Consider the following 112137-nt stretch of genomic DNA (forward strand, 5'->3'; position numbering starts at 1 on the left):
TGCCCCCTTGCGCGCCGGGGTTACTCTGCCGGGGTGCCGCGGGCGGTGCTGCCGTCCAGCAGCGCCTTCAGGTCGGCGCGGGCCGCGCGGGCGGCGCGGGTGATCTGGGGTTCGGTGAACTCCTCCCGCGTGGCCATCCAGTGGCGGATGCGGTTCACGGTCTTGACGCCGGACAAGGCGGACAGCGGCACCGCCAGCACCAGCGACAGCGCGATCGGTGCCAGCCACAGCGACACGGTGCCCGACAGGATGCCGGCCCAGAGCGCCACGCCGCTGACGGTTTCCAGGGCATGGCAGGTGATCAGCGTGCGCAAGGCGTAGCTGCCGCCGTCGCGGGCCTGCGGTTCCCAGCCGCGCTGCAGGCCCAGGGCCGTGCGGAACACTGCGATCATCTGCTGCACCATCAGGATCGGCGCATAGAGGATGGCCAGCATCAACTCGGACAGGAAGGACAGCACGAAGTGCACCGGGCCGCCGTATTCCGAGAACCGGCTGCCGGTCAGCGGCAGCGCCGCCGCGGCCAGGATCTTGGGCGCCAGAAGCATCGCGTAGATCAGGATGATCACCAACACATGCCTGGGCTCCGACATATCCGGCCAGTTGGGGCGGAAGGGGTTGGCTTCGCTGAAATAGCTGATGACAGACGCCTCTTCGCTGCGGCCGATGATGGCCCACAGCACCAGCAGCGCAAACCACACCGGTGCCATCAGATAACCGATGGCGCCCGCAAAGAGGTGGAAGCGGGAGATCGCGCGGAAGCCCTTGGCGTGCAGCAGATTTAGGTGCTGCAGGTTGCCCTGGCACCAGCGGCGGTCGCGCAGGATGTGGTCGATCAGGGTGGCGGGGGTTTCCTCGTAAGAGCCGCGGATGCGGGGCAGGAAGCGCACCGACCAGCCGGCCCGGCGCAAGAGGCCCGCCTCGACGAAATCGTGGCTCATGATCAGCTTCTCGCCGCCGCCGAAGCGCGAGCGCAAGAGCGGAAGGCCCGCGCAGGCGGCAAAGGCGCGGGTGCGGATGATGGCGTTGTGGCCCCAGTAGTTGCCCTCGTGCCCGGCCCAGCGGGCCAGGCCCTCGGCCAGCGCGAGGCCGTAGACGCCGTTGGCGAACTGCTGCATCCGGCCAAAGACCGACTGCGCGCCGATCAGCTGCGGATAGCTCTGGATCAGGCCGGCGCCGGGGTCACGGGCCAGCGCATCGGCCAGCCGGGCAATGGCGCGGCCGGTCATCAGGCTGTCGGCGTCCAGCACCAGCATCGCCTCGTAGCCTGCGCCCCAGCGGCGCACCCAGTCGGAGATATTGCCGACCTTGCGGCCCTCGTTATCGGCGCGGCGGCGGTAGTAGAGTTCCGTGCCTTCCGGCAGCATGGTGCGCAGGGCCTCGACGCTGTCGCGCTCTTGCTTGGCAATTGCATCGTCGCGTGTGTCCGACAGGATGAACATCGCATATTCATGCTGGCCGCCGCGGCCGTGCAGCTCTTGCAGCATGGTCTGGGCATTGCCCAGCACATACCAGGGCACCTCGTTGTAGACCGGCATCAGCAGCGCCACCTTCATCGGGCGCGCGGGGCCGCGGGCCACGGTTTTTTCGCGGCGTGACAGGCCGTAAAGGCCCAAGAGAACGGTGGAGACGGTGAAGGCGATCCAGAAGAAGTTGAAGGCGATCAGCGCCAGCAGGATCATTTCCAGAACCGAGAAGCCGCCGTCGGCGAACCAGCCCTGCATCACCCAAGTGAGCACACCCGTCGCTGCCATGGCTGGCGAAAAGGCCAGCAGGCGCCAGAGCGCCACCTGGCTGGGGGCCGCACCGCCGGGGGCGGCAGCGTCCCTGAAGTCCTTGCTGAAATCCTGTTCCGGCATCGCCAGAGGCTGCTCCGGGGGCATCAGATCACATGCGGTCATGCGGTCCACCTGTAAAGCCAGACCTCGGAGGCGGGGCTGCCGTCCTTCCTGAGCTGGGCGCGAAGTTCGACGTGATCCCGGTCGCCGGGATCGAAGGTGAAGGCGAGCCGCAGGCCGCCGGTTTCCGGGTTTCGCTGCAGCACGCCTTCGCTGGCCGCCACATGGGGAGAGTGGATGTGCACGTCAAGGGCCTCGGGCCCGTCCTCGAACAGGGGGTGGGCGTCGAAGTCGATGGTGACGATCCGGCCCGGCCCGCCAAAGATGCGGGCGCCCTCGGCGGTGTCGATCACCCGCGGCATCGGCAGCACCGGCTCCGCGCCCCAGGTGAGGCGGTAGCTGAGGCTGATCTCCGATCCGGCGGCATAAGGCTCGCGCGGGCGCCAGTAGGCGACAGTATTGTCGTAGATTTCCTTGTCGGCGGGGATTTCCACCAGGGTGACCGCGCCCTTGCCCCAGTCCTCCTTGGGTTCGACCCACAGGCAGGGGCGGTTGTGATAGAAGGCTTCCAGGTCGTTGAAATCCGACAGCTTGCGCGCGCGCTGCATCAGGCCGAAGCCGCGCGGGTTGTCGTCGACGAAGGACGACACCTGCAGCCGCGCGGGGTTGGCCAGCGGCCGCCACAGGGTTTCACCGTTGCCGTTGACCACCAGCAGGCCATCGCTGTCATGCACCGCAGGGCGGAAATCGTCAAAGCGGTTGCGGTTGGTGGCATCGAACAGGAACATCGAGGTGAGGGGCGCCAGGCCCGTGTGGTTCAGGTCCTCGCGGGCGAACAGTGTGGCCTCCACCTCCATCACCGTGCTGCTGCCGGGGGTGATGGTGAAACGGTAGGCGCCGGTGACGGAGGGGGAGTCCATCAGCGCATGGACCACCATTGCGCGCTGGCCGGGAGCAGGGGCCTCCAGCCAGAATTCGATGAACTCCGGGAACTCTTCACCGTCGGGATCCGCGGTTTTCAGCGCCAGGCCGCGGGCGGACAGCCCGTAGGTATTGCCGATGCCGATGGCGCGGAAGTAGCTGGCCCCCTGGAACACACAGAATTCTGTCTTCTGGGTGGGATCGTCCAGAACAGTGCGCAGGCGCAGGCCGGAATAGCCCAGATGCCCATCGGTTGTCAGCTCGGGCGCCTTGTCTGTCTTGTCGAACAGCGACAGGTCGAAAGGCACGGGCTGCGCTTGCCCGCCGGTCACGGTGTTGATTTGAACCGGGCGCGGGAAGTACAGGCCGGGCAGGAAGAAATCCACGTTGTAGCTGCGGTCGGTCTTGGACCACAGCGCGTCCGAGGAGCGGAACCAGCGCGCCTTGTAGTCGTCATAAGACTGGTCGAGCCAGTCCTGCGGCACCGACGGGCGTTCGGCATAGTCCTCCTGCGCAAGCGCGCGGGCCTTGGCGACGACCACCTCGCGGCTGAAGGGCTGGGTGTCATTTGCCAGACCCGGCAAGGCGTACAGGGCGGTGCTGCCAAGCGCGGCAGCCAGAAAGGAACGGCGGGAAAAAGAGCTCATTTCTTGGCTCTCCAAGGCTGTGACTTGAACCAGGCAGCGCCGTAAGCGCAGCCAATGATTAGGAAAAAGCCAACCAGATTGGCGTATGCCGTGGTCATAACCGCGCGGTCGGTCTGGTCAAGGGCAAAGCCGATGAACCGGGCCAGGGCCATCGAGAACACAAACACGGCTAGCGATTGCTGGCCGACCTTGGTGATGACCTTCAGCAGCACCGCCCAGAGGCGCGCGCCCAGCGAATGGCCGGTGGCGATCAGGCACTTGCCGCCTTCGCCCGCCGCAACCCAGCCCAGATAGGCCAGAGCCAGGAAGTGGGCATAACGCAGCAGGCCGAAGTCGGTCTTTTCGCGCCATTCGCCGATGGCGTCGCGGCCGGGTTTGATCAGCTCAGCCAGATCCGGGCTGGCGGCTTTGACCCAGGTGAAGACTTTCCAGGAACCGTACGGAGCCGAGAGGATCAGGAAGGCGGCGGCAAGCACGACCAGAACCTTGGAAACCGGCGGCTTTGGCAGCCAGCCTTTCATGAAGGCAAAGCCGGTGAAGAACAGCAGCTGCCAGCCGAAGGGGTTGAAGAACCATTCCCGGTCAGACCACGGTTCCGCCGGCAGCGAAACGCCGTTGGGGCCAAGGCCGGCCATATAGGGGTTGGCGGTCAGCCAGATCAGCACCGACATCGCCGCCACGGCCCAAAGCCCCGCCTTCTCCAGTCCGATCATCAGCGGCATCAGCATCAGCACCACCAGGTACATCGGCAGGATGTCGAAGTAATTCGGCACGTAGGTGAGGGTGAAGATGCCGACGATCTGGGTCATCGGATCCTTGAAGAAATGGCCCAGGTTCAGCGAGTTGATATAGCTCTTCTCGAACCCGCCATAAAGGTCGAGCGCCGCCATCGACATGGCCAGGAAGAAGAACAGCCCGATGTGGGCCCAGAACACCTGCCAGCAGCGGAAGGCGACGCGGGCGGTGCCCAGCCACCAGCCCTGGCGGTCGAAAGAGCTGCCAAAGGCGATGGCGGAGGCCATGCCGGAGCAGAAGACAAAGATTTCAGTCGCGTCCGAAAACCCGAAGCGGGCCGGGATCCAGCCAGTCCAGCGGTTGCCAGGGATATGGGCCACCAGGATGATGAACATCGCAATGCCGCGGTAGAAGTCGAGCCGCGGGTCGCGCACCCGCGGCTGCGCCGCTTGCGGCGGGGGGGCTGCGCGGTTGGCGGCAGCAGGGTCTTTCTGAGGCCCGGGGAAGGGCGCAATGCTGGACATCTGTGGTTTCTGGTCCTTGAAGGTCTTACTCGGCAGGTACGCTTTTGGCGCCAGACTGGGTCCGGGCCTCGGCGATCAGGGTGCGGCGGGCCAGCGCGTAATTGTCCTCTGCGCCGCCCCGCTTGGCGCGGCGGTCTTCCAGGATTGCCTCGACCGCGTCAAGCTGGCCTGAGCGGATTCCCGCGTCTATGGTAATGCGTTCAAAAACATCGCGTTGCGCGTGGCTGCCGCCGGCCAGCTGCAGGGTGCCGCGGGCCGCGGACAAACGGGCAAAGGCGGCCTTGTAATTACCGTCTCCGAAGGCTTCGAGCCCGTCGGCAGCGGCGCAGCCGGGGTCCGCCATCCGTGCCCGCGCCTCGCTGCCGCCAGCCTCTGCATCGGCGTGAATCCGCTGCACCAGGCGGTGGGCGTCTTCCTTGCGGTGGCCGGTCAGCGCCAGCAGGTAGTGCAGATCGGCAAAAATCAGGCTGCCGTCCTCAGTGCGGGCGGCGCAGAGATTCGCCAGCTCTTCCCAGCGGTTGCCGACATCAACGCCTTCCAGCTCCAGCCGCACCAGCAGCGAGGTGGCGTTGGATATGTCGCGGTAGTCGTCGGTCTTGTCCTTGCGGACCTCGGTGTCGTAAAGCGCAATCGCCTCGTCCATCTGGCCCAGGTCCAGATGCATCAGCGCCTTATGCCACCAGACGTGATAGCGGAAGTTGTTGCAATGCGCCCAGGCTTCCTCGCGGCCTTGCAGCCAGTCGAGGCCAGATTTGGCATTGCCGGTCATGTCATGCACATGGGCCACGGCGTGCAGGCCCCAGGCATCATCCGGCGCCATCCACAGGGCCTGGCGGCCGGCATTGGCGGCGCGCTCATACTCGCCGGTCTCCTCCAGCGCAAAGGCATGGCAGCCCAAGAGGTAGCCGCGGCCGGCATGGTCCGGCGCATAGGCCGGCAGCACCCGTTCGATCGAGGCGCGCATGCCTGCGGGGTCGCCCATGATGAAACGGATGCCGTGGCTGAGTTTCATCGCCAGGGTGTCCTGCGGGAAAGCAGCCAGCACCTGTTCCATCCGCTGGATTGCCAGACTGGGGCGGCCGGCCAGCCAGTCTTCCAGCGCGTCCACGTATTTGCGCTCGCGCGGGAGGGCGCCCTCGTAACAGGCCTTGGCATCACGCAGCGCGGCGCGCGCCGTGGGCACCAGCTCAGAGCGCCCCAGCATCAAGAGCGACAGCCCCTTGATCGCATGGGCCAGGGCATATTCCGGCGCCGCCTTCAGCACTGCGCCCAGGTGATCAGCGGCCGCTGCAGCATGGGAAAGAACTCCCAGCTGCACGGAATTCCAATCCTGCTGTGCGGCGGCATCGGTCAGGCTGCTGTCTTGGCCGAAGATATCTTGCGTCATGAGAGTCCAATCATTGTTCTGATACGAGCGCGGTTTCCGTGTCCTGCTGAAGAGTAGATCATCGGAATGTTCCGGGCGAACCCTGCTCGCGGTTTGGTGATGGCCTGTGTGCGCCTGGATTGAAACTATGGCGGATGTGTAGGATTTCCCGGGAAATTTTGGCAAGACGGCGGATCAGGGCAGGCTGAAAACACCGCTGGTTTAGCGGTGAATTGCCGGAAACTGTAACACATGGCGGAAAGCCGCCGCATCACTGGGGGATCAGGACGGCTCAAACGGGTGTTTTGCGTTCAGAATCTCTTCGGTGCCTTCGCCGCAGACCGGCGGCGCGTGCCGGTATGTGACCGGCGTGCGGGAGAAATTCAGCGGGTTGCCCAGCAGCTTGACCGGACCGGCCGCCGTTTCCATGCCAATGGCCATGTTGCGGGCATCCACCTGATCGGTGGCAAACAGGGTTTCCAGGTCCTGCACCGGGCCGGCCGGCACCTTGCGGGCCTCCATCGCGTCCAGCACATCCCCGGTGGTGTAGCGCTGCACCGACGGGATCAGGACAGCGTTCAGCGCATCGCGGTTCTGCAGGCGGGCGGGGTTGGTGGCAAAGCGCGGATCCTCTGCCAGGCCTTCCAGCTTGAGGAACTCCATAAAGCGGCGGAACTGGCTGTCGTTGCCCACGGCCAGGATCACATGGCCGTCCGAGGTTTCGTAAACCCCATAGGGCATGATGCTGGGATGTTCATTGCCGCGGCGCTTGGGGACTTGGCCGGTATTCAGATAGGCGACGCCTTCGTTGATCAGCCAGGCGATCTGGGCATCGACCAGCGCCAGGTCGATCTGCTGGCCCTCGCCGGTTTTATCGCGGTGGTGCAGCGCCGACAGAATCCCGATGCAGGCATACATGCCGCACATCACATCAGCGATGCCGACGCCGGCTTTCATCGGCTGGCCGCCGGGCTCGCCGGTAAGGGACATGATGCCGCCAAAGCCCTGCGCCATGATGTCATAGCCGGGCTTGTGGCTGTTGGGGCCGGTCTGGCCGTAGCCGGAGATTGAGCAGTAGATCAGGCCCGGAAGGTCATCTTTGAGGCTGTCATAATCCAGCCCGTATTTCGCCAGCCCGCCGGGTTTGAAGTTCTCGATCAGGATATCTGCCTCTGCCGCCAGACGGCGGATGGCCTCTTGGCCGGCGGGCGTTGCGATATCAATGGAAACCGAGCGTTTGTTGCGGTTGGCGGCCATGAAATAGGCGGAGAGGTCGGATTGGTGCCCGTCCGCATCGGTCACATAGGGCGGTCCCCACTGGCGGGTGTCATCGCCGCCTGTCTTGGGGTTTTCCACCTTGATCACCGTGGCGCCGAGATCGCCCAGCAGCTGGGTGCAGGTGGGGCCTGCCAGAATACGGGAAAGGTCAAGAACCTTGACGCCGTTCAGCGCGCCGTGGGGGAGCATCTCAGATCCGGCCATCATAGCCTCCGCGTTCGATCACAGCCGAGATGACCGTGAACCTGTCTGATTTCATCGCGTCCTCAAGGGCGGCGCGCAGTTCGGCGCGGCTGGCAACCGTCACGCCGTTGCCGCCAAAGGCGCGGCCCATCGCGGCAAAGTCGTGCGCCGCGAAATCCACCCCGCCGCTGGCAAGCTGGCGCTGGCGCTGCTTGAGTTCGATCAGGGCGAGGCTGGCATCGGCGAAAACCACAAAGACCGGCGCAACGCCCAGCTCGGCTGCGGTCGAGAGTTCGCCCGCCGCCATCAGGAACCCGGCATCCCCGGAGAAGCTGACAACCGGCCGCTCCGGCTGCGCCAGCTTCCGCCCGATTGCCATCGGCACCGCGCAGCCCATGGTGCACAGCGCCGAGGACTGGATCAGGCCGCGCGGCTCCTGGCAGTCCCACATCTGGCTCAGCAGAATGCGGTGGGCGCCGCTGTCGGCGGTGGCAAGAGTTTCTTGCGGCAGGACAGCACGGCATTCGGCGATGACGCCCGCAGGCCCCCAATTGTCATCCTGCGGGAAGGCGTCTGCCAGTTCGGCCTTGACCGCGGCGGGGCGGCCAGTGGGCCAGGTCCCGCGCGGTCCGGTGCCATCCGAAAGCGCCGTAAGCGTGGGGGCAATCGCGGTCAGAAAGTTCAGCCCGGCCTGATGCATGTAGTGGGTGTTGGCCTCCGGCGCGATGTCGATCACGTTCTGGGTTTTCACGTCCCAGACGTTGCGCCAGCCGGGGCGCATCTCGATCGGGTCGTAACCGATGGAGAGCACCAGATCGGCCTCCCGCACCAAGGGCAGCAGATGCTTGTCCGCCAGCGGCGAGAGGCCTGCCCCGCCAAGGCAGAGCGGGTGGTTCTCGGGAATAAGTCCCTTGGCCTTGTAGCTGGTGATGAAGGGGATATGGTGTTTCTCAACAAAGCTTCGGATGGCAGGGCCTGCGTTTTCCTGCAGCGCGTCCAGCCCGATCACCGCCACCGGGCGCGTGGACGCGGCCAGCCAGGAACGCGCCTGCGCCAGCGCCTCACCGCTTGGCGCGGTTGCACTCGCAGGCGCGCGGCGGATGCCCCGGTCCCTGGCCGGCGCGTCTGCAACCGAGATCGGCACGTCGATATGCACCGGCCCGTTGCGCGGTTCGGTTGCGATGGCGACGGCCTTGTCTGCGATCAGATCCGCAGCCTCGGCGTCCAGCCGGAAGGTGGCCTTGGTGACCGGGGCAAAGACCGCGCGGTGGTCGAGCACCTGATGGGTATAGCTCTGCTCCTCGGCCGTGTCGACGCAGCCCGTGAGCACCAGCATCGGCACCCGGTCCTGGTGGGCATTGGCCACAACATTGATGCCGTTCAGCGCGCCGGGACCAAGCGTGGCCACCAGAATGACCGGCGCGCCGTCCGCGTGATGCACGCCTTCGCCTATGAAGCCTGCGCAGTTCTCATGCTTGGCCAGGTGAAACGTGATCCCCGCCTTGGTCAGCGCATCCACCAGCGTCAGCACCTCGCCGCCGGGCATGCCAAAGGCGTGGCGGCAGCCAGCCTCGTAAAGGCGCCGGGCCAGAACATCGGCTGCGCGCAGGGTCTCTGTCATCTTGTCGGTCCAATCCGTTGAATTACCGCCAGATTGCCGAGCCTGCGCCCGCGCGCAAGCCCGTTCACGCCAGTGTGAGAAATGCTGCGGCGGAAATCGGCGCAACCAGCGGAGGGGCAGATGAAGCGGGAAAGACGCCGGCGGCTATTTCTGCGCCCGTTCCGCAATCAGCGCAAAGCGGCGGTCGAGCTGGCCGGCAAGGGCTGCCAGCCCCGCGCCGCCTTCCTCTGCGTAAGGCGCAAAGACGTGGGTGGGCAGCTTATAGGACAGGGTGGCGCTGCCGTCTGCCTCCTCGGTCACATACATGCGCACCGGCGCCTCGATCATTGCAGCGGTGGAGAGTGCGAGGATCTTGACCGCGAAGTCATTGTTGAACAGGCCAATGACCCGGTTGCCGGGGATGGTGATGCCGCGGGCCGCTGCCGCCTGGGTGGGGCCTGCCTGGGTGACAACGCCCAGGCCCTCGGCCTTGGCGGCGGCTTTGACGTCGTCGATCAGCTGCGCATAGGGTTTGGAGGTTTCATGCACCGCCCAGCCATCGCGCGGCGTGATGCTGCCGGCGCTGGCGGCAGAGGTTGCAAGGATGAGGGCGGCCGTCAGGCGTTTGGCATACATGGCAGGTCTCCACAGAGCTTTTTCCGGTTTTAGGGCACGGTGCGGGCTGGCGGTTTCACAATCGCGTGCATCCGGCGGCAGCCGGCCCGGCAGGGCCGAAACCTGCGCCCCCCCCGGGTGGGGCGCGCTCCGCCATACAACGGCGGATTTCAGGTCAGCTGGCGATCTTGCCGCCGCCTTTACGGGTCACCGCCACCACTGAGGGGCGCGGCGGCATCTGCGGATCGAAGTCCGGCCAGCGGGTGGCCGGGTCCTCAAAGGTCGAGGCGCGCCCGAAGCCTTTCAGATCCTTGGTGCCGTCCGTGCCCGGATGCTGAACGGCCAGAAACAGCGTCTCGCCGTCCGGGGTGAAACAGGGCCCGCACAGCTCGGCACCCACGGGGCAGCGGAAAAACAGTTTGGAATGGCCGCGCAAGCCGCCTTCGGTTTCCACCCCGTAGAGCCCGTCCGACTTGCCGGTCTTGCCCCACTTGCTTCCCTGGTCGGTGGCCACCCACAGCCGCCCGTCTGCGTCCATCGCGCTGTTGTCGGGGGAGCCGAACCAGCCGTGTTCCGAGGTCTCCGGGTGCCACTCTGCGCCCACGTCCGCAATGTCCGGATCGCCGCACTTCACCAGGATCGACCAGCGTCCGCTTGCCGCCGCATGGTCGCCGCCGTCCTCCTTGATTTCGACGATATGCCCGAACTGCGACTCCGGGCGCGGGTTGGCGGCATCGGTCTGGCCGGCCTTGCGCCTGGAGTTGTTGGTCAGCATCACATAGGCAGTGCCGTCGCCGCGGGGCGAGGCGTCTTCGGGCCGGTCCATCGGCGTGGCTCCCAGCGCATCCGCCGCCAGCCGCGTGTCAATCAGCACATCCGCCTGGCTGGCAAAGCCGTTTTCGGCCGTCAGCGGACCCTGACCATGCACCAGCGGCAGCCAGCGGCAGGTGCCGTCCGCATCGAACCGGGCGACGTAGAGCGTGCCGTCGCTCAGCAGCCGGGCGTTGGCCGCGCGATCCTCTGACACCACGCCGCCGGAGACGTATTTGTAGACATACTCAAAGCGCGCATCGTCACCCATATAGATCACCAGGCGGCCGTCCTTGGACAGGGTGGTCTCCGCGCCCTCATGGGCGAAACGGCCCAAAGCGGTGTGTTTCACCGGTTTCGACTGCGGGTCCATCGGGTCGACCTCAACAACCCAGCCGAAGCGGTTGGCTTCGTTGGGTTCTTTGTCGATATTGAAGCGGGTGTGGTACTTGCCCCAGGCGTACCACATGCCGGGCACGCCATAGCGGGCCATTTGCGCCGCCTCCGGCTGGCCGGAGAGGTCCGGTTCGCCTTCGAAGTCCAGTCTGTCCGTCCAGAAATAACCGTGAAAGTTCTCCTCGGCCATCAGCCAGGTGCCCCAGGGGGTCATGCCGCCGGCGCAGTTGTTGAGCGTGCCGGTGACCTCAAGGCCGCCGGGGTCGGCGCTGGTCTGCATCCTGGGGTGGCCTGCGGCGGGGCCGTCAAGGGCCATCGCGGTGGTCAGCGGCGAGATGCGGCGGTTCAGCTTGCCGTCGCGCACTACCGCCCACTTGCCATCAGCGTTGCGGGCGATCTCGACAACCGAGCCGCCGTGCGCGGCCATCTCGATATCGGCCAGCGCGCGGGTCATGCCGGCAAACTCCGCCTTGTCCTGGCGGCCAAGACCCGGGAACATGACCTCCTCGTTGGTGTATTCGTGGTTCACGCACAGCAGGCCGCGGCTGCCTTCCGCGTTCAGAGGCACAAAGCCGACGTAGTCGTTGTTGTATCCGAACTGCTGCAGCTGGGCGTCCGCCGTCTGGTTCATCACGTCGAAGTCCGGGGCATCCGCAAAGATCGGATCGCCCCAGCGCAGCAGGATGTCCGCGTCATAGCCCTGGGCCACATGGTGGCTTTCGTCATTGCCCCAGTGCAGCTCGTCAAAGGCATAGCGGCTTTGGGCACCGGGGGCTGCGGCACGGCCCTGGCGCGGAGCAGTGAGGGCTGAGGCGCCGAACAGGGCGGTGGCGGCGGCAGTGCCCAGCATTCCCTTCAGGGCCGTGCGGCGGCCATAGCGGGCGGCGATCACATCGCCGATGGTGCGGCTGGGGGCCGGGTTGGCGGGAATGTCGTCCGAGGCCTCAAAAGCCTCCGCCTTATTGCCGATGTGCGGGTCTCTGACGATCTGCTTGCGGGTCATGGCGGTCTCCGGGCTGTCCATAAACGTCAATGCGGGGATGCGGGGCTGGCTCACCCGGATATCTTAGGAATGGTTTGTGACGCACATGTAATTGTTAATGAAAATTAACCAAGACCTCCGGTCCGCGCGGCGGGCCGGGGCCCTGGGCTGTCTCTGCGGGGCAGCAGGTTATTCTGCCGGGCGGAAGCCCTCGATCAGCTGGCGCAGCCCGAAGGCGGCGCCGGCAAAGATCGCCAGCATGGTGACCGGAGCAGAGACCGCCAGCAGCGAAAAGGCGCTGAGGCCCTGGCCGACGGTGCAGCCCATCGCAATCACCGCGCCTGCGCCCATGATGGCGGCGCCGATGATCTGGCGGCGCAGCTCGCGCGGGTCCTCGCAGGCTTCCCAGCGGAAATGGCCCTTGATCAGCGAGCCGATGAAGGCACCGGACCAGACCCCGGCGATGGAACCGACGGCAAAGGACAGGGGGCGCAGTGAGCCGGTCATGGTCCACAGGATTGTTTCACCCAAGGGGGCCGAGAAGGAGTGGGACACCACTGGCAGCGCCTCGAACCCATGTGTGTTGACATACGTGGACCCGGCCCAGCCGGAGGTTACGGCCAGCCCCACAACCGCGGACCAGAACAGCGCTTGCCTGTCGCGGCGCAGTTCGGAATTGGCGAGGGAGAGCAGAAGGATCAGCAGGCCCGCTCCGGTGCCGATTGCGGCCAGCGGCAGCCCGCTCCAGACGGCGGCATAATGGGCGAGTCCCGGCGGGATCTCGTTGGTGACGTCCTGCTGGGCGAAGAAATAGTTGCGCACGGGGGCGAGGGGGCCCGCGAGGACGACATAAGTGGAGACCCCCATCACCAGCACGATCACAAAACTGCGCAGGTCGCCGCCGCCAAGCCGCGCGATGGCGCCATAGCCGCAGTTGCCGCTGAGCGCCATGCCGTAGCCGAACATAAGCCCGCCCAGGATCGAGGCCGCAGGCATCCAGCGGATCGACAGGTAAAAGGACTGGCCTGCATCCGCCAGGCCCAGCCCGATCAGCGCAAAGCTCGAGGTGACGGCCACGCCGATGGCCACGCCCCACATCCGCATCCGCAGGGAGGAGCCGCCATAAAGCAGGTCTTCGATCGCCCCCAATGTGCAGAACCGGCCCAGCCGGGCGGCAAGCCCCAGAGCCACACCTCCCAGCAGCCCGATACAGGCGGCCAGCTGGTGTTCTGTCAGGAGGTCAAACATAAGGGGGTCATTCAGGCGTCAGCCTTATTCCTTGCAGAAAAGGTCATAGACCACTTCCAGCATCCGGCGGGGTTTGTCGTCGGCCAGCCGGTAGTAGATCGCCTTGCCTTCCCGGCGGGGAATAACCAGCCCCTCCAGGCGCAGGCGGGAGAGCTGCTGGGAGACGGCGGCCTGGCGGGCGGAAAGAAGCTCCTCCAGCTCGGTCACGGATTTCTCGCCTGAGACCAGATGGCACAGGATCATCAGCCGGCCCTCGTGGCTGATCGCCTTGAGGAAGTTGGACGCCTTGGTCGCGTTTTCGACCATCTTGTCCATCTCCTCCGGGTCCATGTCGGCGGTAAACTGTGGTAGTGCCATGTGCCGTCTCCTGAGCGGCACCGCAGTGCCGCACTTGTCTGTTTTTCCCCATCAGGGCGGTCAGCTGCCGCCCTTGGAGTTCGTATTATCAACAAACCCTGTATGGGCGCTTAGCAAATCTGCAAGCAAAGGCCAAAAAAAATCTTCGCCCGGGTAGCCTTCGAGCCGGGCGCGCTCCTCGCCGTCCTCGACCACCAGGAACGTGGGGGTGAACATGACCCGGCGGGCGAGCTTCAGGTCATCGGGCAGGGCGCGCAGGTCCACCCGGCGCAGGGGAGCGTGTTCGCCCTCAGCCGTTTTGGGGTAGATCGGGGCGATCTCCGCGTTCCAGCGGGCGCACCACTCACAGCCCGGCTGTTCGACCATCACCAGTTCCGCCGCCCAGGCGGGCAGCGTCGCAAGGGCCATGGCTGCGGCTGCAGCCAATTGCCGGAAAGAGCGCATGGGTGTCATTCCATCTGTTGACCGAACGGTGAGAAACAACATAATTCGAATATGTGAATGACACAAGCCGGGCCCGGATAACGTTCGCGTGGGGCCTCTCTGGGGGTGCGATGCTTGAAATTACCCTGTTCGGCGCCTTGATCGCAGGTTTGCTGAGCTTTTTCACCCCCTGCATTTTGCCGATGGTGCCGTTTTACCTGTCCTATATGGGCGGGCTGTCGATGGCGGAGCTGCGCGGCGATGGCGCGATTGCTGCGGGCGCGCAGCGGCGGCTGCTGGTGTCGGCGGTCTGTTTTGCCGCCGGGGTCACCACGGTGTTCATGCTGATGGGCATGGGGGCGACTGCGCTGGGGCAGCTGTTCGGGCAGTATCTGGAAGTTTTGTCCTACGGCGCGGCCGCGCTGTTGCTGCTGTTCGGACTGCATTTTCTGGGTGTTGTGAAGATCCCGCTGCTGTACCGCGAGGCGCGGATGGAGAGTTCTGCGGAGCCCTCCACCGTGCTGGGCGCCTATCTGATGGGACTGGCGTTCGGGTTCGGCTGGACGCCTTGCGTCGGGCCGGCGCTGGCGTCGATCCTGATGATTGCCTCCGGCATGGGCGAGGTCTGGCGGGGCGGGGTGCTGCTGCTGGTCTACGGGCTGGGCATGACGGCGCCCTTTGTGGTTGCAGCGCTGTTTGCCAAGCCGTTCCTGGGCTGGGTCGCGCGCCACCGCAGCGCCTTTGCCTGGGTGGAGAAGGGCATGGGCGCAATGCTGGTGCTGTTTGCGGTGCTGATCGCCACCGGCGGCGTGCGGCTGATCGCGGAGGCAATGATCCGCTGGGTGCCGGGGTTCAGCGCGATCGGGTAAGTGAGGTTTGGAGGTCAACATGCTGAGAAGTATTGCGAAAGTGTTAATGGCCGCGGCTCTGGCGGGCCCGCTGGCCGCGGCGGAGCTGGGCGACGACGGGCTGCACAAGACGTCCTGGATGCGGGAGACCTTCAAGGACCTGCGCGAAGACCTGGAGGAGGCCAATGGCGAGGGCAAGCGGCTGGCGCTGATCTTTGAACAGCGCGGCTGCGTCTATTGCACCAAAATGCATGAGGAGATCTTTCCCCGCCCGGAAATCGGCCAGTACATCGAAGACAACTTTTTTGTCGTGCAGCTGAACCTTTACGGCGATGTGGAGGTGACTGATTTCGACGGCGAGACGCTGCCGGAAAAGGACATGGCGCGCAAATGGGGGGTGCTGTTCACACCGACGATTCTGTTCCTGCCGGAGGAAGTGGGCGAGGGTGCCACCGCGCCCGAGGCGGCAGTGGCGGCGATGCCGGGCGCGTTTGGCGCGGGAACCACGCTGGACATGTTTACATGGGTCAACGAAAAGCGGTATGCGCTTGATAACGGGGAAGATTTTCAGCGCTACCACGCGCGCCGCATCCAGGAGCGCAACAATGGGTCCACAGACTGACGTTTTGCGCACGATCTATAAAAATTCACAATAATGAATTTGTTGTTGCGTATCCGGGGCGCTGTGCCCTACGGTATGCAAAGCTAAGCAAGCCGCCCGGTAACAGCGGCAGCCAATGGGAGGAAACATGAAGCTTACATCTCTGACACTGGCGCTAAGCCTGGCCGGGACTGCGGCTTTGGCCGGGGAGGTTGCTCCGATGGCGGTGGAGTATGGCGAGTCGGGTGAGGTTGCCGCCTCGCTGACCGGCGTTGCCGGCGATGCGGCCAACGGGGCGATTGTTGCCGGCACCAAATCCAAGGGCAACTGCGTGGCCTGCCACCAGGTGACAGCCCTGGCGGATGTGCCGTTCCACGGCGAGATCGGCCCGTCGCTGGATGGCGCCGGCGACCGCTGGACCGAGGAAGAGCTGCGCGGCCTGATCGCCAATGCCAAGATGACATTCGAGGGCACGATGATGCCGGCCTTTTACAAGGTCGAGGGCTTCATCCGCCCGGGCGATGCCTATACCGGCGAGGCCGGGGCTGAGCCGCTGCCGCCGATCCTGACGGCGCAGGAGATCGAGGATGTGGTCGCGTTCCTCGCGACGCTGAAAGAAGAGTAAGGCGCGGGCGGGACCGTTCCGCGGCCTGCACCGATGTGAATTCAAAGGAGAGATATGATGGAGTTCTCACGCCGTGAGACCCTGGCGATGGGCCTGGGCGCTGCCGTGGTTACCGTGCTGCCGTTCCGCGTGACTGCGGCGGCGGATGACCGGATTGCCGCCTTTACCGGCGGTGCTGAAATGGCCGAAGGGGGCGTGACCCTGAACGCGCCGGAGATTGCCGAGAACGGCAACACTGTTCCGATTTCGGTCGAGGCGCCGGGCGCCACCGCGATCCTGGTGCTTGCCGCCGGCAACCCGGAACCGGGTGTGGCGACCTTCAACTTCGGCCCCGGTGCGGCGCAGCAGGCGGCCTCCACCCGGATCCGCCTGGCGGGCACCCAGGACGTGGTTGCGGTTGCCAAGCTGGCGGATGGCTCCTTTGCCAAGGCCAGCGCCACCGTCAAAGTCACCATCGGCGGCTGCGGCGGCTGAAGCCGCCCGCTCCCTGAACGGAATTCTTAAGGAGAGTTAAAGACATGGCATCCGGTGTTAAACCCCGCGTCAAGGTCCCGAAATCCGCTGCCGCCGGCGAGGCGGTCACCATCAAGACGCTGATCAGCCACAAGATGGAAAGCGGCCAGCGCAAGGATAAGGAAGGCAACCTGATCTCGCGCTCGATCATCAACCGCTTCACCTGCGAGTTCAACGGCACCATGGTGCTGGACGTCGCGATGGAGCCCGCGATCTCCACCAACCCGTACTTCGAATTCGACGCGACCGTGCCGGAAGCGGGCGAGTTCGTCTTCACCTGGTATGACGACGACGGCTCCGTCTACGACACAAAGAAGAAAATCGCCATCGGCTGATCCGTTCCGGATCTTCAGGCACGCGTCCTGTCCGGTGGGAACCGGGCAGGGCAGGCACCCAAGGGAGGAAAAGGAATGAACAAAAAGGCAATCACAGCCATTGCCGCTGTGCTGGCGCTGCCGATGGCGGCGGGCGCAGGCCCCGATGACGACAAGCTGGTGGTCAACGAGGAAATCGAGATGGTCACCAAAGCCGCGGCGCCCGCCCATGTGGCGGATGTGCTGGACGAGGTGATGTCGGGCTGGCACTTCCGCTCTGACGAGACACAAGCCCTGCAGATGGATGACTTTGAGAACCCGGCGATGGTGTTTGTCGATCAGGCGCAGGAAGCCTGGGACACTGCCGACGGCTCCGAAGGCAAATCCTGCGCATCGTGCCACGGCGATGTCGAGGAAAGCATGGCAGGCGTGCGCGCGGTCTATCCCAAGTGGAACCAAGAGGCAGGCGAGGTCCGCACCCTGAACATGCAGATCAACGATTGCCGCGAAAACCAGATGGGCGCCGAGAAGTGGAAATACTCCGGCGGCGACATGGCCGCGATGGAGGCGCTGATCTCTGTCCAGTCCCGCGGGATGCCGGTGAACGTGGCCATCGACGGCCCGGTCCAGTCCACCTGGGAAAAGGGCAAGGAGATGTATTACACGCGCACCGGCCAGCTGGAGCTGTCCTGCGCGAACTGCCATGAGGACAATTATGGCAACATGATCCGCGCCGATCACCTGAGCCAGGGCCAGATCAACGGCTTCCCGGTGTACCGTCTGAAAAACACCAAGCTGAACACCGCCCACGCGCGCTTCAAGGGCTGCGTGCGCGACACCCGGGCTGAGACCTATAAGCCAGGTTCCGCGGAGTTCGTTGCACTGGAACTCTATGTCGCCTCGCGCGGCAACGGCCTGTCGGTCGAAGCGCCCTCCGTCCGTAACTGATCTTTGCGCCCCGCGCCTGTTTCCAGGTGCGGGGCGTATCTCTTTCAAAACATTCATTCACGTGAATATATCGCGTGAACATACAGGATACCGGTACTCATGATCTCGCGCCGCGATTTTCTGCAGGTTTCCATGGCCGCCTCGGCCATGGTGGGGGCGTCAGGCTTTGGCAATTGGGCGCGGCTGGCTGCGCAGCAGCGCCTGAGCCAGGACCAGCTGCTGGAGTTTGACACCTATGGCAACATCAGCCTGATCCATGTGACCGATATTCACGGCCAGCTGAAACCGATCTATTTCCGGGAGCCTTCGGTCAATCTGGGGGTTGGAGAGAACAAGGGCCATGTGCCCCACATCACCGGCGCCGACTTCCGCAAGGTGTACGGCATCACTGACGGCAGCCCTTCGGCCTATGCGCTGACCTACAATGATTTCTCTGCGCTGGCCAAGGCCTATGGCCGCGTTGGCGGGATGGACCGGGTGGCGACCATCATCAACGCCATCCGCGCCGACCGCCCCGATGCGCTGCTGCTTGACGGCGGCGACACCTGGCACGGCTCCTATACCTGCCATCACACCCAGGGCCAGGACATGGTCAACGTGATGAACGCGCTGAAGCCGGATGCGATGACGTTCCACTGGGAGTTCACGCTGGGCAGCGACAGGGTGAATGAGATCGTCGAAAACCTGCCCTTTGCCGCGCTTGGCCAGAACATTTTTGACGCCGAATGGGACGAGCCGGCGGAGCTGTTCAAGCCTTATAAGTTCTTTGAGCGCGGCGGCGCCAAGGTGGCAGTGATCGGTCAGGCCTTCCCCTATATGCCGATTGCCAACCCGGGCTGGATGTTCCCGGAGTATTCGTTCGGCATCCGCGATGAGCATATGCAGGCCATGGTGGACGAGGTCCGCGCGGCAGGCGCCGATGTCGTGGTGGTGCTGAGCCACAACGGCTTTGACGTGGACAAGAAGATGGCCGGCAAGGTGCAGGGCATCGACGTGATCCTGTCCGGCCACACCCACGACGCCCTGCCGGAGCCGGTGCTGGCGGGCAAGACCCATATCATCGCGTCCGGTTCCAACGGCAAGTTTGTCTCCCGCGTGGATCTGGATGTGCGCGACGGCCAGCTGATGGGGCTGCGGCACAAGCTGATCCCGGTGTTCTCGGACGTGATCGCGCCGGACCCGGCGGTGGCGCAGCTGATCGAAGCGGAACGCGCCCCCTTCAAGGCGCAGCTGGAGGAGGTGATCGGCCAGACCGATACGCTGCTGTACCGGCGAGGCAACTTCAACGGCACTTGGGACGACCTGATCTGCGACGCGCTGCTGAGCGAGCGGGAGGCGGATATCGCCATGTCGCCCGGCGTGCGCTGGGGGCCGTCGCTGGTGCCGGGGGATGACATCACCCGCGAGGACATCTGGAACGTGACCTCGATGTCTTACGGGGAGGCCTACCGGAGCGAAATGACCGGCGAGTTCATCAAGGTGATCCTGGAGGACGTGGCCGACAACATCTTCAATCCCGATCCCTATTACCAGCAGGGCGGCGACATGGTGCGGATCGGCGGCATGGGCTACCGCATCGACATCACCAAGCCGCAGGGCGAGCGGATCAGTGAAATGACGCTGCTGAAAACCGGCGAGGCGATCGACCCGGCAAAGTCCTATGTGGTGGCGGGCTGGGCCAGCGTGAACGAGGGCACCGAGGGGCCGATGATCTGGGATGTGGTCGAGGATCACATCCGCAAGCTTGGCACCGTGACCCTGGACCCGAACAACTCTGTGCAGGTGGCGGGCGCGTAATCAGCGCCCGCCCCGGCAGGGGCAGATCACCCCCGCCGTGGCGGCGGGCACAGCGAAAAAATTTTGCGCAGTTGAATTCACGAACGTGAATTTATCTATGTAAGGAGGCAAAGAGATATGAGTGACGACGCCAAGAGTCTGGCGCCCTCGCGCCGCCAGTTCCTGACCGGGGCGGCGGCGGCCGGAGCAGGGGCGGTGGCGGCCGGGGCGGCCAAGGCGGCCGCACCCGATCCGCTGATTACCGAAGTGCAGGACTGGGCCAGCGGTCTGGGCGAGGGGGTGGATGCCACGCCCTACGGCTTGCCGATCAAATACGAAAGCGACGTGGTGCGCCGCAACGTGGAGTGGCTGACGGCGGACACCATCAGCTCAATCAACTTCACGCCGATCCACGCCCTGGACGGCACGATCACGCCGCAGGGCTGCGCGTTTGAGCGGCATCATTCCGGCGCGATTGAGCTGCGCAAGGAAGATTACCGGCTGATGATCAACGGTCTGGTCGATACGCCGCTGGTCTTCACTTACGAGGATCTGGAGCGCTTCCCGCGCGAGAACCGGGTCTATTTCTGCGAATGCGCGGCAAACTCCGGCATGGAGTGGGCCGGCGCGCAGCTGAACGGCGCGCAGTTCACCCACGGCATGATCCACAACATGGAATATTCCGGCGTGTCCCTGCGGACGCTGCTTGAGGAAGCCGGCGTGAGCCCCGAGGGCAAATGGGTCTATGTGGAAGGCGCGGATGCGTCCTCCAACGGGCGCTCGATCCCGCTGGAGAAGGCGATGGACGATGTGCTGGTCGCCTTCAAGGCCAATGGCGAGGCGCTGCGCAAGGAGCATGGTTACCCGGTCCGGCTGGTGGTGCCGGGCTGGGAAGGAAACATGTGGATCAAATGGCTGCGCCGGGTCGAGGTGATGGACCAGCCGGTCGAAAGCCGCGAGGAGACCTCGAAATACACCGACACGCTGGCCAACGGCATCAGCCGCAAGTGGACCTGGGAGATGGATGCCAAGTCCGTTGTCACCAGCCCCAGCCCGCAGGCGCCCATCACTCATGGTGCAGGGCCGCTGGTGATCACCGGTCTGGCCTGGTCGGGCCGCGGCGCGATTACCGGGGTGGATGTGACGCTGGATGGCGGCAAGACCTGGACCGAGGCGCGGCTGGCGGCGCCGGGCACGGACAAGGCGCTGACCCGGTTCTACCTGGATATCAACTGGGACGGCTCCGAAATGCTGCTGCAAAGCCGGGCCAAGGACTCCACCGGTTACGTCCAGCCCACCAAGGCGCAGCTGCGCGAGGTCCGGGGGCTGAATTCGATCTATCACAACAACGCCATCCAGACCTGGTGGGTCAAGGCAAACGGGGAGGCGGAAAATGTCGAGGTTTCTTGAAGTGTTGACGATACCCACTGAGGGCATCGCCCGAGCCTGGGTGGGTGCGAAAGCGCCCTCCCGTGGGGAGGGTCGGGCGCTGCCCGGCCTATCGGCTAGGCGGAACATTGTTGCAGCGGCTATTTTATCTATGGCGGTTGTCTCGCCCGTTGCCGCGGAAAAATTCGGCCTCGGCCGCCCGGCCTTGCCGGAGGAAATCGCGGCCTGGGACCTGGACGTGGCACCCGACGGCACCGGTCTGCCGACGGGCTCGGGCGATGTGTTCACCGGCGAGGAAGTCTTTGCCGAGAAATGCGCGGTCTGCCATGGCGACTTTGCCGAGGGCGTAGGCAATTGGCCCAAGCTGGCAGGCGGGCAGGGCACGCTGGACCATGAGGACCCGCTGAAGACAGTGGGCAGCTACTGGCCGTATCTGTCGACCACCTGGGATTACGTGAACCGGTCAATGCCTTTCGGCGATGCGCAGTCGCTGACGCCGGATGAGGTCTATGCCATCGTGGCTTATATCCTCTATTCCAACGATCTGGTGGATGATGAATTCGTTCTATCGGATGAGACCTTCAAACAGGTCGAGCTTCCGAATGCGGATGGTTTCATCCTGGATGACCGGCTAGACGCGGAGAAGCATTTCTGGAACCCGGAACCTTGCATGGAGAACTGCAAGGACAGCGTCGAGATCACCATGCGCGCCCTTGTGCTGGACGTGACGCCGGAAGAGGAGGGGGCCGAGGCTGCTGCCGAAGCTGCGCCAGTACAGGAGGCGGTGGCGGAAGAGGCGGTTGAAGAGCCCGTCGAAACTGCTGCGGTTCTGGATCCGGAGCTGGTGGCCAAGGGCGAGAAGACCTTCAAGAAGTGCAAGGCCTGCCACCAGGTGGGCGAGAACGCCAAGTCCAAGACCGGGCCGATCCTGAACGGCATCGTCGGCGCGCCTGCGGGCCATGCCGAAGGGTTCCGTTATTCCAAGGCGATGAAGGCCGCGGCGGAAGACGGGCTGGTCTGGGATGAAGCCGAGCTGGCGGCCTTTCTGGCCAAGCCCAAGAAGTACATGAAGGGCACCAAAATGTCCTTTGCCGGGCTGAAGAAGGACAGCGATATCGAGGCGGTGATTGCCTATCTGCAGTCCTATTCCCGGTAAGCAGCAGCTGGCAGAACCTTTTAAAGGGGCGCTGACGGCGCCCCTTTTTTGCTGGGCCGCCTGTGCGCAGTGGCATTACTGCTGCGGCGGAAACACCAGGACGCTGCTGTTCTGAAACCCTTCCAGCCGCGCTTGCGGTTGCGGCTCTGCTGCGGGGCTGCGCAGCTCTGGCGGCAGATGCGCGCAGGCTTCAGCAGCCGTTTCGCACAGGATAACCCGGCGCCCGGTCAACAGCTTCAGGCGGCTGGCCAGGCTGCTGGCGCGGTGGAGGCCTGCCTTGCGCGCGGACGGGTGATCCAGAATGCTGCCGGTGGCATAGACCGGCCCCGGCCCGGGCTGCGCCGCGATGGCGCTGGCCATCTGCCGGGTGTCGTGCTGCCAGTCGCGGAAGCGGGTGAACTGCACCGCGGTCTGCACCAGGTAGCTGAGTGCAACCAGCAGCACCGCATTGCGCGCCAGCCGCCCGGGCAGGCCGGGGTTGCGGCTAAGCTCCTGCGCGGCCCGCACGATCAGCACCGCATAGATAATCCAGGTGAAATGAAAGGCCCGCACAGGGATCGTCACGCCCAGTTTGAGCACCTGCAGCGTCATCAGCGCCATCCCGGCCCAAAGCGCGGTCCAGAGGTAGAGCGCCTCCAGCGGCTGGCGGCGCAGCAGCACGGCTGTGGCGGCAATCAGCAGGCACAAGTGAAACAGCAGAACCGGCGTCGACTGGAAGCTCAGCTTGCCGAGCAGGACCGAAAGCGTCTCCTGCAGCAGCGGCAGGTGCGACCACATCTCCGCAAGATCCTGCGCCGGGTCCGGGCTGCGGGCCGGATCCAATGGGATGCCAAAGACGCCATGCACCTGCCAGTTCAACGCATAGACGGCCAGAACCGCGCCAGCGAAACTCGCCCCGAACAGAGTTAGGAGCTTGGCCAGGTCCGGCAGCGAGCGTTTCTGCGTGCTGATCAGGCAGACCGCAAGCAGGATCAGCGGGAAGGTGGTATAGGCCGTGAAGGCGAGCAGCGTGAAAACCGGCAGCAGCAGGCGCAGGGCGCGCTGAGACAGCACCAGCGCCAGGCCGGCAAACAGTGCCAGCACCGCTAACCCCGGGATGAGGGTGCTGGACCAGGGCGCCATCAGAAACACCGGCGGCGCGGGCAGCAGGGTGAGAGCCAGAACCGCAGCGAACCACTTGCGGTTGCCGGGCGGGGTTGCTGCAGTTGCGATGGCGGCAGCGGTCAAGCCCCAAAGAACCTGGAACAGAATGAAGTTCAGCCAGGCCGGCGTAACCAGGCCGCGCAGGTGCCACAGGTAGTTGAGCCAGCGGCCTTCGGTCAGGGTTTTCTGCCAGAACCCTTCGGGTTGGGCCAGAAGGGCGGGGTAATCGTCGTAGCGGACAATCGGGTCCGCAATATTGCCGGCCGAAACGGCGAGCAGGACCGGGATTGCCACGGCGCTGGCCGCGAGGAAGGCAGGCAGGTTGCCGGCCGCGCGGGTGGCCTGCGGCAGATGGAGGTCCGGGGAAGGGCGCATGGAGTAAACCCGTTTGGTTATTAAATGCTTCCCTGGCCGCCAGCCGCAATGCAATTCAGCGCTGCAGACGTGCAGGGGGTTGAAAAATGATTGTCCAAATCAGCCCGTCACCGGTGCGGCCCGGGCGCGGGCGCAGTGAAACAGCTGCGCGGGCAATTTTCAAGGTCCGGGGCTGAACACCTGACGGCCGGACCCAAGCGCCCGGCCGGCGCGGCGGCCTGTGCGGGGCGTGCCGGGTGTCAGCTCCAGCCTTTGCGGAAGAAATGCGGGGAGGCGCCGAACTTGCGCTTGAACTGGCGCGAGAAATGGGTGGCGGAGTTGAAGCCGGAGGCGAGCGCGATTTCGGTGACGCTCATCGAGGTTTCGTTCATCAGCGCGAATGCATGGCTCAGGCGCATGTCGAAATAAACATGCATCGGGCTTTGGTTCAGATAGCGCGAGAACAGCCGCTCCAGCTGGCGGCGGGAGATGTCGAGCCGGTCGCACAGCTCGCCGATCGAGAGCGGCTCCTCGATCGATTCCTGCATCAGCTGCAGCGCGTTCAGCAGGCGCTGGTTGCGGCTGCCGATGGCCACCGCATAGTTCGACTTCTGCGGTGCCGCCTGGCCGCCGGAGCGCACGTGCAGGCACATGTCGGCGACGATGATCGCCAGCTGCTTGCCGTGGCGCTCCTCGATCAGGTGCAGCATCATGTCGGTTGCGGCATTACCGCCGCCGCAGGTCATCAGAGATCCGGAGATCTCAAAAATATTGGGGGAGGGCTCCAGGTTCGGGTAGCTCTCCAGAAAGCCCGGCTGGTTTTCCCAGTGCAGGGTGAACTTGTGATTCTTGATCAGCCCGGCTTGGGCCAGCGCAAAGGCACCGGTGCAGATGCCGCCGATGGAGCGGCCAAAGCGGCTTTCGCGGCGCAGCCAGTTCAGGGTGGCTTCGCTGGCGGTGCTGTGAGGCTCGACGCCCGCGCATACAAAGCCCAGCGAATCCGAGGGCAGCGGCTGCAGCGGGATATCCGGCGTCACCACCATGCCGTTGGAACAGCGCACCGGTTGGCCGTCCTCTGTCATGATGTACCAGCGGTAAAGCCGCGTGCCGGTCACCTGATTGGCAATGCGCAGGGGTTCGATGGCCGCGGCCACCGGCAGCATCGTCGCCTTGGGCAGCAGCAGGAAATAGAAATCCTGCGGCTCGCCCTCGAACGGGATGGCGAGATTGGCGGCGGCGCCTTTCTGAACGAAACTGTCATCGGCCATGGCGGGACCCCAGCGCGGCACCCGGTCAGCATGGCGGCCGGGCGGAATTCGGACTTGATTTTGCTACCTAAGGCGCTGCCGCAGGCCGCAGCCCGAGAATAGCGACAGCGTTCCTGCGGATTGCGACACCACAAGCAGGTTTGCGGCAGCGTAAAATGCCCGCCGCCCCTTGCAGGTCAAATGGGGCGATACTAAGACTCGGGTAACACACTGTCGGGTATGGTGCCGGACATAAACAACGCAGGCAGGTCGAAATGATTGATCCCAGAGAAACATACATGAACACCCTGGTCCCGATGGTGGTTGAGCAGACCAGCCGGGGCGAGCGGGCCTACGACATTTTTTCCCGCCTGCTGAAGGAACGGATCATTTTTGTGAACGGTCCGGTGCACGACGGCATGAGCTCGCTGATCGTGGCGCAGCTGCTGCACCTTGAGGCGGAAAACCCGTCCAAGGAAATCTCGATGTACATCAACTCGCCGGGCGGCGTTGTGACTTCCGGCCTGTCGATCTATGACACCATGCAGTACATCAAGCCCAAGGTTTCCACCCTGGTGATCGGCCAGGCGGCCTCGATGGGGTCGCTGCTGCTGACTGCTGGCGAAAAGGGTATGCGCTTCTCGCTGCCGAACAGCCGCGTGATGGTGCACCAGCCCTCCGGCGGCTTCCAGGGCCAGGCTACCGACATCATGATCCACGCCGAGGAAACCCTGAAGCTGAAGAAGCGCCTGAACGAGATCTACGTCAGGCACACCGGCCAGGATTACGACACGGTCGTCAACGCGCTGGAGCGCGACAACTTCATGTCGCCGGAAGAGGCCAAGGAGTTCGGCCTGATCGACGAGATCGTTGAAAACAGAGCCAAAGGCGATGACGAGCAGGCCTGACGCCTGCGCTTGTGATCAGCGGTGCGCCCCGCGAATGACTTGGGGCGCACTTTCACATTGTGGCGGCCTAAGCAGTGGCTTAAGCTGGCAGAAAGTTGAATTGCCCCGCAGCGCGGGCGCAGCGGACCGGGCGGACTGAAAGGTAGACCATGGCAACGAATTCAGGCGGCGACAGCAAAAACACCCTCTACTGCAGCTTCTGCGGCAAGAGCCAGCATGAAGTGCGCAAGCTGATCGCAGGCCCCACCGTATTCATTTGCGATGAATGCGTTGAACTGTGCATGGATATCATCCGTGAAGAGACCAAGGCATCCGGGCTGAAGGCCACCGACGGCGTGCCGTCGCCCAAGGACATCTGCCAGGTTCTGGATGATTACGTGATCGGCCAGGCCACCGCCAAGCGGGTGCTGTCGGTTGCGGTGCACAACCATTACAAGCGTCTGAACCACGCCCAGAAGGCGGGGTCGGACATCGAACTGGCGAAGTCGAACATCCTGCTGATCGGCCCCACCGGCTGCGGCAAAACCCTGCTGGCGCAGACGCTGGCGCGGATCCTGGATGTGCCCTTTACCATGGCAGATGCCACCACGCTGACCGAGGCAGGTTATGTGGGCGAGGATGTCGAAAACATCATCCTCAAGCTTTTGCAGGCGTCGGAGTACAACGTCGAGCGCGCACAGCGCGGCATCGTCTATATTGACGAGGTCGACAAGATCACCCGTAAGTCTGAGAACCCCTCGATCACCCGCGACGTGTCGGGCGAGGGCGTGCAGCAGGCGCTTTTGAAGCTGATGGAAGGCACTGTTGCTTCTGTTCCGCCGCAGGGCGGGCGCAAGCACCCGCAGCAGGAATTCCTGCAGGTGGACACCACCAACATCCTGTTCATCTGCGGCGGCGCCTTTGCCGGCCTCGACAGGATCATCGCGCAGCGCGGCAAGGGCTCGGCGATGGGTTTCGGCGCCGATGTGCGTGACAATGATGAGCGCGGCGTGGGCGAAATCTTCCAGGACCTGGAGCCGGAAGACCTGCTGAAATTCGGTCTGATCCCGGAATTTGTCGGCCGCCTGCCGGTTCTGGCGACGCTGGAGGACCTGGACGAGGACGCGCTGGTCACCATCCTGACGCAGCCGAAGAACGCCCTGGTCAAGCAGTACCAGCGCCTGTTCGAACTGGAAGACACTGAGCTGGACTTTACTGACGAGGCGCTGAAGGCGATCGCCCGCAAGGCAATCGAACGCAAGACCGGCGCCCGCGGCCTGCGCTCGATCATGGAGGACATCCTGCTGGATACCATGTTCGACCTGCCCGGCATGGAGAGCGTGACCAAGGTTGTTGTGAACGAGGAGGCGGTCACCTCGGACGCGCAGCCGCTGATGATCCATGCAGATGCCGAGAAAGAGCCAGCTTCGGCGGGCTGAGCTTGAACTATGTGGGCTGTGTTTGCAGTCTTGAAAGGATTGGCCAATGTCGGATTGACATTGGCCTTCCTCGTTTTTGTCGGGTGGTGGGTTTTCGTTGGGTATATGGACAAGCTCAGGCGAGAAGAAGACCCCGTTTATGCAACTGAACTGTTTGAAGACCTTTTGCCTGTGGAGCAGGTTCTTGAAACCCGGAAATGGCATGCTAAGGGAGCTGCGCCATGGGACTGCACGTACGCAATTGCACGTCTCAAAACTAAGCTACCGACTGAACCTCCAACGCGACCTTGGCGGAATGACCTTGGCTGGCAGTACGAGTTTGGCGGTAGCTGGCAAAAGACACCTGCACCGCCATTGGGCGAGAACACTCGTGATTCAGTGCAGTTCTGCTCCAAATATTGGCCTGCAGAGCTAACGAGAGAGCTGCAGGCTGCGCTTTATACTCACGGTGCCTGGTACTCGCGTGACAGGGTCGGAGAAACTCTGTTTATCTTCGCGCCGCATAGAAGGCTTGCTGCCCGAATACGTTTTGGAGATTAAAACGCGATGCGAAAGGAAATTAGATGACAATCAAGCGGATTTCCTCCGGCGGTGAGTTCGAGGCCAAAGTCGGCTATTGCCGCGCCGTCGTGGCGGGCGGTTTTGTGCATGTGGCCGGAACGGTCGGGCAGGGCGAGGATGTGGTGGCACAGTGCCGGTCGGCGCTGGACACCATCGGTTCGGCGCTGGAGAAGGCAGGCGCCAGTTTCGCCGACGCGGTGCGGGTGACCTACTACCTGCCGGATGCCGCCGAGTTTGAGCCTTGCTGGCCGGTTCTGGCCGAAACCTTTGGCGCTAACCCGCCGGCGGCGACCATGATCGAGTGCAATCTGATTGACCCGAAGTTCCGCATCGAGATCGAGGTGACGGCGCTGGCCCCGGCGGAAAGCTGAGCCGGTTAACGGTCCTGAAACGGGGCTGAGGCAAAACTGCCGCTTCCCGCCGGGAGGCCGCCAGCGTGGGCGCAAGCCACTGGACCTTGGCGGGAAATTGGGCCATATCAAGGTCGGAAAACTCCGGAGGCACCCATGGGAATCCTGAACACTCTTCTGCGCGCTGTGACTTGGTGGAACGGCTCCACCCTGAACACCCGGATCTTCACCGCCCGCAAGGGCATCAAGGTGGGTGAGGATGACCAGGGCAATGTATTCTACCGCAATGCCGATGACAGCAAGCGTTGGGTGATGTTCAACGGCGAAGTGGAAGCGTCCCGCGTCAGCCCGGACTGGCACGGCTGGCTGCACCGCACCTTTGACGAAGTGCCGAGCGAGAAGCCGCTGAAGCACAAAGCCTGGGAAAAGCCGCACCAGGAAAACCTGACCGGCACCATGATGGCCTACGCGCCTGCGGGCTCTATCCGCGCCGGCGGCGAGCCCAAGGAGCGCCGCGATTATGAGGCCTGGGTGCCCGAATAAACATCTGCCAGAAGGCTGGTTTCATGTCTCACAATCCTACTGAAGTATTTGCCGGCGGTGTTGTGCTGGCCGCCGCGGTTGCGTTTGCCGTCTATGCCGGGCAGGCGGCGGGTCTGTCGCGGGCTGGCGCAAGCTATGGCCTGAGCGCGTCTTTCCGGTCGCTGGAAGGGGTCAGCGTCGGCACTGATGTGCGGCTGGCGGGCGTTAAGATCGGCACTGTGACCGGCGTTGACCTGAATCCCGAAACCTTCCGAGCCGACACCCGGTTTTCCGTGAAGGAAGGGATCGAAATTCCCGACGACAGCGCCGTCATCATCTCCTCCGAAGGGCTGCTGGGCGGCAATTTTGTTGAGATCATGCCCGGCGGCTCCCCATTTGCCTTTGAGCCGGGGGATGAGATCGAAGACACGCAGGGCGCGGTCAGCCTGATTTCGCTGCTGGTCAAATTCGTGGCAGGCGGCGGGGAAGAATCGTGAAGCGCCTGGCCGCTGCCCTGGCCGCTGCCCTGCTGGCCGTGCCCGCCTGGGGGCAGGAGCAGGCGGCGCAGGGGAGTGCCGCTGTTTTGCGGGCGCTGGACAAGGTCAACGGCCACAGCATGGATGCCGAGGTCGCCGTTGGCACCAGTGCGGAGATGTTCGGGCTGATGGTTTCCGTGTCGGAGTGCCGCTATCCGGCGGAGAACCCGACGGGGGATGCCTTTGCCTATCTCACCGTCCGCAATTCCAGCGACGGCGCGGTGCAGTTCGAAGGCTGGATGATCGCCTCCAGCCCGGCGCTGAGCGCGCTGGATCACAGCCGTTACGACGTTTGGGTCATCCGCTGCAGCAGCAACTGAGGCCCCGGCACGGCGGGTCGCGTGAAATCGGCATTCTTTGACAGGGCGTCGCGCAGCAGTGCCCGGTAGCGGGCGCGGCTGACCTCGATGCCGCCGAGCGACGCTAGATGCGGAGTCAGGAACTGGGTATCGCACAGGCTGTAGCCCGCCTGCACCAGGCGGTCGGTCAGATAAGCCAGCGCCACCTTGGAGGCGTCGCGGCGGCGTGAAAACATGCTCTCGCCGAAGAACGCGCCGCCCAGAGACACGCCATAGGTGCCGCCAGCCAGCTCTCCCTGATGCCAGACCTCCAGCGAATGGGCGTTGCCCATCGTGTGCAGTTCAAGGTAGCGGTCGCGGATTTCGGCGCTGATCCAGGTTTCTGCCCGGTCGGCACAGCCATCCACCACACCGGCAAAGTCGCGGTTCACGGTGATCTCAAAGCCGCCGTTGCGGATGCGCTTGGCCAGTGAGCGGGAGATGCGGAAGCCGTCCAGCGGCAGGATCCCGCGCCGTTTGGGGTCGACCCAGAACACGTCGGGATCATCGCGGTGTTCGGCCATCGGGAAAACACCGGCGGAATAGGCGTGCAGCAGGAGGTCCGCAGTCAAGCTCATGGTGCTGGCAGTATAACGGGAAAATGCAGGTAAAAGTAAAACGGGGCGCAGCCAGTGGCGCGCCCCGCTGAGATTATCCGGGCTGGTTTTCTTCCAGCCAGCGTTCCAGCCAGTGAATGCCGTAATCGCCGGTGTGGATGTCCTGTTCCTGCAGCAGCGCGTGGAACAGCGGCACGGTGGTGTCGATGCCGTCGATGATCAGCTCGCCCAGGGCGCGGTGCAGCCGCGCCAGAGCTTCGGTCCGGTCGCGGCCGTGCACGATCAGCTTGCCGATCAGCGAGTCATAATAGGGCGGAATCGAATAGCCGTCATAAAGCGCCGAATCCATCCGCACACCCAGCCCGCCGGGAGCGTGGAATGCGGTGATCTTGCCCGGGCAGGGCGCAAAGTTCGGCAGCTTTTCGGCGTTGATACGCACCTCAATGGCGTGGCCGTTGATCTCCAGATCGTCCTGGGTAAAGGACATCGGCAGGCCTTCGGCCACCCGGATCTGCTCGCGCACCAGGTCGACGCCGAAAATGGCCTCGGTCACCGGATGCTCCACCTGCAGGCGGGTGTTCATCTCGATGAAGTAGAACTCGCCGTCCTCATACAGGAATTCGACGGTGCCGGCGCCGGAGTAGCCCATCTTGCCGATCGCGTCGGCGCAGATCTTGCCGATGCGGGCGCGCTCTTCCGGGGTGATGCAGGGGCCGGGGGCCTCCTCGAACACCTTCTGGTGACGGCGCTGCAGCGAGCAGTCGCGTTCCGCCAGGTGAATGCCGGTGCCCTTGCCGTCGCCGAAGACCTGCACTTCGATATGACGCGGCTTCTGGAGATATTTCTCCATGTAAACTTCGTCATTGCCGAAGGCTGCCTTGGCTTCAGACCGGGCGGTGGAGAAGGCTGAAACCAGCTCTTTCTCGTCCTTGGCCACCTTCATGCCGCGGCCGCCGCCGCCGGCGGTGGCCTTGATGATGACCGGATAGCCCATGTCCTTGGCCGCCTTTTTGGCAGCCGCAATGTCGGGCACGCCGCCTTCGGAGCCGGGCACCACCGGGATGCCGAGGCTCTTGGCGGTTTCCTTGGCGGTGATCTTGTCACCCATGATGCGGATGTGTTCGGCCGAGGGGCCGATGAACGTCAGCCCGTGGTCCTCAATGATCTGCACAAAGTTGGCGTTCTCGGACAGAAAGCCGTAGCCCGGGTGGATCGCCTGGGCGCCGGTGATTTCGCAGGCGGAGATGATGGCCGGAATCGACAGGTAGCTTTGGGTTCCGGACGGCGGGCCGATGCAGACCGATTCATCGGCCATGCGCACGTGCATCGCATCGGCATCCGCGGTGGAATGCACCGCAACCGATTTGATGCCCATTTCGCGGCAGGCGCGGATTACGCGCAGGGCGATTTCGCCGCGGTTGGCAATCAGGATTTTATCAAACATGGCCCGCCCTTACTCGACGATGACCAGGGGCGACCCGAATTCCACGGCGGCGCCGTCTTCGACCAGGATGCGCTTCACGGTGCCGGACTTCGGCGCCGGAATGTGGTTCATGGTCTTCATCGCTTCGACGATCAGCAGGGTGTCGCCTTCGCTGACCTGCTTGCCCACCGAGATGAAGGAGGGCGCGCCCGGCTCGGGCTGCAGGTATACGGTGCCGACCATCGGCGAGGTCACGGCGCCAGGGTGGCTGGCGGGATCGTCGTTGGCGGCGGCAGGCGCGGCAGCGGCGGCCGGGGCAGCGGCGGCAGCAACCGGGGCGGGGTTGGCTGCGGGCGGCACCGCAACCTGCACCGGTGCAGCGGCCATCTGGCGTGACACGCGGACATTCAGGCTGTCCTCATCGCCGTAGTCCCGCTTGACCTGCAGTTCGGTCAGATCGTTTTCGCGCAGCAGTTCCGCCAGCGCCTTGATGAATGCCACATCCGCTTCGTGAGATTTGTTCGTCATTTTGTCCTCAAGCCGGTTCCGACATGCCCGCCCAAGCCTGAAGGCCCGGCAGGCAGGAAATTAGCGCGCTTATAGGGCAAGGATTACCGCAAGGAAAGCGCTGTCGATGCTTGCCGTAACATGGAGATGGATTGACGGATTTGCAATTGCTTGCCGCATTCAAACTCAGGTTGCCGGATCACAGCGGCATTCCCGTCAGCTTGGCCACCAGTTCCGGCAGTTTGCGGGCGCCGAACTTTTGCAGCAAGTGCGCGCGGTGGCTTTCGACCGTGCGGTAGGAGAGATCCAGTTGTTTGCCGATCTCCTTGGCTGACAGCCCCTTGCAGGTGAGGATCGCGACTTCGCGCTCACGCGGGGTGAGGGAGACCACCGGGCGGTCGTCGGAAATGTCGGCAAATGACCAAATGCCGGTCTGGAAGGGGGCCTCGGGCGTGACAGAGCGGCCCCGCACCCGGCACCAGAACAATTCCCCCGCGCGGCGGCGCATGATGCGCTCGTCGCTGTAGCTGCCGCTTTGCGCCTCAGGCTGCTGCAGCAGCGCGCCGATGCGGTGGAAATCCTCCTGGCTGGGATAAAGTTCGGCTACCAGCATGCCGGAGTAGTCCCCTGGCGCGCCGCCGAAGGTGGCAGCGAACTGCAGATTGCACCGCGTGATGACGCGGCGTTCAAGCACGGCAAGGCCAACGGGGGCATGGTCAAAGGCAAGATCGCTCATATGGTATTCTTACCCCGGTATTTTTGCGGAATTGAAGGGGGCTGCCGTTGCGTGCCACGTTGCGCGCTGCGGGGCAAGCGGGAGAGGGCAAGCAAATGAACATAGCGGTGTGGCTGCAGCGGACGGCGGCGGCAGAGGGCGGGCGGCCTGCGTTGTATCTGGGGCAGGTGATGGTTGCGGATTACGCCGGGTTCCATGCGCAGGCGGCTTCAGTGGCAGGCTGGCTGCAAGCCCAGGGCATTTCAGCGGGTGACCGTGTTGGCATCTTTATGAAGAACTGTCCGGATTACATGATTGCGCTTTATGGCATCTGGTATGCCGGCGCGGCCGCAGTGCCGGTCAATGCCAAGCTGCATGGCAAGGAAGCGGAGTTCATTCTTGAGAACTCCGGCACCGGGATCGTGTTCACGTCGCCGGGGCTGACAGAAGCCGTCGAAGAGACCGGAGCCGCCGTGCGCTGTGTGGATATCACCGGTGCGGATTATGCGGCGGCCTTGCAGGTGGAGCCGGTGGCGGATCCCGCGCCGCGCCTGCCGGAAGATCTGGCCTGGCTGTTCTACACCTCCGGCACAACCGGGCGGCCCAAAGGGGTAATGATCACCCACCGGATGCTGATGAACATGGCCATCGCCTATTTCGCGGATGTCGATCAGGTGAGCGCGGAAGATCACGCGCTTTATGCAGCGCCGATGAGCCATGGCGCGGGGATCTATGCAATCCAGCATGTGTTGGCGGGCGCGCGCCACGTCTGTCCGGCCTCGGGAGGCTTTGACGAGGCGGAGATTTTTGATCTGGCGGCGCATTTTACCCGCGTCCACATGTTCGCAGCGCCCACCATGGTCACGCGCATGACGGCTGAGGCAAAGCGGCTGGGCCACAGGGGCGAGGGGCTGCGCACCGTGGTTTATGCCGGCGGGCCGATGTATGCCGCCGATATCATCGAAGCGGTGGAGCATTTCGGCCCGGTCTTCGTCCAGGTTTACGGCCAGGGGGAATGCCCGATGGCGATCACGGCGCTGCCGCGCCACGACGTGCAGGACCGCACGCATCCGCGCTGGCGCGAGCGGCTGGCCAGCGTCGGCCGGGCGCAGAGCGTGGTGGAGGTGCGGATCGGCACACCGGACGGTGAGTTTCTGCCCGCAGGCAGCCACGGCGAGATCATGGTGCGCGGCGATGCGGTGATGCCGGGCTATTGGCAGAACCCGGAAGCCACAGAGAAGACATTGGTCGATGGCTGGCTGATGACGGGCGACATGGGGGTCATGGACGAAGACGGCTATCTGACGCTGCAGGACCGTTCCAAGGACATGATCATCACCGGCGGCTCCAACGTCTATCCGCGCGAGGTGGAGGAGGTGCTGCTGATGCATCCGCAGGTGCGCGAGGTCTCGGTGGTGGGCCGGCCTCATGCCGATTGGGGCGAGGAGGTGGTGGCCTTTGTCGTGGGGGATGCGCCGGAGGCGGAACTGGATACGCTGTGCAACAGCCGGATAGCGCGGTTCAAGCGGCCCAAAGCCTATATCCGCATCGGCGCGCTGCCCAAGAACAATTACGGCAAGGTGCTGAAGACCGAGCTGCGGAAGATGGTCTGACGGCAGCTCAGGCCGGGCGGGCGGCGGCGCCTTCGCCGCGGTCAGTCTGGCGTTGTCCCATCATCGTGTCGATCAGCAGGCTCATCAGTTCGGCCCGGTTGGCGGTGCCGGATTTACGGTAGATCGCATTCAGCTGTGCCTTAACGGTGCCCTCGGCACTGCCGCGCATGGCGGCGATTTCGGCGGTGCTGAGGCCCTTGACCAGGAAATTGGCCACATCCAGCTCGGCGGGTGTCAGGCCCCAGGCGGCAAATTCTGCGTTGATCACGTCCTGCACTGCGGCTTGGGCGGCGCTCAGGCTTTCCTCCAGATGCGCCTTGCGGCGCAGCAGCCACATCAGAATACGGGTTTCAATCACGATGGCCGCGATCAGCGCCAGCGCGGCAAGCCCTTCGATATAGGTGTGGCTGCGTTCGCCGGCTTCAGCCTCGCCGGCCTCCAAGCCGCTGAGATCCGCAATCACATCCCCAAGAAAGACCGCCGCGCAGATGGCTTGCACGGCGATCACGGCAATCAGGACCCAAGGCTGGGCGGGGCCGTTAGGGGTGTGGTGCATCAGGGGCTCTCTCTGCGGGCTTCGGGCACCTCCTTGTAGCCAGTGACCATCGCGCGCGCCAGATTGACTTTGGTCCGGCCGCTTTCGAACAGCACCGCTGTCACGTGCAGCACAATGGAAATCTCCGCCCAGGAGACCAGTGCCTCGTGCAGCTCTTCGGGCCATTCAACGCCCCAGAACCGGGTGGTCGTCATCAGATAACCGGTGAGGGCGATGCCGCTGATCGTCAGCAGCAGGTTGTAGATCATCAGCGCGCCCAGCGGAGAGTGGCCGGGTTGCCGGCGGATCCGTCCCGTGGCGATATCGCTCAGCTGTCCGGCTGCGGCGCCGGCATCGGGCGGAAAGCTGGAAAACCGCGCATGGCGGCTGCCGATAAGGCCCCAGATCACCCGGGTGCCGATCAGCGCGGCAATGGCGTAGCCGATGTATCCGTGAAGATTGCCCTCCGGGGCGGTGAGCAGCGCGTTGGCGGCAAAGCCCGCGGCCAGAGACCAGTGAAACAGCCGGACCACAGGGTCCCAGACGTATGTGCGGTGCATGTCAGCCCTCCTGTCAAAGCGGGCGCCGGGAGTTGGCGCCCGGTGCGTTGTTCCGTTGGGCTCAGTCGTTCTCTTCGATCTTCACCACTTCGATCTTGTCGTTCAGATAGACCTCGTACTTTTTGCCGTCCTTCAGGGCATAGGCCTCGTACAGGCCGTCTTCGGTTTCGATCTTGCGCACCTCATAGCCCTGGCCGGTCAGCAGTTCGCGGATCTTGGCCTGGGTTTCGGCACCAGGTGTGCCGTCGGAAGCAAATGCCGCGGCAGCGGGCAGGGCAAATGCAAGCGCGAGGAGTTTCAGCGAATGGCGCATTGAGTATCCTTTCTGTGTCCTGTCAGAGGCCGCACCGGAATGGCACAGGCCGTGGCAGAGACATCGCGGCTGGAGCGGCGGGAAAGAATAGGCGCCGGGTTGGAAAAACGCAGAAACCGGGGGCGTATAACCGGGGTTTGTTGCGGGACAAACTGATGTTTTGAGCGCGCAGACACTGCTGCTGCCCCGCAAAATAAAAAGAGGCCAGCCCAGGGAAGAGCCGGCCTCAGTCTGCCAACGTCGGCGCGGGTGGCCGGCAAGACGGAGATAAATATTTTGGGGTGCTCCTCAGATCGCCAGGTATTCGGCGCGCAGCTCCTCGTTTTCCAGGACCTCGGCGGCGGTGCCGTCAAAGACGATGCCGCCGGTATCGAGGATCACCGCACGGTCCGCCAGTTCCAGGGCGCGGACCGCGTTCTGCTCGACAATGATGGTTGTCATGCCCTGTTCCTTGATGTGGATGAGGGTCTTTTCGATCTCGTCCACGATCACCGGGGCAAGACCCTCGTAGGGTTCATCCAGCAAAAGCACCTTGATGTCGCGGGCCAGCGCCCGGGCTATGGCCAGCATCTGCTGCTCACCGCCCGAGAGCGTCACGCCCTCCTGCTTGCGCCGCTCGCCCAGGCGCGGGAACAGGTCGTAAAGCCGCTCCAGCGACCAGCCGATGGGCGGGGCGATCTGTGCCAGCTGCAGGTTCTCCTCTACCGTCAGGCCGGGGATGATGCGGCGGTCTTCGGGCACCAGGCCCAGACCCTCGGCAGCGGCCTCATAGGATGTCATCTTGTGAAGCGGCTTGTGGTCCAGCCAGATCTCGCCCCGTGTCACCATGGGGGAGCCGGTGCGGGCGATCGAGCGCAGGGTCGAGGTCTTGCCCGCGCCATTGCGGCCCAGCAGTGCCAGGATTTCGCCCTCATGGACGTTAAAGTTGATGCCCTGCACGATATAGCTCTCGCCGTAGTAGGCATGCACATCCCAGACCGAGAGGAAGGCCGGGGCGGTCGTCGCCACGTTGGCGTGTTTGGAGAAATCGGGTTTCACATTCATGGTGTTTCTCCTTTACGCGCTTTCGCCCAGGTAGGCTTCGCGCACCTTCGGGTTGCCGCGGATGTTCTGCGGGTCGTCCTCCACCAGCGGGGTACCCTGGGCCAGCACGGTGATCCGGTTGGCGAGGCTGAACACAACATGCATGTCGTGTTCGATGATGGCGATGGTGATGTCGCGCTCGTCGCTGATCTGTTTCAGCAGGTCGATGGTGTTGTTGGTGTCGGCCCGCGCCATGCCGGCGGTGGGCTCGTCCAGCAGCAGCAGGCGCGGCTCTTGCGACAGGCACATGCCGATCTCCAGCCGCCGCTTGTCGCCGCGGGACATGGCGGCGGCGTGCATGTGCCGCTTGTCCGCCATGTTCATCTCTTCCAGCATATGCTCGGCCTTCTGCAGGATGTCCTTCTGCTTCAGCACCGCGGACAGGGCGTTCAGCTCAAACGCGCCGTCCCGTTTGGCGAAGCAGGGGATCATCATGTTTTCCAGCACCGTCAGATCGCCAAAGATTTCCGGCGTCTGGAACACGCGGCTGATGCCCATCTGGTTGATCTCATAGGGCGCGCGGCCCAGCACCGACTGGCCGTCGAACATGACCGAGCCTGTGTCGGGGATCAGTTTGCCCACCAGGCAGTTGAGCAGGGTGGACTTGCCCGCGCCGTTCGGCCCGATGATCGCATGGACCGAGTTTTCCTGAACGCTGAGGTTCACGTCGGACAGCGCCTGCAGGCCGCCGAACCGTTTCCCCACGTCTTTGACTTCAAGGATACCCATTGTTCTGTCTCCTTATTCCGCGGGGTTGGTTTCGCCGGAGGCTTTGCTGTCCTTGGCCTTGCGGCCGCTGAGCCAGCCCTTGATCCGCTGGCCGCCCTCAACCAGGCCGCCGGGCAGGAAGATCACCACCAGCATGAACAGGATGCCCAGCGTCAGGTGCCAGCCCTTGCCGATGAAAGGGTGGATCAGGAAGACCACTGCGTCCTCCATTCCATCGGGCAGGAAGCTGAACCAGCTGTGCAGCACGTTGTCGTTGATCTTGGAGAAGATGTTCTCGAAGTACTTGATGAAACCTGCGCCCAGCACCGGGCCGATCAGCGTGCCGGCACCGCCCAGGATGGTCATCAGAACCACTTCGCCGGAGGCGGTCCACTGCATCCGCTCAGCGCCTGCCAGCGGGTCCATCGAGGCCATCAGACCGCCTGCAAGGCCAGCATACATGCCGGAGATCACAAAGGCCGCCAGCGTGTAGGGCCGGGTGTTGAGGCCGGTGTAGTTCATCCGCTGCTGGTTCGATTTCACCGCCCGCAGCATCATGCCGAAGGGCGAGCGGAAGATGCGGATCGACAGATAGAAGGCGGCCAGCATGATCAGCGCGCACAGGTAGTAGCCTGCGTTGAACTGGAACGCCCAGGGGCCGACGGCCAGCTCAAAGGTGGAGCGCATTTCCAGCCCGAACAGGTTGGTCACGGGGATCGAGCCGTCCGCAGTGGCAGAGACGCCCAGGATGCGGGGATCTTCCAGCGTCAGCTGCAGTCCGGTCTCGCCGTTGGTGATTGGTGTCAGCACCGAATAGGCGAGGTTGAAGGACATCTGTGCGAAGGCCAGCGTCAGGATCGAGAAGTAGATGCCGGAGCGGCGCAAGCTGACAAAGCCGATCAGCAGCGCAAAGAGGCCCGCGACAATGACCGACAGCACAATTGCCGGGATCACGTTCATACCGATGAGCTTGAACATCCAGACGGCGGAGTAGGAGCCGGCCCCGAGGAAGGCCGCATGGCCGAACGACAGGTAGCCGGTGAGGCCAAACAGGATGTTGAAGCCGATGGCGAAGATCCCGAAGATCACGAAACGCTGCATCAGATCCGGATAGCCCGCGTTGAACTGCGCCATGGCGCTTCCGGTTGGGAAGGGGTTCAGGATGAAGGGCGCAAACAGCGTCAGGATGGCGACGATGATCAGCAGGGATGTGTCTTTTTTGTCCAGTCCGAACATGTCTTAGTCCTCCATCACGCCTTTGCGGCCCATCAGGCCCCGCGGGCGGGTCAGCAGAATGATGATTGCGACCACATAGATGATGATCTGGTCGATGCCGGGGATCAGAGACTTGATCTCATTCATCGAGGCAAAGCTCTCCAGAACACCCAGCAGGAAGCCAGCCAGCACCGCGCCGGGCAGGGAGCCCATGCCGCCGACGACCACCACCACGAAGCTGAGGACCAGGAAGTCCATGCCCATGTGATAGTTGGGCGAGTTGATCGGCGTGTACATGACGCCGGCCAGGCCGGCGACCGCGGCGGCGATGCCGAACATGATGGTAAAGCGGCGGTCGATGTTGATGCCCAGAAGGCCCACGGTCTCGCGGTCGGCCATACCGGCCCGCACCACCATGCCGAAGGTGGTGAACTGCAGGAAGCTGAAGATGCCGCCGATGATCAGCACCGCAAAGAAGAAATAGACAACGCGCCAGACCGGATAGATGATGTCCATGCCGATCACGGCGCCCAGGTTCATCACCCCGTTCAGCGCGTCCGGCGCCGGGGTCTGGATCGGGTTGGCGCCGTAGAAATACTTGACCACTTCCTGCAGCACGATGGCGAGGCCGAAGGTCACCAGGATCTGGTCTGCATGGGGGCGCTTGTAGAAATGCTTGATCAGCCCGCGCTCCATCACATAGCCGACGCCGATCATGATCGGGATCGCAAAGAGGATCGCCAGCGGAACCGCCCAGTCGATGATGGCACCGCCGAACTCGGGGCCGAACCAGGCCTCGACATAGGGGGTCTTCACCTTCAGCGGGTTGCCGAGGAAGTCTGTCTGGGTCTCGTCGACCACTTCAAAGCTGAGGTTCAGAATGCGCTGCAGGGTGACGGCGCAGAAGGCGCCGATCATGAACAGGGCCCCATGGGCAAAGTTCACCACGCCCAGCGTGCCGAAAATAAGTGTCAATCCCAGCGCGATCAGCGCATAGGCCGAGCCCTTGTCGAGCCCGTTCAGGATTTGCAGGAGAATGGCGTCCATGGGTCCCACCGTTCGTCAGGTCAGGGATGGCCCGTCCGGCGGGGGAGCGGACGGGCCGGTTGGGGCAGCCGGAGTCCGGCTCGGACTCCGGCCCGGAATTTTTCAGAAAATTCCGGTGCCCTGCGGCTGGCTTATGCGCCCGGGTTGCAGGCGCCCAGGTTGCCGCCAGCGAACATCGGGTGATCGGGGGCGTATTCCACCTGTGCCCGCGGAGTGACCTCGACAACTTCCAGCAGGTCGAATTCCGAGGTCGGGTTCTCTTTGCCGCGCACCACCAGGACATCCTTGAAGCACTGGTGGTCTTCGGCGCGGTAGAGGGTCGGACCGTTGCCCAGACCGTCGAACTCATAGCCCTCCAGCGCTTCCACAACCGCACAGGGGTTGAAGCTGCCTGCGCGCTCGACCGCGTCCGCATAAAGCAGGGTCTGCACATAGCAGGTGTGCGCGGCCTGGCTCGGCGGGAAGCCGTATTTCGTGCCGAAGGACTTCACAAAGGCCTTGGAGCCTTCATCCTGCAGTGTCCAGTGCCAGTTGGTGGAGCCGTGAATGCCCTTCACGTTTTCGCCGGCGCCCTTCGCCATCAGGCGGGAGTAGAGCGGCACCACGATTTCGAAGTTCTTGCCGTTGACGACCTTTTCGCGCAGGCCGAACTGCACCGCGTTGGTCAGCGAGTTCACCATGTTTCCGCCATAGTGGTTCAGCACCAGCACGTCGGCGCCCGAGTTCAGAACCGGCGCGATATAGGAGGAGAAGTCGGTGGCTGCCAGCGGGGTGCGGACCTTGTTCACGGTCTGCCAGCCCAAGGCCTCGGTGGCCGCGGCGATCGATTCTTCCTGGGTCCAGCCCCAGGTGTAGTCCGCGGTCAGGTGATAGGCGGTGCGGTCGGTGCCATAGAGGTTCTTCAGCACCGGCGCCAGCGCCGCGCCCGACATATAGCCGTTGAAGAAATGGCGGAAGCCGTTGGCCTTCTTGTCCTTGCCGGTGGTGTCGTTGGAATGGGTGAGGCCAGCCATGAAGATCACGCCTGCCTCCTGGCAGAGACCCTGCACGGCGATGGCAACGCCGGAGGAGGAGCCGCCGGTGATCATCACCGCGCCGTCCTTTTCGATCATCGACTTGGCAGAGGCGCGGGCGGCGTCGGATTTGGTCTGGGTGTCGCCGGTCACGTATTCCACCTTCTTGCCCAGGATACCGTTGCCCTGCAGCGCCTTGGAGCTGAAGGTGTTCATCATGCCGCCGTCGCCGCCGCCGTTCAGGTGCTCGACCGCCAGCTCATAGGCGCGCAGCTCGTCGGCGCCTTCGTCGGCATAGGGGCCGGTTTGCGGCACGTTGAAGCCCAGAGTGACGGTGCTGCCGGTTGGTTCGTTGGTAAAGGCGGCTGCGGAAGAGGCGGTGAAGATGGTTGGCAGCGCCACACCGGCGCCTGCGATTGCGCCGGTCTTGATGAGACCACGGCGCGAAACGTCAAATTTAGACATGTATTCCTCCCTAATATGATTGGTGCCTTGCAGCTCCTCACTTCTGCGCGGTACCAGCACTTTGCGTGCAAAATCAGTATGAGAGCGTCATGTAAACCCAAGCAATAAAACCCTTTTGCAGCTTGAAAATTCTGTAAATAAATGAACAATATTTCGTGGCGTTCTGTAAACAAACTTATATTGCGTTGCAGAAAGCCATTGAATTGGAAGTGTTTTGGGAGGCCAGCCTGAATGGCACGCGACACCCTCACTGGCAGCCGGATCCGCGAGCGCAGGCTCATCCTTGGGGTGCGTCAGGCTGAATTGGCGCGGGAAGCAGGGATTTCAGCCTCTTATCTCAACCTGATCGAGCACAACCGGCGCAGAATCGGCGGCAAGCTGCTGGTGGATATTGCCGGGGTTTTGGGGGTCGAACCCTCGATGCTGAGCGAAGGGGCGGAGGCTGCGCTGATCTCCACCCTGCGGGAGGCGGCGGCGGACAGCGGCGTGCCGGTGGCAGAGCTGGACCGGGTGGATGAATTCGCCGGCCGCTTCCCGGGCTGGGCCGAGGTGCTGGCGTCCGGTCACCGCCGCATCGCCACGCTGGAGCGCACGGTTGAGACACTCTCAGACCGGCTGACCCATGACCCGAACCTGGCGGCCTCGGTGCATGAGGTGCTGTCAACCGCAGCGGCGATCCGCTCCACCGCGTCGATCCTGGCGGAAACCGGCGAATTGGAGCCGGAATGGCGCGACCGCTTCCACAAGAACCTTAATGAGGATTCGCTGCGCCTGTCGGAAAGCAGCCGGGCGCTGGTCAGCTTTCTGGATGAGGGCGACACCGGCGAGGACCGCCGCGGCATGCCGCAGGAGGAGGCCGAGGCCTTCCTGCAGGCCAGCGGCTTCCATTTTCCGGAGCTGGAGGAAGGCACCGCGGCGCCGCAGGATCTGGTGCAAGACGCTCCGGAGCTGGTCAGCGAAGCCGCCCGCAGCCTGGCCCGCTCCGCGCTGGAGCAATATCAGGCGGATGCCCGAGCCATGCCGCTGCCGGCAATAGCGCGGGAGATCCGTTCCGGCGGGCTGGACCCGGTGGCGCTGGCGCAGCATTTCGGCTGCGAGCTGCCAGCGGTGCTGCGGCGGCTGGCAGCGCTGCCCGAGGACGTGCTGGGGCGGGAAGCCGGGCTGGTGATCTGCGATGCCTCCGGCACCCTGTTGTTCCGCAAACCGGTCACCGGCTTTGCCATGCCGCGGTTCGGAGCGTCCTGCCCGCTGTGGCCGCTGTACACCGCGCTGGTGCGGCCGCATGTGCCGGTGCGGCGCAATGTGGTGCAGCAGGGGCGCAATGCCGCCGCCTTTGACTGCATGGCGGTGGCCTGGCCGTTGCAGATGCCGGATTTCGGAGCCGATCCCCTGTACCGTGCGGTGATGCTGATCCTTCCGGACGGGCAGGAGGCGCAGGACCCGCAGCCGGTCGGAGCCAGCTGCCGGATCTGCCCGCGCCAGGGCTGTCCGGCCCGGCGCGAGCCGTCGATCCTGAAGGAAGAGTTTTGACAGCCGCAGGGCCGCGGGGCTAACCTGCGCAAAAAGGAATGCGTGCCCGCACCGGCCTGGCCGGCAGGGAGCGCCGGGAGGAAATTCTGCTGATGGGCAGGCATGTTGTACTGATCGAAGATGAGCCGAATATCACCGAGGCCATCCGGTTTCTGCTGATCCGCGACGGGTGGAGCGTGGATGCCCATACCGATGGCGCCACCGCAGTGGAGGTGATCCGGGATGCCAATCCGGATCTGGTGATTCTCGATCTGATGCTGCCCGGTAAAAGCGGGCTGGAGATCGTCCGCGAACTGCGCGCCGAGGCTGCGATGCAGAAACTGCCGGTGCTGATGCTGACCGCCCGCGGCCAGATGCGGGACCGCGAGATGGCCGAAAAAGCGGGCGTCAGCCGCTTCATGACAAAACCCTTTTCCAATGCCGAGGTGCTGACCGCAGTGCGCGACCTGCACGCCCAGGCCGGGCAGGGATGACCCGGGACGGCGGCCCCAGAGAGCAAACGGGCACCCGCGCGGAGCGCCAGACCTACCGCCGCCGCCGCCTGATGGACATCGCCCGGCTGCTGCCGGTGCTGGGGGTGCTGCTGCTGGCGCTGCCGCTGCTCTGGCCCGAAGCCTCGACTCATCCGGCGGCACGGGATGGGGTCAGCATGTCGTCGGCCATCATCTATGTGTTTGCGGTCTGGATCGGGCTGATCGGCGCCTGTGTCGCCTTCAGCCTGACGGTGCAGCGGTGGGCCGACCACTGGACCGGCGGCGGGCCGGACGGGGCAGAGCTGCCCGGTGACCGGCCCGATGACAGGTCCGAAGACAGGCCCGAAGGCGGGGAGAACGGCTGATGGCTTCCCTGAATGTGCTGGCCTTTGTCTGCCTTGCCTATGTGGCCTTTCTGTTCTTCATCGCCTTCTGGGCCGACCGGATGGCCACCCGCGGCCGCAGTGCAGCGTGGATGCGCTCGCCGCTGATCTACACGCTGTCGCTGTCGGTCTACTGCACCGCCTGGACCTTTTACGGTGCGGTCGGCTATGCGGCGCGCTCGGGGCTGGAGTTTGTGACCATCTACCTTGGCCCTTCGCTGGTGATGATCGGCTGGTGGTGGGGCCTGCGCAAGCTGGTGCGGATCGGGCGCAGCCAGCGCATCACCTCCATCGCCGACCTGATATCTTCGCGCTATGGCAAGTCGAACCTGCTGGCCACCGGGGTGACCATCCTCGCGGTGATCGGCGTCACCCCCTATATCTCGCTGCAGTTGCAATCGGTTACCCTGTCCTTTGCCATCTTTGCCGAGGCCGATCCGCTGCGCGGCTACAACGAGACCTCGACCGTGTTCTGGGTGGCCGCCGGGCTGGCAGTGTTTGCAATCCTGTTCGGCACCCGCAACCTCAACGCCAACGAGCGCCACCACGGGGTGGTGACCGCCATTGCGCTGGAGGCAATCGTCAAGCTGGCGGCGCTGCTGGCAGTAGGCGTGTTTGTGGTCTGGGGCGTGGCGGGCGGCGTCGGCGGAACGCTGCAGCGCATTGATGCCTCGCAGATCGGCCAGTGGAACGTGGACGGCAGCCGCTGGGCGACCATCACCTTCCTGGCCGCTGCCGCCTTTGTCTGCCTGCCAAGGATGTTCCAAGTGATGGTGGTCGAGAATGAGGACGAGCGCCACCTGCGCATTGCTTCCTGGGCCTTCCCGGCCTACCTGCTGCTGATTTCGATGTTCGTGGTGCCGATTGCCGTCGTCGGGCTGGAGCTGCTGCCCGCGGGGGCCAACCCGGACATGTTTGTGCTTACGGTTCCCCTGCAGCAGGGGCAGCAGGGGCTGGCGGTGCTGTCGTTCCTGGGCGGGTTCTCCTCCGCGACGTCGATGGTGATCGTGGCAGCTATGGCGCTGTCCACGATGGTGTCAAACCATATCGTGATGCCGGTCTGGCTGCGGCTGCAAAGCCGCCGCGCCTCGGTCTCGGGCGATGTGCGCGACGTGGTGCTGTTCTCCCGCCGGGTGTCGATCGCGGTGATAATGGCGCTGGGGTATTTCTACTATCACCTGTCCGGCGGCGCCGCGGCGCTGGCGGCCATCGGCCTGATCTCCTTTGCCGGGGTGGCACAGATCCTGCCCGCACTCGTCGGCGGGCTGTTCTGGCGCGGCGCCACCCGCTCTGGCGCCCTGGCCGGGCTCACCGTGGGTTTTGCCATCTGGCTCTACACCATGCTGCTGCCCGCGCTCGGTGGCGGGCTGCTGCCGGAGCACATTTTGCGCGACGGCCTCTTTGGCCTTGCCTGGCTTCGCCCGGAGGCGCTGTTCGGAATTGAGGGCCTGGACCCGACGGTTCACGCGGTGATGTGGTCGATGAGCCTCAATGCCTTGGCCTTCTGCCTTGTGTCGCTGATGAGCTTCCCCAGCCCGCTGGAGAGGCTGCAGGGGGCGCAATTCGTCAATGTCTTCGACCATTCCGCCGGCCCACGCGGCTGGACCGGCTCGGTCGCGCAATCCGAAGACCTGATGATCATGTCGCAGCGGATCCTCGGCGCGCAGGAGGCGCAGGCGTTCTTCCAGCGCGAGCGGCTGCGCCAGGGCGGCCGCGGCCCGCTGCCGGAGCCGACGCCTGCCTTCCTGGAGCGGCTGGAACGCGAGCTCAGCGCCTCCATCGGCGCCGCGGCGGCGCATGCGATGATTGGACAGATCGTCGGCGGCTCCTCGGTCTCGGTGCAGGATCTGCTGGCGGTGGCGGATGAGACAGCGCAGATGCTGGAGTATTCCAGCCGCCTTGAGGCGCAGTCGGCAGAGTTGACAGCAACGGCGCGCAAGCTGCGGGAAACAAACGAAAAGCTCACCCAGCTTTCTGAACAGAAGGACGCCTTTCTCAGCCAGGTGAGTCACGAGCTGCGCACGCCGATGACCTCGATTCGGGCCTTTTCGGAAATCCTGCGCGATGACGGCCAGCTGAGCCCGCAGGACCAGCGCCACTATGCCGGGATCATCCATGACGAGACGCTGCGGCTGACCCGGTTGCTGAACGACCTCCTGGACCTCAGCGTGCTGGAGAACGGCCAGGTGAGCCTCAACATGACGGCGGGAACCCTGCCGGAGGTGCTGGACCATGCGGTTGCCGCGGCGCTGGCGGGGTCGGACCGGCCGCTGCAAGTGAATCGCAGCCCCAAGGCGGAGGCGTACCGCATTTCCTCGGACCTCGACCGGCTGGCGCAGGTGTTCATAAACCTGATCGCCAATGCCCAGAAATACTGCGACGCGGAAGAACCTGAGCTGACCATTGCCACCACTGTATCCGGCGGCCAGCTGCACATCGACTTCACGGATAACGGCAGCGGCGTGCCCGCGGATTTCCAGCAAATGATTTTCGAGAAGTTCTCCCGCGTCAGCCCCGAGCGCGCGGGCGGGGCGGGGCTTGGCCTGGCAATCTGCCGCGAGGTCATGCAGCGGCTCGGCGGCGATATCTGCTACTTGCCGGGACATAGCGGCGGCGCTTTCCGGGTTTCCTTACCCGCTGCAGGCGAAAAGGCGGCGTAACCTGCTGTGAGGTACAGGAGTTGTTAACCTCCTTTCGGGTAAAACCGGGGAAACGGGACGCGTATGGGGCAGGTTGAACAGCCTATGTCTGAGACAGAAGCAGCACAGGCGGGCAGCGGTAAGCAGAGTGTGCTTGCACGCAAGCTGGCAGCAACCAAGGAAGGCGCAGGGGCAATCAACAGCTCCTTGACGCTGAAAGCGTTGCGCCGTTCCGTTGCGCGCGCGGCCGCGGATCTGTGTGAGCTGCCGATGGCAGTGCTGGCGGCCCGGCAGTGCAACCGGATCTCAGAGGATCTTGCCCAGCATCTGTCAGACAAAGACCTGCTGGTGGTGCTGGACTGCCCCAACGGCCGGATGGGTGCGGCCAGCATGGACGCGGCCACAGTGACTGCGCTGATCCAGCAGCAGACCATCGGTGCGGTGATCGGCAAGGCGCCGGACGAACGGCTTTACACCCCCACCGATGCTGCAATGACCGCCGAGTTTCTGGAGCGTACCTTTGCCAAGGTTATGTCGATGCTGGACGGCCACGCGGATCAGGCCATCTTCTCCGGCTACCGCTTTGGCGCGCAGGTTGAGAACGTGCGCAGCCTGGTGCTGGGGATGGAGGCTGAGGATTACCGGGTGATCGAGCTGACGCTGGATCTGGCCTGCGGCGCCATGCAGGGGGTTATGAAACTGATCCTGCCGGAGCCCACTGCGGAGGAGCTGCAGGAAGGCCAGGGCAGCGGTGCCCAGGGTCCGTCTTTGGGCCGCAACCTCGATTCGATCCGCGCCGAGCTGACCGCGGTTCTGTGCAAGATGCGGGTGCCGCTGCGCGACTTTGCCGGCCTCAAGGTTGGCGACACACTGCCGTTGGATCAGGCTTTCCTTTATGAAACCGACCTGCTGAGCATCGGTGGCAAGCCGGTGGCACAGGGACGGCTGGGGCAGATGAACGGATCCCGTGCGGTCCGTCTGAACCAGCCCGGATCCAGACCGGCCGGCGATGGCAGTGGCGACGGAATGGCCTTTTCCGACGGGGGCGGCATGGATGCGATGCCGGACGCCCCGCCGGCGCTTGGCATGGGTATTGCCGACCAGGGGCTGCAGGACCCGATGGATGATGGCGGTCTGCCCGCGCTGGAAGCAGCGCCGGCGCTGGATGGCGGCGGCATGGGCGGTATGGACAGCGGGCTGGATGGCTTGGATCTGTCCGGACTCGACGGCGATGGCGGACTGGGCATGGATGGTCTGGACGGCGGGCTGCCGGATCTTCCCGATTTGCCGGATCTGCCTGACTTGCCTGCCGCAGGTCTCGGCGATTTCGAAGCTGATGACGCGGCGGCAGAAATCTCGCAGCTGGCCGGACTGGACAGCGCGCTAACGGAAAACGGCTGACAGCAGGCTTGAAAACACCTGATTAAGTCGCAGTCTGCGCAGCTCCGAAAGAACTTGGCCACCCGTTGGCCTCAGCGCGGTCAACAGGTTGCTTTCAAGTCACGCTTTGCTTCCTGTGGAACCCCGTCTCTGGAGGCGGCTGCCAAGGGTTTGGATTGCCTGCCCGGCCAGGACAGGCACCCTTGCAGTCAAGACCTCAGCGGCTTGCCAGGGAGGCCAGCGCCGGGCGCAGCCCATCCAGCTGGTAGCCCGCCGTCGCGGTTTTTTGAAGAATGTCATCCGCGCTCATGTCGCTGGCTTGGCCCAGGGCCCAGACAACCGAACAGCGCGTGCCGGAGGCGCAGTAGGCCAGCACCGGGCCTTCGCTGCCCTCATACAGCTCCCGCTGCAACGCCACGTTTTCCGGTGTCATGGTCTGGTGGGTCAGGGGCAGGACCTCGAACCGCAGACCGGCGGCCTCCGCCGCGGAACGGATCGCGTCCGCCTGATGGCTGGGCGGCACTTCCTCGTCCGGGCGGTTGCAGATCACCATTTTATAGCCGGCGGCGGCAATGGCAGGCAGGTCCTCAGCCGAGATCTGCGGCGAGACCGAATAGCGGGGGGTGATTACGCGTGCATCCATGGGCCGAGTCCTTACGCGTTTGCGGCGCTCCGGTCCAGATGCCGGCTGACCCTTGGGGCGGCCAACATGCCGCAGGCCATAGCGGCCAGGAACAACGCGCCCTGCCAGCTGTTGTAGCTGAGCGAGGCCATCGCCGGGCCGGGGCAAAGGCCCACCAGACCCCAGCCGATGCCGAACAGCACCGATCCAAGGAGAAGCCGCCGGTCCAGCTCGGCTGAGGGTGGCGAAGGGAAGCTGCCGCCGGCAGCCGGTTTGCGCCCTTCGGTCAGCCGCCAGGCGAGCGCCATCGGCAGCAGCGCACCGCCCATCACGAAGGCCAGCGTGGGATCCCAATTGCCAAAGATATCCAGGAACCCCTGCACCTTGGCGGTGTCAGTCATCCCCGACAGCATCAGACCAGCCCCGAACAGGCTGCCTGCGGCCAGTGCCAGAAAAATCCGCAGCATCAGATCACCCCCAGAAGCTGGCGCAGCACCGCCAGAGTAAGGACGCCTGCCAGCATGAAAACGGCGGTGGCCGCAATCCCGCGCAGGGACAGGCGGGAAATACCGCAGACCCCGTGGCCGGAAGTGCAGCCGTTGGCAACCCGCGTGCCGATACCCACCAGCAACCCTGCAAGGACCAGAACCGCCGCATTGCTGGTGACATGGGTATCGGGGGTGCCGCCGGTCAGCAGCCCGATCAGCAGCGGCATGGCAATCACCCCGGCGATGAAGGCGGTCCGCTCAGCCGCGGTGTTGCGGCCGCTGCCGTCCAGCAGCCCGCCCAGGATGCCGCTGGCCCCCATGATCCGGCCGTTGCCAAGCAGGTAAACTGCGCCGCCAAGCCCGATCAGCAGGCCGCCGCCCAGTCCCCAAATCCAGTCTGCTTCCATTATATTTCCTTGGTCTTTCCCTGTGTGTCCGGTCAGATCTTGTTCACCGGGATTTTCAGGAACACATCGCCCTGGTTATCCGGCTCCGGCATCTGGCCTGCGCGCATGTTCACCTGCAGCGACGGCAGGATCAGCCGCGGCATCCCCAGCGTTGCGTCGCGGGCGTCGCGCATTTCGACGAATTCTTCGATGCTGCGGCCCGCGCCCACATGCACGTTCAGCGCCTTCTGCTCGCCCACGGTGGTTTCCCAGGCATAATCGTCGCGGCCCGGCGCCTTGTAGTCATGGCCGACGAAGATCCGGGTCTCGTCCGGCAGCGCCAGGATTTTCTGGATCGAGTTGAATAGATCGGCAGAAGACCCGCCGGGAAAGTCGCAGCGGGCGGTGCCGAAATCGGGCATGAACAGCGTATCGCCGACAAAAGCCGCGTCACCGATCACATAGGTGAGGCAGGCGGGCGTGTGGCCGGGCGTGTGCAGCACCTCGCCGCGCAGCTGGCCGATCATGAAGCTGTCGCCTTCGCGGAACAGCCGGTCGAACTGGCTGCCATCGCGCTGGAATTCGGTGCCTTCGTTGAAGATCTTGCCAAAGGTGTCCTGGACCACGGTGATCCGGTCGCCAATGCCGATTTTGCCCCCCAGCTGTTCCTGCAGATAGGGCGCGGCAGACAGATGGTCGGCATGGACATGGCTTTCCAGGATCCACTCCACCCGCAGCCCCTCTGCCTTGACCCAGGCGGCGATTGCGTCGGCGGATTCGGTGCTGGTGCGCCCGGCCGCGTGATCAAAATCCAGGACCGAGTCGATGATGGCGCAGGCCGCGCCTTGGCGCTCGCGCACTACGTAAGACACGGTGTTGGTGGCTTCGTCGAAAAAGGCTTTGACGGCGGGGGTCATCTGTCGGTCTCCCTGGCTTATGGGAATTCATATATTGATTTGAGAATGTGTTTCAAGGCCGCCGGAGTTCAAACCCGCGGGTGCAGGTAAATCATCGCAGCCGTCTGATTTGAGTCAAGGCGGGTGAAGCTGTGCCGCGCTAGCGTCGCCGGGCGCCAAGTAAAGCCGCATAAGCGGCAGCCTGCCGATAAAAATGCGTAAATTTGCGGCACGGTGGCCACATTCCGCGGGATTTCGTACTCCTGTTGCGAAATACTGTCACAATCGCAGGACGTAGGGAGGACTGCTCATGACAATGGAAGATCTGTTTCACACCGTCGAACAGCTGGAAACCAGAATTCAGAAAGAAACAGGTGCCGCCCGGCTGGCGATGCGCCCCGAATTCATCCGGCTGCTGGATCACATGCGCAAGAAGGGGGCTGAGGTGCCGCGCCGCTTCCGCCGTCTTGAGGCCGCGTTGTGCGAAGAGGCGGTGGAAGAGATGTTCGATAACATGCCCGTCTGACGGCCTGCCGGTCCTGCAGGGCCGGCAAACCCTTCCTGGGAGTCAGCCCAGGAAAATACCCACCATCACCAGCATCAGGCCCAGTACCGACAGCAGCAGGGCGCCCAGATTATAGGGCAGCACAGATTGCACCACAGCACGCAGCGCGTCATCATCCAGGTTTTGACGGCGGGCGCGTGCGACCTTGATGATGCACCAGACCAGCCCCAGCAGCCCTGCAACGGACAAGGCGGCTCCGGCCCAGACGATGAGATCGAACATTGGTGTGCTCCTGCAGGGTTTTACGCTCCGCCGCGCCTAGCCGATCCGCGCAGCGCGCGCAAGCCGCGCAGGCGCGGGCGCCGGTTTTTGCCGCTTCGCGCAGCTCTGCAGCTTTCCCTTCTTGCGGCGCGGCGGGCGGGACGCTATCCCCTTGCTCCGACAGCAACTGACAGCATGTGCCGACGGAGCCGCAGATGGATATCACCGAAGACGAAAAAAGCGAAAACTACCGTGTGACCGCTGGCGAACTGCGCCAGTTTATCGAGCGGTTCGAACGTCTGGACGAAGAGAAAAAGACGATCGCCGAGCAGCAGAAAGAGGTGATGGCCGAAGCCAAGGGGCGCGGCTACGACACCAAGGTGATGCGCAAGATCATCGCCCTGCGCAAGCGAGACGAAAACGACATCGCCGAAGAAGAGGCGGTGCTGGAAATGTACAAGGAAGCCCTGGGCATGTGAGCCGCGCGGGGTTTCGGCCCTGCCAGGGAATTTGCTGGCGCCGGGCGGGCAGCAGTGCCCCCGGCGCCAGTTTTGCATTGAGGTCACAGAAGCCTAGTGCGAGCTGCCCGGTGATGGCAGGTTATCAGCCCCGGCGCGTCCGCTCAGCCGCCTAAGGCGCCGGCCCGCCTCCAGCAGCACCACGGCATAAAGCCCCCAGAACAGCGGGTGCAGCGTGTAGCGCATACGCTCCTGCTCCGGCCCGTTCACCGCGTGTGCAACGCCGAGGAACAGCACTGCCGACAGCAGCATCACCTGAAAAAACGCCCGGCGCGCCGGATCACTGTCCCGGCGGGCAAGCTCCGCCAGTGCGATCAGCGCAAACAGGTTCAGCGCCAGCGTCAGGAACCGCGACAGGCTGGGGTCGATCACGATCTTGTTGTCTTCGGTCAGCACCCGCTTGGTGTCGGGCAGTTTGGGGAAACGGTCCCAGTTCAGCGGCGGAAAAAAGTATTCGTTCGGCCACAGCGACAGGCTGGTGAAGGCGCGCACCACCACGCCGGCGGCATACTGCAGGGGGCTGGCGGAAATCACCTGCAAGGACTTCTTCAGGCAGATTTTGGAATATTCGATCATCCGCGGATCGTTCAGGGCGCTGCCGGTATGCTGGCCGATCAGCCCGTGGGTTTCGGCGAAGATCTTGAAGGAACAGCCCTCGATCCGCTCCGGCGCCACTTGCGAGACATTCAGGCCCAGCCAGCTGCCGGAACTGAAGATGCCGAAAACCGCTTTGTTTTTGACCGACGGCAGCAGCGATACCGCCAGCGTCAGGGCCAGGATGGCGGCGCGGGCGGGGCCTGCGCCGGCCTTGTACAGCACCAGGCCGCCGACCAGCAGGATGTAGATCGGGTGAAACAGTGTCCAGGTCAGCGACAGGATCGCCAGACAGGTGCAGAACAACAGGAAATACAGCGTGCGGCGCGTTTTCAGCAGCAGCAGGACAAAGAGGCAGGACAGGGCAAAAAGCGCTGAGGTGAAATGGGCATAGAGGATGAAGTTCTCGTAGTAAAACACTGCCGGTGACAGCACATAGGCCAGTGGCAGCAGCCAGGCCATCCGCAGCGACGGGGTCAGCAGGCGCAGGGCAGCAAACATGCTGGCTGCGGTCACAATCGTCAGCAGCAGGTGGCTGCTCCAGATCAGCTGGATCATGCAGGCCTCCTGCACCTTGCAGGCCTTGGCGGCCAGTCCCAGCAGAAAGTTCCAGAACGGCGGCTGCGAGTGCAGGGTCATCAGCGCGTCCAGCAACCCGTCCTCCAGCTGCTGCACCGGCAGATGCTGGTACGCCCCGGACAGGTGAACCGGATCGGGGCGGATCTCCAGCAGCAACGCTGCCAGCGCTCTGCTCACCAGCACGGCCGCCGCTGCGGCAAGAGTGAAAACAGCGGTTTCGCGCAGCAGCGAAACCGGCCTGGGCGACGCGCCGGGAACGTGCGGGGGAGTTGTCATGTGCCGGACCTCAAATGTTTTTCCCGTCATACTAGAACCTTGTCGTGTAGGAAATTCCCCCGACCGGACAGCGGCCCCGGCGCAGGCAACGCTGCAACAGGCGCCCCGGCGCGGCCCAGTTGGCACCTAGCCAACAAGCGGAGCCGCTGGTACAAGCGGGGCAGGGACCAAAACCATCTTCCGGTTGACTTCATTTGACGAAAAATTCTTCGCTTCCGGCCGGGCAGCCCGGCGTGCTTGCCGTCGACCTGGATGGCACCCTGCTGCGCAGCAACATTCTGTATGAAAGCTTCTGGTCTTCCTTCGGGCGCGACTGGAAAAGCCCCTTTTCAGCGGCGGTTGCGCTGCTGAACGGCCGGGCGGCGCTGAAGCGGCACCTGGCTGGAACCTCGCGCATTGACGCGGCCAGCCTGCCTTATGATCCGGCGGTGATGGCGTATGTCCGGGACTGGCGGCAGCGGGGCGGCCAGACCGCGCTGGTCACCGCCAGCGACCAGTCCATCGCCGATCAGATCGCCGGCCATCTGGACCTGTTTGACGAGGTGCATGGCTCCAGCGGCACCGAAAACCTCAAAGGCCCGGTCAAGGCGGACTTCCTGCAAAGCCGGTTCGGGGCGGGCGGCTTTGCCTATATGGGAGATTCCGCTGCCGACCTGCCGGTCTGGCAGCTGGCGGCCAAGGCCGTCACCGTGAATGCCGCCCCGGCGCTGCGCCGGAAGGCAGAGCAAGCCGCCTCCGACACCGAACATCTGGAAACGGCGGAGCCCGCGCTGGCCGCGTATATCAAGGCGCTGCGGCCGCACCAGTGGCTGAAGAACATCCTGGTCTTCCTGCCGATGCTGGCCGCGCATCAACTGGACCTGACCACCCTGGTGCAATCGTTGCTGGCCTTCCTGTCGTTTAGCCTGATTGCCTCCAGCGTCTATGTGGTGAATGACCTTTTGGACCTCAACGCCGACCGCGCCCATCCGCGCAAGCGGTTCCGGCCCTTTGCCGCGGGCCGCATCCCGATTGAGCACGGCAGCTGGATGGCGGCGGCGCTGTTTCTGGGCGGTTTGGCGGCGGCGCTGCCGCTGGGCCTGCTGTTTGTTGGGATCATCCTGCTTTATTACGCGATGACAACGGCTTATTCGTTGCATTTCAAGCGGTTGATCGTGATGGACATCTGCCTGCTGGCCGGGCTTTACACTATCCGCATCGCGGCAGGCGCCGCCGCCACGGGGATTTCGCTGTCGGTATGGCTGCTGGCGTTTTCGATCTTTTTCTTCTTCTCGCTAGCCGCGGTGAAACGGCAGGCAGAGCTGGTCGACAGTGCCAAGCGCCAGCAGCTGACCGCCAAGGGGCGCGGCTACCACGTGAACGATCTGCCGGTGATCTCGATGATCGCCATCGCTGCGGGTTATGTCTCAGTGCTGGTTCTGGCGCTCTACCTCAACTCGCCTGCTGTGGCCGCGCTTTATACCACGCCGCAGGGGTTGTGGGGGATCTGCTGTGTGCTGCTCTATTGGATCACCAATACGGTGATGCTGGCCCACCGGGGGCAGATGCAGGACGACCCGGTGGTCTATGCGGCGCGCGACCGCGGCAGCCAGCTGTGCTTCCTGATCGCCCTGTCCTTTGCGGTCTGGAGCAGCGCGATATGACCCTGCAACAGCTCCTGGTCCGCTACACCGCCTTTGCGGCGGCTGCCACTGCGGTCAACCTCGCCACCCAGCGCGCGGTGTTGCAGCTGGGGGAGACCGGCGTATTTTTCACTGCCGCGATGGCTGCAGGCACCTTGGCCGGGCTGGTGGTCAAATACCTGCTCGACAAGCGCTGGATCTTTTTTGACCAGCAGGGCGGCCTGAAACACCAGGGCCGGACATTCCTGCTGTATTCGCTGATGGGCGTGGCGACCACGGCAGTGTTCTGGATCACCGAGACGCTGTTCTGGCTCACCTTTGGCACCGATGCGGCGCGCGAGGCCGGGGCGGTCCTGGGGCTGGTGGTCGGTTACATGGTGAAATACCAGCTTGACCGGCAATTCGTTTTCACTCGCCGCGCGGCGGAGGCGGAATGAGGGGGCTTTCCGGCTGGGGAAACTACCCGGTGTCGCAGGCGCAGCTGCTTGCGCCGCGCAGCGAAGCTGAGCTGAAACGGCTGATCACCGAAAGCCCCTCCGTCATCGCCCGCGGCAATGGCCGCGCCTATGGCGACAGCGCGGTTGGCGTCCCGACCACCCTGCATATGCGCCATTTCAACAAGATGATTTCCTTCGATGCCACGACTGGCCTGCTGGTGGCAGAAGGCGGCGTGCTGCTGGGCGATGTCATCTCTGCCTTCCTGCCACGCGGCTGGTTCCCGGCGGTGATGCCGGGCACCAAGTTCGTGACCCTGGGCGGCGCGATTGCCGCGGATGTGCATGGCAAGAACCACCACAAGGACGGCAGTTTCCGCAGCTGCCTGGACTGGGTCGAGGTGATGGGGCCGGACGGAACGGTCCGCCGCTGTTCTGCCCGGGAGAACAGCGAACTGTTCAACTGGACTGCGGGCGGCATGGGGCTCACAGGCGTGATCCTGCGCGCCGCCATCCGCCTGCGGCGTGTACCCTCCGCCTGGATCCGGCAACAGACAACACCGGCTGCAAACCTCGACGCGGCCATCGAAATCTTCGAACGCTCCGCCGATGCGACCTATTCCGTGGCCTGGATCGACTGTCTGGCGGGCGGGGACAAGCTGGGCCGGTCCCTGGTCATGCTGGGGGAACATGCCGGGCTGCAGGACTTGAGCTATGACCAGGCGGCGCAGCCCTTTGCCATTCCTCGCGCCAGCAGACGCACTGTACCGCCGGTGTTTCCGTCCTTTGCCCTAAACCGCTTCAGTGTTCGCGCCTTCAATGCCGCCTATTACTGGGCCGGGGCGCGCAAGGCCGGGCGGCAGATCACCGGTTATGACAGCTTCTTCTTTCCGCTTGATGCGCTCTTGGGCTGGAACCGGATCTACGGGCGCAAGGGCTTTGCCCAGTTTCAATGCGTGCTGCCGCTGGATAGCGCGCGGGCAGGCTTGCGTGCCTTGCTCAAGGCAATCTCTGCCGCCGGGCAGGGGTCCTTCCTGGCGGTGCTCAAACGGCTGGGGCCGCAGGACAGCCCGTTCTCCTTCCCGATGGAGGGCTACACGCTGGCGCTGGACTTCCCGGTCAACCGCCGCAGCCTGCAGCTGATGCAGGACCTCGACCGCATCACCATTGCCCACGGCGGCCGCTTTTATCTGGCCAAGGACAGCCGGATGAGCCGGGACACGCTGCGCGCCGCCGACCCCAGGGCCGCAGAGTACGCCGGGATGCGGCAAATGTCCGGGCTGCACCCCTCCTTTCAGTCCGCCCAGTCGCAAAGGCTCTCGCTATGACCAAATCCCCCGTTCTGATCCTTGGCGCCCGGTCCGACATCGGCCTGGCGGTGGCCCACGCCTATGCCGCGCAAGGCCACCCGGTGCAGCTGGCCGCCCGCAATGCGGGCAGTCTGGAAACCCGGAAGACCGACCTGGAGCTGCGCCACAGCGTGCCGGTCACCTTGCATGAATTCGACGCCTTGGAGCTGGAGGATCACGAACGCTTTGCCGATGCTCTGCCGGAGCTGCCGGGCATTGCCGTCTCCGCCATCGGCTTCATGGGGGAGCAGGGCGAAAGCGAAAACAGCCCCGCCGCCGCGGTTCAAGTGCTGCGCAGCAATTTCGAAGGCCCAGCCAGCATTCTGGCGGTTCTGGCCAGCCGGTTCGAACAGCGCGGCTCCGGCACGCTGGTCGGGATCAGCTCGGTCGCCGGAGACCGCGGCCGCGCCACCAATTATGTCTATGGCTCCGCCAAGGCCGGCTTCACCGCCTTTCTGTCCGGTTTGCGCAACCGGCTGGCCCGCAAGGGCGTGCATGTGGTCACTGTGCTGCCGGGCTTTGTCGCCACGCAAATGACCGAGGGCATGGACCTGCCGGAAAAGCTGACAGCCCAGCCCGAGGAGGTCGCCCGCGCCATTACCGATGCCACTGCCAAGCAGAAAAGCGTCGTTTATGTGCGGCCTGTCTGGCGGCTGATCATGCTGATCATCCGCAACATTCCGGAAGGCGTTTTCAAGAAGATGAGCATCTGACCCGGGCACGAACCAGGCGGCAATTCGGGGTTGCTTCAGGCTTATAAGTTTTAAGCTTGAAATAAATCCCGCTGCGGCGCTATTGTCAGCAGCAGGCGTTATCAGCAAAGGAGCCCCCCATGCCGGCCATCAGTGTGCATCCCGAAGGGTGGAAGCCCGCCAAAGGCTATGCCAACGGCATGATTGCAGAGGGCAAGCAGCTGTTTGTCGGCGGCCAGATCGGCTGGACTGCTGATCAGGTGTTTGAGGCGCAGGATTTCATCGGCCAGATGAGCCAGGCGCTGCGCAACATCCTGGAAGTGGTCGAGGCCGCGGGCGGCACCGCCCAGGACATCACCCGGCTGACCTGGTTCGTGACTGACAAGGCGGAATACCTTGCCCACCAGGCAGAGGTCGGCAAGGCCTACCGCGCGGTGATGGGCTATCACTTCCCGGCGATGACCATGGTTGTCGTGTCCGCGCTGGTTGAGGATGAGGCCAAGGTTGAGATCGAAGCCACCGCCGTGCTGCCCGGCTAAGCCTTCGGATTAAGCACGGTTTCGTGAGCACTCTTCCCTCTGCTTGGGTCAGCGGCCACATTGCTTGGCGCAGTCAGGGGAGAGAGACATGCGTATCAATGCCGACTTCACCAAACGCGCCGCGGTGCATTTCGAGGACACGCCCTGGGTGCCCAGCCCGGCACCGGGCGTAGAGCGCAAGATGCTTGACCGTATCGGCGAGGAAGTTGCCCGCGCCACCACCATCGTCCGCTTTGCGCCGGGGTCGGCGTTTGACCCGCATGTGCACGACGGCGGCGAGGAGTTTCTGGTGCTGGACGGCGTGTTTCAGGACGAGCATGGCGATTTCCCCGCAGGCTCCTATGTCCGCAACCCGCCCACCACCAGCCACACGCCCGCCGCGGCAGAGGGCGCGGTAATCCTGGTTAAGCTGCATCAGTTCGACCCCGCAGACCGCACCGAGGTCAAAATCCGCACCGATGACGGCGCCGCGCAGCAGCAGCTGTTTCAGGATGCGGTTGAGACGGTGACGCTGCAAACCTGGGCTCCCGATCAGGAAGTCAGCCTGGACGCACCCGGCGGGCTGGAGGTCTTTGTGGTCGAGGGCAGCTACAGCGAAAGCGGCGAGCAATTCTCCCGCTGGGACTGGCTGCGCCTGCCGCCCGGCAGCCGGTTTGACGCCGTAACCGGCCCGGATGGCGCCAAGGTCTGGATGAAAAGTGGTCACCTTGCACAAATGTCCGCTAAATAGGCACCGGTTCTTTTTAATTTGGAATCATGTTCTTGCATGCCGCTCCGGCTAGGGGCGGCATAATTTTTGCGGCTCTCAAAAATTTTACCAGTTGATAAAAAATGAGACTGTGGCACTCTGATATTCAGAACAACAGAAAATCAGGGAGACACCCAATGGCGACCAGCCATCAGGCATCCGGTATTCAGGCGGCGCGGCTTGACGCTGCCGGGATCGCTGAGAATTTCTCGGACTTGCACCCGCCCTATGACGCGCATGAGGCCGCCGTGGCAGCCGACCGCTGCTATTTCTGCTACGACGCGCCCTGCATGACGGCCTGTCCGACCAGCATCGACATCCCCCAATTCATCCGGGAGATCCAGGCAGGCCACCCGGAAAGCGCGGCCCGCACCATTCTGGAGCAGAACATCCTGGGCGGCATGTGCGCCCGGGTCTGCCCGACCGAAACCCTTTGTGAAGAGGTCTGCGTGCGCGAAACGGCAGAGGGCAAGCCGGTCGAGATCGGCCGCCTGCAGCGTTATGCCACCGACACGCTGATGGAAAAGGACGAGCATCCCTTCACCCGCGCTGCCGCCACCGGCAAGAAGGTGGCCGTGGTGGGGGCGGGTCCTGCGGGCCTGTCTGCGGCGCACCGGCTGGCCATGCTGGGCCATAACGTGGTGGTCTATGACGCCAAGACCAAGGCTGGCGGGCTCAACGAATTCGGGATTGCAGCGTATAAGACCACCAACGACTTTGCGCAGCGCGAGGTCGACTGGCTGCTGCAGATCGGCGGCATCACTATGGATTACGGCAAGAAGCTGGGCGAGGACCTGTCGCTTGATGCGCTGAAGCAGGCTTATGACGCGGTGTTCCTCTCCATCGGCCTGGCCGGGGTCAATGCCCTGCGTGCGCCGGGTGAGGATATGGAGGGTGTCCGCGACGCGGTGGAGTTCATCGCTGAGCTGCGCCAGGCCGACGACCTGACGGCGCTGCCGGTGGGCCGCAATGTGGTGGTGATCGGCGGCGGCATGACCGCGGTTGATGCCGCTGTGCAGTCGAAGCTGCTGGGTGCCGAAAACGTCACCATCGCCTACCGCCGCAGCCGCGAGGAGATGGGCGCAAGCCGGTTCGAACAGGATCTGGCGGCCTCTAAAGGCGTCAAGCTGATGTTCAACGTGATGCCGGTTGCGGTGCACGGCAACGGCGCAGCGGCCGAGATCGAATTGGAGTATACTCAGGTCACGGACGGCAAGGTCTCCGGCACTGGCGAGACCGTGCGCTTGGCCGCGGATCAAGTGTTCAAGGCGATCGGCCAGACCTTGGAAGGCCAGCCCGATGCGCTGGCGCTGGAAGGCCGCAAGATCAAGGTCGACGCCAGCGGGCGCACCTCTGTCGCAGGCGTCTGGGCCGGGGGCGACTGCGCCTCGGGCGGCGAGGACCTTACCGTGACTGCCGTGGCTGAGGGCCGCGACGCGGCAATGGACATTCACTCCAGCCTGATGGGCTGAGCCAGCTCCAGCGCAGTCCGTTGCGCTGAGCTAGCCTTAAGAGGAGAGATCAAATGGCTGATCTGACAACAGAATTTCTGGGGATCAAATCCCCCAACCCGTTCTGGCTGGCCTCTGCGCCGCCGACCGACAAGGAATACAACGTCCGCCGCGCCTTTGAGGCCGGGTGGGGCGGCGTGGTCTGGAAAACCCTCGGCTCCGAAGGCCCGCCGGTGGTCAACGTGAACGGCCCGCGCTATGGCGCGATCTGGGGCGCCGACCGCCGCCTGTTGGGGCTCAACAACATTGAGCTGATTACTGACCGGCCGTTGCAGACCAACCTGGAGGAAATCACCCGGGTCAAGAAAGACTACCCGGACCGTGCCGTGATCGTATCAATCATGGTGCCCTGCGAGGAGCAGGCCTGGAAAGACATCCTGCCGCAGGTGGAGGCTACCGGCGCCGACGGGATCGAGCTGAACTTCGGCTGCCCGCATGGCATGGCCGAACGCGGTATGGGTTCTGCCGTGGGGCAGGTGCCGGAATACATCCAGATGGTCACCGAGTGGTGCAAGAAATACTACTCCAAGCCGGTGATCGTGAAGCTGACACCGAACATCACCGACATCCGCCACCCGGCCCGCGCGGCCAATGCGGGCAACGCCGATGCGGTCAGCCTGATCAACACCATCAACTCTATCACCTCGGTGGACCTCGACAGCATGGCGCCGGAGCCGACCATCGGCGGCAAGGGCACCCACGGCGGCTATTGCGGTCCGGCGGTGAAGCCGATTGCGCTGAACATGGTCGCTGAAATCGCCCGCGACGCCCAAACCCGCGGCCTGCCGATTTCCGCCATCGGCGGCGTCACCACCTGGCGCGACGCAGCAGAGTTCATGGCGTTGGGCGCAGGCAACGTGCAGGTCTGCACCGCTGCGATGACTTATGGCTTCAACGTGGTGAAGGAGATGATCTCGGGCCTCTCGAACTGGATGGATGAGAAGGGCTACACCTCCACTCAGGACTTCATCGGCATGGCGGTGCCGAATGTGACCGACTGGCAGTATCTGGACCTGAACTATGTCACCAAGGCAAAGATCAGCCAGGACGATTGCATTAAATGCGGCCGCTGCTATGCCGCCTGCGAGGACACCTCGCACCAGGCGATTGCGATGAGCGAGGACCGTGTTTTCACGGTCAAGGACGACGAATGCGTCGCCTGCAACCTCTGTGTGAATGTCTGCCCGGTGGAGGGCTGCATCACCATGGAAGAAGTTCCGGCGGGACAGATCGACGAACGCACCGGTGAGGTGGTCTCAGACGAATACGCCAACTGGACCACGCATCCGAACAATCCGTCGGCCACTGCGGCGGAGTAAGGAAAAGGCGCCCTATGCAGGGCGCGTGCCTTCGGTTGGGAAATTTGGAGCAAGAGGAAAAGGCGGTCTGCAGGGGCCGCCTTTTTCGACTCAGCTTTCGGGCGTAAGCATCCGGCGGTACAGGGTTTCCAGATAATCTGGCGCGGCGTCAAACGGGTCTTCTTCCCCCATCAGCATGCGCACTTGGGCGTCGAAATCCGCGTAATGCTGGGTCAGCGACCATATCGAAAACAGCAGATGCTTAGGATGCGCCCGGTTGATCCGTCCGGCATCCATCCACTCCTGCAGCAGCTGCGTCTTTTCCTCCACCAGCACCTTGAGGTCGGTGGCGATCACCTCGCGCAGCCGCGGTGCCCCCTGCACGATCTCATTGGCATAAAGCCGGCTTTCGCGCGGGAAATCACGGCTCATCTGCAGCTTGCGCTGCACATAGGCGAGAATTTCCTCCAGCGGCTCACCCTCAGGGTTCAGGCTGCGCAACGGATCCAGCCAGGTGTCCAGCAGCCCTGTCATCAGCTCGTTGAAAATCGCTTCCTTGGAGGGGAAGTAATAGAGCAGGTTCGGTTTCGACAGCCCGGCCGCCTTGGCGATCTGGTCCACGGTGGAGCCGCGGAATCCGTGGCTGGAAAACACGTCCAGCGCCGCCTCAAGGATGGCGGCGCGATTCTTTTTCTGAATGCGGGTGGGCGCGCGGTCTGCGGGCATGGTCGTCCTTGTCTGGTTTTGCCGCCTTGGGCCGGCGAAAGCACGGAATTTCACCTGTTTCCGGCAAAGGGGCCGTTTTTTGCAAGGGTCCTGCGGCAATTTCTTGACTGGTGGTGAACCCGTGATAGCGTGAGTTTGACCAGTTGGTCAAATCAATGTCCGGACTGCGAACAGGCCGGCTTGATAAACGGCCAGCATTCAAAGCCACCTAACACGGCGCCAAGCCGGAAAGCCCGCAAAGACGGGCGCTCAGGGAAGGAAGCTCTTGATGACGTCGCTTGGACAGAATCTGAATATCAATGGTGACAGGCTGTGGGACAGCCTGATGGAGATGGCCAAGATCGGCCCCGGCGTTGCAGGCGGCAACAACCGCCAGACGCTGACGGACGAGGACGGCGAGGGCCGCGCGCTGTTTCAGAAGTGGTGCGAGGAGGCGGGCTGCACCATGGGGCTCGACCAGATGGGCAACATGTTTGCAATGCGCGCGGGCACCGACCCGGATGCGCTGCCGGTCTATGTCGGCTCGCACCTCGATACCCAGCCCACCGGCGGTAAATATGACGGGGTGCTGGGGGTGCTGGCGGGGCTGGAGCTGATCCGCTCGCTCAACGACATGAATATCAAGACCAAGCACCCGATCGTGGCCACAAACTTCACCAATGAGGAGGGTACCCGCTATGCGCCGGCGATGCTGTCGTCGGGCGTGTTTGCCGGTGTGCATACCCAGGACTGGGCCTATGACCGGGAAGATGCCGAGGGCAAGAAGTTCGGTGACGAGCTGAAGCGGATCGGCTGGCGCGGCGAGGAGGAAACCGGCGCCCGCAAGATGCACGCCTTCTTTGAACTGCACATCGAACAGGGACCGATCCTGGAGTCAGAGGGCAAGGACATCGGCGTCGTGACCCACGGCCAGGGCCTGAGCTGGACCCAGGTGACGATCACCGGCAAGGACGCACACACCGGCTCCACCCCGATGCCGATGCGCCGCAATGCGGGCCTGGCGATGGCGCGGATCCTGGAGGAAGTGGACGCAATCGCCTGGAGCCATGCTCCCCATGCGGTGGGCGCGGCGGGCCATATCGACGTCTATCCGAACTCGCGCAATGTGATCCCGGGCAAGGTGGTCTTCACTGTCGATTTCCGCAGCCCGGAACTGGACGTGATCACTGACATGGAAAACCGCTTGCGCGAGAAAGGCACCGGGATCGCCGAGACAATGGGGGTGGAGATCGAGTTCGAGAAGGTCGGCGGCTTTGACCCCGTAGCCTTTGACGAGGGGTGCGTGACTGCGGTGCGCAACGCGGCGGAGCGGCTGGGGTATTCGCACCTTGATATCATCTCTGGCGCGGGCCACGACGCCTGCTGGATCAACCGTGTGGCGCCGACCGCCATGGTGATGTGCCCCTGTGTTGATGGCCTCAGCCACAACGAGGCCGAGGAGATCAGCAAGGACTGGGCCGAGGCGGGCGCCAATGTGCTGTTCCACGCGGTGGTGGAGACGGCGGAGATCGTTGAGTAAGGGGCGCTGCCCCCCGCGGCCCCTTGGGCCGCTCCCCCGGGATACTTTCCGGCCAGATGAACAAGGGAGCTTGTTCTTCAAGAATAATTGGAGGCGTGAAAATACGCCCCGCTTCAGGGAGTTGCAACCATGAATAAAGTTATCAGAAACGGCACCATCGTGACCGCCGATCTGACCTACAAAGCGGATGTGCTGATCGAAAACGGGGTGATCACCCAGATCGGCCCGAACCTGAAAGGCGACGAGGAGCTGGACGCCACCGGCTGTTATGTGATGCCTGGCGGGATTGACCCGCATACTCACTTGGAGATGCCCTTTATGGGCACTTACAGCTCGGACGACTTTGAGTCCGGTACCCGCGCGGGCCTCGCGGGCGGCACCACCATGGTGGTGGATTTTGCGCTGCCCAACCCGGGCGAGAGCCTGCTGGACGCGCTGAAACGCTGGGACAACAAGTCGACCCGCGCCAACTGCGACTACTCCTTCCACATGGCGGTGACCTGGTGGGGTGAGCAGGTCTTTGATGACATCAAGACTGTGATCCAGGAGCGCGGCATCAACACCTTCAAGCATTTCATGGCCTACAAAGGCGCGCTGATGGTGAATGATGACGAGCTGTATGCCTCGTTCAAACGCCTGTCGGAACTGGGCGGCATTGCCATGGTGCATGCCGAGAACGGCGACGTTGTGGCGGAGTTGCAGGCCAAGCTGCTGGCTGAGGGCAACACAGGCCCTGAAGCGCACGCCTATTCCCGCCCGCCGCAGGTGGAGGGTGAGGCGACCAACCGCGCCATCATGATTGCCGATATGGCGGGCGTGCCGCTGTATGTCGTGCATACCTCCTGCGAGGAAAGCCACGAGGCGATCCGCCGTGCCCGGATGCAGGGCAAGCGGGTCTGGGGCGAGCCCTTGATCCAGCATCTGACCCTGGATGAGAGCGAATATTTCAACAAGGACTGGGACCACGCCGCCCGCCGGGTGATGTCACCGCCGTTCCGCAACAAGCAGCATCAGGACAGCCTCTGGGCCGGTCTGCAGTCGGGCTCGCTGTCGGTTGTGGCCACCGATCACTGCGCCTTTACCACAGAGCAGAAGCGTACCGGCGTGGGGGACTTCACCAAGATCCCGAACGGCACCGGCGGCCTGGAAGACCGGATGCCGATGCTGTGGACACATGGTGTGGGAACCGGCCGCCTGACCCCGAATGAGTTTGTGGCCGTCACTTCTACCAACATCGCCAAGATCCTGAATTGCTATCCGAAAAAGGGCGCGGTTCTGGTGGGTGCCGATGCCGACCTGGTGGTCTGGGACCCGGAGAAACGCAAGACGATTTCGGCGGATAGTCAGCAGTCCGCGATCGACTACAATGTGTTCGAGGGGCATGAGGTGAAGGGCCTGCCGCGCTTTACCCTGACCCGCGGCCATGTGGCGGTGCATGACGGTGAAATCAAGTGCCAGGAGGGCCACGGCAAGTTCGTCTCGCGGGAGGCCAACGCATCGGTGAACAAGGCGCTGTCGACCTGGAAGGAACTGACGGCGCCGCGCCCGGTGGAGCGCACCGGGATCCCGGCAACAGGCGTGTAAATCAGGAGCGGGCTGCCGGAAACGGCGGCCCGTTTTCCTGTGTGAAATCAAGGCGAAGATATGAATATGGAACCGACCACCCAGGCAATCCGCCCCGAGGCCGCCGCGTCCGCACCTGCCCCCGCAGACTGCGTGATCGAGGCCCGGAACCTGGACCTGACATTCCAGACCAACGACGGTCCGGTGCACGCACTGAAGGATGTGAGCCTGCAGATCAACAAAGGCGATTTTGTCTCCTTCATCGGGCCGTCAGGCTGCGGCAAGACGACTTTTTTGCGCTGTATCGCGGCGCTGGAAACCCCGACCGGCGGCAGCCTGAGCGTCAATGGTATGACCCCGGATAAGGCGCGGCGCAACCGGGCCTATGGCTATGTGTTTCAAGCGGCGGGGCTGTACCCGTGGCGCACCATCGCCAAGAACATCAAGCTGCCGCTGGAGATCATGGGATATTCCAAGGCGGAGCAGGAGAAGCGCGTTAACCAGGTCCTGGAACTTGTTGAATTGACAGGCTTTGGCGGTAAGTTTCCTTGGCAGCTGTCGGGTGGGATGCAGCAGCGGGCTTCCATCGCGCGGGCGTTGGCGTTTGATGCCGATATCCTGTTGATGGATGAACCTTTCGGGGCGCTGGACGAGATCGTGCGCGACCACCTGAACGAGCAGCTTTTGAAGCTTTGGGCGCGGACCAACAAGACCATCGGCTTTGTCACCCACTCGATTCCGGAGGCGGTGTATCTGTCCACCAAGATCGTGGTGATGTCGCCCAGACCCGGCCGCATACATGACGTGATCGACAGCACCTTGCCCAAGGAGCGGCCGCTGGATATCCGTGACAGCCCGGAGTTCATCGAAATCGCCCACCGGGTGCGCGAGGGGCTGCGGGCGGGGCATGGCGATGACTGAGTTCGCCAGCACGACCCGCCGGAATTGGGGGCTGCCATGCGTGCACCCCCTGTACACCCCCTGTGCACCGGGCGGCTGCCGTTTGCGGAGGGCGCGGGTATGAAAAGCCTTGTTGCCGTTCTCACCGTTGTCGCCGCGATCATCGCCCTTTGGTATGCGGCCTGCGTGCCGATGAACATCAAGGGCGTGCTGGATCAGGCAGAGCGGGCAGGGGTGGAAGTGACCCCGGCCACCGCCAAGGCGCGCCGGGATATGAGCGAGATCGGGCTGGTGGCGACGAACAGCTTTGCCATCAGCCTGACCTGGGTGCAGGAGCGCCCGCGGCTGCCCGCACCGCATCAGGTGGCGGTCGAGCTGTGGGAAACCACGGTGGAGAAGAAGATCACTTCCAAGCGCAGTCTGGTCTATCACGCGCAGGTGACACTGTCGGCGACGCTGCTGGGCTTTGCCATTGGCACCGGGCTTGGCATCCTGCTGGCGGTGGGGATCGTGCATTCGCGCGTCATGGACATGTCGGTGATGCCCTGGGCGATTGTCAGCCAGACCATCCCGATCATCGCGCTGGCGCCGATGATCATCGTGGTGCTCTATTCCATCGGGGTGCAGGGCATCATTCCCAAGGCGGTGATCTCCGCCTACCTCAGCTTCTTCCCGGTTGTTGTCGGCATGGTAAAGGGCCTGCGGGCGCCGGATGCGATGCAGCTGGATCTCTTGAAGACCTACAACGCCAATACCTCGCAAGGGTTCTGGAAACTGCGGCTGCCGTCCTCGATGCCCTATCTGTTTGCATCGCTGAAAATCGGCATTGCGGCATCGCTGGTTGGGGCCATCGTGGGTGAGCTGCCGACCGGTGCGGTTGCGGGGCTGGGCGCGCGGCTGCTGGCGGGCAGCTATTACGGGCAAACGGTGCAGATCTGGTCGGCGCTGTTTGCGGCGGCGATCCTGGCGGCGGCGCTGGTGGCCTTGCTGGGCTTGATCGAGAAGCTTGTCTTGAGCCGGATGGGGGTGCGGGCATGATCGATGTTTGGAGTGAGGGCTCTGCCCTCGCCGCTCTGCGGCTCACCCGGGATATTTCTGGCCAGATGAAGAGGGGGATCCTGTCATGCTGATGGTGGTGCTTGCCGTGCTTGTCTGGTGCCTGGGGTGGTGGCTGAACAGCCGATTGGCCAATAGCCCGGCGTCGAAAACCCGGGCCGTGCAGCTGCTGGTGCCGGCCATTTTCGGCATTACCGTGCTGCTGGTCTGGGAACTGCTGGTGCGCGGGCTGGAGGTGTCCCTGGTGATCCTGCCGGCGCCGTCGGTTATTGCGGCGCGCTTTGCCTCCAGTCTGCCGATCCTGTGGGACGATTTTGCCCAGACCATCCTGAAGGGCGCGTTGGGCGGCTATGTGATCGGGTGCGGTGCGGCATTTCTGACTGCGATCCTGGTGGACCGCAGCGATTTCCTGCGCCGCGGGCTGCTGCCGGTGGGGAACTTTGTCGCCGCGCTGCCGATTGTGGGCACCGCGCCGATCCTGGTGATGTGGTTCGGGTTCGACTGGCAGTCCAAGGCCGCCGTTGTCGTGGTCATGGTGTTCTTTCCGATGCTGGTGAACACGGTGGCGGGCCTGCGCGAGACCTCGGCCATGCAGCGCGATCTGATGCAGACGTATGCGGCGAGTTACTGGCAGAGCTTTTTCAAGCTGCGGTTGCCGGCGGCGCTGCCGTTTGTGTTCAACGGCCTCAAGATCTCCACCACCCTGGCGCTGATCGGCGCGATTGTGGCGGAATTCTTTGGCTCGCCCACGGTCGGCATGGGCTTCCGCATTTCCACCAGCGTCGGCCAGCTGGCGCTGGACATGGTCTGGGCCGAGATCGTGGTGGCGGCGCTGGCGGGATCGGCCTTTTACGGGCTGGTCGCGCTGATTGAGAAGAGCTTCACCTTCTGGCACCCGTCTCAGCGGGGCTGACAGGAAGACGCCGTCCCGCCAGGCGCGGGGCGGTTTCGCCGGAAATTTGCGCGGGGCGCCCGCAAGGGCAGGCCTGATAAAGAAAAAACTTTGAACGAATGGTCAAACCCGGGCAAGCTTCACATCATAATCAATAGGGAGAAAAAGACATGAAACATATTTTGACTGCGGCGGCTTTGGCGCTGGGGGCAACCGGGGCGGCGCAGGCGGCGGATGATGTGACGCTGCAGCTGAAATGGGTGACCCAGGCGCAGTTTGCCGGATATTACGTGGCGCTGGACAAGGGGTTCTACGAAGAAGAGGACCTGAATGTCACCATCCTGCCGGGCGGTCCGGATATTGCGCCGACCCAGGTGATCGCAGGCGGCGGTGCTGATGTGACGGTGGAATGGATGCCCGCGGCGCTGGCGGCCCGTGAAAAGGGGCTGCCGCTGGTCAATATCGCCCAGCCGTTCAAATCCTCCGGCATGATGCTGACCTGCTGGAAGGATGCCGGCATCGAAAGCCCGGAGGACTTGAAGAACCGCACCCTGGGGGTCTGGTTCTTTGGCAATGAATTCCCCTTTATGAGCTGGATGAGCCAGCTGGGCATCGGCACCGATGGCAAGGGTGAAAACAGTGTCGAGGTGCTGAAGCAGGGGTTCAATGTCGACCCGCTGCTGCAGCGCCAGGCGGACTGCATTTCGACCATGACCTATAATGAATACTGGCAGGTCATCGACGCAGGCGTGTCGCCGGATGAGCTGGTCACCTTCAAGTATGAGGATCAGGGCGTCGCGACGCTGGAGGATGGTCTTTATGTGCTGGAAGAGAACCTCGAGAACCCTGAGTTCACTGACAAGATGGAACGGTTCGTGCGGGCCTCGATGAAGGGCTGGAAATATGCGGAGGAGAACCCGGACGAAGCGGCGGAGATCGTGCTCGACAACGATGCCTCCGGCGCCCAGACCGAAACACACCAGAAGCGGATGATGGGCGAGATCGCCAAGCTGACCGCAGGAAGCAATGGCGCGCTGGATCCGGCCGATTATGAGCGCACGGTGGAAACGCTGATGGGTGGAGGCTCCGATCCGGTGATCACCAAGCAGCCGGAAGGCGCCTGGACACACGCCATCACCGATGCGGCTTTGAAATAAGCCGTCTCGCCGGCTGACAGGAAAAGCCCAGGCCCGCCGGATTTTACCCGGCGGGCCGTTTTTGTTTTGAGGGAAATTTTGTAAAGTTTTCGGCAAATCTGCCTGGAGAGCGATTTACTCGCTTTAGGAGAATATTTTTGTGCTAGCCTCTCCCAATGGGAGAGATGCACGCTCATATCCCTCAGGGGCAGAGGCCAGACGGACACCCGCCGCAGTACGTGTGCTTCTGCCGCCGGCCCCAGATCCCTGATTGCAATGCGCGCCATGCCCCGCGCGGGCGGCCGGCGCTGCTGGATGTGGCCAGCAGCAGCTGCGAACTGCCGCTGGCTTCCTTGTGCGAGGGGGCGCACCAGCGCAAGCATGAAACCGGCCGCCCCCAGGTCCTGGTCCTGTATGAGACGGAGCCGGTTTCCCTGGCAGCGGCAGCGCCGCGGCGGGAGGCGGAGGGCGCGGCAGACGTGATCCCGGTTCTGGTCTGCTGCCTGGAGAGGATCGGCCACGCCGACCTTCTGCACGCGCTGGCCTGCGGCTTTGACGTCATTCACCTGCAGGCCTGTCCCGGCTCCGCCGGCGGTGCGCACCAGCAGCAGGTGGAGCTGGCGCGGGTGCTGGGCGGGCTGGGCCGCATCCTGCTGTTCGAGGACGCCGGCACCCTGGCGCAGCGGCTGCAGGCGGGGATCTTTCCGTTTCCGTCGCTGGCGCCCGGCGTGCTGGCGGTCGGCAGCCGCAGGGACACCGCGCGCGCCAGCGCCGCGGCGCTGCTGCCGGCCAAAACGGGTATCATCGCGCTGCCGGAGCAGGCGCCCTATGGGGCGGTCAGCCTGGACGAAAGCTGCTGCACCCATTGCAGCAGCTGCGTCTGGGTCTGCCCCTCGGATGCGCTGAGCCTGACGGAAAACGGCGGCGCGCTGAGCTTTGTGGAATCCTTGTGCTTTCAATGCGGACTGTGCGTTTCGATCTGCCCGCAGCGGGCATTGCAGATGGAACCCGGGATGGATCTGACCGCGTCGGCGGTGCTGCCGCAGCTGCTGACGGGAGAAGAGGGCCGGCGTGAGACGGAACCGGGGCACACTGGTTTGCCGCCAAATCTGCCCGCGGGGTAGCTGCACCGGCCTCAGGGCGGCAAGCGGCGCTCAGCTCTGCTCCAGGAAACCGCCGTACTGGCCGCGCTTGAAGATCAGCCCCTTGCCGGGCCGGGTGGTCACGCTGGCCACCTCGCCAATGATGATGGTGTGATCGCCTGCGGGATGGGCAGCAAAACGGCGGCAGTCGAAACGGGCAATCACCCCTGCCAGCGCCGGTGCCCCCTGGGCGTTGACCTGCCACGCGGCGGCACTGAAGTCCTCGCCGTTGGCGGCGAAATGCTTGGCCAGGTCCAGCTGGTCCTCTGCCATCACGTGAATGGCGAAATGCTCTGCCGCGGCAAAGGCGTCATGGCGCAGCGAAGCCTTGGCCGGGCACCACAGCAGCAGCGGCGGCTCAAGCGAAACGGAGGTGAAGCTGTTGACGGTGATCGCCAGCGGGCCGCGCGCGGTCTGGGTGGTGACAACCGTCACCCCGGTGCCGAAGCAGCCGAGCGCATCGCGGTAGGCCCGGGCGGTATCCGGCCCGGGGATGAAGCTGGTGTCGGCCATGTCGCGCGCCTTTTGTTCGTTCCGGCCAGTGACCTGCCACGCATGGGCGTGATTGTCTACCCAGGGTCAGGACACTAGTTCATGTCCTCGATGAGGCGTCCGTGCTTGCGGGTCTCCTCGATCACCGCGCCAAAGGTGCTGAGGCCGCGCGCTTCCAGCATCGGCAGCATCTTGCAGAACACCTCTGCCGTGGCCTGGGCATCCCCCATGGCGGTGTGGCGCAGGGCAGGCGGGATGGTCACCTCCAGCCGCTCGCACAGCGCGTCCAGCGTGTGGCCTTGCGAGGCGCCGAACAGCACCGCGCTCAGCAGCACGGTGTCCAGGATCGGCTGATCCCAGCTGACTCCCGCGCGTTTGGCGTGGCGGCGCAGAAAGGCCATGTCGAAGGGCGCGTTATGAGCGACGATGACCGCGTCCGAGGCAAACCGGTGGAAGCCGCGGGCGGCCTCGCCGATGTCAGGCGCGCCTTGGACCATGGCATCGCTGACCCCGTGCACCTTGGTGGAGGCAGCGGGGATCGGCGTGCCGGGATTGACCAGCGTTTCGAACTGCTCGCCTTCGATTATCCTGTTGCGCACCACCCGCAGCGCGCCGATCTGCACGATCTCGTCCTTGTGCGGCAGCAGTCCGGTGGTTTCAGTATCGAACACCACATAGCTGAGGTGTGAAAGCTTGCGGTTGTCCAGCTCCGCATGCTCGGTCTCCAGCAGGGCAAAATCGTAAACCAGCGGACGCGAGTCATCGGGGGCGAGGCCCGCATGGGCGCCTTCAAACAAGATGATATAGCCGGGCGCGCCGCCCAGCGGTTTCAGCCGCAGATCAAACACCTGGCTGCCGCTCGCGCTTTTGACTTCGGCCTGAACCTCCATGCCGCTGCGCACCAGCCGTCCGTAAGCGGCCTCCAGCCCGGTTTGGTCCAGGTAGTCGGACAGCGGCGCATTGAGCCGCGGCGGCGCTTCCTGCGCCAGCACCGCGGCGGCCTGGCCGTCATACAGCACGATCTGATGTGCGGGGCTGGCCATTACGGTGGCGATGGGAATGTCCGTCAGCAGCGCCGCCAGGCGGGCTTTCTCCGCCTCCAGATGCTCGGTTTCGCGGGCAATCGCCTCGGCTGCGGACAGGGCCGAGTCGCCCAGTTGGCCCGCCAGCCCCTGGGCGGCTGCGGCGAGATCGCCCAGGTAGCGGGCCCCGTGTGTGTCCAGCTCCTTGTTCACCCCGGCATGTGCCCGGGCGCGCATCCCAGCTGCCAGCCGTTCGATCGGCTTGGCGACGTTCTCGTCGAACAGCAGCCAGACCCCGGCACAGAGCCCGAGCATGGCAAAGCTGCTGAGGAGGCCGGAGAAAATGAAGGCATCGGTCAGACCGGGCTGGCCTGCGCGGGTGTAGCCAAGCCACAGCGCGCCGCCGGTGACGGCAATGCCACCAAGCGCCAGCAGGCAGAAGAACAGAAAGATCCGAAGACGCAGGCTGAGGCGTGACAGCATCTTTACCCTCCGCAGGCAGTCGTCAAAAGCGCGTCATCGGGCCCGCCGGCAATCCAGTCGAGCCCCTTGGGCAGGCTGTTGCCGGAAAAGACGACGTTGCTGGCCACCAGTGCCCGCCGCCACTTTCCGCAGTCCAGCACGGCAGGCCGCCTGCTGACAGGCGCCCAGCGGCCAAAGAAATAGACCTCAGCAAGATAAACCTGCGGATGCGCCTCGTGGCTTTTCATGGTGGCGGTGTCGATGGCGGCAAAGCGGTCCACGTAAGGCACGGCATAGGTCCAGGGCCGGTAGAAGCTCTGCTTTTCAACGGTTTCCGCAACCTCCAGCCCTTCGGGAAGGGCCGCTTTGGTGCGTCCGTACCAGCCGTATTCCGAGGCGATGGTCACGCCGATCATCGCAAGGCCCGCCGCCACCGGCGCCATCCAGCGGGGCAGCCGTCCCTTCAGCGTCCGGTTCAGCAGCATCACCACGCCCGCCGCAGCAATGCCTGCAAAAATCACCGCAATCAGTTCCAGAAACATATGCTCTCCCTGCTGGCCCCCGGCCTGTTCATCTTTCTCAAAATACTCGCGCCGCAGGCTCCCGCACTCTCCGCAGGCGCTGCCGTCAGCTCAGCATCCCCTTACCGTGCCCAACCGCCGATTGCATCGTCTTTACCACAACAAAGGCGTCGCGCAGATGACTTCGCTCAAAATCCGACAGGTCCGAGGGCGCCAGGTAATTGTCCGGGGCATGGCCGCCGCGAACCTGGGCCGCCTGATGCTCCAGCCGGGTCTGGGCAATCAGGTCATAGGCATCCATCAAATCCCGCGCGCCGGAAGGGCTGAGCACGCCCGCGGCCTCCGCCGCCTCCAGCCGGGCGCGGGTGTTGACCTCTGCCAGCTGCCCCTGCAGCGCATAGACCCGGCCCAGATCCACCACCGGCACCACGCCATTATGCTTCATGTCCAGCGTGTTGCGGTGCTCGCCTGAGCGGATGGTGGCCAGCCCGCGCAGCAGCCCCAGGGGGGGCGTATGCTTCAGCGAGTTGGCAATCATATGGGCCGTGAAGATCGTATTTGCGCTGGCCGCTTGCAGGGTTTTCTGCTGCAGATCGGCAAACAGCGCGGCATCGCCGCCGATGGGGCGCAGGTCGAACATCACCGAGGCCAGCATCTGCGCCTCGGGGTTCGGCTTGGCGATCCAGCCGCGGAAATAGTCGCGCCAGACCCGCAGCGGCTGACGCCAGCGCGGATTGGAGGCCATCATGTCGCCGGGGCAATAGACATAGCCGCAGGTGTTCAGCCCGTCGCAGACAAACTTGGCAAGCTGCTCGAAATAGGCCTCATCGCCGGCGGCCAGATCGTCGGACAGGATCAGGCAGTTGTCCTGGTCGGAGACGCCGGTCTGCTCGCGCCGCCCTTGCGAGCCGCAGGCGAGCCATAGGTAGGGCACGGGCGCGGGGCCCAGTTTTTCCTCGGCCAGGGCCAGCAGGCGCCGGGTGGCGGTGTCGGCGATGTCGGTGATCAGCCGCGTCACCACCTCATGCCGGTTGCCGCCGGCCACAAGCTGCACCAGCAGGCGGGGGATTTCGGCGGTGACCTTGGCCATCTCCTCAGCGGAGCCCGCCCGGGCGATGCTGGAGACCATCTCACCGGAGCTGACGGCCTGAAACCGGGTGAGGTCGGTCTGGGTGACGATGCCTGCAAGCTTGCCTGCCTCGACCACCGGGATGTGGCCGATGCCGTGCTCCATCATCATGTGCAGCACGTCGGAACCGATGGCTGAGGGTGCCAGGGTCAGCGGGTCCGGGGTCATCACCGTGCTGACCGGGGTCGAGATGGGTTTGCCCGCGGCCAGGATTTTGGCGGTCAGGTCGCGTGTCGTCAGGATGCCCTGCAAGCTGTCCCCGTCGGTCACGCAGACAGAGGAAATGCGGCGGTCCCGCATCAGCTGTGCCGCGCCCTGGCAGGTGAGGCCGCCGGAACAGGTGACGGGCGCGCGTGCCATGATCGCCTCGACCCGTGTGGTGGCCAGGCTGCCGGTGTCCTGGCTGCCGGGGCGGCGGCGGTCGAAGAATTTGGCGACCTTTGGCTGGCTGGCCATCAGGGCGTGGAAATCCGCCTTGGGCAGCAGCAGCAGGATTGTGTTCTTGGTTGTCCGGGCAGAGGTCACCGCCCGGCCGGTGCGGGTCAGCCCGCGCTCGCCAAAGGAATTGCGTGGGCCGAGGATGGAGACGGGAATGCCGTTTTCATCGGTTACTTCCACCTCGCCGGTGTGGACCAGGTACAGCCCTTCCAGATCCTCGTTGAGGGCATAAACGGGATCGCCGGCAGCGGCGTCGATCTGGCGGAACTTTGGTGCCAGCGCCTGCAGCAGCGCGGGTTCCAGGCTGTCGTAGGGATGGACCGAGGTCAGGAAGCGGAGCAGCGCGGCATCAGATAGGGGCATTTGCTTGTGTCCTCTTGAACTGTCTTTCCCGGGCCGCAGGCCCGGATTGCCTCCGACCCGCCCCCCCCAGGGCGGGGGCAATCCTGAGTGCTTTCTAATGACCGCTGTTTCGGGCGTCCTAGCAAAAAATGGCCCCGCCAGTGAAACACCGTACGGGACCATGAGGAAAGAGGCGGGCGGCTGGGAGGCAGCCCGCCCAGGGGAGGTTAGTGGTCCTGTGCGGCCCCGGCGCCGCGCGGGATGCGGACGCTTTCCACCAGCTCTTCGATCTCGGCGGGGATCGCCTCGCTCGATTTCGACACGATGAAGGCCACCGCGAAGTTCACCATTGCGCCAATCGCACCGAAGGAGGTGGATTTGATGGTGCCCAGCAGCGGGTCCGCATCGGTGAAGGAGTTTGTGCCCGGGATGAACAGCCAGCCCTTGTGCAGGAAGATGTAGACCAGGGTCACGATCAGGCCTGCCAGCATGCCGGCCACCGCACCCTTGTTGTTCACCTTGGTGAAGATGCCCATCATCAGCGCCGGGAAGATCGAGGCTGCGGCCAGGCCGAAGGCCAGCGCCACGGTTTGCGCCGCAAAGCCCGGCGGGTTCAGACCCAGGTAGGTTGCCACACCGATGGCCACGGCCATGGCGACACGGGCCGACAGCAGCTCGCCTTTTTCCGAGATGTTCGGGTTGATCGAACCCTTGATCAGGTCGTGCGAGACAGCTGAGGAGATTGCCAGCAGAAGACCGGCAGCGGTGGACAGTGCAGCCGCCAGGCCGCCGGCTGCCACGAGGCCGATCACCCAGCTGGGCAGGTTGGCGATTTCCGGGTTGGCCAGAACCAGGATGTCACGGTTGAACTTGGTCAGCTCATTGCCGGCCCAGCCGTTTGCCGCGGCAGTTGCCTGCAGCTCTTCGGACTGATCGTTGTAGTACTGGATCGCACCATCGCCGTTCTTGTCTTCCCAAGCCAGCAGGCCGGTTTTCTGCCAGGTGGCCATCCAGTCGTACTGCGGATCGTTCTCGATCTGCTGCACGGTCACGGCGCCGCCTTCGATGCCGCCATTGGGCCACATCATCTCGGTGATGTTGAGGCGGGCCATGGCGCCCACAGCCGGAGCGGTCAGGTACAGCAGCGCGATGAACACCAGCGCCCAGCCGGCCGACCAGCGGGCATCAGCCACTTTCGGCACGGTGAAGAAGCGCATGATCACGTGCGGCAGGCCCGCGGTGCCGATCATCAGCGACAGGGTGAAGAGCACCATGTTGAAGGTATCGGCATGATGCGCGGTGTACTCGTTAAAGCCGAGTTCGGTCACGATGGCATCCAGCTTGGTCAGCAGCGGCTCGCCGGAGGCGGCATGGTCGCCGAACAGGCCGAGCGCCGGGATCGGGTTGCCGGTCAGCTGCAGCGAGATAAAGATCGCCGGGATGGTGTAGGCCATGATCAGCACGCAGTACTGCGCCACCTGGGTGTAGGTCACGCCCTTCATGCCGCCGAACACGGCGTAGGCAAAGACCACACAGGCGCCGATCAGCAGGCCGGCGGTGTTGGAGACCTCCAGGAAGCGGCCGAAGGCGACGCCGACACCGGTCATCTGGCCGATCACATAGGTGGTCGACGCCACGATCAGGCAGATCACCGCCACGATCCGCGCGGTCGGGGAGTAGAACCGGTCGCCGATGAACTCGGACACGGTGAACTTGCCGAACTTGCGCAGGTAGGGCGCAAGCAGCAGCGCCAGCAGCACGTAGCCGCCGGTCCAGCCCATCAGGAAGGTGGAGTTGTCATAGCCGGTGAAAGCGATGAGGCCCGCCATCGAGATAAAGGAAGCCGCCGACATCCAGTCGGCCGCGGTGGCCATGCCGTTGGTGACGGGGTGAACGCCCCGGCCCGCGGCATAGAATTCAGATGTGGAGCCCGCACGGGCCCAGATCGCGATGCCGATGTAGAGCGCAAAGGAGGCGCCCACAAACAGCAGGTTGATGGTAAACTGGTCCATCTTATTCTTCCTCCACGCCGTATTCGCGGTCCAGCTTGTTCATCCGGAACGCGTAGAAAAAGATCAGCCCCAGAAACACCAGGATCGAGCCTTGCTGGGCGAACCAGAAGCCCAGATCGCTGCCGCCGACCTTGATGCCCGCAAGCATCGGACGCAGCAGGATGCCGAAGCCGAATGATACAACAGCCCAGATCACCAGGCTGATTAGAATGATGCGCACGTTCGCCGCCCAATAGCCTTTATCGGCTTCGGCGGTTTTTGCCGCATTTGTGGTTTGATCCGCCATGGCGGCTCCTCCTTCTTCCTCCTGAGCCGCCGCGGGGGGCGGGCTGGCTCTCTCCGTTTGCCTGGCGCCGGGTCAGGGCGCGCAGGCATGACTCCTCCGGTCCGGCAGATGCGTGCACCTGGCGGGTCCGATGGGTATTCCAATGTCCGGGAGACGGGGTCCTGCCGGTCAGGGCAGGCCCCGTTTCTTGTTCGTTAGCTGGTGGCCTTTGTCACAATGGCCGCCATATCCTGGGCGATGTCGTTGATACCGCCCATGGCATCTGTGGTCTGCAGCACGCCCTTGCCGCAGTAGTAGGCAATCAGCGGCGCGGTCTGCGCGTGATAGGCCTCCAGCCGGCTGGCAACGGTTTCCGCATTGTCATCGGCGCGGCGCTTCATTTCTGTGCCGCCGCATTTATCGCATTTGCCCGCCTCGGCAGGCTGCTTGAAGCTGTCGTGATAGCCCTCGCCGCAGCCGCCGCAGGTGTAGCGGCCGGAAATCCGCTCAACCATGGCCGCATCGTCCACTTCCAGGCTGATCGCGGCATTGATCTTCTGGTTGGTTTCCGCCAGCAGATCGTCCAGCGCTTCGGCCTGCACGGTGGTGCGGGGGAAGCCGTCGAGGATCACGCCCTTGGCGCAATCGGGCTCTGCCAGGCGGTCGCGCAGGATGTTGATCACGATCTCGTCGCTGACCAGCTGGCCCGCTTCCATCACCGCCTTGGCGGCGAGGCCGGCGGGCGTGCCCGCGGCAACCGCCTCGCGCAGCAGGTCGCCGGTCGACAGCTGCACATAGCCGAATTTCTCCTCCAGCATCCGCGCCTGGGTGCCCTTGCCGGCGCCCGGAGGCCCCAGCAGGATCAAAACGGCGGGACGGGTCATAACTGCCATATTCATCGGTCTATCACCCCTTGTTCGCGCGGTTTTCGATCAGGTCCTCGACCACCGACGGATCGGCGAGGGTCGAGGTGTCGCCCAGGCTGCCATAGTCGTTCTCGGCAATCTTGCGCAGGATGCGGCGCATGATTTTGCCGGAGCGGGTCTTCGGCAGGCCGGGCGCCCATTGGATGACATCCGGGGAGGCAATCGGGCCGATCTCAGTCCGGACCCAGGTGCGCAGCTCCTTCAGCAGCTCATCGGACGGCTCGCGGTCGTTCATCAGGGTCACGTAGCAGTAGATGCCCTGGCCCTTGATCTCATGCGGGTAGCCAACCACGGCGGCCTCGGCCACGGCGGCGTGGGCCACCAGGGCGCTTTCGACCTCAGCCGTGCCCATGCGGTGGCCGGAGACGTTGATCACGTCATCGACGCGCCCGGTGATCCAGTAGTCGCCGTCCTCGTCGCGGCGGCAGCCGTCGCCGGTGAAATAGTAGCCTTTGTAGTCCGAGAAATAGGTGTTCTCGAACCGTTCATGGTCACCCCAGACGGTGCGCATCTGGCCCGGCCAGCTGTCCTTGATGCAGAGCACGCCTTCGACGCCGTTGCCCTCGATCTCGACACCCGACTGCGGATCCAGAACCACCGGCTGGATGCCGAAGAAGGGTTTCATTGCCGCGCCGGGCTTCATCGCGTGGGCGCCCGGCAGCGGGGTCATCAGGTGGCCGCCGGTCTCGGTCTGCCACCAGGTGTCGACGATCGGGCATTTGCCCTTGCCGACAACCTCGTTGTACCAGGTCCAGGCTTCGGGGTTGATCGGCTCGCCCACGGTGCCCAGCACCTTAAGATCGCTCAGATCGCACTTTTCGACCCATTCATTGCCTTGGCCCATCAGCGCGCGCAGTGCGGTGGGGGCAGTGTAGAACTGGTTCACCTTGTGCTTTTCGCAGACCTGCCAGAAGCGAGAGGCATCGGGGTAGGTCGGCACGCCTTCGAACATCAGCGTGGTGGCGCCGTTGGCCAGCGGGCCATAGACAATATAGCTGTGGCCGGTGACCCAGCCCACGTCGGCGGTGCACCAGTAGATGTCGCCGTCGTGGTAATCAAAAGTGACCTCATGGGTCAGTGCGGCATAGGTCAGGTAGCCGCCGGAGGTGTGCACAACACCCTTGGGCTGGCCGGTGGAACCGGAGGTGTAGAGGATGAACAGCGGATCCTCGGCGTTCATCTCGGCCGGTTTGCAGTAGTCGTCCGCTTCCAGCGCCATCTCGTTATAGTCATAGTCGCGGCCGTCGACCCAGGTGGTCTGGCCGCCGGTGCGCTTGACCACCAGGCATTTCACCGTGTCCTTGGTGTGCAAGAGGGCGGCGTCGGCGTTCGACTTCAGCGGGGTCTTGCGGCCGCCGCGCGGCGCCTCGTCGGCGGTGATGATCACCTTGGCGTCGCAGCCGTTGATACGGGCCGCCAGCGCGTCGGGGGAGAAGCCGGCAAACACGATGGAATGAATGGCGCCGATGCGGGCGCAGGCCAGCATGGCATAGGCCGCTTCGGGGATCATCGGCAGGTAGATGACAACCCGGTCGCCCTTGCGCACACCCATCGATTCCAGGATGTTGGCCATCCGGCAGGTGCGGCGGTGCAGCTCCTTATAGGTGATGTGCTGCGCGTCCTCATTGGGATCATCCGGCTCCCAGATGATCGCGGTCTGGTCGCCGCGGGTGTCCAGGTGGCGGTCGATGCAGTTGGCGGAAACGTTCAGGGTACCGTCCGCATACCAGTTGATCGAAACATTGCCGAAGTTGTAGTTCACGTCCTTCACCTGGGTGAAGGGCTTGATCCAGTCGATGCGCTTGCCCTGTTCGCCCCAGAAGCCTTCGGGGTCGTTCAGCGAAGCGTCATACATCTCCTGGTATTTCGCGGCATTGACATGCGCGCGGGCAACGGTTTCGTCGGATGGCGGATAGACAGCGTCTGCGTGCAGCGCGTTCATTCGGTTTCCTCCCAGAAATTTTATTGGCAAGACAAACGACACCGCTGTGCCGTGGCTGTCAAACCGTTTCCTCCTGAGCATAGATAATACCGCAAGCTGAAAATTTGTGAATAAGCGACCGGTTTTTAAGCATTTCATTGTCAACGAATTTCCCTCTGGGATGCGATCTTGTAAATGTTTTGACAGCCGCATACCCTGCTTTTGGGAAAAACAACGGCTTAGGTGTAAACGGGTTTGCGGTCAATTTACGGGCCGCGCCGGGGCAAATTGACCAAGGGGCAGCCTGGGCGGCGGAAACAGGCGCAGGCGTCCTGCGGCATATTGTGCCACGCCGTCCGGCGGAAGGCCGCGCGGAGGGCGCTCCGTTCGCGAAACGCGAGTCGCTGCGTAACGTTTCTGCCGCGGGGGTTGGCAGGGCGCGGCCTTGCGGCTAGCCTGTCGGGCAAGCGCCCGCCTGCTGCACGTGCGGAAGGCAAAAAGGGCGCAATTCGGGAGAGTTACATCATGAACAGATTTCTGACTGCCGCTGTGGCGGCAACGGCTGGCGTTGCAATGGCAGGCGAGGCTGCGGCGACGGAGTGGAATGTGTCCCTGTGGGGCAAACGCCGCGCCTTTACCGAACATGTGGAGAAACTGGCGGAGCTGGTCTCCGAGAAAACCAATGGCGAGTTCACCCTGAATATCAGCTATGGCGGCCTCAGCAAGAACAAGGAGAACCTCGACGGCATCTCCATCGGCGCCTTTGAAATGGCGCAGTTCTGCGCGGGCTACCACCGCGACAAGAACCCCTCGATCACCGTGCTGGAGCTGCCGTTCCTGGGTGTGAACACGCTGGAGGAAGAGGTCGCCGTATCCCACGCGGTTTACGCCCACCCGGCGGTGGAGGCGGATCTGGCGCGCTGGAACGCCAAGCTGCTGATGACCTCGCCGATGCCGCAATACAACATCGTCGGCACCGGCGAACCGCGCGACGAGCTGGGTGAGTTCAAGGACATGCGGGTGCGCGCCACCGGCGGCATCGGCCAGGCGTTTTCCGCCGTTGGCGCGGTGCCGACCTCTGTGACCGCGACCGAGGCTTACAACGCGATGGAATCCGGCGTTGTCGATACCGTCGCCTTTGCCCAGCACGCGCATCTGGCCTTTGGCACCATCAACAAGGCCGACTGGTGGACCGCCAACCTGAACCCCGGCACCGTGAACTGCCCGGTGGTGGTCAACACCGATGCCTATGACGCCCTCAGCGACGCCGAGCGCGAGGCGCTGGAAAGCTCGGTTGAGGAAGCGATTGCCCATTACCTCGACAACTACGGTGCACTGCTGACCAAATGGGACAGCGTGCTGGAGGAAAAGGGCGTCGAGAAGGTCACCATCTCCGACGAGCAGCTGGCCGAATTCCGCAAAGTGGCTGCCGATCCGATCCGCGAGCAGTGGATCAAGGACATGAGCGGCCAGGGCCTGCCGGCACAGGAGCTCTATGATCTGGTGCAGAAGACCCTCAGCGACCACCGCTCGGGCAGCTGAGCCTGACATGATACGGAAGGGCCGGGCACAGCGTTCCGGCCCTTTCTGTCTTTGACGCTACTGAAAGATGGGGGCAGGGCATGGCGGCAGGAGCAGCAGTCCTGGAGGACGGCAGCCTGATCAGCAGGCTGGACCGCGGGTTATTGAAAGCCGAGCGCCTGCTGGCGCTGCTGAGCGGGATTGCGGTGTTTTCGCTGATGATCCTGGCGGTGGTCTCGGTCGGCGGGCGCAACGCGATAAACGCGCCGCTGCCCGGCTATGTCGACTGGATCGAGCAGATCATGCCGCTGATTGCTTTCATGGGCATCGCCTATGTGCAGCGCGACGGCACCCACATCCGCATGGATATTTTCATCGGCGCCCTGCGGGGCCGTGCGCTGTGGCTGTTTGAGCTGGTCTCGGTGTTGCTGATCCTGTTTCTGATCCTGGCGCTGGTCTGGGGCAGCTGGTCGCATTTCCTGCGCTCCTTCGACTTTGCCGCGCCGCTGTGGAGCCGCGACAGCTCTATCGACATCGGCCTGCCGATCTGGCCGGCCAAGCTGCTGGCGCCGGTGGCCTTTGCGGTGCTGGCCCTGCGGCTGATGCTGCAGATCTGGGGCTATGGCCGGGCGCTGGTGCTGGGGCTGGAGGCGCCGGTCGCGGTGCCGCTGGTGCAAAGCGCCGCCGAACTGGCGGCGGCAGAGGCCGAGCAGATGCAGGGCCATGACAGCGGCTCAGATAATAACTCTACCGGCGGGCAGGGGTAACACAGATGGAACCGATTGAAATCGGCCTTTGGGTCACGGGCGGCCTGCTGGCGATGGTTGTCCTGGGGATGCGGGTGGCCTTCGCAGCCGGCCTGGCAGGTCTTGCCGGGCTTATCTGGATCTTCTGGGCCAAGTTCGGCTATGACCCGGCGCGGTTTGGCAAGGCGCTGACCGTCTCGGTCAAGATCGCAGGCCAGGTGCCGCACTCCAAGGTGTCCAGCCAGGCGCTGAGCCTGATCCCCACCTTCATCCTGATCGGCTATCTGGCGTATTACGCGGGGCTGACGCGCGCGCTGTTCACCGCAGCCAAGCGCTGGATCGCCTGGCTGCCGGGCGGGCTGGCGGTTTCCACCGTTTTTGCCACGGCGGGCTTTGCCGCGGTGTCGGGGGCCTCGGTTGCCACCTCCGCCGTTTTTGCCCGCATCGCCATCCCAGAGATGCTGGACATCGGCTACAACAAGCGCTTTGCCGCAGGCGTGGTGGCGGCGGGCGGCACGCTTGCCTCGCTGATCCCGCCCTCGGCGATCCTGGTGATCTACGCCATCATCGTCGAGCAGGACGTGGGCAAGCTCCTTCTGGCGGGCTTTATCCCCGGTGCGTTTTCGGCGGTGATCTATGGCCTGCTGATCGTCGGTATTGCGGTGATCTTCAAATCCGTCGGCCCGCCTGTGAAGGGCTTCACCTGGGGCCAGCGGTTCGCCGCGCTGCCCGGGGCGCTGCCGATCATCCTGGTGGTCGTGATCATCATTTGTTTTGTCTACAACCCCTTTGGCGGCGACGCCTGGGGCACCCCGACAGAAGGCGGCGCCATCGGGGCCTTCATCGTCTTCCTTTATGCGCTGAAGGAAGGCATGAAATGGGCTGAGCTGAAATCGGCGCTCTTGGAGACCGCCAAGCTGACGGTGATGATCTTCACCATCATCTGGGGGGTGCTGATCTATGTCCGGTTCCTGGGCTTTGCCGATCTGCCAGGGGCGTTTTCGGACTGGATCACCACGCTGGAGATGAGCCCGATGGTGATCCTGATCTGTATCCTGCTGGCCTATGCGGTGCTGGGCATGTTCATGGACGCGATTGGAATGCTCTTGCTGACCCTGCCGGTGGTTTACCCGGCGGTGATGGCGCTGAACGGCGGCGAGAGCGTGGCCGCGGCCGACAGCGCCTTTGGCATGAGCGGCACCATGTGCGCGATCTGGTTTGGCATCCTGGTGGTGAAGATGGCCGAGTTCTGCCTGATCACCCCGCCCATCGGTCTCAACTGCTTTGTGGTCGCGGGCGTGCGCGACGATCTGAGCGTGCAGGATGTGTTCCGCGGCGTGATGCCGTTCTTCGTCGCGGACGCGGTGACAATTGCGCTGCTGGTCGCCTTCCCGGGGATTGTTCTCTACCTGCCGTCCCTGGCCGGGTAGGGTGAAGGCAGAAGGTCGCTCAGGGCTCACCAAAGCAGATACTCGCGTCAGACCCGCCTTCACATTATCCCTGCCTGCCGGCGCCCGCCGCCGGCCTCAATCAAAACAGCCGCATCCCCGCCTGCGGGCGGGGCCCCTCGGCGGTTTTCCTTGATCCCGCCGCCTGTCCCCGGCTGTCTGTGCTCACGCGAAGGCGGCTCCGGAGCAGATCAGCTTGGCAGATGGCGGCACAGGGCCTATATGGCGCGGCATGAGAGATTTTGCCCCCCTGCACCAGGCCGCGCGTTTGAGCGTGGCGCCCATGATGGATTGGACTGACCGTCACTGCCGCTACTTGCACCGGCTGCTGAGCCGGGAAGCGCTGCTTTATACCGAGATGGTGACGGCGCCCGCGCTGGTGCGCGGCGGGGCGCTGCATTTGCTAGAGTTCAATGCCGAAGAGCATCCGGTGGCATTGCAGCTGGGCGGCTCTGATCCGGAGGAGCTGGCTGAGGCGGCGCGTTTGGGTGAGCAGGCGGGCTACGACGAGATCAACCTCAACTGCGGCTGCCCCAGCGACCGGGTCCAATCCGGCGCCTTCGGGGCGGTGCTGATGCAGACGCCGGAACTGGTTGCGGATTGTGTGTCCGCTATGCGCGAAACGGTGGATGTGGAAGTCACCGTCAAATGCCGCATTGGCGTCGATGAGCAGGAGCCGGAAGAGGTGCTGCCGGACTTCCTGGAGAAAATCCGGGATGCGGGCTGCCGGCGGGTGACCATCCACGCACGCAAGGCCTGGTTGCAGGGCCTGTCCCCGAAGGAGAACCGGGACATCCCGCCGCTGGACTATGACCTGGTGCACCGGATGAAGGCGACGTTCCCGGATCTGCATATCTCGATCAACGGCGGCATTGCGACGCTGGCAGATGCGAAGGCGCATCTGGACCGCGGCCTGGACGGCGTCATGGTGGGCCGTGCGGCTTATCATCAGCCGGCTGATGTGCTCTGCGCGGCGGACCCTGAGATTTACGGCACCGGCACGGTGAGCGATCCGGGCGGCGCCGTGCGGCAGATGCTGCCCTATATCGAGGCGCGGCTGAATGAAGGCGCGAAGCTCAACCAGATCACCCGCCACATGCTGGGGCTGTTTGCGGGCAAACCCGGGGCGCGGCAGTGGCGGCGGATGCTGTCCGAAGGCGCCTGCCGCACCGGCGCCGGGCCGGAGCTGGTGCAGGAGGCGCTGGCCCAGGTGGAGACGCGCGCCGCAGCGTGACGGTACGCCTCACGCGCTAGTGCCTTGTGCGGGCCGGGCGCGGCGGCTAACCCTTTGCCGGTGAACCAAAGCCCGAGGTGACCCGCATGACCGACCCTGCTCTGACCGCAGCCCTGTGGCCCGCGCCTGCTCTGCTGATGCAGATGGCAGCGCTGCTGGTGGTGATTGGCGCCTTTGCAGGCGTGCTGGCCGGCCTTCTGGGGGTTGGCGGCGGCATCGTGCTGGTGCCTGCGTTCTTCTATGCTTTCCAGACACTGGGCTATGGCGGCGATCAGCTGATGCAGATTTGCCTGGCGACCTCCCTGGCGACGATCATCGTGACCTCGATGCGCTCTGTCATGAGCCACAATAAGAAAGGCGCGGTGGATTGGGAGATCCTGCGCAGCTGGGGCATTGGCATTGCGCTTGGGGCTGTGGTGGGCGTGCTGGCGGCCTCCGCCCTGCGCTCCACGGTGCTGCAAGGGGTGTTTGGCGGGCTGGCGCTGGTGATCGGCTGTTACCTTGGGCTGGGACGCTCCGAGTGGCGGCTGGCCGAAGCCATGCCCAAGGGCGTTAAGCGGATGGTGCTGTCGCCTGCGGTCGGCTTCCTGTCGGTGCTGATGGGCATCGGCGGCGGCAGCTTCGGGGTGCCGCTGATGACCCTGCACGGGGTGGCGGTGCACCGGGCGGTGGCGACCGCTGCGGGCTTTGGCGTGATCATCGCGGTGCCCTCGGTGGCCGGTTTCCTGCTGCTGGAAGTGGACCCGGCCGTCCGCCCGCCGCTCACCATCGGGGCTGTCAATCTGGCGGCCTTCTTCATCGTGATTGCAATGACGCTGATCACCGCGCCCTGGGGGGTGAAGCTGGCCCATGCGATGGATCCGAAACCGCTGAAACGGGTGTTCGGGGCGTTTCTGGTGCTGGTGGCGCTGAACATGCTGCGCAAGGCCTTTGGGTACTAAGGGGGCGTCATGCCGGAACAGATCAAGCAGTTTCAGAACAAGGGCTGGGTGCGGTTCGGCCATGATACGCGGGTCGCGGCCTGGGCAGCGGATGCGCTGCAACATGGGGTGCAGGCGCTGCACGACCCGTCAAACGCCGAGTGGTTCCAGTGCGAGCGGACCTGGTTTATCGGCGTTGATGCGCTTCCGAATAATGCTGCGGGACGCTTGCCCGGCGGTCCGCCGCTGGCGGGGGCGCCTGTTGATTTCATCACGCAGAACCTTGGTCCGATCCCGGATCTGCACCGGGCGCAGGTGTCCTCGGTCTTTCCCGGTTACCCGCGCCCGCGTCCGGGTGAGGGCGAGGCCGCCTTCCACTACCGCGTCAAACGCGATGCGGCGCATGTGGACGGGGTCAAGATGTACGGCGGGCACCGCCGCCGCAAGGTGGAGGAGCCGCATGCCTGGGTGCTGGGCATCCCGCTGAATGAAAGCAGCGCCGATGCCGCGCCGCTGGTGATCTGGGAGGGCAGTCACAGGATCATGTGCCGCGCCTTTGCCGCGGCGTTCGAGGGTGTGCTGCCGCAGGACTGGGCGGATGTGGATGTGACCGATGCCTATACGGCTGCCCGCGCCGAGGTGTTCGAGACCTGCCCGCGGATCACGGTGCACGCCAAGCCGGGCGAGTCGTATCTGATGCACCGGCTGTGCCTGCACGGGGTCGCGCCTTGGGGAGAGGGGGCATCAGCGCCGGTAGAGGGGCGGATGATTGCGTACTTCCGGCCAGAGCTGGCGGATTGGACCAAAGGGTGGCTGGCGGAGGGGTAGGCAGCAGTGCGCGCCTTTTGTCAGGGCGCGCCTCTTATCCGCCGATCCATTTGAGTGTTCCCCAGAAAGCAAAACACATTACTGTCCATTCGGCAGGCACAGAAAGACTGTGGTTGTAGTTCATCAGCCTGCCCGGAGTTGAAAACAGCTGCCGTTGTTCTGGCGAACACCTGAGCCAAAGAACGGTTTCGATGAGTGTTCTCAATATGAGGAACCGGAAACTGATCCAAAAAAGCCAAGGCGCTACGCGGAAAATCACAGTCATCGTGAAGCTGCCGAGGCAGAGAGACGCAATGACAAGCAGTTTGTTTGGGAATGAAAGCAGCAGATGTTCTCCCATTCGAAATAGGTCAGCACTCCTGCCTGAATGTTTCGCGCGCGAAACATTGGGTCAGTGCTTATTCCGCATGATTTGCAAACGGTTACCTCACCGCGCGCCGCGTTACATTTTTGATAACCCATGTCCGAGAAGCTAAAAACAGGTTCCCACTTTTGAGCGACATGCTTAGCTGCGCTTGAGCCTCGCGCCGCGGCCGCCGCGGCGCTTGACCAGTTTGCTGGCGCGGTCGGGGAGGTCGTTCATGATGCCGGCGCGCTCCTCGTTGGTCATTTTCGACCAGTCGCGGATTTCGTCGATGGAGCGGTAGCAGCCGGTGCAGATGCGGGCCTCGGGGTGGACGACGCAGATCTTGATGCAGGGGGACTGGATCTCGTCCCGTTTCCATACGTCGTCAGTCATATCTCACCCGTTCTTCAAATGCCGCATCCGGTCCAATGCGCCTTGCAAGATATAGGAGGCCGCGACGTGGTCGATAACCTCTGCGCGGCGTTTGCGTGTCGTATCTGCCTCAAGAAGCGCTTTTTCTGCCGCCACGGTGCTGAGGCGCTCGTCCCAGAAGCTGATCGGCAGATCGGTCAATTGCATCAGGTTGCGGGCAAAGGCGCGGGTGGATTGGCAGCGGGGGCCCTCAGAGCCGTCCATGTTGCGGGGCAGGCCCAGGAGGATGCCGCTGATGTCGCGCTGCTTGATGATCTCCAGCAGCCGCGCGGCGTCGACGGAGAACTTCTTGCGCTTCACGGTTTCCAGCGGTGTCGCCACCGCGCCGATACGGTCGGAGACGGCGACGCCGATGGTCTTGGTGCCGAGGTCCAGCCCCATCAGCGCGCTCATCGGCGGCAGGGCGGCGGCGAAGTCTTCGAATGCGTCGTGGATCATTCTGCAATTCCCGACTGGGCGGCGATGGTTTCCAAAAGCGCCAGCGCCTCGGCATCCGCCTCGAATGCGCCGCGGGCCTCGTCATAGACGGTGCGGGCGCGATCGGTTTCGCCCAGCACCGAAAGGGCTCCGATCAGCCGGGCCCATTCCTCGGCGCTGCCGCCTTCGGTTGCCAGCCGGTCCGACAGGCGGGTGACCATGCCGCGGATCATCTCCTGCTGCTCTTCAGCGGACAACTCGCTGGCGGAGGACATGTCTTCGGCGCTGGGGCCGGGCAGGGCGGGGGCAGTGCCGCCGCCGGGTGTGATGGGCCGGTATTCAACACCGGCGCGGAAGGCCATTTCCTCGATCTGGCCCTGAATGCCCTTGACCCAAGGAGCATCCGCCGGGCCGTCGCGCAGTGTTGCGGCCCACTCGCGGTAGGCGAGGTCCGGGCGGCCGATCTGGCCCAGCATCAGACCCCAGTAATAGCGGGCAGGCCCGTGGGAAGGGTCAATGGCCAGCGCTTTTCGCAGATCCGCCTGCGCCTCTGGCGAGACATAGCCGCCGGTTGCCATGATCTTGAGCTCGGCCAGCTCGGTGAAGTCGCGGGCGTTGACCTTGCCCTCGGCCAGGCTGATGTATTTGGCCTTGGCCTCATAAGCGGACTTGAAGTTGCCGAGGTTGGCCTCGTGCTGCGCCAGCAGGGCCTGTCCGCGGGCGTCGTTCTCCCGCTGGCCCGCTGTCTCGCGCAGCTGTTCGACCAGTTTGACATAGCCTTCCTCCACCTGCGGTTTCGGCAGGGGGGGGACCTCGGCTTCGGCCTCAGCCTGCGAGGGGCGGTTTTCGGCGCGCTCGCCGGCCATGCGGACGCGGTCCTTGAGGCCCAGGTCTCCATACCCCGGCGCACCAAGCTGCCAGTAGAGGCCCAGGGTGCCGCCGGTGATCAGCAGCGCAATGGCAATGGCAGAGACCAGCGACAGGGACCTGGGCTGGGCGTGGCCGGACTTGCGCTTTTGCAGCTGGGCGTCGGCGGCCAGGATGCGGCGGGAGATTTCCGTGCGGATGCGCTCTGCGTCGCCTTCATTGATGACGCCGCGGGCCAGGTCCTTGTCGACCTCGCGCAACTGCTGGCGGTAGACCCGCAGGTCGTAGGCCGCGGCAGGTTCGCCTTGCTCGCGGGCGCGAATGATGATCATTGCCAGCAGCAGGGCCGCCGAGAATGCGATGAGTGCGGTGACTGTCCAGAAAACCATGCCGTCTCCGAAGTTTGGTTTTCATCTATATGCGGCGGGCGGCGAACAAAAGGGCCAAACTGCCGCGGGATGCTGCAATGCGTCATCGGCTTATGTCGCAATAACGCAGAAAGAGGACGATAAACGGCACTGGCTTGCCATGCGTTTCGGGCATACCCGCTATCAGACACGAACCATCGGATTCGCTCATGAAACGCTATTCAGTCTTTGCTGTCGCGCGGGAAGCCCTGCGCTATCACACCGGATGGGAGCGCGCCTGGCGCTCGCCGGAACCCAAGCGCCACTACGATGTGATCATCGTCGGGGCGGGCGGGCACGGCCTCGCCACCGCCTACTACCTGGGCAAGAATTTCGGCATTACCAATGTCGCAATTATCGAGAAAGGCTGGCTGGGTGGCGGCAATACGGGCCGGAACACCACCATCATCCGCTCGAACTACCTGCAGGATCCCTCGGCTGCGATCTATGAGAAGGCCCGCAGCCTGTATGAGACCATGTCGCAGGATTTGAACTATAACGTGATGTTCTCCCCGCGCGGCGTGATCATGCTGGCCCAGACCGAGCATGAGATCCGCGGCTACAAGCGCACCGCGCACGCCAACCAGCAGCAGGGCGTTTCCACCGAGTGGATCACCCCGGAGCGGGTTAAGGAGCTGGTGCCGATCATCAACCTGCATGGCCCCCGCTATCCTGTGCTGGGCGGCCTGTGGCAGGAGCGCGGCGGCACCGCCCGCCACGACGCCGTGGCCTGGGGCTATGCGCGGGCGTGCTCCGACATGGGCATGGACATCATCCAGAAGTGCGAAGTCACCGGCGTGCGCACCGAAAACGGCCGCACCGTGGGTGTCGACACCACCAAAGGCCCGATTGATTGCGACAAGCTGGGCATGGTTGTGGCCGGCAACGCCTCTGTGCTGGCGGAAATGGCGGGCTTCCGCCTGCCGATGGAATCCGTGGCGCTGCAGGCGATGGTTTCCGAGCCGATCAAGCCCTGCATGGATGTGGTTGTGATGGCCAACACCGTGCACGGCTACATGTCCCAGTCCGACAAGGGCGAGATGGTGATCGGCGGCGGCACCGACGGGTTCAACAACTACACCCAGCGCGGCAGCTTCCACCACATTGAGGAAACCGTGCGCGCCCTGGTCGAGACCTTCCCGATGGTCAGCCGTCTGAAGATGCTGCGCCAGTGGGGCGGTATCGTGGACGTGACCGGCGACCGCTCGCCGCTGATCTCCAAAACCCCGGTCCAGAACTGCTTTGTCAACGCAGGCTGGGGCACCGGCGGCTTCAAGGCGATCCCGGGCTCGGGCTGGGCGATGGCGGAGCTGATCGCCACCGGACATTCGCCGCTGACCGAAGAGTTCTCGATGAACCGCTTCAAGGAAGGCAAGTTCATCGACGAGAGCGTCGCCGCCGGTGTGGCGCACTAACGCTGCAGAATTCAATTTTACGGAGCAAGCAAAATGCTGATCCTTGAGTGCCCTTACTGCGGCGTTAAAGCCGAAGAAACCGAACTGGCCGCGGGCGGCGAAGCGCATCTGAAGCGCTTTGGCCCCGGCTCCAATGACGATGAGTTCCATGACTACCTGTTCATGCGCGAAAACCCCAAAGGCGTTCATTTCGAACGCTGGCGCCATGCCAACGGCTGCGGCAAGTGGTTCCACGCTGCCCGCTGCACCATGACGCTGGAGGTCTTTGGCACCTACAGCGCTCAGACCACTGAGCCGCCGAAGGAGATTCAGGACAAGATCTCTGCCAAACGCCCGGGCTGGACCTGGCGCGAATTCTCGGACGGTCAGAAATGACCTTCCGCCTGACTGAAACACCCGCTTTTCTTTTGAAAGGTCTGCGCCCATGAGCACGCGTCTTGCCAAGCACGGCCGGCTGATCGACCGCTCCAAACAGATCGACTTCACCTTCAACGGCAAGCGCATGAAGGGCTTTGCCGGCGATACGCTCGCATCCGCCCTGCTGGCCAACGGCCAGGTGATGATGGGCCGCTCGTTCAAGTACCACCGCCCGCGCGGCGTTGTCGCTTCCGGCTCGGAAGAGCCCAATGCGCTGATGCAGCTGGGTGTGGGCGACCGGTATGAGCCGAACCAGCGCGCCACCACCACCGAGCTGTTCTCGGGCCTGACCGCGCAGTCGCAGAACCACTGGCCGAGCCTGGAGTTCGACGTTCTGTCGGTGAATAACAAGCTGTCGCGTTTCCTGACTGCCGGCTTCTACTACAAGATGTTCATCCACCCGCGTCCGCTGTGGAAGCACGTCTATGAGCCGATCATCCGCAAGTCCGCCGGTCTGGGCGCCGCGCCCGACAAGGAGCTGAAGGACGCCGACACCTACGAGCACTTCTACTTCTTTGCGGATGTGCTGGTCATCGGCGGCGGCGTTGCCGGCCTGCAGGCAGCCAAGGCGGCTGCGGCGTCGGGCGCCAAGGTTCTGGTTCTGGAGCAGAACAACTTCTGGGGCGGCCGTGCGCCGGTCGACGGCGGCACCATTGACGGCGAAGCGCCCGAGGCCTGGATCGAAAAGACCCTGGCTGAGCTGCGCGGAATGGACAATGTCACCTTGCGCGACCGCTGCATGGGCTCCGGCGTCTATGACCACGGCTATGCCCTGGGCTACGAGCGCCTGACCGACCACGCGCCGGGCCAGGGCGGCCCGCGCCATCGTCTGTGGCGGATCCGTGCCTCCCAGATCGTCACCGCAACCGGTGCCATCGAGCGTCCGCTGTCCTTTGCCGGCAACGATGTGCCGGGCGTGATGCTGGCGGCCTCGATGCGCGACTATGTGGTGAACTGGGGCATCAACCCGGGCCAGAAGGTCGTGGTTGCCACCAACAACGACGACGCCTACCGCACCGCGCTGGTGCTGCATGATGCGGGCGTCGAAGTGGTCCGTGTGGTTGACACCCGCGAAACCGGTGGCGGCGAACTGATGGAAGCCGTGCGCGAGAAGGGCATCCGGGTCGAGCTGGGCCGTGCCATCGCCAAGGTGAAGGACGGCAAATGCGTGACCCAGGTCTCCATCTGCGCCCAGAACGGCGAAGGCGGAGCCCGCGAGGAAGTCGAAGCAGACGCGGTTGCCATGTCCGGCGGCTGGTCGCCGGTGGTGCACCTGTGGTCCCACTGCGGCGGCAAGCTGATCTGGGACGAGAAAAACGCCAACTTCCGCCCCGATGCCTCCCGTCCGCCGCTGGGCGACAACGGTCAGGGCTTTGTGGTTCCGGCCGGTGCCGCGAACGGCGAGTTCGGCCTGGGCGCGCTGCTGGAAGACGCGGCAGCGGCTGGTGCCAAGGCAGCTGAGGCGGCGGGCTTCCCGGCGAAATCCGTGACGGCTGCCAAGGGCGAGTCCGAGGCGGAAGCGCAGATGGAAGCGGTGTGGCTGATGCCCGCAAAGGCAGACATCAAGCTGCGCATGAAGTCCTGGCTGGACTATCAGAACGACGTGAAAGTCTCCGACGTGCAGCTGGCTGCGCGCGAAGGCTACGAAAGCGTCGAGCACACCAAGCGCTACACCACGCTGGGCATGGCCACCGACCAAGGCAAACTGTCCAACATCAACGGCCTGGCCATTCTGGCCGACAGCCTGAACTCGGAAATCCCGCAGGTGGGCACCACCACCTTCCGTCCGCCGTACCACCCGATCTCGCTGGGTGCGATCGCTGGCGAGGCCCGGGCCGAGATCTTCCAGCCGGTGCGCAAGACGCCGATCTACGACTGGATGGACAAGAACGGCGCGGATTGGGAACCGGTTGGCCAGTGGCGCCGCCCGTTTGCGATCACCCGCCCGGGCGAGGACCGTCATGCCGCGGTGAACCGAGAGGTGAAGAACACCCGCGAGAACCTCGGCCTGCTGGACGCCTCGACCCTCGGCAAGCTGATCGTCAAAGGCCCCGACGCCGGCAAGTTCCTGGACATGCTGTACACCAACATGATGTCCACGCTGAAGGTCGGCAAATGCCGCTATGGCCTGATGTGCTCGGAGAACGGCTTCCTGATCGACGACGGTGTGGTTGCCCGCATCGACGAAGACACCTGGCTGTGCCACACCACCACCGGCGGTGCCGAAAGCATCCATGGCCACATGGAAGAATGGCTGCAGACCGAATGGTGGGACTGGAAAGTCTACGTTGCCAACGTGACGGAGCAGTACGCCCAGATCGCCGTGGTCGGCCCCAACGCCCGCAAGGTGCTGGAGAAGCTGAACGCGCAAGCGGGCGGCGGCATGGATGTCTCCAAAGAGGCGCTGCCGTTCATGGAATGGCGTGACGGCCAGATCGGCGGCTTTGATGCCCGCGCCTTCCGGATCTCCTTCTCCGGCGAGCTGTCTTTTGAGATCGCGGTTGCGGCCTCTGAAGGCCAGGCATTCTGGGATGCGCTGATGGAGGCTGGCAAGGAATTCGGCGTCATGCCTTATGGCACCGAGACCCTGCACATCCTGCGGGCCGAGAAGGGCTTCATCATGATCGGCGACGAGACCGATGGCACTGTGATCCCTCAGGATCTGGGTCTGCATTGGGCGCTGTCGAAGAAGAAGGAAGACTACCTGGGCAAGCGTGCGCAGCAGCGCTCGCACATGGCGGATCCGGACCGCTGGCAGCTGGTCGGCCTGGAAACCGTCGATGGCTCGGTGCTGCCGGACGGCGCCTATGCGGTGGGCGAGGGCGTCAACGCCAACGGCCAGCGCAACATGATCGGCCGGGTGACGTCGACCTATCACTCCGCAACCCTGGGCCGCGGCATCGCCATGGGCCTGGTCAAGCATGGTCCCAAACGGATGGGCGAAGTGATCGAGTTCCCGGGCACTGACGGCAAGACCTATAAAGCCAAGATCGTCGATGCGGTCTTCTACGACAAGGATGGAGAGAAGCAGAATGTCTAAGGCTGTTTCCGTACTGAACGGCGCCCGGTATTCCGGGCTGGCCAAGGTCGAGGATGCCGGTCTGCAGGGGATGATCACCCTGCGCGGCGATCTGGGCTCATCGGCACTGAAGGCGGCTGTCAAAGCCGCCACCGGCGCCGAGGTTCCGGCCCAAGGGACTGTCAGCATTGCCGAAAACGGCGCGGCGGCCTGGATGTCCCCGGACGAGCTGCTGCTGCTGGTGCCCTATGAGGACGCCGTTGCCAAGACAGCGGAAGTGGCCGGGGCGCTGAAGGGCGAGCACGCGCTGGCGGTGAACGTCTCCGACGCCCGTGCCTTCTTCCGCCTCTCGGGCGAGGGCGCGCGCGAGGTTCTGGGTAAGGTGAGCCCGGTGGACTTCGACGCCGCGGCCTTCACGCCCGGCCAGTTCCGCCGCTCGCGGCTGGCACAGGTGGCTGGCGCCTTCTGGCTGAACGAGGACGGCAGCTTTTATATCGTCTGCTTCCGCTCGGTTGGCGAGTATGTGTTCAAACTGCTGAGCGCAGCGGCCCATCCGCAAAGTAAAGTGGGTGTTTATTAAAATTATCACTCGCTTTTTGCTTGTGACGCCACCCCGCGTCAATTACGGTGCCCTGGAGATGTTCCGGGGCACCGCCTTTTTTAGAGCAGATGCCTCCGAACGGTTCCTTTGCAGGGATTGAAATTGTTCTATTTTTCAGCTGGTTACCGGTCATGGGAAGCAGCTGTGTGAAGATGTTTCGGGGGCGGCTGATGGGTCTGCTGAATTGCGGCTGTGTTGCACTATTTTTTACGCTCGCCGGCGCGGCTGCCGCAGCGGGCTCCAGTTTCCGCTGCAACCTGGAACCTATTTCCGGCGACACCTGGGTGCCCAGCAGGATTGCCATCGAGTTTTCCGATGATTTCACCGCGGCGCAGATCACCGACGCCGCGTTTGGCGTCTCTGTTCCGGCCAAGGTGGTCAGGCGCAGCCGCACCTCCTACGCGCTCAGCTGGTCGTTGCCAGGGCTTGCGGTGCTGATGGAGAGCGGCGAGGCGGAGCCGCGCTTCCGGGCGGTGCTGAACACGGCCAACCTGAAAATGAGCATCCAATCCATCCGCCTTGAAGAGGGGATGCTGCTGCCGCGCGGCTCCGGCAGCTGCGAGCGGCTGGAAGCGCTGTCGCAGCTGGCGCAGTATCAGGCCTATCTGCAGTAGCCAGGCGTGCGCGCTGCCGGGGCCGCATGGCAGCACCGGGGCTGTAGCAAGTTTGCCTTCTTTTCAATCATTGCAACCAACCTTCGCGAGAGGGTGGTTGCGTTTTGCATTGGCAGGTTGCATTCCGTTTCCGGAAACTGATTTTAGGACTTAGGTGCATGAAACGTATTGCTCTGGCAGGCTGTATTGCGGCTGCGAATTTTCTTGGCCAACCAGTCTCTGCTGAGACTGTTTATGACTGCGATATCAAGGTTTTTACAAACAACGGCTGGATTGCGCCACGGGTTCTGGTGCTGTGGGACGACAGCAGCAAAACCGCAAAGATCTATGACGGCTACATCGACCAGCTTGTCGGTGAACCGCTGGCCGCAAAGGTCGTGCAACGGAACGAAATGGCTTATGACCTGTCGTGGCGGGTGAATGACATCCCGGTCAGCAACGCCCGCACCAAGGTGGACGGGCTGTATTCCGCCGTGTTCAACATGCAGAAAAACACCCTGTCGATCCGGGGTGTGATCACCGGCTTCGCCAACGCGCCGCGCGGACGCGGCAAGTGCAAGGTCAAGCAGGACTAGGCGGCGCAGGCCCGAACCGGAAGGCTGGCAAGCGCCGCCGGACGGCGAGCGGACTGGCGGCTGAGGCGGCGGCGGCAGCGGGTCCCCGCAGCGGCTGATGCCGGACCGGGCCGCAGGTCTTCGGCCGGGCTGCTTCCGCCCCGCGGGTGCACGCACGGCTTGCACGGATTTCGTGCCTTGGCCTCTTGACCTGCAACCCGCCGCACCGCATGTATCTGCGCAGGAACGCAAACAATTTTGACAGGGGGCCCAAAATGGCTTTTGAACTTCCCGATCTTCCTTATGCACATGACGCGCTGGCCGCCAAAGGCATGTCGGCAGAAACCCTGGAATACCACCATGACCTGCACCACAAGGCCTATGTTGACAACGGCAACAAGCTGATCGCCGGCACCGAGTGGGAAGGCAAGTCGCTGGAAGAGATCATCAAGGGCACCTACGACGCTAACGCGGTGGCCCAGAACGGCATCTTCAACAACATCTCCCAGCTGTGGAACCACAACCAGTTCTGGGAAATGATGGGTCCGGGCGAAAACAAGATGCCGGGTGAGCTGGAGAAGGCACTGACCGAAAGCTTTGGCTCGGTTGACAAGTTCAAGGAAGAATTCTCTGCCGCAGGCGCCGGCCAGTTCGGCTCCGGCTGGGCCTGGCTGGTCAAAAAGGCGGACGGCTCGCTGGCTGTGACCAAGACCGAAAACGGCGTCAACCCGCTGTGTTTCGATCAGACCGCGCTGCTGGGCTGTGACGTGTGGGAGCATTCCTACTACATTGATTTCCGCAACAAGCGCCCGGCCTACCTGACCAACTTCCTGGACAACCTGGTGAACTGGGAAAACGTCGCCTCCCGCCTGGGTTAAGACGTCAGAACCGGAGCCCGGCGCCGCAGTTGGCGCCGGACCGCAAGCATTCCGCCCGCGCAGCATTGCTGTGCGGGCTTTTTCATGGCATTTTCAGGAACTATGCCCCTCGCTGCACGTTGATCCGCTACACGCGCATTTCAAGGAGGTTTCCATGGCTGAACGCAAACGATCCAAAGACGGACACCGCGAGACAGAGGAGATCCCCGGTGCTAAGGGGAGCGTCTCGCAGCAAGGCCGGACCGGTGGCGGGTTGCAGCGCGACATCGCCTCTGAAGACGAGCTGAAGCGGGCCAAGGAGCGCCCGGCCGGCAGCACCCGCGTAACAAAATCCAAGGAGCAGGAGTGACACCATGACCTTTTTGACGCAGGGCACCTGGGTGCTGGTTGCAGACAGCGAAAAAGCGCTGTTCCTCGAAAACACCACAGACGCGCAAAACCCGAACCTGAAGGTGCGGCGCAAGGACGAACAGGAAAACCCCTCTGACCGCGAGCAATCGGCCAACCGGCCGGGGCGGTTCAACGACGGCCCCAGTGTGCACCGCTCGGCAGTGGATGACACCGACTGGCACCAGCTGGCCAAGGAACGGTTTGCCTCTGACTTGGCGGACCGGTTGTACAAGATGGCGCACAAGGGCGAGTTTGAGCGTCTGGTTCTGGTGGCAGCCCCCGAAGTGCTGGGCGAGCTGCGCAAGAACCTGCACAAGGAAGTCGCCGATTGCGTCGTTGGCGAGGTCGCAAAAAACCTGACCAACCACGAGACCAGCAAGATCGAGGATATGGTGAAACAGGCGCTTGAGAACGCTTAAGGGCTGAGGCCCGGGGCTTGACCCTTGCCCCTGTCCGGTGTCTGTCAGCAGACGCAAGGGCAGGGGCAAATCATGCGGGAAACACATCTGGGCGTCATGGCGATGATCTCGGCCTGCGTAGTCTGGGGGCTGTCGGGGATCTACTACAAGGCGCTGTCGCATGTGCCGCCGGAGCAGGTGCTGTCGCACCGTGTGCTGTGGTCGTTCCTCTTCTTTGCGGGCGTGTTGCTGGTGCAGGGGCGGATCAGAGCCTTGCGGGCGGCCTTCGCTGACGGGCGCAGCGCGCTGCTGCTGGCATTTGCCACGGCGATGATCTCGCTCAATTGGTTTGTTTTTATTTCCTCCGTCCAGACCGGCCACGCGACTGAGGCGAGCCTGGGCTATTACATCTTTCCTTTACTGAGCGTGCTGCTGGGGCGGCTGGTGTTTGGAGAACGGCTGGCCCGGGCGCAGCTGCTGGCCGTTTTGCTGGCCGGGGCCGCGGTGGCGGTGCTGTCCTTCGGGCTGGGCGCCGCGCCGCTGATACCGCTGGTGCTGAGTGTGAGCTTTGCGCTCTATGGCGTTGCCAAGAAACGGCTTTCACTGGGGCCGGTGGTTTCGGTCACCGCTGAGGTTCTGCTGATCCTGCCGGTGGCGCTGACAGTCATCTGGCTGACCGGCGGCGCTGGGTTACTGGGCAGTCCGGCAGATGCGGCCATGCTGGCGTTTTCCGGTATCCTGACAGGGCTGCCGCTGATCCTGTTCAGTTATGCCGCCAAGCGGGTGCGGCTGGGCACTGTGGGCGTGCTCCAGTACCTGAACCCGACGCTGCAGTTCCTGGTGGCGGTCCTGCTGTTCGCTGAGCCCTTCACCCCCTGGCATGGCGCCGCCTTTGCGCTGATCTGGAGCGCGGTTGCGGTGTTCTCTTTCTCGGCGTTGCGTCAGGAGCGCGCGTCGCGCAGGGCGGCAATGGCGGCCACCGGGGTGTCAGCCCAGATCAGGTAATCTGCCAGGTCGGGCCCGGCGAACCCCTCGCCGATCAACTGCTCCAGCAGGGCGCGCAGCTTGTCCCAGTAACCCGCAGTATTCAGGATCACGATCGGCTTAGAATGCAGGCCAAGCTGGCGCCAGGTGAGGGCCTCGAACAGCTCATCCAGCGAACCAGCGCCGCCGGGCAGCACTATGACCGCGTCAGCGTTCCACAGCATCACCTTCTTGCGCTCATGCATGGTCTCCGTCACCACATATGTGGTGAGATCCGATTTGCCGACCTCGCGCCGCTCGAGGTGGCTGGGGATCACCCCGAAGGTTTCGCCGCCGGCCTGCTGGGCCGCGCGGGCAACCTCGCCCATCAGCCCGACATCGCCGGCGCCATAGACCAGGCGCATGCCGCTACTGGCAAGCCCGGCACCCAGTGCACGAGCGGCCTCTGCATAGGCGGGCTGCGCGCCTGCGCGTGATCCGCAATACACACAAACGGATTTGATGCTCATCGGCCAGCCTTTCCGTGGAATTTCAAGGTGCAAAGCAATTGGTGTTTTGACCCGTGATAGCGGGATTGGTAGGTTTGCTCAACTAAGCGGAAGGGAACATTCCGCAAACGTCGAAGGGAAAGACATGGCGGATGCATCTGGAAGCGGGGGTCTGGGGGCTCTCACACTTGGCGCTGTTGCCGGCGTGGCCGTGGTGCTGGGCGGAGTGGTGCTGTTCCAGCTGGGAGTATTCGGCACTGGCCAGACGGATGGCGAGGCCGCAAACGGGCAGCCCGGCGGGCAGCAAGCGGCAGATAGCGCCGCCTTCCAGGGCGACGGCGAGGAGTCTGGCCAGCCGCTCCAGAACCGTGCAGCAAACGCGCCGGTTGAAGCGGAGCCTGAGAGCGCTGCTGCCGGGGCTGAGCCGGATCAGAAAGCGCCTGAAAGTGCAGCGGTTTCAGACGAGCCTGCGGCAGAGGACGCAGCGGAGTCCCCGCAAGCAGACACCCCGGCGGCGGCTGAGGACGCACCGGTAACTGCCGGTGCAAAAACGGAAACCTCGCCGGTTGAAAGCCCTGCAGGGAATGAGGAGATTGCCCTGGCGTCGCCCTCTGATCCGGCAGCAGAGGCGGCGCAGACGGCAGACGAGAGCAAGGAAGACCTGTTTGTCCTGCAAGCCCCGGAGCTGGATCTGGTGCGGGTGGACCGCGACGGCGCGGTGGTGATTGCCGGGCGGGCGCAGGAGGGTGTCCAAGTCTCGGTGCTGCTGGATGGCCAAGTACTGGAGCAGCTGGAAGTGCCGGCAGGCGGGGAGTTTGTCTCCCTCACCACCATTGCGCCAAGTTCCGATGCGCAGGTGGTGTCGCTGCTGGCAGAGTACGGCGGCCAGCAGAGTGCATCGGGCGACACCTTCATTCTGGCGCCGGTCAGCCCGCTAGCCTCCGGAACAGCTTCCGGCGAAGGCACCAGCGTACCGGCAGAGACGGCAGCAGCCGCGCCCGCCGCCGCGGACCAGGTTGCAACGCTGGACCCGGCGGCCGGAGCAGAGACAGCGCAGCCCGCTGCGCCCGCGGCAGGGGCAGAGCCGGATGACGCCGGCGCCGCAGCCGATGGAGCCGGGGAGGCCGGGAGCATACCGGCAACCGGCGGCCAGCAGGGCACAGCATCCCCCGCATCGGCAGCGCCGACTCCGGCGGTTGCTGCTGATCCTGCCGCGCCGCAGCCTCAGGGCCAGGCCGTTGCGGTGCTGCGGGCCGGGCAGGACGGGATTGAAGTGGTGCAGCCCGCGGTCCCGGCCGACCCGGAACTGAGCGACGAGGTGGCGCTGGATGCCATCAGCTATAACGGCGCCGGTGCCGTGCAGCTTTCGGGCCGGGCCCGGCCGAAATCGCGGGTGCGGGTCTATGTCGACAATGCGCAGGTTGCCGAGATTGACGCAGCTGAGGACGGCCGCTGGAATGGTGAGCTTGAAAACGTGCCGCCTGGTCTCTACACGCTGCGCGTCGATGAAATCGAGCCGGGCAGCGGCAAGGTTGTGAGCCGCCTGGAAACCCCCTTCAAGCGCGAAGCGCCCGGTGCGCTGCCTCAGCCTGCGGGCGATGCCGCGCCGGATCAGCCTGTGCCGCTGGTGCGCTCGGTGACGGTGCAGAAGGGCGACACGCTCTGGGCGATCTCGCAAGAGAAATTCGGCAGCGGGTTTCTGTATGTGCGGGTGTTCGAGGCAAACAAGGGCGCGATCCGCAATCCGGACCTCATCTATCCGGGGCAGGTCTTTACCATCCCCGAGTAAACCTGGGAAAACGCGCCCTTGCGGCGCGTTTTTTCTGCCTGCCCCTCGCAAATCCGAGAACAGGTGAATATCTGAAGCGGTCTAGCCAGGAAACGCCATGACCCAGACAGACCAGGCGGCCGTGCCGTCCCAAGCAGACATCGCCAAAGAAGAGCGCCGCTCCGGCCTGCGCACCCTGCGGAAGGTGGGGCCGTATCTGTGGCCGAAAGGAAACCGTGCGGTGAAAGTGCGGGTGGTTCTGGCACTGGCGGTGCTGGTTCTGGCCAAGCTGATCGCGGTTTATACGCCGATGCTGTACAAAGGCGCCGTGGACAGCCTCGCGGGCGAGGGCGTGCCGCCACTGGCGCTGGGGGCGGTCGGCCTCACCGTGGCCTATGGCGTGTCGCGGGTTCTGACCACCGGCTTCCAGCAGCTCCGTGATGCGGTGTTTGCGCCGGTGGGCCAGCGGGCGCTGCGCCGCCTGGCGCTGGAGACCTTCACCCATATCCACCGCCTGTCGATGCGCTATCACATCACCCGCAAGACCGGGGGCCTCAGCCGGATCATCGAGCGCGGGGTGAAGGGGGTCGAGTTCCTCTTGCGCTTCATGCTGTTTTCCATCGGGCCGCTGATCCTCGAGCTGACCCTGGTGGCCATAATCCTGACGGTGCTGTTTGACGCCTGGTATCTGGCCGTGGTGGCCGGCACCATCGGGCTTTATGTCTGGTTCACCTTTGCGGTCACTGAGTGGCGGGTGAAACTGCGCCGTGAGATGAACAAGCAGGACACCGATGCAAATCAAAAGGCGATCGACAGCCTGCTGAATTTCGAAACGGTGAAGTATTTCGTCGCTGAAGAGCGCGAGGCGGCCCGGTATGACGGGGCGATGCGGGGCTATGCGCAGGCGGCCTTGAAAACGGCCTACTCTTTGGCAGCGCTGAACTTCGGACAAAGTGTGATCATCACTGCGGGCCTCATTGGCGTTATGGTGATGGCGGCCATCGGGGTGGAACAGGGCAGGCTGACGGTCGGCGATTTTGTCATGGTCAACGCCTATATGATCCAGATCACCGTGCCGCTGAATTTCCTGGGCACTGTCTATCGCGAAATCCGCCAGAGCCTGGTGGACATGGGCGAGATGTTCGACCTGCTGGAACAGCCCGCCGATGTAAGCGACCGGCCCGGAGCCGGCGAGCTGAAGGTCAATGGCGGGCGGATCACGCTGGAAGACGTGCGGTTTTCCTATGATGCCGGGCGGGAAATCCTGAAAGGGATCTCGCTGCAGGCGGAGCCGGGCCAGACCGTGGCCATTGTCGGCTCCACCGGGTCGGGCAAATCAACCATCGGGCGGCTGCTGTTCCGGTTCTATGACGTGACCGGCGGGGCGCTCAAGATCGACGGGCAGGATGTGCGCGACGTGACCCAGAAGAGCCTGCATCAGGCGATCGGCGTGGTGCCGCAGGACACCGTGCTGTTCAATGACACGATCCGCTACAACATTGCCTATGGCCGCGACGGGGCCACCCAGGAGGAGGTGGAGCAGGCGGCCCGCGATGCGCAGATTCATGACTTTATCACGGCGCTGCCAGAAGGGTACGACACCCAAGTGGGTGAGCGCGGGCTGAAACTGTCGGGCGGTGAAAAGCAGCGCGTGGGGATTGCCCGGACGCTTCTGAAAAACCCGCCGGTGCTGCTGCTGGATGAGGCGACTTCCGCGCTGGATACCGACACTGAGCAGGAGATCAAAGAGGCGCTGGCGCGCGCCGGGCAGGGGCGCACGGTGCTGACGATTGCCCACCGGCTGTCGACCATTGCCGAGGCCGACAGGATCGTGGTTCTGGAGAAGGGCGAGATTGCCGAGACCGGCACCCATGAGGAACTGCTGGCCAAAGACGGCCGCTATGCCCGGCTGTGGCAGCGCCAGCAGGCGGATCAGGACGCGGCCTGAGCACGGGCATAGCGCGTTTGAGCAGTCAACGAGAAAGGCCGGTCCTTGGACCGGCCTTCGTGTGTGTTTTGCAGCTTGGTTTCAGAAATCGCTCCAGGCGGCATTTGCTGCTTTGGCCGGCATCGGCACTGCGGAGCCGAATTCGAGCTCCCCGCCATGTGCGCTGGGGGCGGCAGGTGCTTCGGCGGTGGGAGCCTTGCGGATGACGGCGCCTGCCGCGCCATTGAGTTTGAACTGCCCCATCAGCTCTGCCAGCTTACTTGCATCCGTGTGCAGCATGTGGCCTGCGGCGGTGGCTTCCTCGACCATGGCCGCGTTCTGCTGGGTGACCTGATCCAGCTGGCTGACACCGGTATTGATCTCGCTGAGGCCGGTGGACTGTTCGGCGGCGCCCTCCGCGATGTTGGTGACAAGTTCCGAGATGGTGTTGACCCGGCTGACGATGCTGGTCAGCGCGTCCCCGGTTTCACCGACCAGGTCGACGCCCTGTTTTACATGCTTGGAGCTGTCGCCGATCAGGGTTTTGATCTCGGTGGCAGCATCGGCAGACCGTTGTGCCAGCGCCCGCACCTCTGAGGCGACAACGGCAAAGCCCTTGCCGGCCTCACCCGCCCGCGCGGCCTCGACCCCGGCGTTCAGCGCCAGCAGATTGGTCTGAAAGGCGATGTCGTCGATCACCGAGATGATCTGTGCGATCCTGAGCGAGGATTGCTCGATCTCAGTCATCGCCGAAACCGCGCGCTGCACCACCTGGCCGCTATCTTCGGCTTCCTGGCGTGCTTCCTGCATTGTCACTTCGACGTTGCGCGCACCATCGGCGGAAGATTTCACCGAAGCCGTCAGCTGTTCCAGGGCTGCGGCGGTCTGTTCCAGCGTGGCAGCCTGGCTTTCGGTGCGGTTGGACAGATCGTCCGAGGCGGTGCTGATTTCGGTCGCGCCATTGTGGATGCTGCCGGTTGCCGCGATCACCTGTTGGATGGTTTCCTTCAGCGTGGCAACGGTGGAGTTGAAGCTTTGCCTCAGCTCTTCGTACTCTTCCGGGAAGGCCTCCTCGATGGTGCAGTCCAGATCGCGGTTGGACAGGCGGGCGAGATGGTCATCCAGCTTGCCCACAACCGCGCCGCGGTCGGCGATGCGGCTGGCCTCGATGGAGGCGAGCCGGTCCTCGGCCTCGGCCAGGGCGGCACGGGTTTTTTCCATCGCACGGCTCAGGCCGCCGGCTTCGGTCCGGTCGTTCAGATGGGCCGGTTCAAAGTCGAACTCCTTACGCGCCAGCCGGTCCAGGTCCGCCTGCAGGCTGCCGAACTGCCGGGTGAAGGAGAGGATCAGGCGCAGCCCGGTCAAAGCGCTGAGGATCAGGGCAAGCGCCACCGCTGCCACGGTCCCGATCAGCGCCCGGCGGGCCTGCGACGCCTCCTGCTGCGCGCGGGCCATCATCGCGCCGGTGACGGTGGTTTCTGCCGTCCGCAGGGAACTGACCCAGCGCGTGGCCCGCTCAAACCAGTCTGTGACGGCAACCTCCGGGGCCGGGGCGCCGGGGCCTGCGGTCAGAACCTGCTCGCGGATGCCGGGCAGCCCGCTGGGGGCCAGGCCTGCGCGCAGCTCCAGCGCCGGAAGGCTTTGGCCGAAGGCCAGCGCGGCGATGTCCAGAAGCTGGCCCTCAACCGCGCCTGTGCGGATGAACCAGCGGTAGGTTTCCAGAGAAAAACTGCCCTGTCCGAAACCGGAGGCCCCGGCAGCGCGCTGCTGGCCTGCGGCTTCCTTGGCATAGGCGAGGCTCACCAGCCCGGTCCCAAGCTGCGCCAGTTCGGCATTCTTGGGGTGCAGCAGCCGGATGCTGACGCCGCGCAGGAGATTGGCAATAGTTTCCGAGTAGCGCGCGCCCATCTGGCCCGGTTGGAGCTGGCGGCCGGTCACGGCGTCACGCAGGGCGGCCAGCCCGTCCAGATGTTTCAAAGCGGCGGCAGCGCCCGCTGGCACCTGCTGGATGGCGTTGTCGGATTTGGCCCGGGCCTCCTTCAGAGCGCGGGAGGCCCCGGTGCCGCCGGAGGACAAAAAGACGGCAGACAGGCCGCGTTCGACCTGCAGATCGTGAATGACTTTCATCAAAGCCACGGATTCCCATGTCTCAGCCTCAGTCAGTTGCGCGTCCTGAAAGCGGTTCCAATCCGACAGCGCCTTGAGGCCGCCAACACCGGCCAATGCAAGAAGCGGGATTATGATCAGCGCCAGAATTTGCGAGCGTAGTGACATTCTTCTCTTTCCCAACCAGTAAGACAATGCGGAGCGGCGGTACTTGGGCTCCTGACGCTCCGTTGCACGCAGGGGCTAACAAACTGTGAACGTTTGCATTGGCCTGAAAACCTTTGAAATCACGTGGAATTTTTGGATGCTGCGTTTGCGTCATCCAGTGGCGCCTGCTGCCGCAAACCGTTGCAAAGGTATGAGCGGGAGTCATTTATTATTGTGGCCGATGGCCTGGGCCTTTCTGAAATACTCAAGTTTTTCAGAAGGTTGCCGGTGGATGTTCGCGAGCTTGAAGGCGGCGCAGGTTTTTCCCGGGTAGGCGCAATTTTCGGGAAAAAACATGGCTGCGACAGCAAGCAGCCGGCAAGCGGTGCGTGTTCCGGTGCTATGCGGGCGCCGGCTTGAGGCAGAGTTGAGGGCTGAAATGAAAAATGCCCCGCCAATTGGCGGGGCGCTGATTACTCGGCGGCGCGCAGCCTGCCTTCAGAGGGCGGCGAGGGCTCATCGTCGTCTTCTGCCTGAGGCTCCGGTTCTGCCGGGGCGGCGGTCTCGTCACCCTCCCACAGGATTTCCGTGCTCGGCAGGGCGCGGGCCTTTTTGAACAGGCGCGAATCCTGCGCGATGCGGCTGGAACGGCCGCGGGTGAGGCGCGACAGCGCCCGGCCCAGCATGTGCATATAGGTGGAGAACCATACCCGGATCGCCAGCAGCGACGGGGTCACCACCAGGGTCAGCACGGTGGCAATGCCAAGTCCGAAGACAACAGCAGTTGCCAGCTGTTTCCACCACAGCGCGGTGGGGCTGTCGATTGAGTAGCCGCCGTTGATGAAGTCGAGGCTGACCCCGAACATCATCGGAGTGAGGCCCGCCATCGTGGTGATGGTGGTCAGCAGCACCGGGCGGATACGTGCCTCGGCGGTGCGGATGATTGCCTCAAGCCGCGGCATCTGCTGGCTGAACTCCTGATAGGTGTCGATCAGAACGATGTTGTTGTTCACAACAATTCCCGCCAGCGCCACGATGCCGGTGCCGGTCATGATGATCGAGAACGGCTGCTGCATCACCATCATGCCGATCAGCACGCCGGTGGTGGACAGTACCACCGCCAAGAGCACCAGCACAGAGTTGTAGAAGCTGTTGAACTGCGCCAGCAGGATCACGAACATCAGCGCCAGCGCGCCGGCAAAGGCCTTGGACAGGAAGGCACCGGATTCCTCCTGCTCCTCCTGGTCGCCGGTCCATTCCCAGGCAATGCTGCGCGGCAGCGGCTCGGTCTCCAGCCATTCGGTGATGACCGCAATCCGCTCGTTCGGGTTCACCGGGCTGATCTTGGCGCCGTTGTCCAAGGCGTCCAGCACCGCGTCAAAGCTGTCTGCGCCAGTGAGCGTCACCAGTTCCATCAGCCGGCCGTTCGGGGCAGTGAGGCTGTCGCCGTTGGCAGCCGTGCCCTCAGGCACTTCCTTCAGCAGGGCCAGGCGGGTCATTTCACCGGTGTCCGGATCCTCAAGGATGACCTTGTTCAGACCGGCTTCCACATCCGCCTTGACGTCATAGAACCGTTCCTGGCCGATGCGGTTGATCTGCGCCAGTTTCGGCACCGGCTGGCGGGTTACGAAGTTCGAGAGCGGCACCAGCCCGTCGGAAGTGCGGACCTTGAGGTTGTCCAGCGTCGACAGCACCCGGTCCTGTTCCGGCAGGCGGACGCGGATCTCGATCTCCTCGTCGGAGCTGTCGACTCGCATGGTGTCCAGCAGGATGCCGCGGGTGACCAGCTGCACCATCGCGCCCACGGTCGCCACATCGGCGCCGTAGCGGCCGGCCTTTTCGACATCCACATTGATCTGCCAGTCGATGCCGGGCAGGGGCAGGCTGTCTTCGATCAGGATCAGGCCGGGGGTGTTCTCGAACTGCTCCCGTGCGGCCAGGGTGGCGCTGGTCAAGTCTTCCCAGCCGTCGCCGCGCAGGCGCAGATGCACCGGCTTGCCGGAGGCAGGACCCTGTGCCAGGGCGCGCACCTCGACCTCGAAACCGGGCAGCTTGGCCAGCTGGGCGTTCAACTGGTCGATCACGGTGTTGCCGTCATATTCTTCGGCGATGATTTCCTTTTCAAAGCCGAGGTATTTGCTCAGCAGAGCGCCGAACCAGCCGTTCAGGGGCTCCGTTTCGGTGGGGCGTTCCTCCCACGGGATGATCTCGAACTGCACCTGGCCGATAGTGTCCGGCGGCAGTTGTGCCCCGGAGCTGTCAGTGTTCAGGCCGCCGTCGCCGGCAAAGGAGAACACATTGATCACCGCATGGTGATCCAGAATGACCTCCTCGGCGGCGCGCACCATCTCGTCCTTTTCGTGCAGCGAGATGTTGCCGCGGGCGCGGACATAGGCGGTGGCCTGTTCCGGCTCCGAGTCGACGAAGAATTCAACGCCATAGTTGTTTTCGCTGAACATCGAGAACACGGTCATGATCGCGAAACCCACGGCGGCGACCGTCACGATGGGCATCACCGGGTTGCCGGCGATGAACTTGATCACATGGCCGAACGGGGTGTGGTGGTAGCCGGGAGCGACCTCTGTTTCCTCGCGCTCCACCTTGACCGAGCTGAGGGTGATCGAGGCGGCAAAGGCTGCGAGCGTAAAGACCAGCCCGCCGAACAGCACACCCGCCATCGGGCCAGTTCCCTCTCCCAGCAGGTAGGAGGGGTTCAGCATCTGCATCGCGCCTGCAAACATGCCCCACATGGAGACCGGCACCAGAGCCGCGCGCAGCCACCAGGGTGCGATCATCCGCAGGCCGTGGGAAGCGCCCTCGAACGTGCGGCTGATACGGCCGGTGACACCGCCCATCACGGGCAGGTAGATCAGCGCCACCACCAGCGAGGCCGACAGCACGAAGATCAGGGTGACCGGAAGCATGCCCATGAACTCACCCGGCACGCCGGGCCAGAACAGCATCGGCAGGAAGGCGCAGAGCGTGGTCGCGGTAGAGGACACAATGGGCCAAAACATCCGCTGCGCCGCCTCGACATAGGCGTGCATCGGGCCGGTGCCTTCCTTGATGCGCTTGTCGGCGTATTCCACCACCACGATGGCGCCATCGACCAGCATCCCCACGGCAAGGATCAGGCCGAACATCACGATGTTGGAGATCGAGATGCCCATCAGCGCAAGCAGCGCGAAACACAGCAGGAACGACGTCGGGATCGCAAAGCCGACCAAGAGCGCCGCGCGGCTGCCAAGCGCCGACAGCACCACGATCATCACCAGCGCGATGGCGGTCAGGACCGAGCCTTCCAGCTGGCTGACCATGGAGCCGACAACGCGGCTCTGGTCGTTGGAGGTGCCGACCTGGACCGCTGCGCGCAGTTCCGGCGGCCATTTGGATTTGGATTTTTCCAGGGTCGTCTTCACCAGATTGACGGTGTCGATCAGGTTGTACCCTTTGCGCTTGACCACCTGCAGGGCCACCGTGTCCTCGCCGTTGAAGCGGGCGGTGCCCTCGCGGTCCTCGAAGGTGAAGTTGATCTGCGCCAGCTCACCCAAGGTGACCACGCGGTCGCCGTTGGTTTTGACCGGCAGCTGATAGATGTCCTTCACGTCGTCGAAGGAGGAGGGGATCTTAACCGAGAACGCGCCCTGGCTGGTCTCGACCTCACCCGCCGCGATCAGCTGGTTGTTGTTCTGCACCACATTGATCAGCTCCAGCGCGGTGACGTTGTAGGCCTCCAGCCGAAGCGGGTCGATCAGCACCTCGACCATCTCGTCGCGGTTGCCTGCAATGCCTGCCTCCAGCACTGCATCCAGCGCCTCAAGGTCGTCCTGCAAGTCCTTGGCAATTCGCGCCATCGTCCGTTCCGGCACGGCGCCGGTCAGGTTCACGATGACGATCGGGAATTCGGAGAAGTTGATCTCGGTGATCGAGTATTTCTCGGCGCCTTCCGGGAACTCTGCCTCCGCCTTGTCCATGGCGTCGCGCACGTCGGCCATGATGGCGGTCTTGTCCCAGCCGAATTCAAACTCCAGCGCTACCCCGGCATAGCCTTCGGCGGCGGTGGAGGTCATCTTATCGAGCCCGTCGAGATCGGCAAGCTCGGTCTCCATCACCTTGACCATCAGGGATTCTGCGTCCTCGGCAGAGATGCCGGGGAAGGGGACTGAGATGAACAGGGCCGGGATTTCGATATCCGGCTCGCCCTCTTTGGGCAGCATTGAATAAGCGAAGCCGCCGACAAGCAGCGAGATAGCGATGAAGGCGAGGACCATCCGGGCGCGGCCGGCGGCCCAATCGACGATGCCAATCACTGTTCAGTCTCCCGGTAGGTGGCCGCCACGGCGACGCCTTCGGTCACAAAGTCCTGTCCCACGACAATCACGTCGGCGGTTTCGGGCAGGCCGCCGAGCCAGACGCCGTCGGCCTCATCCCGCAGAAGCTGCACGGGGTAGAATACCACGGTGCTGTCGGATCCGACAACGCGAACGCCCAGCTGGCCCTCGTTGTTCAGCGTCAGCGCCGATTGCGGCAGCTTGTGCGCCAAGGAACCGGCCGAGGAAATCGCGATGTCTGCGGTCTGGCCGTCGCGGATGCTGAGGTCCTGGTTCGGCACCGTAATCTCGACCTCAAAGGTGCGGGTGGTAGGGTCGGCGGAGCGGCTGAGGAAGGTAACCTTGCCCTGAACCGTCTGGCCGGTGGACAGCTCTGCACCTGCGGTTGCGCCCAGTTCCACCTTGTTGACCTCTGCCTCCGGCACATAGCCTACCAGCTTGATGGTATCGAGCTGGATCACGGTGCCGCACAGGCTGCCGGGCTGCAGCAGGCTGCCAAGTTCCGCAGTGTCGCTTTCCAGCAGGCCCGCGAACGGGGCTTTGATCGTCAGCCGCTCCATTTCCTTTTCCGCGGCGGCAACCGCGGCAATGGCAGTGCGCTCCGCGGCTTCGGAGGCGGCCAGCCGGGTCTCCGAGGCATAGCCGCCTTCAGACAGTTTGGAGGCGGCGGTGAGATTGATCTGGGCTTCCTTCAGCCGTGCCTGCGCTTCTTGCAGCGCGGCATCGCGGGTGCCCGGGTCCAGCTGGCACAGCACATCGCCCTGCTCAACGTGGGCGCCCTTGCGCAGCGGTTCGGAAATCACGGTTGAGGTGGTCTCGGCCCGCACCTCCACCTGGCGGATTGCCTGGGTCTGGCCGCGCAGGATTACTGCGTTGCCGATGGTGCGCGCCTTGCTTTGCAGGGCCACGACCCCGACGCGCGTGTCTTCGGCTTGGGCTGCATCTTGGCCTTCAGCAGCTTCCGTTTCGCTTTGGGCTGCGTCTGGGGCATCCTCGCCGCGGGCAAAGGCCATCAGTTCGTCACGCTGAATGACCACCATATAGAGGCTGGCTGTCACCACCACTGCGGTCAGCATCGGAATGATACGCATGTCGGGCCTTTCCTTATTCCTGTCAGCTCCCTGTGCGCTGTGCTCCTGGGCCGCCGGCGGCAGGGCTGAGTACAAGGAGAGTCGCGCGTATGTGATAGACCTGATATAGGATATGTCCATTCTAAACTAAGTGGTTTAGTTCACATTTCTTGCTTTTCCGGCGCCAATGCGGATGTTTCTGATGCAAACGGGCCACTTGGCTTGGCGTTTGAGCCGGGTTAAGAGGGGCGCGACGCATTCAATACCGGCCGGGGCGCAGGCCCGGGCCGCGCATATCAGGGGCTTTTCATGAGCGATACCGACAGCTTTATCGACGAGGTGACCGAAGAGGTCCGCCGTGACCGGCTTTTCCTGATGCTGAAGCGCTATGGCTGGATCGGCGGCGTGGCTGTGGCGCTGATCGTCGGCGGCGCGGCGTTCCGCGAATACAACAAGGCGCAGGAGCGCGCGGCGGCAGAGGATCTGGGCGACCGGATCACTGCGGCGCTGGAAACCGAGGGCAGCGATGATCAGGCCGCGGCGCTGGCGGCGGTGACCGCTGAAGGCGCTGGCGGGACAGCTGTCGTCAAGATGCTGGAAGCCGGCGCGCTGGCCGAGTCGGGCAAGTCCGCCGAGGCAGTGCCCCGGCTGGAAGCCGTCGCCGTGAACGGCGAGCTGCCGCTGATCTACCGCCATATCGCCAGCTTCAAGGCGCTGTCGCTGCAGGCGGACAGCCTGAGCGCCGCGGACCGCCGCCTGCAGTATGAAGCCCTGGCCCAGCCCGGTGCGCCGCTGGCGCTGCTGGCGTCCGAGCAGCTGGCGCTGCTGGACATCGAGGAAGGCAACAACGAGGCCGCTATTGCCCGGCTGCGGGAGATTGCGGCTGATGCCGGGGTAAGCGGAGACTTGAAAGACCGCGCGTCTCAGGTGATTGTGGCGCTCGGCGGCTCCCTGGAGGGGGACGCTGCGCCAGAGGGGTAAGGCGCTCCGCGGATGGGAACTTGCGGAAGACTACGGCATACAGGGCAGGGCAATGACAATAACCAAGACTTTCTCCCGGGTACGGGGTCTTCTGTGCACAACAGCAGCCATGGCCGTTCTGGCCGCCTGCGGCGAGGAGGAGATTATCCTGCGCGGCGAGCGCGAGGATATCCGTCCCGATGCTGCCGTGGAGGTGGTGAACCAGGCACGTCCCATTTCCCTGCCCGGACAGGTTGCTAACGCGGAGTGGGCCCAGGGACATGGCGCCGAGGCGGGCCGCACCGCGCATCCGGCGCTTTCTGCCGCGCCGCAGCGCATCTGGTCTGCCTCGATCGGTGAGGGTGACAGCCGCCGCCAGCGCATCACCGCAACGCCGGTTGCCGGCGGCGGACGCATCTACACTCTGGACAGCGGTGCGCGGGTGTCCGCGGTGTCGCCGCAGGGCCAGGTGCTGTGGCAAAGCGAACTGATCCCGGCGGCGGATGACGAAGGCCAGGCAACAGGCGGCGGATTGGCCTATGACAATGGCGTGCTGTATGTCTCCTCTGGCTTCGGGGTGCTGACGGCGCTGAACGCCTCAGACGGCAGCCTGGTCTGGCGGCAGGAACTGGGGGCCACCGGCTCCGGCCAGCCGCGGGTCAGCGGCGGGCTGGTCTATCTGGTTGCTGGCGATGACACCGGCTGGGCGGTCAATACCAAGGATGGCCGCATTGCCTGGCAGATCGAGGCCTCGCCCTCGGCCGCCAACATCCTGGGCGCGCCGGCCCCCGTGGTCACCAATGACCTCGCGATCTTTGCCTTTGGCTCCGGTGATCTGATTGCCACCTTCCGCCGCGGCGGCCTGCGCCGCTGGAGCGCCTCGGTGGCCGGCCAGCGCACGGGCCAGACCCTGTCGCGGATCAGCGATGTGACCGGCGCGCCGGTGGTTGCGGGCAAGCGGCTGTACGCGGGCAACAACTCGGGCCGCACCGTTGCCATCGACCTGGCAACCGGCGACCGGCTGTGGACCGCGCGCGAAGGCGCCTCCGGCCCCGCCTGGCCTGCGGGCGGCAGCCTGTTCCAGGTCAGCGACCTGAACCAGCTGCTGCGCCTGGATGCGGGCACGGGCGAGGTGATCTGGGCCGTGGACCTGCCGGGCTTTGTGAAGGACAAGCCGGGCAAGCGCGGCAAGATCTATGTGCATCATGGCCCGGTGCTGGCAGGCGGGCAGATTGTGCTGGCCTCCAACGACGGGCTGCTGCGGTTCTTCAATCCTGTTAACGGCAGCCTGACCCGCACGGCGGAGGTGCCGGGCGGCGCCACCACCGCGCCGGTGGTTGCGGGGCGCACGCTCTATGTGGTTTCCTCCAACGGTGAATTGCTGGCCTACCGCTGATCCGTGTTTCCGGGTGGCGGAAGCCGCGCAGATGCGCTATGAGCCGCGTCTGAATCGCAGAAAGCTGGTCTGATGTCCTTTACCCTCGCCATCGTGGGCC

General features: G+C 64.0%; 108 protein-coding genes (1 of these 108 only partly in view). 60 read left to right on the top strand and 48 right to left on the bottom strand.

The window, feature by feature from the left end:
• Positions 1-20: 20 nt before the first annotated feature.
• The 11 genes from mdoH to ACTRWG_RS04280 form a co-directional block, all read right to left on the bottom strand.
• The gene (gene mdoH, locus ACTRWG_RS04230; RefSeq protein WP_027237988.1) at positions 21-1898 is read right to left on the bottom strand and encodes a glucans biosynthesis glucosyltransferase MdoH; all 1878 of its coding nucleotides are present in this window, start codon (positions 1896-1898) and stop codon (positions 21-23) included.
• On the bottom strand, positions 1895-3403 hold the full coding sequence (locus tag ACTRWG_RS04235) for an OpgD/OpgG family glucan biosynthesis protein (protein ID WP_462829020.1): 1509 nt from the start codon (positions 3401-3403) through the stop codon (positions 1895-1897). Before ACTRWG_RS04235 ends, mdoH begins: the two co-directional genes overlap by 4 nt.
• Positions 3400-4662, bottom strand: coding sequence for an OpgC family protein (locus ACTRWG_RS04240; RefSeq protein WP_462829021.1), 1263 nt, complete (start codon positions 4660-4662; stop codon positions 3400-3402). The genes ACTRWG_RS04235 and ACTRWG_RS04240 overlap by 4 nt, the downstream gene beginning before the upstream one ends.
• A 25-nt stretch (positions 4663-4687) precedes the next feature.
• Positions 4688-6049, bottom strand: a complete 1362-nt coding sequence (locus tag ACTRWG_RS04245; RefSeq protein WP_462829022.1) for a tetratricopeptide repeat protein — start codon at positions 6047-6049, stop codon at positions 4688-4690.
• Between the two features lie 261 nt (positions 6050-6310).
• Positions 6311-7510 (bottom strand): CaiB/BaiF CoA transferase family protein, encoded by a 1200-nt coding sequence (locus ACTRWG_RS04250; protein ID WP_462829023.1) that lies wholly within the window; start codon positions 7508-7510, stop codon positions 6311-6313.
• On the bottom strand, positions 7497-9110 hold the full coding sequence (locus ACTRWG_RS04255) for a thiamine pyrophosphate-binding protein (protein WP_462829024.1): 1614 nt from the start codon (positions 9108-9110) through the stop codon (positions 7497-7499). Before ACTRWG_RS04255 ends, ACTRWG_RS04250 begins: the two co-directional genes overlap by 14 nt.
• A gap of 144 nt (positions 9111-9254) precedes the next feature.
• Positions 9255-9725: a DUF302 domain-containing protein gene (locus tag ACTRWG_RS04260; protein WP_027237982.1), complete on the bottom strand. Its 471-nt coding sequence runs from the start codon at positions 9723-9725 to the stop codon at positions 9255-9257.
• 154 nt (positions 9726-9879) lie between these two features.
• Positions 9880-11913, bottom strand: coding sequence for a PhoX family protein (locus ACTRWG_RS04265; RefSeq protein ID WP_462829025.1), 2034 nt, complete (start codon positions 11911-11913; stop codon positions 9880-9882).
• Between the two features lie 168 nt (positions 11914-12081).
• Positions 12082-13140, bottom strand: a complete 1059-nt coding sequence (locus tag ACTRWG_RS04270; RefSeq protein ID WP_462829026.1) for a YeeE/YedE family protein — start codon at positions 13138-13140, stop codon at positions 12082-12084.
• 24 nt (positions 13141-13164) lie between these two features.
• The gene (locus tag ACTRWG_RS04275) at positions 13165-13497 is read right to left on the bottom strand and encodes an ArsR/SmtB family transcription factor (RefSeq protein ID WP_260003718.1); all 333 of its coding nucleotides are present in this window, start codon (positions 13495-13497) and stop codon (positions 13165-13167) included.
• A gap of 60 nt (positions 13498-13557) precedes the next feature.
• Complete coding sequence (locus ACTRWG_RS04280; protein WP_084299658.1) at positions 13558-13941, bottom strand: hypothetical protein; 384 nt, start codon at positions 13939-13941, stop codon at positions 13558-13560.
• A 110-nt stretch (positions 13942-14051) separates the two neighbouring features.
• Between ACTRWG_RS04280 and ACTRWG_RS04285 the strand changes: the two genes are divergently transcribed.
• The 9 genes from ACTRWG_RS04285 to ACTRWG_RS04325 all read left to right on the top strand — a co-directional run bounded on the left by ACTRWG_RS04285 (position 14052) and on the right by ACTRWG_RS04325 (position 22090).
• Entirely contained in the window at positions 14052-14789 is a 738-nt protein-coding gene (locus ACTRWG_RS04285; RefSeq protein WP_027237979.1) for a cytochrome c biogenesis CcdA family protein, read from the top strand.
• A 46-nt stretch (positions 14790-14835) separates the two neighbouring features.
• Positions 14836-15390 carry a thioredoxin fold domain-containing protein gene (locus ACTRWG_RS04290; protein ID WP_036798017.1) on the top strand — a complete coding sequence of 185 codons (555 nt, stop codon included), beginning with the start codon at positions 14836-14838 and terminating at the stop codon, positions 15388-15390.
• A 127-nt stretch (positions 15391-15517) separates the two neighbouring features.
• On the top strand, positions 15518-15994 hold the full coding sequence (soxX, locus tag ACTRWG_RS04295; protein WP_027237977.1) for a sulfur oxidation c-type cytochrome SoxX: 477 nt from the start codon (positions 15518-15520) through the stop codon (positions 15992-15994).
• A gap of 57 nt (positions 15995-16051) precedes the next feature.
• Positions 16052-16468 (top strand): thiosulfate oxidation carrier protein SoxY, encoded by a 417-nt coding sequence (soxY, locus tag ACTRWG_RS04300; protein ID WP_027237976.1) that lies wholly within the window; start codon positions 16052-16054, stop codon positions 16466-16468.
• 44 nt (positions 16469-16512) lie between these two features.
• Positions 16513-16842 (top strand): thiosulfate oxidation carrier complex protein SoxZ, encoded by a 330-nt coding sequence (soxZ, locus tag ACTRWG_RS04305; RefSeq protein ID WP_462829027.1) that lies wholly within the window; start codon positions 16513-16515, stop codon positions 16840-16842.
• Between the two features lie 75 nt (positions 16843-16917).
• Positions 16918-17769, top strand: a complete 852-nt coding sequence (gene soxA, locus ACTRWG_RS04310; RefSeq protein ID WP_027237974.1) for a sulfur oxidation c-type cytochrome SoxA — start codon at positions 16918-16920, stop codon at positions 17767-17769.
• 99 nt (positions 17770-17868) lie between these two features.
• Positions 17869-19566, top strand: a complete 1698-nt coding sequence (soxB, locus tag ACTRWG_RS04315) for a thiosulfohydrolase SoxB (protein ID WP_027237973.1) — start codon at positions 17869-17871, stop codon at positions 19564-19566.
• A gap of 117 nt (positions 19567-19683) precedes the next feature.
• Complete coding sequence (gene soxC / locus ACTRWG_RS04320) at positions 19684-20955, top strand: sulfite dehydrogenase (protein ID WP_027237972.1); 1272 nt, start codon at positions 19684-19686, stop codon at positions 20953-20955.
• Positions 20956-21085: 130 nt separating this feature from the next.
• A complete protein-coding gene (locus ACTRWG_RS04325; RefSeq protein ID WP_051357888.1) occupies positions 21086-22090 on the top strand; it encodes a c-type cytochrome in 1005 nt (334 codons plus the stop codon).
• A gap of 75 nt (positions 22091-22165) precedes the next feature.
• Here the strand turns inward: ACTRWG_RS04325 and ACTRWG_RS04330 are convergent, their stop codons facing one another.
• Together ACTRWG_RS04330 and ACTRWG_RS04335 are read right to left on the bottom strand one after the other, a co-directional pair.
• The gene (locus ACTRWG_RS04330) at positions 22166-23608 is read right to left on the bottom strand and encodes a hypothetical protein (protein ID WP_051357887.1); all 1443 of its coding nucleotides are present in this window, start codon (positions 23606-23608) and stop codon (positions 22166-22168) included.
• Positions 23609-23847: 239 nt separating this feature from the next.
• On the bottom strand, positions 23848-24855 hold the full coding sequence (locus tag ACTRWG_RS04335) for a GlxA family transcriptional regulator (protein WP_027237970.1): 1008 nt from the start codon (positions 24853-24855) through the stop codon (positions 23848-23850).
• Positions 24856-25109: 254 nt separating this feature from the next.
• On the opposite strand from ACTRWG_RS04335, the gene ACTRWG_RS04340 reads away from it, so the two are divergent.
• The 6 genes from ACTRWG_RS04340 to ACTRWG_RS04365 all read left to right on the top strand — a co-directional run bounded on the left by ACTRWG_RS04340 (position 25110) and on the right by ACTRWG_RS04365 (position 29449).
• A complete protein-coding gene (locus ACTRWG_RS04340; RefSeq protein ID WP_027237969.1) occupies positions 25110-25742 on the top strand; it encodes an ATP-dependent Clp protease proteolytic subunit in 633 nt (210 codons plus the stop codon).
• A gap of 149 nt (positions 25743-25891) precedes the next feature.
• A complete protein-coding gene (clpX, locus tag ACTRWG_RS04345) occupies positions 25892-27160 on the top strand; it encodes an ATP-dependent Clp protease ATP-binding subunit ClpX (RefSeq protein WP_027237968.1) in 1269 nt (422 codons plus the stop codon).
• Positions 27161-27723: 563 nt separating this feature from the next.
• Positions 27724-28092, top strand: a complete 369-nt coding sequence (locus tag ACTRWG_RS04350; RefSeq protein WP_027237967.1) for a RidA family protein — start codon at positions 27724-27726, stop codon at positions 28090-28092.
• A 135-nt stretch (positions 28093-28227) separates the two neighbouring features.
• A complete protein-coding gene (locus ACTRWG_RS04355; RefSeq protein WP_027237966.1) occupies positions 28228-28614 on the top strand; it encodes an NADH:ubiquinone oxidoreductase subunit NDUFA12 in 387 nt (128 codons plus the stop codon).
• Positions 28615-28637: 23 nt separating this feature from the next.
• Entirely contained in the window at positions 28638-29090 is a 453-nt protein-coding gene (mlaD, locus tag ACTRWG_RS04360; protein ID WP_027237965.1) for an outer membrane lipid asymmetry maintenance protein MlaD, read from the top strand.
• Positions 29087-29449, top strand: a complete 363-nt coding sequence (locus ACTRWG_RS04365) for a DUF2155 domain-containing protein (protein ID WP_027237964.1) — start codon at positions 29087-29089, stop codon at positions 29447-29449. The genes mlaD and ACTRWG_RS04365 overlap by 4 nt, the downstream gene beginning before the upstream one ends.
• Here ACTRWG_RS04365 and aat read toward each other — a convergent pair.
• The 4 genes from aat to ACTRWG_RS04385 form a co-directional block, all read right to left on the bottom strand.
• Positions 29413-30045 carry a leucyl/phenylalanyl-tRNA--protein transferase gene (gene aat, locus ACTRWG_RS04370; protein WP_027237963.1) on the bottom strand — a complete coding sequence of 211 codons (633 nt, stop codon included), beginning with the start codon at positions 30043-30045 and terminating at the stop codon, positions 29413-29415. The two genes, ACTRWG_RS04365 and aat, sit on opposite strands and share 37 nt — an antisense overlap.
• 73 nt (positions 30046-30118) lie before the next feature.
• Positions 30119-31468 (bottom strand): acetyl-CoA carboxylase biotin carboxylase subunit, encoded by a 1350-nt coding sequence (accC, locus tag ACTRWG_RS04375; protein WP_027237962.1) that lies wholly within the window; start codon positions 31466-31468, stop codon positions 30119-30121.
• A gap of 9 nt (positions 31469-31477) precedes the next feature.
• Positions 31478-31975, bottom strand: a complete 498-nt coding sequence (gene accB / locus ACTRWG_RS04380) for an acetyl-CoA carboxylase biotin carboxyl carrier protein (RefSeq protein WP_027237961.1) — start codon at positions 31973-31975, stop codon at positions 31478-31480.
• 178 nt (positions 31976-32153) lie between these two features.
• Complete coding sequence (locus ACTRWG_RS04385) at positions 32154-32690, bottom strand: LuxR C-terminal-related transcriptional regulator (protein ID WP_027237960.1); 537 nt, start codon at positions 32688-32690, stop codon at positions 32154-32156.
• Positions 32691-32785: 95 nt separating this feature from the next.
• On the opposite strand from ACTRWG_RS04385, the gene ACTRWG_RS04390 reads away from it, so the two are divergent.
• A complete protein-coding gene (locus ACTRWG_RS04390; RefSeq protein WP_462829028.1) occupies positions 32786-34282 on the top strand; it encodes a class I adenylate-forming enzyme family protein in 1497 nt (498 codons plus the stop codon).
• A 7-nt stretch (positions 34283-34289) separates the two neighbouring features.
• On the opposite strand, the gene ACTRWG_RS04395 is transcribed toward ACTRWG_RS04390, so the two are convergent.
• The 8 genes from ACTRWG_RS04395 to ACTRWG_RS04430 form a co-directional block, all read right to left on the bottom strand.
• Positions 34290-34838, bottom strand: a complete 549-nt coding sequence (locus ACTRWG_RS04395) for a helix-turn-helix transcriptional regulator (RefSeq protein WP_462829029.1) — start codon at positions 34836-34838, stop codon at positions 34290-34292.
• A complete protein-coding gene (locus tag ACTRWG_RS04400; RefSeq protein ID WP_462829030.1) occupies positions 34838-35377 on the bottom strand; it encodes a cytochrome b/b6 domain-containing protein in 540 nt (179 codons plus the stop codon). Before ACTRWG_RS04400 ends, ACTRWG_RS04395 begins: the two co-directional genes overlap by 1 nt.
• A gap of 61 nt (positions 35378-35438) precedes the next feature.
• On the bottom strand, positions 35439-35690 hold the full coding sequence (locus ACTRWG_RS04405) for a PepSY domain-containing protein (RefSeq protein WP_462829031.1): 252 nt from the start codon (positions 35688-35690) through the stop codon (positions 35439-35441).
• 288 nt (positions 35691-35978) lie between these two features.
• A complete protein-coding gene (locus tag ACTRWG_RS04410) occupies positions 35979-36734 on the bottom strand; it encodes an ABC transporter ATP-binding protein (RefSeq protein WP_027237956.1) in 756 nt (251 codons plus the stop codon).
• A gap of 12 nt (positions 36735-36746) precedes the next feature.
• A complete protein-coding gene (locus ACTRWG_RS04415; protein WP_027237955.1) occupies positions 36747-37502 on the bottom strand; it encodes an ABC transporter ATP-binding protein in 756 nt (251 codons plus the stop codon).
• Positions 37503-37514: 12 nt separating this feature from the next.
• Complete coding sequence (locus ACTRWG_RS04420) at positions 37515-38717, bottom strand: branched-chain amino acid ABC transporter permease (RefSeq protein ID WP_027237954.1); 1203 nt, start codon at positions 38715-38717, stop codon at positions 37515-37517.
• Between the two features lie 3 nt (positions 38718-38720).
• Positions 38721-39743 (bottom strand): branched-chain amino acid ABC transporter permease, encoded by a 1023-nt coding sequence (locus ACTRWG_RS04425; protein WP_027237953.1) that lies wholly within the window; start codon positions 39741-39743, stop codon positions 38721-38723.
• 131 nt (positions 39744-39874) lie between these two features.
• Positions 39875-41221: a substrate-binding protein gene (locus ACTRWG_RS04430; protein ID WP_027237952.1), complete on the bottom strand. Its 1347-nt coding sequence runs from the start codon at positions 41219-41221 to the stop codon at positions 39875-39877.
• A 231-nt stretch (positions 41222-41452) separates the two neighbouring features.
• Between ACTRWG_RS04430 and ACTRWG_RS04435 the strand changes: the two genes are divergently transcribed.
• The 5 genes from ACTRWG_RS04435 to ACTRWG_RS04455 all read left to right on the top strand — a co-directional run bounded on the left by ACTRWG_RS04435 (position 41453) and on the right by ACTRWG_RS04455 (position 47647).
• A complete protein-coding gene (locus ACTRWG_RS04435) occupies positions 41453-42751 on the top strand; it encodes a short-chain fatty acyl-CoA regulator family protein (protein WP_462829032.1) in 1299 nt (432 codons plus the stop codon).
• A 92-nt stretch (positions 42752-42843) separates the two neighbouring features.
• Positions 42844-43224: a response regulator transcription factor gene (locus tag ACTRWG_RS04440; RefSeq protein WP_027237950.1), complete on the top strand. Its 381-nt coding sequence runs from the start codon at positions 42844-42846 to the stop codon at positions 43222-43224.
• Positions 43221-43589: a hypothetical protein gene (locus ACTRWG_RS04445; RefSeq protein WP_051357886.1), complete on the top strand. Its 369-nt coding sequence runs from the start codon at positions 43221-43223 to the stop codon at positions 43587-43589. The genes ACTRWG_RS04440 and ACTRWG_RS04445 overlap by 4 nt, the downstream gene beginning before the upstream one ends.
• On the top strand, positions 43589-46267 hold the full coding sequence (locus tag ACTRWG_RS04450) for an ATP-binding protein (RefSeq protein ID WP_027237949.1): 2679 nt from the start codon (positions 43589-43591) through the stop codon (positions 46265-46267). The genes ACTRWG_RS04445 and ACTRWG_RS04450 overlap by 1 nt, the downstream gene beginning before the upstream one ends.
• An 84-nt stretch (positions 46268-46351) precedes the next feature.
• Positions 46352-47647: a FliM/FliN family flagellar motor switch protein gene (locus ACTRWG_RS04455; RefSeq protein WP_027237948.1), complete on the top strand. Its 1296-nt coding sequence runs from the start codon at positions 46352-46354 to the stop codon at positions 47645-47647.
• 196 nt (positions 47648-47843) lie between these two features.
• On the opposite strand, the gene ACTRWG_RS04460 is transcribed toward ACTRWG_RS04455, so the two are convergent.
• Genes ACTRWG_RS04460 through ACTRWG_RS04475 form a run of 4 tightly spaced genes read right to left on the bottom strand, consistent with a single transcriptional unit; the run spans position 47844 to position 50039 of the window.
• A complete protein-coding gene (locus tag ACTRWG_RS04460; RefSeq protein ID WP_027237947.1) occupies positions 47844-48269 on the bottom strand; it encodes a protein tyrosine phosphatase family protein in 426 nt (141 codons plus the stop codon).
• A gap of 11 nt (positions 48270-48280) precedes the next feature.
• Complete coding sequence (locus ACTRWG_RS04465; protein WP_209320224.1) at positions 48281-48715, bottom strand: DUF6691 family protein; 435 nt, start codon at positions 48713-48715, stop codon at positions 48281-48283.
• Positions 48715-49143 carry a YeeE/YedE family protein gene (locus tag ACTRWG_RS04470; protein WP_027237945.1) on the bottom strand — a complete coding sequence of 143 codons (429 nt, stop codon included), beginning with the start codon at positions 49141-49143 and terminating at the stop codon, positions 48715-48717. The genes ACTRWG_RS04465 and ACTRWG_RS04470 overlap by 1 nt, the downstream gene beginning before the upstream one ends.
• A gap of 32 nt (positions 49144-49175) precedes the next feature.
• Positions 49176-50039: an MBL fold metallo-hydrolase gene (locus ACTRWG_RS04475; RefSeq protein WP_027237944.1), complete on the bottom strand. Its 864-nt coding sequence runs from the start codon at positions 50037-50039 to the stop codon at positions 49176-49178.
• A gap of 289 nt (positions 50040-50328) precedes the next feature.
• On the opposite strand from ACTRWG_RS04475, the gene ACTRWG_RS04480 reads away from it, so the two are divergent.
• The gene (locus tag ACTRWG_RS04480; protein WP_008556452.1) at positions 50329-50544 is read left to right on the top strand and encodes a hypothetical protein; all 216 of its coding nucleotides are present in this window, start codon (positions 50329-50331) and stop codon (positions 50542-50544) included.
• Positions 50545-50586: 42 nt separating this feature from the next.
• Here the strand turns inward: ACTRWG_RS04480 and ACTRWG_RS04485 are convergent, their stop codons facing one another.
• A complete protein-coding gene (locus ACTRWG_RS04485) occupies positions 50587-50805 on the bottom strand; it encodes a hypothetical protein (protein WP_027237943.1) in 219 nt (72 codons plus the stop codon).
• Positions 50806-50999: 194 nt separating this feature from the next.
• On the opposite strand from ACTRWG_RS04485, the gene ACTRWG_RS04490 reads away from it, so the two are divergent.
• Complete coding sequence (locus tag ACTRWG_RS04490; RefSeq protein WP_008553759.1) at positions 51000-51263, top strand: DUF2312 domain-containing protein; 264 nt, start codon at positions 51000-51002, stop codon at positions 51261-51263.
• Positions 51264-51356: 93 nt separating this feature from the next.
• On the opposite strand, the gene ACTRWG_RS04495 is transcribed toward ACTRWG_RS04490, so the two are convergent.
• Positions 51357-52751, bottom strand: coding sequence for a hypothetical protein (locus ACTRWG_RS04495; protein ID WP_462829033.1), 1395 nt, complete (start codon positions 52749-52751; stop codon positions 51357-51359).
• Between the two features lie 233 nt (positions 52752-52984).
• On the opposite strand from ACTRWG_RS04495, the gene ACTRWG_RS04500 reads away from it, so the two are divergent.
• From ACTRWG_RS04500 to preA, 8 genes are all read left to right on the top strand, one after another.
• Positions 52985-54394, top strand: coding sequence for a UbiA family prenyltransferase (locus ACTRWG_RS04500; RefSeq protein ID WP_027237941.1), 1410 nt, complete (start codon positions 52985-52987; stop codon positions 54392-54394).
• Positions 54391-54810, top strand: coding sequence for a GtrA family protein (locus ACTRWG_RS04505; protein WP_027237940.1), 420 nt, complete (start codon positions 54391-54393; stop codon positions 54808-54810). Before ACTRWG_RS04500 ends, ACTRWG_RS04505 begins: the two co-directional genes overlap by 4 nt.
• On the top strand, positions 54807-56135 hold the full coding sequence (locus tag ACTRWG_RS04510) for an FAD-binding oxidoreductase (RefSeq protein WP_462829034.1): 1329 nt from the start codon (positions 54807-54809) through the stop codon (positions 56133-56135). Before ACTRWG_RS04505 ends, ACTRWG_RS04510 begins: the two co-directional genes overlap by 4 nt.
• The gene (locus ACTRWG_RS04515; RefSeq protein ID WP_462829035.1) at positions 56132-56869 is read left to right on the top strand and encodes an SDR family oxidoreductase; all 738 of its coding nucleotides are present in this window, start codon (positions 56132-56134) and stop codon (positions 56867-56869) included. The genes ACTRWG_RS04510 and ACTRWG_RS04515 overlap by 4 nt, the downstream gene beginning before the upstream one ends.
• Positions 56870-56988: 119 nt before the next feature.
• Positions 56989-57387: a RidA family protein gene (locus tag ACTRWG_RS04520; RefSeq protein ID WP_027237937.1), complete on the top strand. Its 399-nt coding sequence runs from the start codon at positions 56989-56991 to the stop codon at positions 57385-57387.
• A gap of 88 nt (positions 57388-57475) precedes the next feature.
• Positions 57476-58117 (top strand): cupin domain-containing protein, encoded by a 642-nt coding sequence (locus ACTRWG_RS04525; protein WP_027237936.1) that lies wholly within the window; start codon positions 57476-57478, stop codon positions 58115-58117.
• Positions 58118-58272: 155 nt separating this feature from the next.
• Complete coding sequence (locus ACTRWG_RS04530) at positions 58273-59607, top strand: NAD(P)-dependent oxidoreductase (RefSeq protein ID WP_027237935.1); 1335 nt, start codon at positions 58273-58275, stop codon at positions 59605-59607.
• A gap of 53 nt (positions 59608-59660) precedes the next feature.
• Positions 59661-60965, top strand: coding sequence for an NAD-dependent dihydropyrimidine dehydrogenase subunit PreA (gene preA, locus ACTRWG_RS04535; RefSeq protein WP_027237934.1), 1305 nt, complete (start codon positions 59661-59663; stop codon positions 60963-60965).
• Positions 60966-61055: 90 nt separating this feature from the next.
• Here the strand turns inward: preA and ACTRWG_RS04540 are convergent, their stop codons facing one another.
• Positions 61056-61670, bottom strand: coding sequence for a TetR family transcriptional regulator C-terminal domain-containing protein (locus tag ACTRWG_RS04540; RefSeq protein ID WP_027237933.1), 615 nt, complete (start codon positions 61668-61670; stop codon positions 61056-61058).
• 268 nt (positions 61671-61938) lie between these two features.
• Here ACTRWG_RS04540 and ACTRWG_RS04545 point away from each other — a divergent pair, with 268 nt between their 5' ends.
• From ACTRWG_RS04545 to ACTRWG_RS04575, 7 genes are all read left to right on the top strand, one after another.
• A complete protein-coding gene (locus tag ACTRWG_RS04545) occupies positions 61939-63189 on the top strand; it encodes a Zn-dependent hydrolase (protein WP_027237932.1) in 1251 nt (416 codons plus the stop codon).
• A gap of 129 nt (positions 63190-63318) precedes the next feature.
• Complete coding sequence (gene hydA, locus ACTRWG_RS04550; protein WP_027237931.1) at positions 63319-64773, top strand: dihydropyrimidinase; 1455 nt, start codon at positions 63319-63321, stop codon at positions 64771-64773.
• Positions 64774-64833: 60 nt separating this feature from the next.
• On the top strand, positions 64834-65673 hold the full coding sequence (locus ACTRWG_RS04555; protein ID WP_027237930.1) for an ABC transporter ATP-binding protein: 840 nt from the start codon (positions 64834-64836) through the stop codon (positions 65671-65673).
• 99 nt (positions 65674-65772) lie between these two features.
• Entirely contained in the window at positions 65773-66690 is a 918-nt protein-coding gene (locus ACTRWG_RS04560; RefSeq protein ID WP_027237929.1) for an ABC transporter permease, read from the top strand.
• An 85-nt stretch (positions 66691-66775) separates the two neighbouring features.
• Positions 66776-67621, top strand: coding sequence for an ABC transporter permease (locus ACTRWG_RS04565; protein ID WP_027237928.1), 846 nt, complete (start codon positions 66776-66778; stop codon positions 67619-67621).
• A 149-nt stretch (positions 67622-67770) separates the two neighbouring features.
• Complete coding sequence (locus ACTRWG_RS04570; protein WP_027237927.1) at positions 67771-68757, top strand: ABC transporter substrate-binding protein; 987 nt, start codon at positions 67771-67773, stop codon at positions 68755-68757.
• 296 nt (positions 68758-69053) lie between these two features.
• Positions 69054-69860, top strand: a complete 807-nt coding sequence (locus ACTRWG_RS04575) for an ATP-binding protein (protein WP_462829036.1) — start codon at positions 69054-69056, stop codon at positions 69858-69860.
• A gap of 30 nt (positions 69861-69890) precedes the next feature.
• Here ACTRWG_RS04575 and ACTRWG_RS04580 read toward each other — a convergent pair whose 3' ends face one another.
• The 8 genes from ACTRWG_RS04580 to acs all read right to left on the bottom strand — a co-directional run bounded on the left by ACTRWG_RS04580 (position 69891) and on the right by acs (position 79429).
• On the bottom strand, positions 69891-70391 hold the full coding sequence (locus tag ACTRWG_RS04580; protein WP_027237926.1) for a flavin reductase family protein: 501 nt from the start codon (positions 70389-70391) through the stop codon (positions 69891-69893).
• Between the two features lie 74 nt (positions 70392-70465).
• The gene (locus ACTRWG_RS04585; protein ID WP_027237925.1) at positions 70466-71875 is read right to left on the bottom strand and encodes a 3'-5' exonuclease; all 1410 of its coding nucleotides are present in this window, start codon (positions 71873-71875) and stop codon (positions 70466-70468) included.
• A gap of 2 nt (positions 71876-71877) precedes the next feature.
• Positions 71878-72396 (bottom strand): hypothetical protein, encoded by a 519-nt coding sequence (locus ACTRWG_RS04590; RefSeq protein ID WP_027237924.1) that lies wholly within the window; start codon positions 72394-72396, stop codon positions 71878-71880.
• A gap of 85 nt (positions 72397-72481) precedes the next feature.
• Positions 72482-74305 (bottom strand): DUF294 nucleotidyltransferase-like domain-containing protein, encoded by a 1824-nt coding sequence (locus ACTRWG_RS04595; RefSeq protein WP_027237923.1) that lies wholly within the window; start codon positions 74303-74305, stop codon positions 72482-72484.
• 206 nt (positions 74306-74511) lie between these two features.
• Positions 74512-76296, bottom strand: coding sequence for a sodium:solute symporter family protein (locus ACTRWG_RS04600; RefSeq protein ID WP_027237922.1), 1785 nt, complete (start codon positions 76294-76296; stop codon positions 74512-74514).
• 1 nt (position 76297) lies between these two features.
• Positions 76298-76582 (bottom strand): DUF4212 domain-containing protein, encoded by a 285-nt coding sequence (locus ACTRWG_RS04605; protein ID WP_027237921.1) that lies wholly within the window; start codon positions 76580-76582, stop codon positions 76298-76300.
• A gap of 194 nt (positions 76583-76776) precedes the next feature.
• Positions 76777-77460, bottom strand: a complete 684-nt coding sequence (locus tag ACTRWG_RS04610) for an adenylate kinase (protein ID WP_027237920.1) — start codon at positions 77458-77460, stop codon at positions 76777-76779.
• A 7-nt stretch (positions 77461-77467) separates the two neighbouring features.
• Entirely contained in the window at positions 77468-79429 is a 1962-nt protein-coding gene (gene acs / locus ACTRWG_RS04615) for an acetate--CoA ligase (RefSeq protein ID WP_027237919.1), read from the bottom strand.
• Between the two features lie 504 nt (positions 79430-79933).
• On the opposite strand from acs, the gene ACTRWG_RS04620 reads away from it, so the two are divergent.
• The 6 genes from ACTRWG_RS04620 (at position 79934) to ACTRWG_RS04645 (ending at position 86105) form a co-directional block, all read left to right on the top strand.
• Positions 79934-80950 carry a C4-dicarboxylate TRAP transporter substrate-binding protein gene (locus ACTRWG_RS04620; RefSeq protein ID WP_027237918.1) on the top strand — a complete coding sequence of 339 codons (1017 nt, stop codon included), beginning with the start codon at positions 79934-79936 and terminating at the stop codon, positions 80948-80950.
• 80 nt (positions 80951-81030) lie between these two features.
• The gene (locus ACTRWG_RS04625; RefSeq protein WP_027237917.1) at positions 81031-81696 is read left to right on the top strand and encodes a TRAP transporter small permease subunit; all 666 of its coding nucleotides are present in this window, start codon (positions 81031-81033) and stop codon (positions 81694-81696) included.
• 5 nt (positions 81697-81701) lie between these two features.
• Positions 81702-83105 carry a TRAP transporter large permease gene (locus ACTRWG_RS04630; protein WP_027237916.1) on the top strand — a complete coding sequence of 468 codons (1404 nt, stop codon included), beginning with the start codon at positions 81702-81704 and terminating at the stop codon, positions 83103-83105.
• A gap of 250 nt (positions 83106-83355) precedes the next feature.
• The gene (dusA, locus tag ACTRWG_RS04635) at positions 83356-84357 is read left to right on the top strand and encodes a tRNA dihydrouridine(20/20a) synthase DusA (RefSeq protein WP_027237915.1); all 1002 of its coding nucleotides are present in this window, start codon (positions 83356-83358) and stop codon (positions 84355-84357) included.
• 86 nt (positions 84358-84443) lie between these two features.
• Positions 84444-85298 (top strand): sulfite exporter TauE/SafE family protein, encoded by an 855-nt coding sequence (locus ACTRWG_RS04640; RefSeq protein ID WP_036798014.1) that lies wholly within the window; start codon positions 84444-84446, stop codon positions 85296-85298.
• Positions 85299-85307: 9 nt separating this feature from the next.
• Positions 85308-86105, top strand: coding sequence for a phytanoyl-CoA dioxygenase family protein (locus ACTRWG_RS04645; RefSeq protein WP_027237913.1), 798 nt, complete (start codon positions 85308-85310; stop codon positions 86103-86105).
• Positions 86106-86139: 34 nt separating this feature from the next.
• Here ACTRWG_RS04645 and ACTRWG_RS04650 read toward each other — a convergent pair whose 3' ends face one another.
• From ACTRWG_RS04650 to ccmI, 4 genes are all read right to left on the bottom strand, one after another.
• Complete coding sequence (locus ACTRWG_RS04650; RefSeq protein WP_154667860.1) at positions 86140-86445, bottom strand: hypothetical protein; 306 nt, start codon at positions 86443-86445, stop codon at positions 86140-86142.
• A 165-nt stretch (positions 86446-86610) separates the two neighbouring features.
• Positions 86611-86844, bottom strand: coding sequence for a DUF1289 domain-containing protein (locus ACTRWG_RS04655; protein ID WP_027237912.1), 234 nt, complete (start codon positions 86842-86844; stop codon positions 86611-86613).
• A 3-nt stretch (positions 86845-86847) separates the two neighbouring features.
• Entirely contained in the window at positions 86848-87321 is a 474-nt protein-coding gene (gene ruvX, locus ACTRWG_RS04660; protein WP_027237911.1) for a Holliday junction resolvase RuvX, read from the bottom strand.
• Positions 87318-88556, bottom strand: a complete 1239-nt coding sequence (gene ccmI, locus ACTRWG_RS04665) for a c-type cytochrome biogenesis protein CcmI (protein ID WP_027237910.1) — start codon at positions 88554-88556, stop codon at positions 87318-87320. Before ccmI ends, ruvX begins: the two co-directional genes overlap by 4 nt.
• A 188-nt stretch (positions 88557-88744) precedes the next feature.
• Here ccmI and ACTRWG_RS04670 point away from each other — a divergent pair, with 188 nt between their 5' ends.
• From ACTRWG_RS04670 to rarD, 10 genes are all read left to right on the top strand, one after another.
• Complete coding sequence (locus tag ACTRWG_RS04670) at positions 88745-89989, top strand: sarcosine oxidase subunit beta family protein (protein ID WP_027237909.1); 1245 nt, start codon at positions 88745-88747, stop codon at positions 89987-89989.
• A gap of 33 nt (positions 89990-90022) precedes the next feature.
• Positions 90023-90364: a sarcosine oxidase subunit delta gene (locus ACTRWG_RS04675; protein ID WP_027237908.1), complete on the top strand. Its 342-nt coding sequence runs from the start codon at positions 90023-90025 to the stop codon at positions 90362-90364.
• A 49-nt stretch (positions 90365-90413) separates the two neighbouring features.
• The gene (locus tag ACTRWG_RS04680) at positions 90414-93446 is read left to right on the top strand and encodes a sarcosine oxidase subunit alpha family protein (protein WP_027237907.1); all 3033 of its coding nucleotides are present in this window, start codon (positions 90414-90416) and stop codon (positions 93444-93446) included.
• On the top strand, positions 93439-94005 hold the full coding sequence (locus ACTRWG_RS04685) for a sarcosine oxidase subunit gamma (RefSeq protein ID WP_027237906.1): 567 nt from the start codon (positions 93439-93441) through the stop codon (positions 94003-94005). Before ACTRWG_RS04680 ends, ACTRWG_RS04685 begins: the two co-directional genes overlap by 8 nt.
• A gap of 305 nt (positions 94006-94310) precedes the next feature.
• On the top strand, positions 94311-94640 hold the full coding sequence (locus tag ACTRWG_RS04690; protein ID WP_462829037.1) for a hypothetical protein: 330 nt from the start codon (positions 94311-94313) through the stop codon (positions 94638-94640).
• A 158-nt stretch (positions 94641-94798) separates the two neighbouring features.
• Positions 94799-95215: a hypothetical protein gene (locus ACTRWG_RS04695; protein WP_027237904.1), complete on the top strand. Its 417-nt coding sequence runs from the start codon at positions 94799-94801 to the stop codon at positions 95213-95215.
• Between the two features lie 254 nt (positions 95216-95469).
• The gene (locus ACTRWG_RS04700; protein WP_008557774.1) at positions 95470-96072 is read left to right on the top strand and encodes a superoxide dismutase; all 603 of its coding nucleotides are present in this window, start codon (positions 95470-95472) and stop codon (positions 96070-96072) included.
• Between the two features lie 154 nt (positions 96073-96226).
• Positions 96227-96421 carry a hypothetical protein gene (locus ACTRWG_RS04705; RefSeq protein ID WP_027237903.1) on the top strand — a complete coding sequence of 65 codons (195 nt, stop codon included), beginning with the start codon at positions 96227-96229 and terminating at the stop codon, positions 96419-96421.
• A 4-nt stretch (positions 96422-96425) separates the two neighbouring features.
• On the top strand, positions 96426-96881 hold the full coding sequence (locus ACTRWG_RS04710; RefSeq protein ID WP_027237902.1) for a host attachment family protein: 456 nt from the start codon (positions 96426-96428) through the stop codon (positions 96879-96881).
• 72 nt (positions 96882-96953) lie between these two features.
• Entirely contained in the window at positions 96954-97865 is a 912-nt protein-coding gene (gene rarD, locus ACTRWG_RS04715) for an EamA family transporter RarD (RefSeq protein ID WP_462829038.1), read from the top strand.
• Here rarD and ACTRWG_RS04720 read toward each other — a convergent pair.
• Entirely contained in the window at positions 97802-98353 is a 552-nt protein-coding gene (locus ACTRWG_RS04720) for an LOG family protein (protein WP_462829039.1), read from the bottom strand. The two genes, rarD and ACTRWG_RS04720, sit on opposite strands and share 64 nt — an antisense overlap.
• Positions 98354-98477: 124 nt before the next feature.
• Between ACTRWG_RS04720 and ACTRWG_RS04725 the strand changes: the two genes are divergently transcribed.
• Together ACTRWG_RS04725 and ACTRWG_RS04730 are read left to right on the top strand one after the other, a co-directional pair.
• Entirely contained in the window at positions 98478-100121 is a 1644-nt protein-coding gene (locus tag ACTRWG_RS04725) for a LysM peptidoglycan-binding domain-containing protein (RefSeq protein ID WP_462829040.1), read from the top strand.
• Between the two features lie 97 nt (positions 100122-100218).
• Positions 100219-102048 (top strand): ABCB family ABC transporter ATP-binding protein/permease, encoded by a 1830-nt coding sequence (locus ACTRWG_RS04730; protein WP_260003855.1) that lies wholly within the window; start codon positions 100219-100221, stop codon positions 102046-102048.
• An 81-nt stretch (positions 102049-102129) separates the two neighbouring features.
• On the opposite strand, the gene ACTRWG_RS04735 is transcribed toward ACTRWG_RS04730, so the two are convergent.
• Positions 102130-104301, bottom strand: a complete 2172-nt coding sequence (locus ACTRWG_RS04735) for a methyl-accepting chemotaxis protein (RefSeq protein WP_462829041.1) — start codon at positions 104299-104301, stop codon at positions 102130-102132.
• A gap of 123 nt (positions 104302-104424) precedes the next feature.
• Between ACTRWG_RS04735 and ACTRWG_RS04740 the strand changes: the two genes are divergently transcribed.
• The gene (locus ACTRWG_RS04740; protein ID WP_154667859.1) at positions 104425-104700 is read left to right on the top strand and encodes a hypothetical protein; all 276 of its coding nucleotides are present in this window, start codon (positions 104425-104427) and stop codon (positions 104698-104700) included.
• A gap of 53 nt (positions 104701-104753) precedes the next feature.
• Here ACTRWG_RS04740 and ACTRWG_RS04745 read toward each other — a convergent pair whose 3' ends face one another.
• Entirely contained in the window at positions 104754-108590 is a 3837-nt protein-coding gene (locus ACTRWG_RS04745; RefSeq protein ID WP_027237896.1) for an efflux RND transporter permease subunit, read from the bottom strand.
• Positions 108587-109702, bottom strand: coding sequence for an efflux RND transporter periplasmic adaptor subunit (locus ACTRWG_RS04750; protein ID WP_027237895.1), 1116 nt, complete (start codon positions 109700-109702; stop codon positions 108587-108589). Before ACTRWG_RS04750 ends, ACTRWG_RS04745 begins: the two co-directional genes overlap by 4 nt.
• Before the next feature lie 288 nt (positions 109703-109990).
• Here ACTRWG_RS04750 and ACTRWG_RS04755 point away from each other — a divergent pair, with 288 nt between their 5' ends.
• From ACTRWG_RS04755 to der, 3 genes are all read left to right on the top strand, one after another.
• On the top strand, positions 109991-110662 hold the full coding sequence (locus ACTRWG_RS04755; RefSeq protein ID WP_462829042.1) for a hypothetical protein: 672 nt from the start codon (positions 109991-109993) through the stop codon (positions 110660-110662).
• A 109-nt stretch (positions 110663-110771) separates the two neighbouring features.
• The gene (locus tag ACTRWG_RS04760) at positions 110772-112037 is read left to right on the top strand and encodes a PQQ-like beta-propeller repeat protein (protein WP_260003859.1); all 1266 of its coding nucleotides are present in this window, start codon (positions 110772-110774) and stop codon (positions 112035-112037) included.
• Between the two features lie 72 nt (positions 112038-112109).
• Positions 112110-112137: the start of a ribosome biogenesis GTPase Der gene (gene der / locus ACTRWG_RS04765; RefSeq protein WP_027237892.1), read on the top strand. Its footprint extends 1436 nt past the window's final position; 28 of the gene's 1464 nt are visible here — the first part of the coding sequence; it begins with the start codon at positions 112110-112112; the stop codon falls past the right edge of the window.

The sequence above is a fragment of the Leisingera sp. G5_S3_59_S7 genome (assembly GCF_054968485.1).

Bases quoted from the DNA above. Each gene is read 5' to 3' on its own strand.
- ACTRWG_RS04610 (WP_027237920.1), bottom strand. From the start codon at position 77,460: ATGAATATGGCAGTTATGACCCGTCCCGCCGTTTTGATCCTGCTGGGG.
- ACTRWG_RS04565 (WP_027237928.1), top strand. From the start codon at position 66,776: ATGCTGATGGTGGTGCTTGCCGTGCTTGTCTGGTGCCTGGGGTGGTGG.
- ACTRWG_RS04465 (WP_209320224.1), bottom strand. From the start codon at position 48,715: ATGCTGCGGATTTTTCTGGCACTGGCCGCAGGCAGCCTGTTCGGGGCT.
- ACTRWG_RS04440 (WP_027237950.1), top strand. From the start codon at position 42,844: ATGGGCAGGCATGTTGTACTGATCGAAGATGAGCCGAATATCACCGAG.
- ACTRWG_RS04700 (WP_008557774.1), top strand. From the start codon at position 95,470: ATGGCTTTTGAACTTCCCGATCTTCCTTATGCACATGACGCGCTGGCC.
- mlaD (WP_027237965.1), top strand. From the start codon at position 28,638: ATGTCTCACAATCCTACTGAAGTATTTGCCGGCGGTGTTGTGCTGGCC.
- ACTRWG_RS04470 (WP_027237945.1), bottom strand. From the start codon at position 49,143: ATGGAAGCAGACTGGATTTGGGGACTGGGCGGCGGCCTGCTGATCGGG.
- ACTRWG_RS04510 (WP_462829034.1), top strand. From the start codon at position 54,807: ATGAGGGGGCTTTCCGGCTGGGGAAACTACCCGGTGTCGCAGGCGCAG.
- ACTRWG_RS04540 (WP_027237933.1), bottom strand. From the start codon at position 61,670: ATGCCCGCAGACCGCGCGCCCACCCGCATTCAGAAAAAGAATCGCGCC.
- ACTRWG_RS04410 (WP_027237956.1), bottom strand. From the start codon at position 36,734: ATGAATGTGAAACCCGATTTCTCCAAACACGCCAACGTGGCGACGACC.
- clpX (WP_027237968.1), top strand. From the start codon at position 25,892: ATGGCAACGAATTCAGGCGGCGACAGCAAAAACACCCTCTACTGCAGC.
- ACTRWG_RS04720 (WP_462829039.1), bottom strand. From the start codon at position 98,353: ATGAGCATCAAATCCGTTTGTGTGTATTGCGGATCACGCGCAGGCGCG.
- ACTRWG_RS04250 (WP_462829023.1), bottom strand. From the start codon at position 7,510: ATGGCCGGATCTGAGATGCTCCCCCACGGCGCGCTGAACGGCGTCAAG.
- ACTRWG_RS04390 (WP_462829028.1), top strand. From the start codon at position 32,786: ATGAACATAGCGGTGTGGCTGCAGCGGACGGCGGCGGCAGAGGGCGGG.
- ACTRWG_RS04705 (WP_027237903.1), top strand. From the start codon at position 96,227: ATGGCTGAACGCAAACGATCCAAAGACGGACACCGCGAGACAGAGGAG.
- ACTRWG_RS04735 (WP_462829041.1), bottom strand. From the start codon at position 104,301: ATGTCACTACGCTCGCAAATTCTGGCGCTGATCATAATCCCGCTTCTT.
- ACTRWG_RS04325 (WP_051357888.1), top strand. From the start codon at position 21,086: ATGGCGGTTGTCTCGCCCGTTGCCGCGGAAAAATTCGGCCTCGGCCGC.
- ACTRWG_RS04620 (WP_027237918.1), top strand. From the start codon at position 79,934: ATGAACAGATTTCTGACTGCCGCTGTGGCGGCAACGGCTGGCGTTGCA.
- ACTRWG_RS04275 (WP_260003718.1), bottom strand. From the start codon at position 13,497: ATGGCACTACCACAGTTTACCGCCGACATGGACCCGGAGGAGATGGAC.
- ACTRWG_RS04330 (WP_051357887.1), bottom strand. From the start codon at position 23,608: ATGCGCCCTTCCCCGGACCTCCATCTGCCGCAGGCCACCCGCGCGGCC.
- ACTRWG_RS04755 (WP_462829042.1), top strand. From the start codon at position 109,991: ATGAGCGATACCGACAGCTTTATCGACGAGGTGACCGAAGAGGTCCGC.
- accB (WP_027237961.1), bottom strand. From the start codon at position 31,975: ATGACGAACAAATCTCACGAAGCGGATGTGGCATTCATCAAGGCGCTG.
- ACTRWG_RS04515 (WP_462829035.1), top strand. From the start codon at position 56,132: ATGACCAAATCCCCCGTTCTGATCCTTGGCGCCCGGTCCGACATCGGC.
- ACTRWG_RS04425 (WP_027237953.1), bottom strand. From the start codon at position 39,743: ATGGACGCCATTCTCCTGCAAATCCTGAACGGGCTCGACAAGGGCTCG.
- ACTRWG_RS04675 (WP_027237908.1), top strand. From the start codon at position 90,023: ATGCTGATCCTTGAGTGCCCTTACTGCGGCGTTAAAGCCGAAGAAACC.
- ACTRWG_RS04260 (WP_027237982.1), bottom strand. From the start codon at position 9,725: ATGTATGCCAAACGCCTGACGGCCGCCCTCATCCTTGCAACCTCTGCC.
- ACTRWG_RS04645 (WP_027237913.1), top strand. From the start codon at position 85,308: ATGCCGGAACAGATCAAGCAGTTTCAGAACAAGGGCTGGGTGCGGTTC.
- soxY (WP_027237976.1), top strand. From the start codon at position 16,052: ATGGAGTTCTCACGCCGTGAGACCCTGGCGATGGGCCTGGGCGCTGCC.
- ACTRWG_RS04445 (WP_051357886.1), top strand. From the start codon at position 43,221: ATGACCCGGGACGGCGGCCCCAGAGAGCAAACGGGCACCCGCGCGGAG.
- ACTRWG_RS04490 (WP_008553759.1), top strand. From the start codon at position 51,000: ATGGATATCACCGAAGACGAAAAAAGCGAAAACTACCGTGTGACCGCT.
- ACTRWG_RS04530 (WP_027237935.1), top strand. From the start codon at position 58,273: ATGGCGACCAGCCATCAGGCATCCGGTATTCAGGCGGCGCGGCTTGAC.
- rarD (WP_462829038.1), top strand. From the start codon at position 96,954: ATGCGGGAAACACATCTGGGCGTCATGGCGATGATCTCGGCCTGCGTA.
- soxC (WP_027237972.1), top strand. From the start codon at position 19,684: ATGAGTGACGACGCCAAGAGTCTGGCGCCCTCGCGCCGCCAGTTCCTG.
- ACTRWG_RS04415 (WP_027237955.1), bottom strand. From the start codon at position 37,502: ATGGGTATCCTTGAAGTCAAAGACGTGGGGAAACGGTTCGGCGGCCTG.
- ACTRWG_RS04430 (WP_027237952.1), bottom strand. From the start codon at position 41,221: ATGTCTAAATTTGACGTTTCGCGCCGTGGTCTCATCAAGACCGGCGCA.
- preA (WP_027237934.1), top strand. From the start codon at position 59,661: ATGGCTGATCTGACAACAGAATTTCTGGGGATCAAATCCCCCAACCCG.
- ACTRWG_RS04750 (WP_027237895.1), bottom strand. From the start codon at position 109,702: ATGCGTATCATTCCGATGCTGACCGCAGTGGTGGTGACAGCCAGCCTC.
- ACTRWG_RS04480 (WP_008556452.1), top strand. From the start codon at position 50,329: ATGACAATGGAAGATCTGTTTCACACCGTCGAACAGCTGGAAACCAGA.
- ACTRWG_RS04560 (WP_027237929.1), top strand. From the start codon at position 65,773: ATGAAAAGCCTTGTTGCCGTTCTCACCGTTGTCGCCGCGATCATCGCC.
- ACTRWG_RS04520 (WP_027237937.1), top strand. From the start codon at position 56,989: ATGCCGGCCATCAGTGTGCATCCCGAAGGGTGGAAGCCCGCCAAAGGC.
- hydA (WP_027237931.1), top strand. From the start codon at position 63,319: ATGAATAAAGTTATCAGAAACGGCACCATCGTGACCGCCGATCTGACC.
- ACTRWG_RS04240 (WP_462829021.1), bottom strand. From the start codon at position 4,662: ATGTCCAGCATTGCGCCCTTCCCCGGGCCTCAGAAAGACCCTGCTGCC.
- soxA (WP_027237974.1), top strand. From the start codon at position 16,918: ATGAACAAAAAGGCAATCACAGCCATTGCCGCTGTGCTGGCGCTGCCG.
- ACTRWG_RS04600 (WP_027237922.1), bottom strand. From the start codon at position 76,296: ATGGACCAGTTTACCATCAACCTGCTGTTTGTGGGCGCCTCCTTTGCG.
- ACTRWG_RS04585 (WP_027237925.1), bottom strand. From the start codon at position 71,875: ATGCTGTCACGCCTCAGCCTGCGTCTTCGGATCTTTCTGTTCTTCTGC.
- ruvX (WP_027237911.1), bottom strand. From the start codon at position 87,321: ATGATCCACGACGCATTCGAAGACTTCGCCGCCGCCCTGCCGCCGATG.
- ACTRWG_RS04245 (WP_462829022.1), bottom strand. From the start codon at position 6,049: ATGACGCAAGATATCTTCGGCCAAGACAGCAGCCTGACCGATGCCGCC.
- dusA (WP_027237915.1), top strand. From the start codon at position 83,356: ATGAGAGATTTTGCCCCCCTGCACCAGGCCGCGCGTTTGAGCGTGGCG.
- aat (WP_027237963.1), bottom strand. From the start codon at position 30,045: ATGAGCTTGACTGCGGACCTCCTGCTGCACGCCTATTCCGCCGGTGTT.
- ACTRWG_RS04545 (WP_027237932.1), top strand. From the start codon at position 61,939: ATGACGTCGCTTGGACAGAATCTGAATATCAATGGTGACAGGCTGTGG.
- ACTRWG_RS04725 (WP_462829040.1), top strand. From the start codon at position 98,478: ATGGCGGATGCATCTGGAAGCGGGGGTCTGGGGGCTCTCACACTTGGC.
- ACTRWG_RS04335 (WP_027237970.1), bottom strand. From the start codon at position 24,855: ATGGCCGATGACAGTTTCGTTCAGAAAGGCGCCGCCGCCAATCTCGCC.
- ACTRWG_RS04525 (WP_027237936.1), top strand. From the start codon at position 57,476: ATGCGTATCAATGCCGACTTCACCAAACGCGCCGCGGTGCATTTCGAG.
- ACTRWG_RS04235 (WP_462829020.1), bottom strand. From the start codon at position 3,403: ATGAGCTCTTTTTCCCGCCGTTCCTTTCTGGCTGCCGCGCTTGGCAGC.
- ACTRWG_RS04255 (WP_462829024.1), bottom strand. From the start codon at position 9,110: ATGACAGAGACCCTGCGCGCAGCCGATGTTCTGGCCCGGCGCCTTTAC.
- ACTRWG_RS04460 (WP_027237947.1), bottom strand. From the start codon at position 48,269: ATGGATGCACGCGTAATCACCCCCCGCTATTCGGTCTCGCCGCAGATC.
- acs (WP_027237919.1), bottom strand. From the start codon at position 79,429: ATGAACGCGCTGCACGCAGACGCTGTCTATCCGCCATCCGACGAAACC.
- ACTRWG_RS04400 (WP_462829030.1), bottom strand. From the start codon at position 35,377: ATGCACCGCACATACGTCTGGGACCCTGTGGTCCGGCTGTTTCACTGG.
- soxB (WP_027237973.1), top strand. From the start codon at position 17,869: ATGATCTCGCGCCGCGATTTTCTGCAGGTTTCCATGGCCGCCTCGGCC.
- ACTRWG_RS04555 (WP_027237930.1), top strand. From the start codon at position 64,834: ATGAATATGGAACCGACCACCCAGGCAATCCGCCCCGAGGCCGCCGCG.
- ACTRWG_RS04630 (WP_027237916.1), top strand. From the start codon at position 81,702: ATGGAACCGATTGAAATCGGCCTTTGGGTCACGGGCGGCCTGCTGGCG.
- ACTRWG_RS04730 (WP_260003855.1), top strand. From the start codon at position 100,219: ATGACCCAGACAGACCAGGCGGCCGTGCCGTCCCAAGCAGACATCGCC.
- ACTRWG_RS04640 (WP_036798014.1), top strand. From the start codon at position 84,444: ATGACCGACCCTGCTCTGACCGCAGCCCTGTGGCCCGCGCCTGCTCTG.
- ACTRWG_RS04450 (WP_027237949.1), top strand. From the start codon at position 43,589: ATGGCTTCCCTGAATGTGCTGGCCTTTGTCTGCCTTGCCTATGTGGCC.
- ACTRWG_RS04475 (WP_027237944.1), bottom strand. From the start codon at position 50,039: ATGACCCCCGCCGTCAAAGCCTTTTTCGACGAAGCCACCAACACCGTG.
- ACTRWG_RS04570 (WP_027237927.1), top strand. From the start codon at position 67,771: ATGAAACATATTTTGACTGCGGCGGCTTTGGCGCTGGGGGCAACCGGG.
- ACTRWG_RS04395 (WP_462829029.1), bottom strand. From the start codon at position 34,838: ATGCACCACACCCCTAACGGCCCCGCCCAGCCTTGGGTCCTGATTGCC.
- accC (WP_027237962.1), bottom strand. From the start codon at position 31,468: ATGTTTGATAAAATCCTGATTGCCAACCGCGGCGAAATCGCCCTGCGC.
- ACTRWG_RS04405 (WP_462829031.1), bottom strand. From the start codon at position 35,690: ATGCGCCATTCGCTGAAACTCCTCGCGCTTGCATTTGCCCTGCCCGCT.
- soxZ (WP_462829027.1), top strand. From the start codon at position 16,513: ATGGCATCCGGTGTTAAACCCCGCGTCAAGGTCCCGAAATCCGCTGCC.
- ACTRWG_RS04420 (WP_027237954.1), bottom strand. From the start codon at position 38,717: ATGTTCGGACTGGACAAAAAAGACACATCCCTGCTGATCATCGTCGCC.
- ACTRWG_RS04685 (WP_027237906.1), top strand. From the start codon at position 93,439: ATGTCTAAGGCTGTTTCCGTACTGAACGGCGCCCGGTATTCCGGGCTG.
- ACTRWG_RS04710 (WP_027237902.1), top strand. From the start codon at position 96,426: ATGACCTTTTTGACGCAGGGCACCTGGGTGCTGGTTGCAGACAGCGAA.
- ccmI (WP_027237910.1), bottom strand. From the start codon at position 88,556: ATGGTTTTCTGGACAGTCACCGCACTCATCGCATTCTCGGCGGCCCTG.
- ACTRWG_RS04760 (WP_260003859.1), top strand. From the start codon at position 110,772: ATGGCCGTTCTGGCCGCCTGCGGCGAGGAGGAGATTATCCTGCGCGGC.
- ACTRWG_RS04350 (WP_027237967.1), top strand. From the start codon at position 27,724: ATGACAATCAAGCGGATTTCCTCCGGCGGTGAGTTCGAGGCCAAAGTC.
- ACTRWG_RS04580 (WP_027237926.1), bottom strand. From the start codon at position 70,391: ATGGCCGACACCAGCTTCATCCCCGGGCCGGATACCGCCCGGGCCTAC.
- ACTRWG_RS04485 (WP_027237943.1), bottom strand. From the start codon at position 50,805: ATGTTCGATCTCATCGTCTGGGCCGGAGCCGCCTTGTCCGTTGCAGGG.
- ACTRWG_RS04280 (WP_084299658.1), bottom strand. From the start codon at position 13,941: ATGCGCTCTTTCCGGCAATTGGCTGCAGCCGCAGCCATGGCCCTTGCG.
- ACTRWG_RS04650 (WP_154667860.1), bottom strand. From the start codon at position 86,445: ATGGGAGAACATCTGCTGCTTTCATTCCCAAACAAACTGCTTGTCATT.
- ACTRWG_RS04595 (WP_027237923.1), bottom strand. From the start codon at position 74,305: ATGCCCCTATCTGATGCCGCGCTGCTCCGCTTCCTGACCTCGGTCCAT.
- ACTRWG_RS04455 (WP_027237948.1), top strand. From the start codon at position 46,352: ATGTCTGAGACAGAAGCAGCACAGGCGGGCAGCGGTAAGCAGAGTGTG.
- ACTRWG_RS04270 (WP_462829026.1), bottom strand. From the start codon at position 13,140: ATGTTTGACCTCCTGACAGAACACCAGCTGGCCGCCTGTATCGGGCTG.
- ACTRWG_RS04590 (WP_027237924.1), bottom strand. From the start codon at position 72,396: ATGTTTCTGGAACTGATTGCGGTGATTTTTGCAGGCATTGCTGCGGCG.
- ACTRWG_RS04670 (WP_027237909.1), top strand. From the start codon at position 88,745: ATGAAACGCTATTCAGTCTTTGCTGTCGCGCGGGAAGCCCTGCGCTAT.
- ACTRWG_RS04340 (WP_027237969.1), top strand. From the start codon at position 25,110: ATGATTGATCCCAGAGAAACATACATGAACACCCTGGTCCCGATGGTG.
- ACTRWG_RS04655 (WP_027237912.1), bottom strand. From the start codon at position 86,844: ATGACTGACGACGTATGGAAACGGGACGAGATCCAGTCCCCCTGCATC.
- ACTRWG_RS04505 (WP_027237940.1), top strand. From the start codon at position 54,391: ATGACCCTGCAACAGCTCCTGGTCCGCTACACCGCCTTTGCGGCGGCT.
- soxX (WP_027237977.1), top strand. From the start codon at position 15,518: ATGAAGCTTACATCTCTGACACTGGCGCTAAGCCTGGCCGGGACTGCG.
- ACTRWG_RS04695 (WP_027237904.1), top strand. From the start codon at position 94,799: ATGAAACGTATTGCTCTGGCAGGCTGTATTGCGGCTGCGAATTTTCTT.
- ACTRWG_RS04385 (WP_027237960.1), bottom strand. From the start codon at position 32,690: ATGAGCGATCTTGCCTTTGACCATGCCCCCGTTGGCCTTGCCGTGCTT.
- ACTRWG_RS04265 (WP_462829025.1), bottom strand. From the start codon at position 11,913: ATGACCCGCAAGCAGATCGTCAGAGACCCGCACATCGGCAATAAGGCG.
- ACTRWG_RS04435 (WP_462829032.1), top strand. From the start codon at position 41,453: ATGGCACGCGACACCCTCACTGGCAGCCGGATCCGCGAGCGCAGGCTC.
- ACTRWG_RS04605 (WP_027237921.1), bottom strand. From the start codon at position 76,582: ATGGCGGATCAAACCACAAATGCGGCAAAAACCGCCGAAGCCGATAAA.
- ACTRWG_RS04495 (WP_462829033.1), bottom strand. From the start codon at position 52,751: ATGACAACTCCCCCGCACGTTCCCGGCGCGTCGCCCAGGCCGGTTTCG.
- ACTRWG_RS04290 (WP_036798017.1), top strand. From the start codon at position 14,836: ATGGCCGCGGCTCTGGCGGGCCCGCTGGCCGCGGCGGAGCTGGGCGAC.
- ACTRWG_RS04355 (WP_027237966.1), top strand. From the start codon at position 28,228: ATGGGAATCCTGAACACTCTTCTGCGCGCTGTGACTTGGTGGAACGGC.
- mdoH (WP_027237988.1), bottom strand. From the start codon at position 1,898: ATGACCGCATGTGATCTGATGCCCCCGGAGCAGCCTCTGGCGATGCCG.
- ACTRWG_RS04625 (WP_027237917.1), top strand. From the start codon at position 81,031: ATGGCGGCAGGAGCAGCAGTCCTGGAGGACGGCAGCCTGATCAGCAGG.
- ACTRWG_RS04680 (WP_027237907.1), top strand. From the start codon at position 90,414: ATGAGCACGCGTCTTGCCAAGCACGGCCGGCTGATCGACCGCTCCAAA.
- ACTRWG_RS04285 (WP_027237979.1), top strand. From the start codon at position 14,052: ATGCTTGAAATTACCCTGTTCGGCGCCTTGATCGCAGGTTTGCTGAGC.